This window comes from Trichocoleus sp. DQ-U1 (assembly GCF_039961925.1).
In the GTDB taxonomy this organism is placed as follows: Bacteria; Cyanobacteriota; Cyanobacteriia; order Cyanobacteriales; family FACHB-T130; genus FACHB-T130.
Map to the genome: position 1 here is coordinate 115,344 of NZ_JAMPKB010000001.1, position 115,343 is coordinate 230,686.

Consider the following 115,343-nt stretch of genomic DNA (forward strand, 5'->3'; position numbering starts at 1 on the left):
GGCGCATCTTGAGCGAATAACTCTTGGCTACTCACAGTTAAATCAGCTTGCTTGGAGCCACTACCAGCATTGGAGTGATTATTAGGACTATTAATTAGTGCAGTAGCTGGAAAACTCAGCAAAATTCCAGCACTCACAACCAACATCATGCCAATTCGCGTTTTAATTTGAGTTTTAAGATCTTTATTCATCGGTATCTACTTGGTTTCTCCTAAAATCGGGATGCACTTGATTAAAACTCATTCCTCTGTAATCGTCTTCCTACTTCCGATAGAAGTAGAAGTAAAGTATACTCAAGGCTTAAGTAGTGGGCACTCCTTAATAAGATTTGACGAGAGCTAAACCACCAAAATTAGTATTTGTTGTTTTTTTTGCTGCTAAAGTCAAGCTAAAATTATTATTTTTAAACGAGCAGTATTGGGGCAGTCCCTACCTTAAAAAAATTCTTTTTCGAGAGTTGCGATCGCGGTTCTCGCTAAGTGTGCGCTCCACATTGAACCTCAAACCCCACTCTGCTTTCGGGGAGAAGCCGGAGGGAGTTTAAACTGTACTGCATCCAAACGAAAATTGCTATATAGTTTTCTATGCAAGTAGGGAATCGGAAAGTTACGTAGAAGCGAGAAAATATTTAAAAGTAGATTAACTGGATTTCGGTAGCGTTGATAACAAATTGCCAAAACAAATTGCCAAAGTGAGCTGTCATGATGAGCAGAGCGACGAAGGCACTCTTGTGAAAGCAAGTAGAGATTAATCCATTGCCGCTAGCACCGCCTTGGGTGCTAATTTATCTTTAAACCAAACAATTCTTGCCGGTACATCGTTCAATTTAACACCGGCTTTCTCCAAATTTAGCCGCTCAGAAATCGCTAAAATTAAGTTCTCGCATTCAGCGCGACGCACCTGGGAAAACTTCTTTTGCAAGTATTCGGGACGCCAGTAGCCGACAATTTCGAGTAAGAACGTGCGACCATCAGGATGCACTAAGCGAAAGTCAGGAATCATGACACTGCCTGGAATGGGGATAAGGTCAACTTCTCTTTCTAATACCCATTCACTTTTCAGCGCGTCCCAGCGGTCGGCAAAAGACGCCTCTAACATACTGTCATAAGGCTTGCCAGGTGGATAGTGGGACACCAAACCACATTCAGAATTCAGCGTAAAGCGTCCGGTTTTCCAGTTGCCAGTGAAGGCATCGCGGTTTTGCAGCGTGGCGCTGAGACTCCATTTAGTGACGTGGAGTAAAGCTGGGAGGAGTTTAGCGATCGCTAACCCATAGCGCGTACTCGGCTTAAATAAACTGGTAGGGCCATCCACTGTTATCGTGAAGCCATGATCCGCATCGCCTTCAATATATGCCATCAATTGAAATAATTTGAGATAGCGGAATAACAGCTTATATTCGCCTGGAACGTTGCGGTGAGCATTCAGAGTAATTTGACTCGCACGATAGAAGACACCCTGCACCTGGGATAAATTGTAGCGGTGCAACAAATTTTCGGGCGTGGGAGTGTCAAACTGGGTGAGGATGCGATTCTCGGCTAAATCCGCGTAAAGTCCCATGCGAATTTGACTTGCCAGCACTTCTCGATCGAGTTCCTGGCTGAGTTTGTCAGCTAATAAGCTTAGTGTCTGCGCCGACGCTTGGGGACTGGGAACAGATTGAGCCGCCAGCGCAAAGACTCGTTCCCGCAATTCTTGCGGTTCCAAGGGACTGACGATTTCAAACGTACACAAACTGCTTTTGAGAATGTGGGCAAGTCCTCGCTTCAGGCGATAATCTGGACTATCGCCTTCTAATTCCAGCAACTGGCGATCGAGTTCTCCCTGCGTACAACCAAGCGCTTCCTGAAAACAGGTAATCAGATCGGATGCAATCCCCAAATTCTGAGCATCAATATTTAAGCGCTTCGGGACTATTGTTTCGCCATTTTGACGATGGATTAAAAGGTCGGTAGGTAACATTTGGATTTAGATAATTGCTAATTGCTAATTGCTAATCGCTAATGGGTGGTTCATCCTCCTCTCCCCATTTTGCCGGTGACTCCGCTGCTCGCTTAGCGACATTAGAATTTACCCCATAAATCGGTTTCGACGGCAAAATCTCCAATTGTTTACCTTTCTTCTCCTCTCTTTCTTCGCGTTCTCTGCGCCTTGGCGGTTCGTTTTTCTTATCTCCCCGCCGCCGCTGGGACGTACCTTCCTCACTCGTATTTTCCGCCACCACCTCATAGAGAATGGCACGTTTATTTTTATCCTGACTTTTTCGCAAAACCCGTCCCATCCGCTGAATAAACTCACGCTGGGAACCCGTGCCCGATAAGATAATTGCCACACTAGCGGCGGGGACATCCACCCCTTCATTCAGGACGTGGGAAGCGATCAGAGTTTTGTATTCTCCCTCCCGAAACCGAGTTAATATCTCGTGGCGTTCCTTCACCGGCGTTTGATGGGTAATCGCTGGGATTAAGAAATCCTGGGAAATGCGATAAACGGTCGCGTTATCAGCCGTAAAAATCAAAATTCGTTCTGGGTGGTGTTCGGCAATCAAATTGGCGAGAATTCGCAGTTTGCCGTCTGTACCCAAGGCGATATCTTTCGCTTCCCGATGGGCTAGCATCGCCCGACGTCCTGCTGGCGAACCGGCACTTCTCATCACAAACTGCTGCCAGCCTTGTATGCTGCCGAGAGAAATATTGGACTCTCGCAAAAAGTTGTTGCGGAGTTGAATTAACTCGTTGTAGCGATCGCGCTCTAATTGCGATAACTTGACTTTAATCTGCACGATCTCATGCTCAGCAAGTGCCGAACCAGAAAGTTCCTCTGCTGTTTTGCGGTAAACTTCGGAACCAATGAGAAGATTTAGATCGGCGTGTTTGCCGTCAGAACGCTCCGGAGTCGCACTCAGTCCCAGTCGGTAGGGCGCGATCGCATATTCGGCAATCACCCGATTAAAATCAGTCGGTAAGTGGTGACACTCATCAAACACGAGCATGGCATAGCGATTGCCCAAGTTTTCGGCATGAATTGCCGCACTGTCGTAAGTGGCAACCAGAATTGCTGTTCTATCCCGCGAACCCCCTCCCAGCAACCCCACCTCTGCATCCGGAAAAGCCGCCGTCAAGTGAGCATACCACTGGTGCATCAAATCCAGTGTCGGCACCACAATTAACGTACTGCGCGGCGTCGCCTGCATCGCCAGTTGAGCCAGATACGTCTTCCCAGCCGCCGTAGGCAGCACCACTACTCCCTGACGTCCCGCTTGCTTCCAAGCCATTAGCGCCTCGGTTTGATGCGGGTAGGGTTCCATTTCCATGCTGGCGACGAGTTCCAGCGCTTGAAAACCCTTCGCCTCATCGATAAAATTTGTTTCTTCCGCTTGTAGTGCTTCTACCAGTTGACGATAGTGCATCGCCGGAATGCGGAACTTTTCCACGCGATCGTCCCAAGTCGCATATTCCACCCAAGCTTTGCCCCTAGGAGGCGGATGCAATATTAAAGTGCCACGATCAAAAGATAAAGTAGGGCTACGAGCCATTATTTTTTTAAATTCTTAATCCCCCGATAATTTTAGGAGACTTAATGCACAATGCGATTGAACCCTTGCAGTAATTGGAGCTTTCCCTAATTAAGGGATGAATGCATCGGGGGTAGTAAATAGACTCTCCCAACCTCACAACCCAACCGCGCAAAATTGTTACAGTATGGTGCAATCTTGTGCAACAGCGTAATTGGAGCCGATTTTTGTGTTTAACACTGGCATCATCAGTATTTTGCAATATAGAGGCGCTAAATCTTGACATCTGGCTATGATACGGATCGAGGAGCCACTAGGGTAGATGTGCGAACCAGCGAACTGACAAGTCAGCGCAACGCGATCGCGCTGGCGCGGGAGATTCGTTTTTCATTTTTTACATTAAGAATCGGTGTTGGCATTAGTGCGAAGCGCTCCAAATGCCGAACCCGCCAGGAGAACAGAATATGTTAAAAAAAATCAACCCTCGATTACGGCGCTACGGTGTTGCTGTACTCGCCGTTGCTAGCGCTGGGGTACTGACGCTGTGGTTATTGCCGCACATTCAGCCGCACATTTCCCCACTTTTTTTTGCTGCCGTGATGTTGAGTTCCTGGTACGGCGGCTCGAAACCGGGACTGTTAGCTACTGTTTTGTCTACTTTAACGATTTCTTATTTTTTTATCCCGCCGTTCCATTCAGTTTTGTTTGGTGGAGGGGACATCCTGCGAGTGGCGGTGTTTGGGTTGGTGGCATTATTTATTAGTTGGCTCAGCGCGGAATTAAAAGCTGCCAAGCATCGATCCGAGAAGAACATATTAAAAGTACGAGCCAGCGAGGAGCGGTATCGTAGCATCGTCGAGACGGCTAACGAGGGCATCTGGTTATTGGATGCCCAAATGCGAATAGAGTACGTCAATCAACGGTTAGCCGAGATGTTCGGTTACGGTGTAGAAGAGATGCTCGGTCGTCCAATTTTTGACTTCATGGATGAAGAGGCTCGTATTCAGTTAGAGCAATCTTTGGAGCGTGGGAAGCAGGGTATCAACGAGCAGTTTGACTTCCGTTACCGCCGCAAAGACGGTTCGACGCTTTGGGCAATTGTCTCCACAAATCTTATTTTTAATGAAGGCGGTGTCAGCGACGCGAAAGGTGAAGCGATGCCGAAAGCGATCGCGATGTTAACTGATGTCACCGAGCGCAAAGCCGCTGAGGAAGAATTAAAACGATATCAACTTCTTTCTCAACACAGTCGTGACATTGTTTTATATATTCAGCTTGATGGTCAAATTATTGAAGCAAACCAAGCTGCTGTTAAAGCTTATGGTTACTCTAAATCAGAGTTGATTTCCCTGAAGATTAACGATTTACGAGCGCCACAAACTCGGAATTTAATCGCTCAGCAAATTGAACAAGCAGACAAAGAAGGGATTTTGTTTGAAACCATTCACTACCGGAAAGACGGGAGTTCTTTTCCGGTAGAAGTGAGTGCCCAAAGCTTAGGAATTGGCAATAAAAAAATAGTTTTAAGTATTATTCGAGACATTACTGAGCGCAAGCAAGCTGAAGCCTTGTTGCGGAACAGCGAAGAACGCTACCGCGCTTTTATTGAGCGGAGTTCAGAAGGAATTTGGCGATTTGAACTTGAGCAACCGATTCCCATAGAAGTGACAGAAGATGAGCAGATTCAGCGTTTTTACCAACATGGATACTTAGCTGAATGCAATCGGGTCATGGCTCAAATGTATGGGTTTAGTAGTGTAGAAGAAATTATTGGGGTAAGATTAGAAGATTTTTTAATTCCCTCCGAGCCACATAATATTGAATATTTGCGGGCGTTTATTCAGTCTGGCTACCGACTCAGCGATGCAGAATCCTATGAGGTGGATAAAGAAGGAAATCCCAAATATTTTTTAAATAACCTCGTAGGAATTGTGGAAAATGGTTTTTTAGTACGAGCGTGGGGAACTCAACAGGACATTAGCGAAAGCCTGCGGCACGCTACGCTACGCAAACAAGCGGAAGAAAACTCTCGGCATCTCGCAAACGAGCTTCAAGAACAAGCCAGTACGCTGGATGCAATTCTTTCGGCATCTGTCGATCACATTTACATCTTCGATCGTGAAGGTCGCTACCAATATGTAAGCGCTGGCGGTGCCCAAGTGGTAGGGTTCCAGCCAAGCGAGCTGGTAGGCAAAACTTGGCGAGATATCGGCTTGCCAGAAGAAATTATGAGCCGATTTGATGCTCACAGAGAAGAAGTCATCTCTACCGGAGAACCGATCAGACATGAGAACGAGTTCTTAGGTGCTAGCGGCTTGCAACACTACGAATATATCGTCGCCCCCCTGCACAATCAGGATAAAAGCATCAAGGGGATCGTGGTCATTTCCCGCGACATCACCCAGCGCAAGCAAGCTGAAGAGGCTCTGCGAGAAAGTGAAGTACGGGCGAGACGCTTGATTGAGTCAAATATTATCGGGGTTATCATTGCGGACTTTTCTGGCAATATCCTGGAAGCAAACGATGTCTTTTGTAACATCGTCGGTTATACACAGGAGGAAGTGCTATCCGGAAAAGCGAACTGGGCGGAAATGACGCCGCCAGAATATCGGCATTTAGATTTGCAGGCGATGGAGGCGATGCAGCAGACAGGCACCCATACGCCTTTCGAGAAAGAATACATCCGCAAAGACGGCACCAGGGTTCCCGTCCTAGTGGGGACAGGCTATCTGGGCGGAGCGAACAAAATCGGAGTGGGTTTTGCGATTGACTTAAGCGAAAGCCTGCGGCACGCTACGCTACGCAAACGCGCTGAGCAGGAATTGCGAGTATCAGAAGCTCGCTTCCGAGCTTTGGTGGATCAGTCCCCGTTGAGTACGCAAATTATGGCTCTCGACGGTCGGATTCTTCAGGTAAACCAGGCTTGGGAGAAACTTTGGGGAATCACGCTTGACCAACTTTCGGAATACAACCTGTTGCAGGATGAGCAATTAGTTGCTAAAGGCATCATGCCGTACATTCAAAAGGCATTTGCTGGCGAGGCGACAGCCATGCCACCCATCGTCTACTATGTTTCGGAGCTAGGAGATTTCCACGAGCAAGAACGCTGGACGCAGGCTTTCATCTATCCCGTCAAAGATGAAACCGGAAATATTCGCGAAGTGGTTTTGGTACACGAAGATATTACAGAGCGCGTCCGAGCCGAGGAAGCACTTCGAGAAAGCGAAGAACGATTCCGAAAATTTTTTGAAGAGGCACCCATTGGCATCTCCGTGGTTGACATAAACGGTCGCTTGGTCAAAATGAATAAAACCTACTGTGAGATGTTGGGATACCCAGAGCAAGAACTCAGTCAATTGACCTTTACAGAGATTACCCACCCCGAAGATATTGAAAAAGATTGGCGCTATACAGAGCAATTATTCACAGGTGAACTAACTCGCTATCAAGTAGAAAAACGTTATATCAAGAAAAATGGGGAAATTTTATGGATTAATCTTACAGCTACGGCAATTTACGATCGAGAAGGGAACCCCTGCTATGGATTGGGCATGGTTGAAGACATCAGCGAACGGAAGCGAGCTGAGGAAGCGCTGCAAGCAACGAACCAAACTCTTGACAGCCTGATTCAAGCTTGTCCCCTGGGGATTACAGTTCTCAGTATTGATGATGGAACGGTAAAACTGTGGAATCCAGCAGATGAGCGGATCTTCGGCTGGAGTGAACAAGAGGTAGTCGGCTGTTTTCTTCCTAGCATCCTAGAAGATAAACGAGACGAGTTTATAGCACAACTTGATGCTATCGAGCAAGGCGGAACATTAACGGCTATAGAAACACGTCGTCGAAAGAAAGACGGTTCACTGGTTGATATCAGCGTCTGGGCGTGTCCAGTGCGTGACGCTCAGGGAAATCTTAGCTGTATGTCCATTGTTGCCGATATTAGCGATCGCAAGCAGTTAGAGCAAGAACGCAACCAACTTTTGCTCAACGAACAACAACGGGCGACCCAACTTCGAGGCTTGGCGGATGCTGCTTTAGCCATCAACTCTACACTCTCGATTGATGAGCGGTTGCAAGCGATCGCTGACCAAGCGCGTACCATCATCGGTGCCCACCAGTCACACGCCAAACTAAGTTTTAATCAAGACTGGGCGCAGTCTCTCAACGCCATCTCTGTGTCAGACAAATATGCAGCCAGGCGCGAATCCCCTGAAGAACTTGATGTGACGACGAGCATCTACTCGCTTGTCTGGCAGAGGAACCGCCCGATGCGGATGACGCAAGCTGAGCTGGAGGCACATCCGGCTTGGAAAGAATTTGACAAAACTGTTGATAATCTACCAATGCGAGGCTGGCTAGCTGCACCCCTGACGGGACACAACGGGAAAAATATCGGTTTGATTCAACTGTCGGATAAATACGAGGGTGAGTTCACCGAACAAGATGAAGCCATCTTCGTCCAACTGGCACAGATGGCTTCCGTCGCGGTTGAGAATGCACGCCTTTACCGGGAAGCCCAAGAAGCAAACCGCACCAAAGATGAGTTTTTAGCGACCCTTTCCCACGAACTGCGAACGCCGCTCAACGCCATGCTGGGATGGACTCAACTCCTGCGTACCCGGAAGTTTGACGCCGCCACTGCCGCCCGCGCCCTGGAAACCATCGACCGCAATACCAGGTCACTGTCTCAATTGATTGAGGATGTTCTAGATGTCTCGCGGATTATTACCGGCAAGTTGCGCCTAAATGTGCGTCCCATCGAACTTGTACCCGTGATTGAGGCGGCTATCGATACGGTGCTACCCGCAGCAGAAGCGAAAAACATTCAAATTGACTCTAGATGCGATCGCTCAGTCGGACTCATTTTGGGCGATTCCGCTCGTTTGCAGCAAGTCGTCTGGAATCTGCTTTCTAACGCCGTCAAGTTCACCCCCAAGGGAGGGCGGATCGAGGTACAACTTTCTGTAGGCAGGGGGAATGGGAACGAACAATTCCCGATTCCCAACTATGCCGAAATCAGAGTAACTGACACGGGACAAGGGATTAGTGCCGACTTTCTCCCTTATGTATTTGAACGCTTCCGTCAAGCCGATGGTACAACTACGCGATCGCATGGCGGACTCGGACTTGGACTTGCGATCGTGCGCCACCTCGTAGAATTGCAAGGGGGAACCGTCCGCGCCCAAAGCCCCGGACTTGGCTTAGGCGCAACCTTTATTGTGAATTTACCGCTCCGGAGGGAGGAAGCAGAAAACCGGAAAGATGAATTAGATTCTCACCTTCCTCCTTCCTCCGCCGACTTCGCTTCCTGTGCCGTAACGCTGGATGGCTTGCGAGTGCTAATTGTGGATGATGAACCCGACGCCCGCGAAGTGCTAACTGCCATCTTGGAGCAATACCACGCCCAAGTCACCGCTGTGACGAGTGCCCGCGAAGCACTGGAAGCCCTCCACCGCTTGCAGCCGGATATCTTGGTGAGCGATATTGGGATGCCGGAAGAAGATGGCTACGACCTGATTCGTCAAGTCAGGGCGCTGGATATACAAGGTAGAACAATTCCGGCTGTAGCGCTGACTGCCTACGCCAGAGCTGAAGACCGTATCAAGGCGCTCCAAGCAGGTTTCCAGGTACACATTTCTAAGCCAGTCAACCCCGTGGAGATAGCGACAGCGATCGCTAACCTCACCGGACGCACCCATTCTTAAATGGTGGTCAGGAAAAGGGATTGGTTTAAGAAAAAAAACAATCATCGCCAGTAGTAAGTGATATGTTAGGGGGCAATCGCGATCGCTCTGTTGCGCCACAATAATGCCTATTTCTCTAAGGTCTAAGCGTTTTTCCCTGGCACTGGTGACAGTTCTTGTCTCTGTCTCCGTGTCTTGGTGCGACAAAGCACCCGCAGCATTTGTACAGCCCCTCCGAAGCAAACGGGGGATGGTTGTCTCCGCTCACCGACTGGCGAGTGACGCAGGGTTGACTATGTTACGCAAGGGAGGCAATGCAGTCGATGCAGCCGTGGCAACTGCTTTTGCCATTTCCGTTGTCGAGCCTTTTTCGGCTGGGATCGGCGGCGGGGGTTTTGCGCTGGTGCGCTTGGAGAAAACTGGCGAAATCAAAGCGCTTGACTTCCGCGAACGCGCCCCCCTGAAGGCAACGCGGGATATGTACCTGGATGCAGCGGGGAAAGTGCGTCCCAATGCCAGTGTGAATGGATATTTGTCTGTAGCGGTCCCCGGAACGGTAGCGGGACTGTATGAACTCCATCGTCAGTATGGCAAACTTCCCTGGAAAGAAACGATCGCACCGGCGATTCGTTTTGCCAACGAAGGCTCTACGATCAACCCTACCTCGCGTTTTGCCCAAGTTGCTGGAAATCGCAAGGATGCCATTCTCAATAATCCCGCAGCCCGACAAATTTTTGCGCCGAACGGCACTTTGTTTGCACCGGGAGAGAAGCTGGTACAAAAAGATTTAGCCAAAACCTTACAAGCGATCGCCCTCAATCCTCAAGACTTCTATACTGGCGACATTGCCCGCGCGATCGCGAGCGATATGGCAAAAAATGGGGGTTTGATTTCCCTTGAAGATTTAAAATCTTACAAAACGACTTGGCGTGCCCCCGTCTGCGGCAATTTCCGCGCTGCTCGGATTTGCTCGATGCCGCCGCCTTCGTCGGGAGGCGTTCACCTGCTGCAAATCTTAAATATTATTGGGGAAACTGACTTAAAATCCAAAGGATGGCACCACCCAGACTCCCTGCATTTGATGGTGGAAGCAATGCGGATCGCTTATGCGGATCGGGCTGTACATTTGGGCGATCCGGATTTTGTGAAAGTTCCGGTTAATGCCTTGATTAATCCGGCATACGCTGCCAAAAGACGCCAGGAAATTAGTCTGGAACGGGCGCGATCTTCAACTGAGGTAAAGGCAGGGAATCAGGAGACGCTACAGGGCTTTGCCAATCCCAAGGAATCGCAAGATACGTCTCATTTAACGGTAGTCGATGAGGAGCGCAATACCGTCAGCCTCACGTTTACGATTAACTACGGCTTTGGCTCGGGTGTGGTGGTGCCGGGAACGGGGATTCTGCTAAATGACGAGATGGACGATTTTGCCGCTGCACCGGGAGTTCCCAACGTTTTTGGATTAGTGGGCGGTGAAGCGAATGCGATCGCTCCCGGCAAAATTCCCCTCTCCAGTATGACCCCAACGATCGTCACCGAAAATGGCAAGCTGCGGATGGCTGTCGGTGCGCCTGGGGGTAGCACGATCATTACTACCGTGATGCAAGTTGTCCTCAACGTCCTGGAATACGGCAGGGATGCTGGTGCCGCCGTTTCCGCCCCCCGTATCCATCATCAATGGCTTCCGGACAAGCTCAACGTGGAACCTTACGGCTTAGACGCCGCCACGCTTGCAGAACTGAGCCGTCGAGGGCACAAAATCGAAGAGCGATCGCCTTGGGGAAATGCGAACGCGATCGTCGTGACCCCTGAAGGCTTATTAGAAGGTGCTGCCGATCCTCGCGGCGAAGGTGCCCCAAGCGGTTATTAGAGAGGGCTGAGGACTGAGGACTGAGGACTGAGGGCTGAGGACTGAGGACTGAGGACTGAGGGCTGAGAGAAAAAGAGTGAGGGCTGAGGAGTCAGGGAAGAGGGCTGAGGGAAGAGGATTGATTTCAACCGCCCTCAGCTAGATGTGAGAAGCTTTCCTTAAAGAGCGGGAGTGTCAATTGTTATTGCCCAAAAATTGCACTAAAGGTTGAAAAGTTGGGACGAGTTCGGGACGACTCACGACTAAAGTGGGGAAAGAAATACTGCCATAATTCACTCCTTTTTGCAAAGGAAACACGGGGTTTGAATTCAGCGGTATCCAAACCCCACCCGCCGCCTGCAAAATTGCCCAGACTGCTGCAATATCCCAAACTTTGGGGGTAGATTCAACACCACCCAAGCTGGTACCGGAAGCAACTGCCAGGAAATTGTAGGTAGTGACGCCCAGCATCCGGATTTTGCAGGGGAAAGGTTTCTGCAAGATAGAGGTACTTCTGGCACACACGCAGAAAAAGTGACTATTACTCGGAGCATCTGGACTAGTGTGAATCGGGCGATTATTTAAAAAAGCACCATTGTCACCGCCTTCACCGTGCCAAAAGCCGTGAAAAGATTGCCTGGTGGGGGGGAAATACACGTACCCGAATACCGGAGTGCCCTGATACAGCAACCCCATTGAAATTCCCCAGATTGGAATTCCCCGCGTGAAATTGGTGGTGCCATCAACCGGATCGATGACCCAGCACCATTCGGAACCGAAAAAGGTATGTTCTGCCTCTTCGCTTAAAACATCGTGGCTGGGGAATGTGCGCGCGATCGCTTCTCGAATTTCTCGATCCGCCCACTTATCTGCCTGCGTTACCAAACTCCCATCTGCTTTATGTTCTGCCTGGATCTGTCCAAAATCTTGCAGCAGTTGCTTGCCGAGTCTAACAGTCGTCTCTTGTGCAAAGCTGAGAACCTTCTCCCAAAAATCTGTCATCTGCGTTCGTGGTTCGAGGTTGATGGCTAATGGCAATACAATTCACCATTAGCGATGATCTATTCGCAATTCGTTAGTCTAATTCACCTTCCAGGACAGTTGCGATCGCATTTTTGGCATCTGTGCGAAATTCTGCCACATTTACTCGACTGAGGAACCAAACCGCTAGCACCATTCCCACGGCTTGCAGTGCAAATACCAATCCATAGGAGAGTACGGGATTAGTAAATAGCTTTCTCCCCACATCCAAAACAGCACCTCCCGTCACGGTTGCCAGTGCCCGTGCCATTGCCTGCGCCAATCCCCAAGCACCGATAAACGTACCGGCTGTTTCCGCTGCTGTCAGATCCAGCATTAAGCTAATCGCGCCGGTGGTTGTGACACCAGAGGCAAGCCCAAACAAGAATAACGCACCCTGCAATAACTTTTGATTTTGGCTAAATCCTGACAGGATAATCAACACGAAACAAGCGGCTACTAACAGACAGCCTAGCTTAGCTGTTTTTTGCTTACCTAGGCGCGGCACAATCAAGAAACCAGTGCTGCTAATTCCAATCAGCGTTCCCAATCCCCAGTAAGCATTCAGCTTGGTGGTTTCCGAAACTTGCATTCGGAAAACTTCGCCCCCATAAGGTTCTAAGACTGCTTCCTGCATAAACAAACTAATCGTCATTACCAGCAAAAACGTGAAAAAGATTCCCGTTTGCCGGTTAGCGGTTAACACTCGCAATGCCTTACCCAAGGTAATGCTATCTTCTCGCTCGACTAAAGTGGAACGAGAGGTATAGCGCGAATATTTTTTCTCAACGCCCACCGTCGCCAGCAATGCCAGACCCACCACGGTCGCCGGTACAATTACAAACAAGCGGTCGATCGAGGCTTGCAATGCTGATAGGGGTGCGTCTGTGCCGACTTGCTTGAGCAAACTGCTGCCAAGAATTGCCCCGATAACAATTCCCACCATCAGCATAGACCAGACAATCCCGACAAGTTTAGAACGATTATCTTCATCGGAAACATCCACCAACATTGCGGCAAAGGGAGTCGAACTCATACTCAGCGCCACGCCATAAAACACGAAGACAAGTGCCAGCAAACCAGTCCAGCCGTAGGTTTGGGTTGTCCACGACCAACCCCCGGCAGCTTGCACCACATTGCCCAGACGCCACATAACTTGTACGGCGAGGAAGGATGCGATCGCAAACAGTGTTGCACCTATCCACACATAACCCGTGCGGTGATACCCCAATATCGGCTTTGCATCCGACATTTGCCCAAACCACACTCGCACTGGGGCAACAAACTGGTGCATCGCCAAGGCACCCGCTGCAATTGTGGCAGGAATTGCTAACTCCCCAATCATGACTCTGTTGAGGATGCCCAGCGCCAAAACGGACATCATCCCCAATCCCATCTGAAATAAGCCGAGTCGGAACATGGTGAATAAATTCACCTTGGGAGGAAATGACTCGCGGGGTTTCGAGTCTTCTGGTTGCAAATTTGATATATCACCTGTTGCCATCTTTTTTTAAAAGCAAATGAAAGCATCTTTTGCTGTTTTCATTTCACCATACTCATCTGCGACTGTCTGCGACGTTAAACTGAAAAATATAAAGTTTTGTAAAGAGTAGAAATTTTGAGCCTACAAACGATTACTTTAGGACGCGATGGTCCCACAGTCACCCAACTCGGTATCGGCACTTGGGCTTGGGGGGACAAGCTGTTTTGGAATTATGGCAGCGATTACGGAGAAGCCCAACTACGAGAAGCCTTTGAAGCCACGCTAAATTCCGGCATTACCTTTTTTGACACTGCTGAGATTTACGGGTTCGGAGAGTCAGAGTCACTTTTGGGAAAATTCATGCAAGAAACTGGGTGTCCTGCCCAAATTGCTACCAAATACGGCCCTGCCCCTTGGCGATTCACGGCTCAATCTGTCTCAGATGCTTTAACAGAAAGTTTAAAACGTCTGCGGGTCGAGCAAGTCGCCCTTTATCAAGTGCATTGGCCTTTTACCTTCTTAATGAGTCAAGAGACGCTGATGAATGCTCTAGCCGATGAGGTGAAGCGAGGCAGAATTGCGACAGTCGGCGTCAGCAATTATTCAGCCGAACAAATGAAAGAAGCCCACCAACTGCTGGCAGCCAGGGGTGTGCCTTTAGCGGTGAACCAAGTACGCTATTCTCTGCTAACGCGACAAATCGAAACCAACGGCATTCTAGACACAGCGCGTCAACTGGGGGTGACAATCCTGGCTTACAGCCCTCTTGCACAAGGGTTACTCACTGGTAAGTACACCGTTGAGAAGTACCAGGAACCGACGGGTGCCCGCAGATTTGACTCTCGCTTCAGCCGCAGCGGCTTAGAGAAAATCTCCCCGGTGACATCCTTGCTGAGTCAGTTAGGGGAAAAGTATCAAAAAACCCCCGCTCAGGTTGCCCTCAATTGGTTAATCGCTCAGAACGATGTGATTGCGATTCCAGGCGCAAAGACAGCCGAACAGGCGCGGCAGAATGCCGGGGCGCTCGGTTGGGAATTGAGCAGCGAGGAAGTTGCCCAATTGGAACAGGTGAGTCGTCCTTGGCGAAATTAAACCGATTTTAAATTTGGTTCGCAATCGAGGCGGTGCCTCGATTGTGTCCATTATTGAAGGAACGACGCGAGCCGTATTCGACCCGTAGGCGCAGCCTGCGTCCGCCAGAGCGACAAAGGTAGCAGTACCGACCTAACTTCTACAGAACACAGCATTTTTTTAGCCAATTAGAAAAGCGACACATAAAATTTAACTTAGTTACCACTTCAGGCTAAAATTACTGGATGGTGTGAGTACACAGAAATATCTGTTTAGCTGATGTCCACTCGTTCATCTACACTGACCCGTCCGCAAGACTCTGTTGGCAATTCCGAGCCGCTGAGCAATCTTTTGACAGCCCCAACTGGTGACAAGCATCTGAAGCCTGTGACCAAAGCTGTCTATCAAGCCGACCAGCAAGTTAAGTTCCTGCATTTGCAGGCGGAAGTTGAAATTCTCTTGCAACAGCTGCAAACAATCAAACAGCAGCGGTTAGCATCGGATCGCGAGATGGCGGCGACACCCAGCACCGCTAACCCGTAAGGTTCGTAGGAAGAGGCTTTTATCCCTAGAAATGCTGTTTGTAACTCTATCGGCAACTCTTCGGTGCTAGCTTCGTTTGCCCGAAGTTATAAATCATTCGCCGATCAAAAATACTGCCTGCCACAAATCTGTATCGGGCAGTATTTTTGTGCGCGTATAAACGCACTGCACTCAACGAAAACCACGAGAACTTTAATCTCTGCATGACATCGACCATCCCAGCAACGATCCCGAACTCGGATGCAACCACTGACAGCCTGCACCTAAGAGACATTTTGAGAAGTCTACCGCGTGAGGTTTTTACCAAGAATCGCCGCAAAGCTTGGCTCACAGCGCTGATTAACGTTTTAATGGTTGGCTTGGGCTACTGGGGTTTAGCGATCGCTCCCTGGTTTCTTTTACCTCCCCTCTGGATTTTTATCGGCACAGGGTTGACTGGTTTTTTTGTGATTGGTCATGACTGCGGACACCGCTCCTTTGCCAATCGGCGCTGGGTGAACGATCTCGTGGGGCATTTATTCATGCTGCCGCTAATTTATCCTTTCCACAGTTGGCGGATTCTGCACAATTACCATCATGCCCACACCAATAAGCTTAATGAAGACAATGCTTGGGAACCCTTTCAACCAGAGTTTTATAACACTTTAGGAAGCTTGGGACAGTGGGGCTATCGCTTACTGCGGGGTCGATTTTGGTGGGTGGCTTCGATTGTCCACTGGGGCGTTATGCATTTTAACTGGTGGCAATTTAAAGGCAAAGACCGCCAGAAGGTGAAATTATCGGCGATAGTCGTGTTGGGATTTGCCAGCGTAGCTTTCCCCTTATTAATTGCCACAATCGGCATCTGGGGGTTTGTCAAATTTTGGCTTCTACCCTGGCTGGTGTACCACTTCTGGATGAGTACCTTTACCTTGGTTCACCACACAGCGCCGGAAATTCCCTTCACCCCCGCCGAGCAGTGGAATCAAGCTCAAGCGCAACTCTTTGGAACCGTCCATTGCGATTATCCACGCTGGGTGGAATTTCTCTGCCACGACATCAACGTTCACATTCCCCACCATATTTCTACCGCAATTCCTTCCTATAACTTGCGACTAGCTCATCGCAGTATCCAACAAAACTGGGGAGACTCAATTCGTGAATGCCGCTTCTCTTGGTCTTTGATGAAGCAGATTACAGATGAATGTCACCTGTACAATCCCGAAGACTCTTACTATCAGTCTTTTAAGGACTACCACATTGGGCGATAGGCTAGCAGCTCCAAAATAATCAGGTATACACTCTTTCAAGCACCCTTGACTTTTTAGGAATGGGGTGTTTTTTTTGGAAAAAGGGTATTTTTAGGTGACGGATCAACTGCACGCCGGTCGAGATGTACCCACCACTCCGGAATTTCATCTGCACGAAAAATTTCACGAGTTTGGTTAGGCGGCGTGCCTGGAAAACCCAAATTTGCAGTAACAGATAATTTGGACAACTTGAGCAATAAACTTTTCCTAGTTTGGTTCTCCACCTAGCGTTTATAGCTTGGGGCAAGGGTGCTTAGATAGAAAGTAATCCCTATTCCCACAGGAATAATCTCGATTAATAGCAAGATAAAGGCAGAACTAGCTAAACACAAAAATGGTATCTTTTGCGCTGGGGATGAAACATCTTCATCAGTTTGCCTTTGCTGCGGGTGAGTGAGGCTACCGTTACCAACCACTGCTCAACCAACTCCAAGAATTAGAAATTAATCGCTATTGCTCAGTTGCTGCCATGTCGCTTGATAGTCTTACTCCTATTACTTCGTAGACTTTTACCGTCCTTCTTACCACATCCTGGTCATCAAATTCACGTAACACCTTCTCTCTCCCGGCGTCCCCCATTGCTTTACACAGGTCTGGATCTTTCAGGAGTACCTCAATGGCATTAGCCAACAGCCGAGCATTTTTAACGGGAACCAGAAAGCCATTTTCGCCAGGAATAACCACCTCTCGACAGCCAGGGACATCTGTTGCTACCAGTGGTTTCCCCATCGCAGCGGCTTCTAGTAAAATTCGAGGCACACCTTCTCGGTAGGAAGGAAGCACAACAACGGTTGATAAGGCGATCGGGTTTTCCATCTTCTCTACATACCCTAGAAGGTCAACCGCTCCTTCCCTGCGCCACTGCTCCAAGGTCGTCTCAGAAATTGAAGATGGATTTCCGGTGTCTGGGACACCTGCTATTTGAAAGGTCGCGCAGACTCCTTTTGTTTTGAGGATGCGGGCAGCTTCAACGTATTCAATCAGACCCTTATCAACTAGCAGCCTAGCGGCGAACAACACAACCGGAGCAGGTGGAGCATCAGGGTGACTAGGACGTGGTGAAAAGCGCTTCAAGTCAACACCAGAGCTTCTGATTAGTACCGTCCGGTCCGGAACGATCAACTTTCGGTCTGCAAAAGCTTGCAGATCATCCATATTCTGGAACACAACCCTCACTCTACGAGCAGTCAATATCTGCCGATACAGAAACCGGATAATAGGTTGTAAAATACGAGCCTTCCACTCGGTGCTAATAAAGATGTAGCCCAAGCCGGTTACAGCATTCACAACTGCTCTCGTTCTACTGAGCTTTGCACCAATCGTTCCGTACAGAACGCATTTAATTGTAAAGTGATGGACAGCGGAGGGCTTCTCACGAAGGTAAATGTATGTTAAGTGAGCAATGGTTAAGAGTTCTACTAGAGGGTTGATACTCCGCCGACTCAGCCGCAGTTGAATCCAACGAAACCCTTCTGCTTCCAGCCTTTCGACGTAGGCATCCCAAGGGGAAACTAAAACGACTTCGATTCCCTGAAGACGCAAAAATCTAGCTAGAGGCAGACGGAAGTTATAAAGATACCAGCCCGTATTAGCAACTAGCAAAATTTTCAGGCGATTTTTGTTTTCCACACAACTTAATCTCACCCTAGTTTTATCAATTAGTTTATATGCAGGTATGGAAATATATAAACTTGATAGTGAAACCAATACTAATAAGGTTGTCTATAAGTCAATTCGCCCAGCTTATATCTGGTCTTGGTAGTGGCTCTCTTGAGAGCTAACAATCTTAGGGAAAAACAGGGTTCTATCGATTCATTCCCAGTTGAATGCTTCGCCACTACAAGATAATTAGCGCCTTACAGATATACTCTAAAGACTCCAATAATGGATAGTGGATGGTAATGTAGCAGGGTCAAGAACCGATTTGACATCCATTAATACTCCACCTGAGCGCAGACAAGTGAGTAGTTGAGCGCTGGGCATGTCTAGGTAGACTTGATGACTGACTGCAAGGATCAGTCCCTCCAGATCGGATAAGGCTTGCCAAGGGACAAGGTCAATGTTGTAGTAGCGCTGTGCTTCATCGGGATCGACCAAGGGGTCATGTACGAGTGGCTCTACACCAAATTGTTGCAGCTCTGCCACAATATCTGGCACTCGGCTATTGCGAAGGTCTGGCACATTTTCCTTAAACGTTAGCCCTAGAATCCCAATTCGCGACCCTTTGATGGGCAGATTAGCCTGAACTAAAAGCTTGACTAGGCGCTGTCCTAGGTATGTACCCATGCTGTCGTTGATACGGCGACCGGCTAGGATGACTTGAGGATGATACCCCAGCTCTTCTGCTTTAGTCGTCAGGTAATAAGGATCGACCCCAATGCAATGACCCCCGACGAGTCCAGGTGTGAAGGGCAAAAAATTCCATTTGGTTTTGGCTGTTGCCAAAACATCCCAGGTACGGATGCCTAGGCGATCGCAAATTAAGGCTAACTCGTTCATCAAGGCAATGTTCAAGTCTCGTTGAGTGTTCTCGATGACTTTGGCTGCCTCGGCTATTTTGATGGAAGGGGCGCGGTAAACGCCTGCGTCAATGATGCTGCCGTAGACATTGGCAACCCGTTCCAGGGTTTCGGCATCCTCCCCAGCTACGACTTTGACCAGGTTTTCTAGGGTGTGAACGCGATCGCCTGGGTTTATGCGTTCTGGCGAGTAACCCAATTTAAAATCAATTCCCTGTTGCAAGCCTGATAGTTTAGCTAATACTGGCCCACAAATATCTTCGGTTACTCCCGGATATACAGTAGATTCATATACTATTATCGATCCCGGTTTTAAAACTTTGCCAATGGTTTCCGAAGCTTTAATTAAACACGTCAAATCCGGTCGGTTGTTGCGGTCAATTGGTGTTGGTACGGCTACTATAAAAAATTTTATTCCGAGCAATTCGGCTGGATCTGCGGTGATGTAAAGATTGGAGGTTTTTAAGTTTTCATTTGAGATTTGATGAGATGGATCGACCCCCCCTTTGAGAGTATTGACTTTATGTATATTGGTGTCAAAGCCAATTGTGCCTGGAAATTTTTTAGCAAATGCCAAGGCAACGGGTAGACCAACATAACCAAGACCGATAATTGCAATGCGATCGCCTATGCCCATAAACCTGAGTCAAAGCTGCTGCGTGTTGTTCTAGGTACGCCTGAAACTTTAACATATCCCAGAGATATTATTGCCAGTTTCATGGGTTGAGCTGCGCCGCAAGCATTGCCTGCCCAGCTTTATGCTATGTCCCTTTCGGGGCAAGCATTTGAGTTATTGATCGACTGACTGGAGCGAAATGAACAAGTCGAGACAGCGCTCATTGCCTTTCTTCATTCGATATCCACCGCTACACAGTTGTCTCGCTTCCTCAACTCAATTGCCATGAACCCCAATCGCCTGAATAGATACTGATAAATTTCCTTAAACAGCTCTATGCTAAGAAGAAATTTTAACATAGAATTATTCCTTGCCCTGAAGCGGCAGTATTCTATCTCGCGGTGATAAATAATATATTCGCCAGCAAATAAGCTGTATATATCTGCATATTTCTCATAAAAGCAATATTTATCTATCCAATCTAATTTTTCTTTTGCCCACTTACTTATTGACACTCCGTTTTTAAAATATCCCAGTCCGATTCCCCTGAGTAAAACAGTGTATAAATAACGAAATTTACCTTTTGCCATCCAATGAACCATAGGTATTCCTATATGGCCTTCACGAATTACTTCTTTTGAAGGAAAGTGATGGTACATTAACCCATTGGGTTTTACAACTCTTTCAATTTGTTTAAGCACGCTTTCTTTGTCGTTTATATGTTCAAACACTTGATTGGATATAATTATATCAAAATAAGAATCTTCAAAGGGAATTTCTCCATTTTCAGTAATTTCTCGAATAATTTTGTTTTTAAATAATTCATTTTCAAACAGAGTTTTATAGGATGCACCAGAGTAGAAAACATCAGCCCCATAACAATCTATACCTTCTGACCTCATTAACTGGACTATATTTCCATTGCCGCAACCGAAGTCCAGTATCTTAAAAGATTGATATCCTGGAATTTGTTTTATGTAATGTACGAAATACAAATAATTAACATCTGTAGCATCTATTGTATTCATTTGCTTAATCCTATTTGCGTTCAGGAGTTCTGTTGTTCATTCAACCATGCCTGGAAGATAAGTACATCCCAAAGATAGTATTGCCAGTTGCGATCGCCGACAATATGCTCCTTCCATTTCTGACGAATACGTTGAGAATTGAAAATAACCTCCTGCTGTAATTCCTCCACCAATCTCGCAAAGAACCGCGCAACCAGGAATCGCTCGGAATCCCGAAGCTTCTTTTGAGATGGCCAATCAAGTTCCGAGGCTCATGATTCCCGCAAAAATTGACACCTAAATATTTACCCTAACTATCGTTAAGTTTTATGGTCAGTGTTCCGTGCCAAACAATTTCACCATCAATTCTACCAACCCTTATTATTAACTAACCAAACTTTGAGGCTATCTTTAATTTTTCCACTTCTTATCACACCCTGCCGTAAAATTTATTTCTAGCTCATTATTTAAATACACTAACACTTACTAAATTTTGTGCAAACTGAATTATGAATACTTCATGGGTCTTAGTGGTTCACCTTTTTTCCTTCATTGCCTCATTCCCTAATGAGACTGCCAACCTTTAGTCTTTGCTATGATTCCTATGGTAAAATTTAAACTCACAAAAGGCATACCTGGAAAAATGCCCTTTACATCAATTATATCAAAGTATTTTTTTACTTGTTTTAATAAAACTCTATCATCAAACCCTTTGTGTTCGCAACGTTCAACCTTATCCATTCTACCTATTATTGAGTTAAAAAACTCTCCTTTTTTAAAGCTATCGTCTTTCATCGAAAAAATATCTTTAGTTACATGCTTTAATAAGAAAGGCAATCCCCTTTCTATCGGAACAGTAATAAATATATATCCTTTTATAACTTTGCTAAGTTTAAATAAATAAGGTTCTACCATTTCAGGATTAATATGTTCTAGGGTTTCCATGCAGATACCCATATTACAAACTTCGTAAATATTGGATATATCTTCTGGCTTTTCACAATATTGAAGATGAATATTAGGATAGTGTTTCCACTTTTGTAATCCTATATCTAGACCTCCTTCCCAGTTTCTATCAAAACCCAAATATTCCTGAATTTCTAGAGGTACTTTGACTAGAAAATCAATTGTTTTTGCATCGTAACAGCCTAATTCAATAATTTTGGCTCTTTGTATATTTAATTTCTGTATTTGTTTGATGAGCCAGTAAAATCTACTGAAATGTAAAGCCGATCTCCAGTTGCCAGAAAAAAGTCTTTCGTTATAATTTTTTCCATTGTTCATATTTATTTAAGAAATTGTTAGTATTGAGCATCTAACCAGGATTGGAACATGAGGATGTCCCAGAGATAGTATTGCCAATTGCGTTGACGCAGCCCATCCGAGTCATCACCGTCAAGATGCTCTTTCCATTTCTGACGAATGGGTTGATGATTGAAAAAGCCCTCCCGCTGCAATCTTTCTGAAGAAAGCAATTCCTCCGCCCAGTCTCGCAAAGAACCGCGTAACCAGCGATCGATCGGAACGCCAAAACCCATTTTAGGACGTTCGATCAAGTTACGAGGCACATATTTACACAATATTTTTCGTAACAGCCTCTTACCCCCACTATTGTTGATTTTCATAGAAAGTGGCAGGCGCAGGGCAAACTCGACAAGGCGATGATCTAACATCGGCACGCGAGCTTCTAAAGCCACACCCATAGTAGCTCTGTCTACCTTGACAAGAATATCGTCCGGAAGATAGCTCACAGTGTCGAGGTACATCATGCGTTGAATAAATGATGGCAGATGCGCCCAGTTAAGAGAATCGGTCAATACTGTCGATGGTTCGCGGCTACCTATTACCAAAACTTCCGGGTTTTTCCAGTGGGAAACCAAACCTCTATACATAGCATCAGGGTTCGGCATTGCTAAAATTTCCGCTAGCTTGTGGAGTTTATCGCCTGGGTTTGGATGCTGTAGTTGCGCTGGTAGCAGGCTATCAATATGAGAAAAAGCTTGGTTCCACTTATCGGGGGATAAGCTAGTCAGTGCATCACCTGCAAACTGCCGCACAGTGCTGGGTATCCAACCAATTAGCTGCCAAATCTTGCTACCCCAAAAGTAGCGATTGTAGCCACCAAAGAGTTCATCCCCGCCATCCCCGGAAAGTGCAACAGTTACTTGCCCTCTGGCAAGTTGAGAGACGAGAAAGGTAGGAATCTGGGATGAGTCGGAGAATGGTTCATCGTACAAAGTTGGTAGCTTGGGGATAACTGCTAGTGCTTCTTCTGGTGTCACATATAATTCTGTGTGGTCTGTGCCTAAATGTTGGGCGACAGCTTTGGCATAGGCGGCTTCGTTGTAAGAGTTTTCATAAAAACCGATGGTAAAGGTTTTCACGGGTTGGCTTGAGACTCGCTGCATCATGGCTACGATAGTCGAGGAGTCGATGCCGCCTGAGAGGAAAGCGCCCAAGGGGACATCTGCCACCATTCGTAGCTTGACGGCTTCCTGTAACAACGCCTCTAGTTTTTCTGCTGCTTCCGCCTCTGAACCCGCGAAGGAGTTGGTGACACCTGATTCAGCGATTTGCTTGGCAGACCAATATGGGATTGGAGAAGAGCGAGTTTCACTACCATTCCAGGTTAGGACTGTGGCGGGGGGTAATTTGTAGATTCCTTGGTAGATGGAATAGGGTGTGGGGATATAGTTGTGCCGCAGAAACAGCGCTAAGGCATCGCGGTTGATTTCAGAGTGGAAATGGGGATAAGCTTTGAGTGCTTTTAATTCGGAACCGAATAACAAAGTTTTGCCCATCCAGCCGTAATATAGGGGTTTTTCCCCTAGTCTGTCTCGGCACAAGTGCAAAACTCTTTCTTGACAGTCCCACAGGGCAAAGGCAAACATACCGTTAAACTGTTGGACGGCTTGCTGCAAACCCCACTCTGTAAAAGCAGCCAGCATCACTTCTGTGTCGGAACCACCGCGAAACCGATGTCCTAGCCGTTCGAGTTCTCGCCGCAAGTCTAAAAAGTTATAAATCTCGCCGTTGAACACAATAATGTAGCGCCCATTGGCAGACACCATCGGCTGATGTCCTTGTGGGGAGAGGTCTACAATTCCCAGCCGCCGATGACCTAGCGCAATTCCGGCTGCGGCATCTGCCCACGCGCCGCCGTCATCTGGGCCGCGATGGAGTAGGGTCTCGGACATTTTTTGCGCGATCACCTGCATGTCCAATGCGCTTTTTTGTCTGGATGTATCCCAAAAACCTGTAATACCGCACATTCACCCTAATTCCTTCTGTTGAGTTGCCCAGTAAGTACAATCTCATACAACTCCTCATACTGTGCCACAACAGAGTCTAAAGAAGAGTATTCGATGATTCTTGTCCGTGCCAGATGCCCCAGCGTTTCTCTACCCATTGACCCCAGAGCGATTAACTCTTTCCAGGCATTGGCGAGTGCTTGCGGATCTCGTGCAGGTACAACCCGCCCTGTATCGCCCACCATCCAGGCTGAGTCTCCCACATCTGTAACCACACAAGGTACACCGCAGGACATAGCTTCACCAATTACATTGGGAAAAGCTTCGCTGTAAGAAGAAGAGGAAGCAATATCCAAAGCCGCTGTCAAGCGTGCCATATCATCGCGTTCTCCCAGCAAGTGAATTCGCTCTGTAAGCCCCAATGTTTTGATAACATCCTGTAGGGCTATGTTTTCGCGAGTTATTCCGGTACCTGCAAGAACAAAGTGTATATCTGGGCTAGTTTGAAATAGAATTGCAGCGGCTTGCAAAAAATTAGCATGGTCTTTCTGGGGGTGATACCGTCCTATCAAACCAATAAGAAATACCTTTTCTGCAATACCTAATTCACTTCGCAAGCTATTTCTAGCTGTTGTTGAGGGGGCAAATAAGTCTGTATCAAAACCATTAGGAATTATTTTGGTTTTGTCAGCTTTGTAGCCCAGCTCTTCATGGTGGATTGCGCTATTTTTAGAGTTATAAATAATTTGTGCAGGGTAACTAGAAAGTTTAGCTAATAGTTTAATTACGGCTGCTGTACCTGCTTTCTCACTGTCTAATGAGTACAGGGATTGGCGAATATTCCAGATTACAGGTACGGGCTGAGGAGCAGTAATACCAGCTAGCTGTGCTGCTAGGTTTCCATGATACATCCAACCTTGGATCAAGTCAGGCTTTAGTTGTCGCGCCGTGCGAATTAACCGCCAAATAGAGGCTAAGGTTGGTATTCCTGGTTTCATATCAATAGTGTAAACTGGGGAGCCTAGCGATTCGATGCGATCGCCCAACGTGCCGCGCTCTCTCAAAGACACTACAACAGGATCGAACCGCTCCCGCTCCAGGCGAGATAGCAACTTGTATAGCATCATTTCAGCCCCACCAGTTGAAAGCCCGGTGATGATAAACAACAACTTCATCTATTTTTGTAATATTAGCTATATCAGATATCCTCTTAACGTAATACGAGGGTGCTGAATTTTAAAAATCACCCACAAGAAGTGAAACTGTGCCCAAGCAATGATAGGAGTTAGCTGAAGCCGCTGACGAGGTCCTTGTATATCCTGAAAAGCTCCATAAAGCAACAGGGCTAGAGCAAGGTATATGAACAGCAATTTGGCTTCTCTTGAACGCCGCCAAAGCATCCATACACCCCACACAGCAGGGACAAATAATATCCAATGAAGAATAGATGGAAAAAATAGAAAAGTATATGCAGGCTCAATTGACCAAGGTTGAGGCGTTAGCGCCATCCTGATTACTCCTAGTAAAATGGTTATCCAATTCTGATCGAGGCGATTGAAATTATATATAGTATTTTCTAATCCTAAGAAAAATGCTACAAAAATGCTACCAATAGCTGATAAAACAAGTAAAATATATCTCCGCCAGCCCTTCAGAAAAAGAGAAATCCAAATTACGGTAGCTATCATTATGACGATAGGGATATAAAATCTAATCCAGAAAAAGATAAAAAATATTCCTCCCAAACCCAAGAGAACATAAAAATTTAGCTGTTTTGATAGCCTTAAAATTAAGTAAATCGCTACTATGGTAATAGTCATAATAAGGATATCTTTTAAATTAACCAAGGATGACCATACTACTATTTCCCAGTGAAATAAAGAAAACAGAAGCAGACCCTTAGCATACTTAGGGCTAAAACCACTTAGATGAGCTATACAAAACAGAAAATACCCGCTAATAAAAGTAAGAAAAACATTAAGAAATACTGGAGGATAGTAATACTTACCAAATAAATACTGACCGAGTATATTCCACCAGCCATAGAGGATATGTCGCCCCCCCGATAGAAGCATCAGATTCGACAGACCCTCTGGATTGACTAATACTGTAATCGGGTTATATCCCAATTCCAACATTTTTTTACCCTGGAATTGATAAGCTATGTCATCCACAAAAGTCCAATTGCCATCATAAAAGAAGGCAAAATAGAGGAGCGGAATCAAAACTTTGACAGCAGCTACAAAAAATGATGTTATCTTTGAAAGCTGGCGACTAGCGATCCAGAAACTTAACAATCCCATGCAGAACGCAGCCCAAAGTAAATCATTAGTTAAACCTTCCGCCACAGCACTACCTCGGTTTGCTTAACTAGCTGCTTAACGCTGAAATTTTCGACAATGCGCGCTCGCGCTTTTAACCCCAGGACACTCCTATCACTTTCCAAACAAGCTACCCACCCTAGAGCAAGAGCTTCTGGGTTTTGCTTCCCCACTACCACCCCAGTATCACCTACAATCCAGGCAGAATCTCCTACATCTGTCACAACACACGGGACACCGCACGCCATCGCTTCTCCAATCACATTCGGAAATCCCTCGGTGTAAGAAGAAGAAGCAGCAATATCTAGGCTATTATGAACCGCAGGCATATCGGCACGCGCTCCTGCCCAGATAACTTTGTTAGAGATACCTAACTCTTCACATAAACGATACAACTCATTAGCATAACTCTCCAGTCCGCTACCCACACAGACAAAGTGTAAATTTTTCCGCTCTTGACATAGAAGTGCAGCTGCGTTGAGAAAGGTAGGGTGGTCTTTCAGAGGGTCTAGCCGTCCCACTAACCCAATTAATATTGTGTCCTCGGCTATATTCCATTCTGCCCGCACCCTTGCCCTTGCTTCCTTGTGTGGTTTAAAGAGTTCTGTATCGATACCATTGGGAATTACTACTATCTTATTAGCGGGAAAACCATGCGCTAGATGATAAGCTTGACCAGCATGAGAATTGACAACAATCAGGTCAGCAAAACGAGAAAATAAGCACTCTAGTTTGAATATAAGAAGTGATAGCCAATCATAGCGGCTTAAATCAACATTAGATGCTCGAACTCCCCACATCATCTTAGTTGACGGGAAAAAAAGCTTGAGGAAGATAGTCAGTAAATTTGATGTACCCATAAATCCATGCAATACGTTAGGAGTTATGCACTTTAGATGACTGACAAGACGCCACAGAAAGCCGACAACATCCCAGCGATCGCGCTTTTTTAAACAAATTAGATTTATTCCAATATCTTGCAGGTCTTTTTCTAATGCCCCACCAGAGTAAAAATATAAAACGGTTATATTAAATTTTTTCTTGTCAAGGCCTTTTACAAGAGTGATTAATTGTCTTTCAGCCCCGCCGTAATTTAGGGAGCGAATTAGAAAGGCAATCTCAATCATTGCTTTTTAAAGACAAATTGATTGTTGCCTAAACCACCTCCACAAGTGATGAGGTTTTCTAGCACAAAATTCTTATCTCGATAAAACTTAAAAATATCTTCTGGTTTCGCGACTTCAAAAGGGTAGCCGCCTAACCAATCAAACCAATCATAAACTTTAGACATACCCCTAGATTTTTTGGAATCGGTATAGCGAGCTATGGGATTTCGAGCCTTGAGTATATCTACAGCTAATCCACCTAAAATAAAATAGGGAATGAAAAAAGTAGAAACTAGGGTTTTGCCTGCTATTCCTGAGCAGTAAAGTTGCTTTATTCTGCGCCACTGATTAGATTTATTTCCTTGTTCGTTATAGATAGCAATAAACAACCCACCCCGCTCTGCAACAGGTAAAGTAACATTTTCTAGGGCTTGCCACATAGCTCCAGTATGGTGAAGCACGCCCCAAGAATAAACAATATCAAACTGTCCTAGAGACTTTAGGTAATCTGCGTCTAGAACTGACCCTCGTTCAATAATCCAATTATTATCATCGGGAAAATAGCGGCGTTTAAGTTCTTGCGTACAACCTACTGAATCAGGATCGTAATCAAAAGAATGCACTTTAGCTCCCAAATGACGAGCCGCAAGAGAAAATAGACCGCTACCAGAGCCAATATCAAGAAAGGTTTTACCTTGTAAATCTTCTACTTGTAGCATCTGTTTGAGCGATTTTTGTGCTTCTGCAATGCGCTCGTCATTGAGAACTAATAAAAAACGCTGCCAGTTTTTGCCAAATTGAAAGCGCTCGCCCTGCTTTACTTCCTGTTCAAAAGTCTTAATCATAAATGTTCCTGCAAATCATATTTCTTTAAAAACTGTTACTATACTATTAGCAACTACATTACCTTATTAACCACTACTCATACTTTTATATTTGTTAAGGATAAAATTTAAATTGCAGATAACTTTTCCACATACTCCAGTATAGGCAATAAATAGAGCCGCCCACCCTTTTATGGTGACAGGTTGCCCATACAATTGCACGCCTTGTTTCACAAATTCCCTAAATTGATTATAATTTCCCTGTTCAAAGAATTGTATAGCTGCATTAAAATAAGCACGTTGCCGCTTCCTATTCACCAATTTTTTTGGTAAGTTAGGCTCAAGTTTATGAATCTTATCAATAAATTTAATACTGTATTTAAGATTGATTTCTGGACGTAAATTTGACAAGGAACCTAAGCGTTCACGTTTCCTATAGACTACTTCCTGATGGGTTCGCACTTTATATTGATGAGCTAATCTAATGATTAAATCAAAATCCTCATTGTTTCGGAGGTTTTCATCGTAGCTTCCTATTTTTTCTAAAGCACTCCGGCGAAAAATGAATCCTCCTGGGTTTCCTTGTATGCAAACTTTGTCTTCTATTAACTCCCTATAAATATTACCATCTACTATAATAGGAACCATGCATTCTATTTTAAAAGGTTTGGTATCATAGAAAAGTTTAGCTCCTCCACACACGAAAGCGTACTCATCAGATAAGCTTTTAAGTATTTTTAGTTGACAACTAAGTTTGTATGGTTCGTAGATATCATCGCTGTCTAAAAAGGCTATATATTCTGAATTTGATTCTCTTATTCCTTTATTTCTTGCTGCTGAAGGGCCTTTGTTCTCCTGATAAAAATAGCGAATGTCTTGATTGTATTTTCTACACAAACGTTCTACAATTTTTCTACTTGCGTCCGTATTTGAACCATCATCTACCACAACAATATTAAAATCTTTAAACTCCTGGGACAGAACACTGAGTATTGCCTCTTCAAGATAAGCTTCAGAGTTATAGGCAGTTATTATCACAGATACTTGAGAAATAATTTTGATGCTTAATTTGCTAGCCATCTCCCCAATAAACATTAATATTAACTGCCTTTCCTAGCAATAAAAAAAACATTTTTCGCGCTACCATGTATTCCTAAAATGGATAATGTTTTCTTGATTGCGGCGCTCAAAGTTCCCTTTCAGTTTAATTCAGACCAAGGAACAAAATAAATTAATTCAATTGTTTCTACTTTTAACCTTTTAGAAAAAAATGTTGGTAAATTTTGAATATTCAAGGATTGTTGATGCCCCCATTTATGAAATATTTTCCCACAATCAGGACAAACTACTATACTTTCTGAAAGATTTTCATGACAAGGGATAGTACCTATTAATATACCAAATTTATTTAATACTCTCACTATCTCCTTAATAGCTTCATTTATGTGTTCGCTTGAGAAATACTTAATCACTTCCGAACAAAATACCATATCAAATAAATCATCATCATAGCGGATATTTTCAATATAGCCAATTTTCCCACTAATACCACTTTTTTCAAGCTTCCTAATAGGAACTTCACTTGGATTCAAAGCATAAGTCTCCCAATCCTGATTCCTACATTTATATTCAAGCCATCCATTACCAACTCCTATATTAAGAATTTTTAGCTGTCTATTCCCAGAAAACTCTAGAGTTTTCTGGGAATAGAAACTTTAACCTAGGAATCTATGCTCAGAGAATAGGTAAGGATTACGCTAAAGCTTGTTCTTGAAAATAATCTCAAATCTTTTCCTGCTTCATCACCCTATCATCCAATGACTTAGATCTTTGTCTACAAGCCGCGATAATTTCTCAATATCTTCCCGGAATTCATTAATCAACTCTGCTTTAAAATCTACATTTAGCATCTTGCGAGGACGTACTCTTGTATTGCTCTGTCGTATTTTGTCTATTACTCCAAGTCTTTCTAAACCAAGCGTTTCTTTAAATTGAAGTGCTATTTTAACTAAAGGAAGAGGAGGGCGTTCTGTGAATTTGCCTATCAGAGAAAATTGATGACTTTTATTCTCATTAATTCTTGGAAAGTTTAACCTTCCGTCTAACGGCACTTCTAAAAAGTGTAAGACATCTTTATAAACAGCTTTAGTTGATGCGGTAAAATCATCGTATAGAATTATTTTTACTTGACTAGACGGAAAAATAGTTAACAATTTTTCAACTTGATTTCCTAATTTGCAAACTGAGGCATATTGTAAGAACCCTGGTACCCGACATAGTTTAGGAAGGTGCAAACCATTTTTCCGGGAATTTTGTAAATTCCAAGCACACTCAAAGTCCCTTTCGTCTTCATAAAAACAATAAAGATGTTCAGCATGTAAAGAATAGGCTAGATCGACGGGGTTACGAAGCATCAAAATTATTTTGGCATTTTCATTGAAATTATAGACATTCCTTATAGCATCCGCCGAGTACAAATAAAAAACTGAAGCTTCACCAATAGCTTTATGCTCTTCGGTAGCCTCTTGAAATAATTCCAAATATTGGTTTAAGGTTTTTATCTTACGAAAATCAAAAAGGTCTTCAGCAAAGTAGTGCGGCTCCTTTACATCTGGCATGAAGACATTTGGATGGGTACTTAAATACGCATATAGTGCTGTTGTTGCACATTTAGGAGCCCCGGCAATAAAGAAATTTGGTTTTCTCATCTCGCTAAAAAAAGATAGTAGAATGAATTTTAAGTTGCTTGTGTACGTAAACAAGCATGATTGTATTCCACAAAATAGTTGTTAGTGCTGTGGAAAGCGCCGCGCCATTAATGCCTAAGCAGGGAATTAATGCAGCATTCAAAACAACGTTCAAAATAGCACTACTACCAATTACCAGTGCTGCCTCCCGCTGATGTCCGGTCATAGTCATCAAGAAACCCACCGATCCGCTTAAGGCGTTAACCAGCTGCCCCACGGTGAGAATGACTAAAGCTGGGAAGCCTTCCACAAAGGGGGAACCGAATAGTGTCAGCAATTTGTTACCCGCAAGAATTAGCAAAAGCGCAATAGGAACAGAAACGAGGAATATTCCTCTCGCTGCTAGTGTAACCATGCGTTGCAACTCTGAGTGTTGTCCACTGGCGTAAAGCTCAGAAATCATCGGTGCTGCGATCGCATTCACAGCCGTAATACCAAACAGCGTTAGATTGACCATGCGACACACGGCGGCGTAAATACCCGCCTGTGTGGTTCCCAGCATTGCACCAATCATAATTGTATCCGTCTGATTGAGAATCAGATACATACCTGAAATGAGAAACATCGGTAGAGCGACTTTCAGCCATTCACGGTTTCGGCAGTCAGGAGATGAAAGTTTTACAGGTTGTGGCAATAGGCGATTGAGAGAGTAAGCGCCAATCCCAAAAACAATAGTAGCTGCGATCGCATTTAATATCATTGCTGTCGAACTGTCTATTGGTTGTGCAAACCTACCAGCTACAATGCAAACCAAAACAGTTAAAAGTATTGGACGCAGTATCTCATCCGGCAATTGCGCCAACGCTACGTGCCTGAGCGATCGCATAGCAGCTTGACGTAAACTCGTAAGCGTCAGTATAGGCAGGATTGCCGAACCAATCCAAAAAGTATAAGTTAATTCTGGCCCGAGTTGGTTCTGAAGTGCCCATATCGCAAGCCCAGTCAAACTACTAACAATCAGGCTGACCAAAAGTACAAACTGATTGCTAGTTTGCCAAATGCCTCGAAATGCACCCCATTCCGATTTAGCGTTATAGGCAGCAACATACCGCAACAACGCTGTATCCCAACCCATTGTCGCCAGTGACACTAAAATGTTTAACCAAGTCAGAACGTAGATATAAACGCCATAGTGTTCTGCTCCCATAACCCGAGCCAACAGGACTTGAACGCTAAAGGCCACACCCGTGCCGACAATCTTCACAATTAAAGATGTACCTGCACCACGCGCTAAGATTGCCCCAACACCTTCTCCGCGAAGTTTTATGATGAATTTGCTTAGGCTCGTGTTTGCTTTGGTGCTGATTCGTTTAACCACAGGGTTCTGATTCGATCGACCCACAGCGCGACTCAGTGGGACGTTGGAAGATGCATTGACACTTACTTACTTGGTAGCGCTTCGGGGAACACATAGGCGTCGGTGCTGTTCCCCTCTGACCTAACCTGCCGCAAAAGCAGCATTGAGCAATGCTGCTAGAACCGATTGAATCGCCAGCAGCTCATCGGGAGGTTCGCTCAAAAATACGCCACTACTAGAGTTAATGAGAGCATTGTACGCTTCAACCGCCGCCGCCAGTCTAACCGGATCGACCCTACCATTTGCGGTTAGCCCTTGCAAATTGGCAACTACGTTACGAGCCAGGGTCGGATTAATTCCTTCAGTAGCATTCACCAGGCCGCTTTCCAGCTGGCTAGCGCTAGCAGCAACATCTCCACTCCCCGTCAAAACGTTCCCCAAGCTGTTGTTTGCGGTCTGGGAGTTGACTGAGGCTGCTGCCTGATTCACAGCAGACGCGATCGCCTCCGTTCTGAAGGCGAGTCTTCCCCGTCCACCTCTGTCGGGGATGAAGGCTCCATTGACAACGTCGCTAGTCGTCATAATTGGCCCAGTGACATCTGAATTGAAGGCTGGAGTCTGGGCAAGCGCTGTTTCCGAAAGCAGTAGAGAAGAACCTAAAGCTAAACCTAGACCGAGATTTAAAGAAAGACGTTTGATGTTCATGGCTTTTATTTTACGAGCAAAGAACTTAGAAAGTGATGCCGTAACCGATGCCTAGGATGAAACGCGCACCATCACCAGCATTTCCGGTTACATCAGCAAGCGCTGGAGTGATGATCAGCGGTATATTCTCGAATGGAGCGATCGAAGCACCCACATTCAAATCTTGACCGCTCCATTCGGCAATGAGAGATATCGGTTGAGCTACCCGCACGCCTATACTGCCAAACGGATTGACAGAATCTCTACCAGCCTCAATATCAGGTACCGAGCGAAAGCGACCGCCACCCAGACCTACCGAGGCAGTAACGGAGGGAGAGAAGCCTGCCGTTGTCCGAGATCCTAGCGGAAAAACTTTACTAACGACACCGTAAACGGTGCTGTACCCTGGATCGGGATTTCCGAATGTCTCGATATTTTCCACCCCAACCGCAACGGCTAGGTCATTAGCAAACTGACGGTGAATCTTGAAGCTGATGCCACCATCTTCAAAGCTATCATCGCCGAAGAGGTCATAAATTGAGATAACTCCTTCTACACCCACTGCTTTGCGAGCATCGCCCAGACCAATACCTGCTGCAATTACCCCATCTGCCTGATTGGTGTTGCGGGTTCTTTCTTGGAAGCCCCCTCCGATAAAAGCCTGACCCCGGTCAGCCCCGAAAGCCGTGGGTGTTGCAATACTGGAATTTCCCCCAATTAACCGCCGTAGCTGTTCTACTATCGGGGGTGCAGGAAGTCGATACTGTTGGCGCAAGGCTGCAACTTGTTCTGCTGTCAGGGGAGGCGGTGTTGTCGCAATTGGTTCATAGCCAACCACGTAACGAGCGGCAACATCCGTTGCAGGAATCTGCGGCGCTTGCCCCGCATTCACTAAAGCCTGGTAAATAAACGCTGCCACGTCAGCACGGGTGGCTAACTGATTGGGATTTAACAGCGCCACATCTGGATAGTTGACAACCAGTTGATTTTGTGCGGCGGCGGCAACACTGGTGCGGGCATAGGCAGGAATGCTGCCAGCATCCTGAAATAAACCATTTAAAATTGAGGCGGTATCTGCGTTTGGATTTAGGTTAAGTCCACTGACCAAAGATACTAAGACTTGGACGCGGGGGATATTTTGATTCGGCTGGAAAACCTGGTTGGGGTATCCTTCTAGAAACCCCGTCCGATAAGCTTCCTGAATCGCCGTGTAGCCCCAATAATTGGCAGGCACATCCACAAAATCGATCGCTTGGCGAGTGGCAGGTCTTTGAAAAGCCTTTCGGATCATGGCGGCAAACTGAGCGCGTGTCACCGGCTCGTCAGGGCGGAAAGAGCCATCTGGAAAACCTACGATCACTTCTCGCTGTGCGAGTGCTTCAATAAAAGTCTGCGCCCAGCTACCTTGTACATCCGGGAAGGTGCTGGCTTGAGCCAATTGAGACGGCGTCCTGACGGCTCCGGGTTGCTGTACACTGCTTCCAGGAGCGGCTGGATTGCGAATCGCTGGCAGCGAAGAGCTAGTACGGGTGGTTGAAGGAGCAGGCGGGTTGTTGGAACGCAGCGCCTCAGCCCCCAGCATCGTTTTTAAGAGTGCGTCACCCATTGAACCGCTACCCTTGGCTGGTGCTGAAGCGTTCCTGTTAGCAGAACTTGCCTCGGTGGTAGCCAGACTGGCAGCTGCATAGAGGATCGTACTGCCCAAAAACATGGAACTTAGGAGGATGCGTAGTCGGTACCACAATTTCTTTTTGCTTGCACTGACACGGCTCCCACCTGTTGCTGGCGTCATAACCTTTCCTCCTCATACCCAAATATTCCTTGCCACCTCAAAGGTACACGAGTTTGGGAAAATTACGTTGGTGATTAAACTTTATACTGCAACTTTTTACGGATTGTATCCGTCAATGGCGTGACTTGTGTAACGAGGTTTAACAGATTTGGAATGGAGAGTGCTAAGTTGAGCGCCAAAAGGCATCGTGAAACAAGCTGTAATTTTTGTAAGAGCGGTGCTAGTTTTCCGAAACTGGCTACCCGAACCGTTGCGGGCTTCGCGCTTCTAGCCGTGGCGGCAATGACGGTTTCATCACCAGCGATCGCGCAACTCCCCGGATTGCGCCCTTCTGCTGCCCCAGCGGGAACATCTACCAGACGTGGACCGGATGCCCCATATACTCTAGGCGCAGGCGATCGCGTCCGGCTGGATATTTTTGAGGTTCCTGAATACAGCGGAGAGTATCAGGTGCTAATCGATGGTACGCTCAACCTGCCAATCATTGGCAGCGTACCCGTTCAGGGATTGAGCCTCGAAAGAGCAACCGATGAAATTTCTAGCAGATACGGTCGCTACATCCGACGCCCCTTGCTGACCATTACTCTGCTGGCACCCCGTCCGGTCAAAATCGCCGTGGCTGGGGAAGTCAATCGTCCGGGTTCCTACACGGTTAACTTAACCGAAGGCACTCAATTTCCCACCGTCACGCAAGCACTACAATTGGCTGGGGGCATTACTCAAGCCGCCAATATCCGCCAAGTAGAACTGCGCCGCCTTTCGCCCGGTTCATCGGGAGTCATCGCTGTCAATCTCTGGGAATTACTCAACAACGGTGATTTGAGTCAAGACCTTACCTTGCGAGATGGAGACTCGCTGTTTATCCCCACCAGCCCCCAAATCAACGCCGATGAATCCCGTACCTTAGCGGATGCCAGCTTTGCGCCCCAGAACACCGGGCCGATCAAGATTGTCGTAGTCGGAGAAGTATCCCGTCCAGGGCCTTATATCGTGTCACCAACGACCATTGCCACTGCGAATACTCCCCCTGAGGCGAATGCGACTGCGGCTTCTAGCAGCACTCCTGCCACCGTAACCCAAGCCATTCAAGTCGCAGGGGGAATTACCTCCTTAGCAGATATTCGCCAGGTTCAAGTCCGCCGTTCCGCCCGTTCAGGACCCGAAAAAGTCCTCAATATCAACCTCTGGCAACTTTTACAGTCCGGGGATGTCACCCAAGATGTCATCTTGCAAGAGGGAGATACCGTGGTGGTGCCTACTGCTAGCAATATCGATCCCTCTGAGGTACCCCAAGTCGCATCGGCTAGCTTCTCTCCCAATACCATTCGGGTCAATGTGGTCGGGGAAGTTGCCAAAGCAGGGACGATTGAACTGCCACCCAATACGACCTTGAATCAAGCGGTGCTGGCAGCCGGAGGATTTAACAATCGTGCCCGGAGGAGTTCGGTAGAGCTAATTCGTCTCAACGCCAATGGCACCATATCAAAGCGGAACGTCCCGGTCAATTTTGCTCAGGGCATCAACGATCAAAACAATCCGATTCTACGCAATAACGACGTGGTGGTGGTGAACCGCTCTAACCTCGCTAATTTCTCAGACACGCTGGGGACGGTGTTGAGTCCGCTGGGAGGGGTTTTCAGCTTATTCAACTTCTTTAGAATCTTCGAGTAAAAACGTGGCTGGCTAGGTCTGGAGAGCCACAATCAAGAGCTGAGTAAAAAATTTGATCGTTTGGATGTAGCATCCTGCACATTCATGGTACAAAATGAGGCTAGAACCAGGAATCTCCCTGGCGATCGCGTCAACCAAGCCAACAAGGTGCAGGGGTTTAGATGGAAGCGGGCCAATTTTCTCAACCGTCATCGCCGAAAGGGAATGGCAAGCAACTTCAGCCATTGCCGCTAACCGACGAAACTCAGTTTCTAGAAAACAGCCAGGACGACTTGAATGTTCGTCAGCTCTTGAATGTGGTGCGTCGCCGTGCTTTGGTGATTGCGGGGGTGGCGATCGTTGTCACGACTGGAATCGGCTTATGGACATTCAGCCAAACACCCAAGTATGAAGGAAAGTTCCAACTCCTGGTGGAACCCGTTACGGCTGAAAATAAGCTGACGAAACTTACTCAATTACAGGCAATCGAGCCAGCTCTAAACGACTCTAGTCTGGATTACGAAACCCAAATTAAAGTTTTACTTAGTTCCGAACGGATGGCGGCATTCATCGCTCAGATCCAAAAGCGCTATCCCGATATCGACTATGAATCACTAATTCTTAAAAACAATCTGACAATTACCCAACTAGATAAAACAAAAATTTTAGAAGTACGTTACCGCGATACCGATCCCGATAAAATTAAGTATGTATTATTTGAGTTAGCTAAAGTTTATCTGAGGTACTCTCTTCAGGAGCGACAAACGAACCTCAACCAGGGGATTAAGTTTGTAGACGGTCAATTACCGGGACTTCAGCAACGAGTGGACAAACTCCAGGGACAACTGCAAACGTTCCGGCAGCGGTACAACATCCTCGATCCGGAAGAACAAGCCAAACAACTTGCCGTGCTGGTGTCTAATGTTGAGGAACAAAAACTCGATAATCAACTAAAACATAATGAAGTCCGTTCGCTGTATGCAACGTTACAAAAGCAGTTAGGATTACCCCCTAATCAAGCGATCGCTGCCGCATCTCTTTCGGAAGCACCGCGTTACCAACAGTTACTCAACAAACTTAAGGAAGTCGAAACAAAGCTTGCCACCGAGTCAGCCCGATTTCTGGCAGAAAGTCCAACCATTCAGTCACTCAAAGAGCAGCAGCAAAATTTGCTGCCCCTCTTGCAACAAGAAGCGGCGGCAGTACTGGGAAATAATCTATCTGGTCTCAGCGAACGGCAATATTTGTCTTCCCCCAGCACGGTCCGCCTAGAGCTGATTCAGCAATTTGTGGATGCGGCAAACCAAGTCCAGGTTCTGGAAGTTCGCGGCAACGCGATCGCGCAAGCCGAAAAGCGCTTAACTCAACAAGTTAGACTACTGCCCCTGATTGCCCGTCAGTACACAGATTTACAGCGGGAACTCAACGTCGCAACCGAGAGTTTAAACCGCTTTCTAGCCGTTCGGGAAACCCTGCAAATTGAAGCAGCACAGAAGGCTCTCCCCTGGCAGCTGATTGCCAAACCCCAAAAGCCAGAAGATCCTATCTTTCCCAAGCCAAAGCAAAATTTGATATTAGGAGCGATCGCTGGGGTAATGTTAGGGCTGGCATCTGCCTTATTAGCAGAGCGACTCGACAATGTCTTCCACTCCCCCGAAGAACTCAAAGACAGCACCCGACTGCCCATTCTTGGCTTGATTCCCCACCACAAAGAACTCAAACTATTCAAACCCATCGCAGAACTCGCCAATTTTGCCCAGCCAAATGGCAACGGAGCCTCAGCCAAAAACCAAATCGGAGATAGCCCATCCAAAGAGCGTGCCACCACTCGCAAAGCTAGCTGGTACAATGCTTCTCCCTTCTTAGAATCCTTCCGTTCTCTCCATACCAATATTCGTTTTCTCGGTTCTGATACCCCCATCCACTCGCTAGTGGTTAGCTCAGCGTCCCCAGGTGATGGTAAATCCACTGTATCCGTACACCTAGCACAGGCGGCTGCGGCAATGGGACAGCGAGTTTTGCTCGTAGATGCAGATTTGCGGCGTCCTCAGGTTCATAATGTCCTCGGTTTAGAAAACCACCAGGGACTGAGCAACGTCATTGCCACAGGTCTAACTCCCAGAGAAGCCATCCAGCGCTTGCCCTCCTGGGACAATCTCTACGTGCTAACCGCTGGACAAATCCCACCAGACCCAACCAGACTGCTTTCCTCCAAGCGAATGCAGTATTTGATGGAGCAGTTGAACGCTGTTTTTGATCTAGTGATTTATGACACGCCACCGATACTAGGTCTGGCAGATGGCAGACTCCTGGCTGTCCATACCAATGGCGTGATCATGGTAGCGAGACTGGGCAAAACCGATCGCTCCATCCTGCTACAAGCGATAGATGCATTAAAAATCTCTAGTGCCCCCGTCTTGGGTATGGTTGCCAACGGTGTGAGAAGAAACGCCGGTGGATCGTACTATTACTACGATCGCTACTACACTTCTAATCAAGAATCAGAAGTAGAGAATGCCAAGAAACTCTTGCAAAAGAAACTTGGATTGCGCTAGCTCTTTGCGATTAATTGTTAGGAATTAGTCATTAGTTTCTAGTCATTTTTTTAAATCATGGATAGAACTAATGACTGATGACTAACCGCTAAGCCCCATAAAAAGAGCGATACCACTCAACAAAACGCGGAATTCCAACCTCAATGGGTGTACTAGGCTTGAACCCAACATCTCTTTGTAAATCGCTAATATCGGCATAAGTTTCAGGAACATCTCCCGGTTGCATTGGCAGCATATTTTTCACTGCCTTCGTACCGAGACAATCTTCCAAAACCTCGATAAAACGCCCTAATTCAACCGGCGTATTATTGCCAATATTGTAAATTTTATAAGGTGCGGCACTCACTCCCGGATCGGAGTCAGCTCCTGCTAAATCAGGATTTGGTTGTGGAATTTTATCAGCTACTCGTAAAACTCCTTCTGCAATGTCATCAATGTATGTAAAATCGCGCCGCATTTTACCATAATTAAAAACATCAATCGGACGCCCTCCTAAAATGGCTTTGGTAAACAAAAACATTGCCATATCTGGACGACCCCACGGCCCATATACTGTAAAAAAGCGCAAGCCAGTCGTTGGTAAACCATACAAATGACTGTAGGTATGCGCCATCAGTTCATTTGCCTTTTTACTAGCTGCATACAAGCTGACCGGATGATCTACATTGTCATGCACCGAAAAAGGCATTTTCTTATTTGCCCCATAAACTGAACTAGAAGAAGCAAACACCAAGTGTTTAACTTGCGAATGCCGACACCCCTCTAAGATATTCGTAAATCCCACCAAATTGCTATCAACATAAGCATGGGGATTTTGCAGCGAGTAACGTACACCGGCCTGGGCAGCCATATGTAGTACTTGTTCAATCTGGGAATTCGCGAATAACTCAGCAATTCCTTGACGGTCAGCCAAGTCAAGTTTGTAAAATTGGAAATTATTTTTGTCCTTCAGTTGCTCCAGACGAGCTTGTTTTAAATTGACATCATAATAATCATTGAGATTATCGATGCCAATGACCTCTTTTCCTCTATCTAGCAGCAGTTTACACAAGTAAAAACCAACAAAACCAGCGGCACCAGTAACTAGAATTTTCCCCATATTTTTGTTTCTACTAGCTGTTAGCAGGTTGGTAATTGATGTAGCGTCATTGACAAATAAGGGCGATGAGCGCGACAAATCCAAAGGCGTTCAAGTCCAAAGTCTAGCCCAATTACTCAGCCGAATGCCATAGTTCCGCACATGAACCCCTGGTGACACTAAGGGTTCATGTGCCCTTACAACCCCATCAGTCTGATGCAAGCTACCTGGAGCGTGTCCTGTGTACGCTCCAGGTAGCTAACTGGGAGCATTTTGTTGATGAGAGCGAAAAGCGCTACGCGAGGAGCGCAGGTACGTGTATACGCTCCTCGCGTAGCGTATGCTGCTTTATGCGGCTACTCCCTTACCTGCATCTGCCGCCTAGGAGACGCTCCTGCTTCCTTGAAACAAGGAACTATCCCAGCCGTGTCTAGTCTGATGAAGAGCTTTAAGTTTAATTCTGCTTAGCGTCGGATTACGAGGTTTGTCTATTCCGTTTCATTTTGCCCATTCAACTTAAGTCTGTCACCTTACGTATGGTAATCACTCACCTGCACAAATTTTTAACAACCTCGACTGCTAAAACTTCTAAATCTCAGATGATATTTTGGTTCACTTTAAGCTTAACTTTCGCCCTCATTTATAGTTTTTTAGGACTCAAGCAGGCTTTCAGTAGCTCATATGTGGTGCAAGATGATGCACGGGTGTATGTGTTTTGGATGCAGCGATTTGTAGACTCAGGCTTGTTTCCGAATGATTTTATTGCTGACTATTTTCAAGCTATAACCCCCTCTGGATATGCTGCTTTCTATCGATTGATAGCATTTTTGGGGATTGAGCCACTTGGCTTGAGTAAATTACTACCAGTCTTTTTGACACTGCTGACAACCGCCTACTGTTTTGCAGTCTGCATGGAAATATTTCCGGTACCAACAGCAGGATTTATTAGTACGCTGCTGCTCAATCAAAATCTTTCCATGAGGGATGATTTAGTTTCTAGCACTCCCCGATCTTTTATTTATTTATTTTTTCTAGCATTTTTGTACTATCTGCTGCGGCGCTCTTTATTTTTATGTCTAGGCGCGATCGCTTTGGCTGGATTGTTTTATCCCCCGTTGTTGTTCATTTTAGCCGGAATCTTAATCTTGAGACTGTGGCGCTGGGACGGACAGCGACTCCATCTATCTAAGAATCGGCTTGATTATCTGTTCGGCGCTACTGGGCTGGGATTTTGCCTGCTAGCGATCTTGCCCTATGCTTTGAAATCCTCTGAAGTTGGCCCAGCGATCGCCGGGATGGAGTTAAGATCGTTACCAGCATTTTCTCAAACGGGAAGAATTCCTTTTTTTGATAACACTAATCCCCTGTGGTTTTGGCTATTTGGGCAACATAGTGGTCTTTTGCCTAATGTGTTTGAACATCCCCTATCTCTGCTGGGATTATTCTTGCCAATCTTGATGCGCTATCCCGACAGGTTTCCCCTAATTAAGCAAATTGCCAGCAACATCATCATTTTGCCTCAGATTGCGCTAGCATCTTTCGGGATATTTGTGGCTGCCCATGCCATGCTCTACAAGCTTTTTGCTCCGGCTCGTTACACGCGATATAGCTTCAAGTTGGTGATGATTTTGAGTGCAGCAATCGTATTAGTCGCACTGATAGATGCAGTTTTTAAATGGGCAAAGCAGCAAGATAAACTATTAATTCGGCGTCAGTTTATAGCTTTGGGATTCACCGCTATACTAGGAACTACAATCCTCTTTTATCCGTACTTATTGGAGAAATTCCCAAACAGTAACTATGTCGTTGGTAAGGCACCTGCACTATATGAATTTTTTCAGAAACAACCTAAAAATATTCTGATTGCTTCTTTATCGGAAGAAGTGGATAACCTGCCTACTTTTTCCCAGAGAGCTATTTTAGTCGGGTGGGAGTATGCAAATCCTTATCATGTAATATACGAGCGTCAAATTCGCCAACGAGCTACCGATTTAATTCACACTCAGTACACTCAGAATTTGGCAGAAATTCAAAATTTTATTCAAACCTATGATGTGGATTTTTTCTTGCTGGATCGCGCAGCATTTACTTCTGAATATATTACCAACAATCCTTGGTTTAGGCAGTGGCAGCCGCTAGCGAAAGAGATGTTAGGAATGCTAGATCGGGGAATGATTCCAGCCATGTCTAGTCTGATGCAGCGTTGTTCGGTTTTTGAGACAGGGGAGCTGGTTGTACTGCAAGCCAAATGTATGATTAAAGCCACCCTAGATTAAATACTAGTGAAATCATTTCAGCTTAAGGTCGCCACAAATAAAGGGTTGTCAGTGGCTACTGCGATAGACTCGAACTGACTTTTTCAGCGCTAGGCTAACGCCTCGCTTCGCTAACGCGATCGCCGCCAATCTTCTACGAACCAAAATCAGAAATCAAAATTCTAAAAGAGAATGATTTTTAGAAAATGGACGGATTGGTGAAACATATCAGCGCTACTCAAGTCTTTTGGATTATGCATTGATTGTAGGTTAAGAGTGTCACCTACGCGATCGCAGGCAGACCCTTTCAAAGCAAGTCTCATTCTGAGTACGCGAGTGTGGGAAAATTCCCAAATATAAGGAACAGGCGTAAGGAGCAGAGTTGACACTTAACATAGGACAAGCCGATAGTATTCATCGGTAGAAGCCTGTAATCATGTCTAAAGACACCCTCGTTACCGCCGTTGCTAGTTTTCTATGAAGAACTCCCCAAATTCGGGTAATGAAACAGCAGCTACCCGTTCCAATCGGCGTCTATGGGTACTCTTAAGCCGCACCGGCCTTGGCCTGGGAATTATCCTGTTGCTTGGCACAATTGGCGGGGTCTGGTGGGCGTGGATTTTTGTCCATCAGCGGTTAGCACCAATTGTTGAAGAAAATCTCAGTCAAACGCTGAAACGACCCGTGCAACTGGGGAAAGTCGAAGGCTTTTCCATCAACAATCTGCGCTTTAGTGCCTCCTCGATACCAGTTACGCCCACTGACCCCGACCGCGCTTCGGTAGAGGGTGTAGACGTGGTTTTTGATCCACTAGCGCTTCTCTTTAGGCGGACTTTGGAGCTACATATTACCCTGGTCAACCCTGATATTTACGTTGAACAAGACAAAGAGGGGCGCTGGGTTTCTACGGAACTGAAGTCAGAAGAACCGAGTGGGCCGATTAAGACGGATATCCAAAGCGTTCGGGTTCAAAATGCAGACGTTGTGCTGGTACCAACGCCCAAAATTGTAGAGAGGAAAAAAGGCAGCCAGGAAGCAAGAGGAAATGTAGATGCAACGCTGCCCTCTCAAAATCTCCCGCGCAGTAACACTCAAGACACCCTCTCCAGACGACTGGAATCTCTGCTTCCCAGAGCAGAGAGGAGGGGGGTACCAGTCGCTTTTCGTCAGGTAGGCGGTACGGCTCGCTTTTTCGATAACAACCAGCGGATTCGCTTTGATGTCAGCGCTCAATCTCAGGTCGAATTAGGGGCACCGACAAAAAGTGTCCCTCAAAAACAGCAGGCCAATCCAACACCTGCGCCCATCCAAAGCAGCCTCAAACTTTCTGGTGAATACCGCGCCCCAACCGGACAAACCAACCTGCAAGTTCAAGGGCAGAACCTGAGTGCAGTCGATGTCGATCGTTTAGCGAAGCTGCCAATAGACTTGTATGCAGGGCTGTTGGATGGCAACTTGGAAGTCCGATTCCAAAATGAAGAGCGAGCCACATTTCTGGGAACAGCTATCCTCAAAAATGTGAAAGCGCAGGTTGCAGAGGTGCCGCAACCGTTTAACAATGCCAACGGACTCGTGCGATTCAACGGATATGCGATCGCGCTGGAGAATGTCAACGCTCTTTACGGTCAGGTTCCCGCAGTTGCCAATGGGGTTATTGATACCCAAGAAGAAAAGGGTGGGTACAACATTGCCGCCCAAGTGAAATCGGTCGCGATCGCGACTGCCCTCAATACTCTCAAAGTAGAGTCACCCTTCCCCGTAACTGGACAAGTCCGCGTTGACGTGCAGCTCAAAGGAGCGCTGGAAAAACCGATCCTCTCAGGAACCGTCGCCACCCTCCAGCCCACCGAAAAAGTGCCCCTAATCGTAGATAAGGTAAACTTTCGCGGCATCAGCGGTCAATTTCAGATGATCGATACCCTCCTCACCATTACCAACATCCGTGCCTTGCCTAGCGTTGGCGGCAGACTGGCTGGTAATGGTCGCATTCAGATGGGCGACAAAGGAGGATTGGTATTCGATGTCATCGGTCAAGACATTCCAGGGGATGCCGTTGCCCAGATTTACAACGCCAAGCCGAGCAATATCCAAATCGGCACCGTAGCCGCCAAAGCACAGCTTTTTGGCACCACCGGCAACCTCCAGACCGTCGTGCAAGTTCAGGCACCCCAAGCCACCTACCCAGGCAGTGGAGAAGTCATCGTTACTCAGGACAAAACCTACTTTCGCAACACGACTCTGAGGGTCGGGGCAGGCACCGTCAACCTCAAAGGTCAGGTGGCAGAGGGTCGCTGGGAAGTGGCAGGCGTTGCCGATGATGTTCAACTAGCACGTTTGGCAGAACTCCCGCCACAGTTGCAGTCAGCCCAGGCAGATGGGGCGTTTAATCTAGCGGGAAGTGTCAATTCTTTCCAAGCGGAAACGATTCGCGGCACCGCACAAGCGAATGTCCGGGTTGCTGGTGGCACCGTCAAGGCATCAAAAATTGCGCTGAATGCAGGGCGCTGGCAAGCTTCTGGGCAGGCTTCTGCTGTCCAGTTGAGGCAGCTAGCCCCGCAACTGCCGCCGCAATTCCAAAATCAAACCGCAAATGGTTCTTTTAACTTATCTGGAAGTCTAGCTGCCTTTAAACCCGAAACCATTAGTGGCACCGCCTCGGTTCAACTGAATATTGGCGGGGGCAGCGTCAATGCCTCAAATGTTCGGCTTAACAACGGTCGCTGGCAAGCGTTTGGGCAAGCGTCTGGCGTTCAATTGGCAACGGTGTTGCCCCAATCACCCGTCCAAGGTCGGCTGAATAATGGTTCCTTCAACCTGTCAGGAAGTTTGGCGGCTTTCACCCCGGAAACGATTAGCGGGACTGCCCAAGGAAATCTTCAGGTGGGCGGTGGTCGCGTCAGTGCCACCAACGTGGAATTTGGCAACGGTCGCTGGCAAGCTTCTGGGCAAGCTTCTGGCGTCCAGTTGGCAAAGGTGTTGCCCCAAATTCCGCCGCAATTCCGAGGTCAGCTGAATAATGCTTCCTTTAACGTCTCCGGTAGCCTGGAAAATGTCAGCGCCGAAACGATTACCGGAGTAGCTTCTGGGCGTCTCAATCTTGGCGGGGGCACCGTTACTGCCTCGAATATCCAATTTAATAACGGTCGCTGGCAAGCTCGCGGACAAGCCTCTGGGGTACAACTAGCACGGGTGTTTCCCGAACTACCGCCGCAATTCCAAGGTCAGCTGAATAATGGTTCTTTTAATATATCGGGGAGTCTGGCGGCGTTCAGCCCGCAAACCGTTACCGGAACAGCTTCTGGAAGCCTGAATGTGGGTGGGGGAACCGTCAGTGCCGCCAATGTAGAGTTTGGCAACGGTCGCTGGCAAGCTCGCGGGCAAGCGTCTGAGGTTCAGTTAGCAACGCTATTTCCCGAACTGCCACCGCAATTCCAAGGTCAGCTGAATAATGGTTCTTTTAATGTATCGGGAAGTCTGGCGGCTTTTACGCCAGAAACTCTTAGCGGCACAGCTTCTGGAAGCCTGAATTTGGCCGGAGGCAGCGTCAGTGCCGCTAACGTACAGTTTGGCAACGGTCGCTGGCAAGCTTCTGGTGAGGCGTCCAATATCGAACTTGCTAGGGTGTTTCCGCAATCGCCCCAATTCCAAGGTCAGCTAAATAATGGTTCTTTTAATCTCTCCGGAAGCTTAGCCGCTTTCAGCCCCGAAACGATTACTGGCACGGCTTCTGGAAATCTGAACTTGGGTGAGGGAAGCGTCAGTGCCACCAACCTACAGTTCGGCAACGGTCGCTGGCAAGCATCTGGCGAGGCGAATGGCGTCCAGTTGGCAAAAGTATTTCCCCAACTGCCCCCGCAATTCCAAGGTCGGCTGAATAATAGTTCCTTCAACTTGTCCGGCAGTTTGGCTGCCTTCACCCCGGCAACCCTGAACGGGAGGATTTCTGGAAGTTTGAATGTGGGGGATGGCACCCTCACCGCCTCAAATGTTCAACTCCAAGACGGGCGCTTTGCGGGTTTAATTTCTGCTAACAATGTTGATCTAGAACAGCTTGCCGCAGCATTACCAGATTCCGTGCCGGTTCCGGCGCTGCGAGGACGGGTGAGTGGCAACGTTGATGCTTCTGGGTCGCTGAGTGCTGTCAATCCAGCGGCTATCCGAGCAACCGGACAGTTGCGCGTCGAGGATTTTGCCGCCAATGACTTAGTGTTCGACCCCATTCTCACCGGGCAAATCAATTTAGTCCCCGGACAGCCGAGTAGCGTTGAGCTAGCAGGCAATCAACAAGACCGGATTTCGCTGGTGTTGTCGCCTAGCTATCAACCCGTCTCTTTTTTAGTAAAGCGTGACGAGGTGCTGGCACAAGGCAACCGCGAGGGCGATTTGTTGGTGGTGGATGTGCAAAACGTTCCGCTCAAATTGTTGAAAGATTTAGCTCCCCAGAATGCCTTAGCAAGTCTACCGCCAGCGATCGCATCCCAACCCATCGAAGGTAAACTTTCTGGTGATTTTATCCTGAATCTCGCCAATTTTAATGTTGCCGGGAATGATGTAGCGATCGCTCAACCCGTGCTTGGTACCATTAAAGGCGATTTGCTGACCATCGGCAGTTTCCGCTATGCCGATGGTACCGCCACCTTGGATGGGGGAGAGTTCCGCCAAGGCGAAAGTCTATACGCCCTCGCCGGTAGCGTCACTCAAACCTCCAGCGGCCCAGAACTGCAAGGTTCGCTGAAAGTGGCTCAAGGAAAAATCCAAAACGTCCTCCCCCTCCTGCAAATCTTTGATTTACAAGACCTCGCCAGAGGCGGACAACCTCCTACCTATGCCAGCGCCGCTGAGGTTAAACCCCAACCCGTTGGTCTACCCAATGCGACCCTGGAAGCTCAACTGCGCCGCTTGTCGGAAATAGAAGCCATCCTTGCCGCCCAGAAAGAGGAACGGGAAGCTTCGCCCATTCCCGAACTCAAAGACCTCACCGGCAATTTCTCCGGCGGAATCAAAGTAGCAGCTTCCCCTAGACAAGGCATTAACCTCGACTTTGACTTTGGCGGCAATAACTGGAAGTGGGGCAGAGACGACCAGCCCAATCGTCTCTACACCGCTGATAATGTGATTGTCAAAGGCAGCTTCCAAAACGGCGTCCTCACCCTTCTGCCCTTACGAATTGAATCTGAAGAAACGCTGCTTGCCTTCACTGGCACCCTTGGCGGAACCGAACAAAGCGGTCAGCTGCGCCTGAGAAATGTCCCTGTCGCCCCATTCCAACAGTTCGCCAATTTACCAGTCGATATCACCGGGAATCTCAATGGAACCGCAACCCTAGCAGGCAGCATCAACAATCCCCAAGCCATCGGCGAACTGACTCTCATCGATGGCACTCTGAACCAAACCGCCGTCCAAGCGGCGCGGGGCAGTTTCCGATACACCAATGCTCGTCTGACCTTCAGCAGCACCATCGCCACTGCCGAATCTGGAGAGCAGGCAAGCCCGGAAGCTGGGGAGACTCGGCTCGATACTCAACCTGCAACAACTCCTCGTACCCCATCTCCAATCGCCAGTATCCCCTCGACGACTCAAATCACTGGCAGCATTCCCTTTTACCAGTTGCCCTTTGCCTCCGTTGCACCCGATAACAACCAACTCAGCCTGGATTTAAACGTTCAAAATGAGGGACTTTCCCTGTTAAACCTGCTTTCGCGTTCTGCTGTCACTTGGGTGGATGGTACCGGACAAGTGCAACTCAACGTTCAGGGTACGGTGAATCCAAATACGGGCAAATTAAACCAGCTTGTCGCTAACGGGATTGCGACTGTTGACGATGCCACTATCAAGGCGCAAGCTTTGCCCGAACCGCTCACCGATGTCAACGGTAGGGTCTTATTTAACTTTGACCGCATCCAAGTAGAAAACTTCCGGGGTGACTTTAGTGGTGGTGAAGTGGTCGCCTCCGGAGCCATCCCCATCTCAGGCACGGGGCAAGAGTCGGGGGATAAACTCACGGTTAGCCTTGAAAAACTCGCTGTAAATTTGAAAGGGTTATACTCAGGCGGCGTCAACGGCAACGTGGAGATTACTGGCTCGGCTCTCAATCCGCAAATTGGGGGTGAAGTGCGACTTGCCGATGGTCGGGTGCTGATAGGAGAGACGGCAGGGGATGGCACAAACGGAACGGCTTCACCCGGTGGTGGTACCGCTACCCCATCATCGCCAACCTCTAACGAGCAACCCTTCACTCCCGCATTTAATAACCTGCAACTGGCTTTAGACAAAGGCGTCGAAATCTCCCGCCCACCGCTGCTGAGTTTCCAGGCGACTGGTGGCTTTACTCTCAATGGCACTTTGGATGAACCTCAGCCAAAGGGGACGATTCGGCTAACCAGGGGTCAGGTGAATCTATTTACGACTCAGTTCCGCTTGGCACGCGGCTACGAACACACGGCTGAGTTTACCCCCAGTGAGGGACTTGACCCGGTTCTGGATATTCGGCTGGTCGCGTCTGTTTCCGAAGTAACCCGCAGCCGGATTGCTGACACAACCGCCACGGGTATTGTGAGTAGTGAAATTAGCGATGTTCCCGCTACCAATTTGGGGGCATTGCGAACGGTTCGCATTCAAGCCAGAGCCACAGGTTCGGCAAGTCAATTGGCAGATAATCTTGAGCTGACCAGTAATCCGCCTCGCAGCGAGAGCGAAATTGTCGCCCTTTTGGGTGGTGGCTTTGTGGAAACGCTGGGTCGAGGAGATACCACGCTAGGACTCGCAAATTTGGCAGGTTCGGCACTGTTGACACCTTTCCAAAATGTGGTGGGAGATGCGTTGGGATTAAGTGAGTTTCGCTTATTCCCCACGGTGGTTAGGGATGAAAAGTCCCGCACTTCAACGTTGGGCTTGGCGGCAGAAGTTGGGGTTTCCGTCACTCCTAAGCTTTCTGCCTCTGTATCGAAGATTTTGACTGCTGATGAGCCTCCTGAGTTTGGTGTTACTTATCGAGTCAATAATGAGATTCTGCTGCGAGGTGGCACCGATTTGTCTGGGGAAACGAGGGGAGTGGTGGAGTATGAAAAGCGCTTCTGAAAAAAAGGACTGAGGGGTGAGGACTGAGGACTGAGGACTGAGGGCTGAGGGGTAGAGATGTCAGGGGTGAGCAGTCAGGGGTGAGCAGTGACTATCGAGAGAATTGCCAACGACCTCGCTGTACTGCGTTGAGTGTGGCAATATATTCCTCCAAGTTAAAAGAAGACTCCGTTTCTTTTTGAGGGAGGGTTTCTTCAATGACAAGCGGCAAACCCAACATCGCCGCAGACGTATTCACTAGACAGTTGCCCAAATTCGTGGCATCGTAGCCACCTTCTAACAACAGCAGGTAATGCCCACCCACAGAGGCGATCGCTTCTGCGACTAAACGGGTTAGGTTGTAGTAAAGTTGGGCACTCAGGCACAAGCCTGCGCCAGGATCGTACAGGTAAAGATGATTGATATCATCGAAGTGTCCATCAAACCCTGCCGACACAATCACGATGTCGGGTTTAGCCTGGGCAATTAGAGTCGGTACAACGGTCTGGAACAAGGCCCAATACTCATCATCGGCTAGCTTCGCGGGTAGCGGCAGGTTAATAATGTTACCTTGTGCGCCAATATCCTCCAGATTGCCGGTTTGCGGGTAAAGCTCTTTACCAAACTGGTGGAGGGAGCAAAAAATGATACGCGGGTCGTCCTGTACGATATCTTGGGTGCCATCTCCGTGATGCAAGTCCCAATCCAAGATTAAAACACGCTCTACACCCTCTTTTTTTAAGCAATACTTGGCTGCGATCGCTGCATTATTAAATAAGCAGAAACCACCCGCTTGTTTGCGTCCGGCGTGGTGTCCAGGCGGACGGTTTAAGCACACAGCGCTTTGAATCTGCCCGGACAAAATGCCCTTGAGGGCGCTAATTCCTGCCCCAGCGGAAATCAAGGCGGTTTTGTAAGAGCCGGGGCTTACATAGGTAGACTCAGCCAAATACCCGCCAGCCGCACTGATTGCCCGGACTTGAGCAATGTATTCCGATGTGTGTACCGCCTGTAAATCCTCTTCCGTTGCTGGTTCAGGCTCAAGAAGAGTCATCTGCTGGCTTAACCCAAAATCTCTTAGCGCTGCCATTGCTGCTGTCAGGCGACTACTGGATTCCGGGTGGGGAACCGGACTAACGACTGGGTAAGGAAACTGAATTTGGTCTAACGTGTAAACTGGATCGAGCAAATCTTGCCCCGCTACCCGGTGATATAAATTATTTCCTTCGACCCTAATTTGACCAGGATCGTGTATAGCAAAATCAGGCGTATAAATTAGGGCAATTGGCAACATCTTGGTCATTAGTTATTCCTTCTTAGTTATGAGTCCTCAGGTAACAACTAATGACTTTTTATCCATTACCCATTGTCCGAAAATGGCATTTATGGATTTTTTGCAGGACTTGTATCGCTGCTCATTGGCTTGCGCTTCATCAACCTGGGACTCATACCAATCGCTGTGCCAGCAGGAACTGGGTTTATCTTAGTTGGTTTAGGAGGAATTTTTGCTGTACCAACTCTCTATTTCAAAGAAAACCGGCTCTTACGAACTGTTGGAGCCATTGTGTTAATTGTGGCAGCCCTCATTTTTGCGTTTATTGGATTGAGTTCCTACTGGGCACATCTTGCTAACTTCTCGATGTGGCAACCCATGCCAAAGTAATTGCCGTAAAACGACTCCAGTAAACTTACAAGGAGTAATCCGATGATTACATATCGCACCGTTTCGATCGATGGTTTAGATATCTTTTATCGAGAAGCTGGTTCTCGCGATAATCCAACGATTCTGCTGTTGCACGGCTTCCCAATCTCATCTCATATGTTCCGCAATCTGATGCCCGCGCTTAGCGATCGCTTCCATCTCGTTGCTCCCGATTATCCGGGTTTTAGTAACAGTTCGATGCCAACTGTGGATGAGTTTGATTACACGTTCGATCATCTGGCACAGATCGTCGAGAAATTTATCGCTGCGATCGCTCTCAAGAAATATAGCCTTTACTTAATGGATTATGGTGTTCCGATTGGTTACTCGGATTGCGGCTAAAGCTCCAGAGCGCGACACCGGGCACTTTGCGCTGGAAGAAGATGGGGATGCGATCGCAAACTACATCCGTCAATTTCTCGCGTCACGGCTTCAACCCATCCCTGCCTAATGAAAACAAAGAAACACTACTTTGATTTTTGTTGATTCTCTTAGGCTATGAAGTAAGCAATGAAAACGATTGAACGAGAAAGATACTCAACGTCAACAAAGTTTTAGAGGGTTTACAGATGAAGATTTTTGTTGCCGGAGCAACAGGAGCAATCGGTCGTCCGCTACTCAACCAATTACTTGCCAGAGGTCACGATGTTATAGCTCTAACCCGCTCCCCGGAAAGGGCACAGTCATTAGTGGCAGAGGGAATAGAGCCTGCGGTCGCGGATGTATTCGACGCTGATTCAGTTAAAGCGGCGATCGCCCGCGCTCAACCGGAAGTGGTGATTGAACAACTCACCGCCCTACCCAGGACTTACAGTCGTGAATCCATGAGTGCAGCAGCGCCTCTGAATACGCGCATTCGGTTAGAAGGGGGTGCCAACGTGCTGGCGGCTGCACAGGCAGCAGGGGTGCGCCGCTACCTGAGACAGTCGGTCGCCTTCTGGGGAATTCCCGGTACTGGATTGGCAGATGAGGAAACACCGTTATCGCTTGATGCCTCCCCCGCCGTTGCCGCCGAGGCTCGCCTCGTAACTGAGATTGAACACCGTTTATTGGAAACATCCAATCTCGAAGGAATTACTTTACGCTATGGTTTCTTCTACGGACCCGGCACCTGGTTCAACCCCGATGGCGATGTAGCACAACAGGTACGACAGCAACAGTTCCCCATTGTGGGAAATGGCGAAGGTGTTTGGTCGTGGTTACACATTGAGGATGCAGCGATTGCCACAGTTGCAGCCGCAGAGCAGGGCAATCCTGGTGTTTATCTGATTGCGAACGATCGCCCTTTAGCGGTGCGCGAATGGCTCCCTGAGTTTGCTCGATCGCTGAATGCTCCACCACCGCCACAGGTATCAGTTGAGGATGCTCTGAAAAGGGATGGTGGTGCGGATATTGTTTACTACCAGACTCAGATGCGAGGCGTATCGAATGCCAAGGCAAAACGCGAACTGGATTTTCAGCCGCGATCGTTGGAGTGGATCGTTGACAGCGCCGTGGCTGATGCCAGTTAACGTTCTAGCATCCAGATGGCTATCGTAATCAGGAAGAATGAAGGCATCATGACAACTCAAAATGTAACCATTCCAGCCTTTTCAGGCGGCAGTTTTAACGCCTATCTATCAGCACCCGGTACTCAGCCTCGTGCAGGGATTGTGCTGATTCAAGAAATTCTTGGGGTCAATCCGAATATGCGACAGACTGCCGATGATTATGCTAAGGCAGGCTATTTGGTACTGGTGCCGGATCTGTATTGGCGACTGGAACCCGATGTACAACTCGATCCTGGCAAGGAGGAGCATTGGGCTAAAGCCTTTGAGCTACTTCGAGCATTTGATGTGGATAGCGGCGTAGAAGACCTCAAGGCCAGTCTATCTTTTCTGCGGCAGTATCCCAGCAGCACAGGCAAGGTCGGCAGTGTGGGCTTTTGTTTGGGCGGCAAACTGGCATATTTCATGGCAACACGTACCGATGCGGATGCCAACGTCAGTTACTACGGTGTTGAGATTGACAAGAATTTAGCGGAGGCGACAAAGATTCAGAAACCGCTGATATTGCATATGAGTGGAAATGACGAGTATGTGTCCCCAAGCGCTCAAACAACCATTCAGCAAGGACTGAAAGACAACCCTCTGGTCACAATCTATCGCTATGAAGGAGTGAGTCACGGGTTTAGCCGCATGAATAGTTCCGCTTATCGCCAAGAAGCCGCAGAATTAGCACGCGATCGCACGTTGGCGTTTTTAAAACAGCATTTAGGGTAGCGGGACTTAAACGCAAAGCGATTGAGATTTGGCGCACAAACAGCTATCAACTTCAACAAGTGTGAGGTAAAAGATGACAAAAGTTTTAATCGTTTACGCAACTGATTACGGCAATACCCAGAAGATGGCAGAAGCGGTAGCATCTGGTGTGACATCAGTTCCAGGTACTGAAGTGGCGGTAAAGTTTGTTGAGGATGTTACTGAAGATGATGTAATCGCCAGTGATGGTTTACTGAAGAGAGGCTGGAAGCTGCCAAGTATCATGGTGCGAATGTAACACGAGTGGCTGCTGCCTTAGCAGGCAAAGAATTGTTTGCCAAGTAAAAAACTCAGGACTAGCCCTCAGCAGGAAATAATGTCGCCTCGGAAACAATGTTGATGGGACAAGGATTGTTATCTACAATCCTTGTCCCATCAACAAACCCTGCTAAGTTAACTAGCTTGACAGTGCTACTTCAACAGATTGTTTACTGCCAATCAGTAGCTTAGCTAATTTTTCCTTAAGAGCCTCTGCTGATTCTACTGCTGGCATCATCCTAAGCATGAACTGCCAGGGTGGTTATAACATCAATATTTGGCAGAAACATACTTCTGGTGAACTACTCTATCGTGCAACTAATCCCAACGGGAATTTAAGTTTGGGCAGAGGAACTAGCCAAAGGACAGAAGGCGTTTGAGTGTATAAGTTTCGGAATAGAAACTATGAATATTGGGTGTGGGATGGTACGTTAGATAATCCGCAGGCTGGAACTTTAGAGGTGTATAAAAACAACCGGATCTTGATGCAGCGAGCTTGTAGGAAAAGTTGAATCCTAAGAGAGGGTGTTATTCTCTAATGCTCGAATTGCGAACACGATGAGCGAATGATTCAGCCGTTTTTCATCTGAAAATCAGAAGTTGGCAGTCGGATTCCGGTATTTTTGCTTACCTTGGGATGCACTTGCTTCGCCCATACTTTACACCCCATTTACATCTACCGAAAGAGTTCAATCAGGGGATTTTCTCAAGATGATTCACTCGTTCCTGGCTGAGTGGAAAAGCCTGAAGGATATCAAGCCGGAGCGATAGTGAAATACTAGGGCAATGTCTTTATCGCTCACTGGGCTTCAAAACTAAAGGAGGGAGATCCCAATGAGAACGGCTGTCGATTACATGATAGCTTTACGATCTCATGTCTAGTCCTGCCGTTGCACACGCCAGAATCATTAGACCTCATGATTCATGCAGGAGATATAAATATACCGCCAGGTAGAAATATAAGGTTTTCCGACATTTTTAGTGGATGAAACTCTGATTGGTATCTTAAGCTACGAATACAGGGAGCGATGTATGGGGACTTAATAATAAGGATTATTAAGTTTATAAGAATTGATGAAGCTGCTTCTGGTTGAATGTTGGCGACGGTAGGGAAGAATTTTAAAATTATCCCTCCATTTATATACCTAAATTTCTAACTACCGAGGTATATTTTTTTCCGCCATATATGCATTGCGCTTCTATTCCCATGCATAGGCGGCAACTACACCTGATTTCATACGGTTGTGCCCACTGCGATCGCAATCGGGGTAGAGATACATTGTTAATTAAGCAAGTACATAAAAGTTTATGCATGGGGAAATGCCACTTCACCCATCGCCTAAACAGCTCGGTAGAGGAAAGTTGCTATGTTTCAACATTTCACAGACAAAGCCGTTAGGGTAATTATGCTATCCCAGGAAGAAGCACGTCGCCTGGGACACAACCTCGTGGGCACCGAGCAACTCCTTTTAGGATTAATTGCAGAAGGCACGGGTGTGGCGGCTAAAGTTCTGATCGATCAAGGCATCACCCTCCAAGCATGCCGGATTGAGGTAGAAAAAATTATTGGTCGGGGGTCTCGCTTTGTACCCTCTGAAATTCCCTTCACCCCTAAGGTGAAGCGTGTTTTCGAGCAAGCCTTTCTGGAAGCAAAGGCTTTCGGACATAACTATGTAGGCCCGGAACACCTGCTGCTGGGGTTAATTCAAGAAGGGGAAGGGGTTGCCGCCAAAGTGCTGCAAAACCTGAACGCTAACCCCGATAACCTCCGTACCGCCGTGATTCGGATGCTAGGAGATGTCACAGCCGTCTCTGCGGGTAGTGGAGAAGATCGTTCGACATCCGGACGTGGCGATCGCAAAACTGCAACGTTAGATGAGTTTGGCACGAATCTGACCGCACTCGCCGCACAAGGCAAGCTCGATCCGGTTGTGGGTCGCGCCAAAGAAATCGAACGCGCTATCCAGATTTTAGCTCGCCGCACCAAGAGCAACCCGGTGTTGATTGGAGAGCCGGGGGTTGGTAAAACTGCGATCGCTGAAGGTTTAGCTCAGCGGATTGTGAATAAAGACGTTCCTGGCTTCTTGGAAGATAAGCAGGTGATCGGTCTGGATATGGGTTCGCTGATCGCGGGTACCAAATTCCGGGGCGAATTTGAAGAACGCCTCAAGAAAATTGTGGATGAAGTTCGGACATCGGGGAACGTCATTCTGGTCATTGACGAAGTGCATACCCTGATTGGTACGGGTTCAACCGAAGGTGGCATGGATGCTGCGAATATCCTCAAGCCAGCATTAGCGCGAGGCGAGTTGCAGTGCATGGGAATGACCACCCTGGACGAATACCGCAAGCATATTGAGCGAGATGCTGCCTTAGAACGTCGCTTCCAGCCGATTATGGTAGGCGCACCCAGCGTCAGTGAAACCATCGAGATTTTATTTGGTCTGCGCGATCGCTACGAGCAGCACCATAAAGTTAAAATCTCTGATGTTGCTCTGGTTGCAGCCGCCAGCTTGAGCGATCGCTACATCTCAGACCGTTACTTGCCGGATAAGGCAATTGACCTGATTGATGAAGCGGGTTCTCGCGTCCATTTGAGAAACAGCAAGTCTTCTGGGACTGGACAACTGAAGCGCGAACTGCGTGAAGTGACCAAAGAGAAAGAAGCGGTTGTGAAGGCTCAAGACTTTGATAAAGCGGGACAACTGCGCGATCGCGAGTTGGAACTTGAGGCGCAATTGAAGGCGATCGCTGACAACAAAAAGACAGAAGTCATTAACCCTGAAGATTCCCCAGTGGTTAACGAAGAAGACATTGCTCAAATCGTTGCTTCTTGGACTGGAGTTCCTGTCAGCAAACTCACCGAATCCGAATCGGAATTGCTGCTGCACTTAGAAGATACCTTGCACCAGCGTCTCATCGGTCAAGAGGAAGCCGTCACCGCCGCCTCTAAGGCGATTCGCCGCGCCCGCGTTGGTCTAAAAGACCCCAACCGCCCCATCGCCAGCTTTATCTTCTCTGGCCCCACCGGAGTTGGTAAGACGGAACTTGCGAAGTCCTTGGCTGCTTACTTCTTCGGTTCCGAAGAAGCGATGATCCGCCTGGATATGTCGGAATTCATGGAAAGCCACACGGTTTCCAAGCTGATTGGTTCGCCTCCTGGATACGTAGGATACGACGAAGGCGGTCAGTTAACCGAAGCGGTGCGTCGCAAGCCTTACACGGTGGTACTATTCGACGAAATCGAAAAAGCTCACCCCGATGTGTTCAATATGATGCTGCAACTCTTGGATGACGGTCGCCTGACCGATGCTCAAGGTCGCACAGTAGACTTCAAGAACACCTTGATTATCATGACTTCCAACGTCGGTTCTAAAGTCATTGAGAAAGGCGGCGGCGGTCTAGGCTTCGAGGTAACTGATAATCAAGCTGAAGCGCAATACAACCACGTTCGCGCTTTGGTGAATGAAGAACTCAAGCAATACTTCCGTCCTGAGTTTCTCAATCGTCTCGACGAGATCATTGTCTTCCGTCAGTTGACGAAGGACGAAGTGAAGCAAATTTCTGTAATCATGCTGCGCGAAATTGCCGAACGCTTGACCGAACAGGGAATTACTTTGGAAGTAAGCGATCGCTTCAAAGACCGTGTCGTTACCGAAGGCTACAGTCCTGCTTACGGTGCAAGACCGCTGCGTCGGGCGATTATGCGACTCCTGGAAGACAACTTGGCTGAAGCCATGCTATCTGGCACTATTCAAGATGGAGACACAGCCATCATTGATGTTGACGATGACGGTCAGATTCAGGTAGTCAAATCCGAACAGCGAGAGTTACTTCCGGTCGCCTAAGGGCATAAGTTACGCAATTCATTAGCTAAGATTTAGCACTTTCATCCCCTGGCATTTCTGCCAGGGGATTTTTTTTTCAACCGTCAATTTCTGCTCAAAAAAGGCTGCTGGCGAGATATAGCAATTAGAGCTAAAACTTTAAAATCCACAGAGGTTGGGGAGTCACAAGCGGGAGTTCCCCTGCTCTTGCGATGTGGCGTTTAAGGAAACCAATCCAACTCTTATAAATATTTGTTGGGTTGACCGATGGTATGGGTTGCTGACAAGCGATACTTTCAGTGGGCTTCGCCAACGCATTCCCATGATGCACAGATGTGAATCCATGCCAAAATTCTATCTAGAATTGCAGGCGATCGCGTTCTGGAAAATCTAAGCAAAAAGGAATTTTCATGATTTCTGATTCAATTTTCTATACCTACATGGATAGCCCTCTGGGACGTATCTTAATCGCGCAAAACTCAGTTGGGCTAGTGGCAATAGACTTTCAAGAAGGACTGGCTGCAAAGTCTCCAGAAGCCACTTGGCATTTCCAAAAGAAGCTAGACGGTGACGCCGTTGATCAACTTCAGGCATATTTCAATGGCGAATTGTATCAATTCACGCTACCACTTGCCCCCATAGGTACGGTGTTTCAACAGCAGGTTTGGACAGCCCTACAGTCGATTCCTTACGGTCAAACGATATCTTATGGAGAACTGGCGAGAAAAATAGGATTGTCAACAGCAGCGCGTGCTGTGGGAGCAGCCAACGGTAAAAATCCTCTGTGTATTATTGTGCCTTGCCATCGTGTTATTGGCAGCAACGGCACACTTACAGGTTTTAGAGGTGGAGTCCGTCTTAAAGAAGGTTTACTAGAACTTGAGCGCAGACATAGCGCAAAATCTAATCGGCAATTGACAATGGCTTTAAGCAACAGTTAAAGACGTGATCGCATTTTTTTGTTTCTGGAAGACGTTTTTTGATGCTGTCTTTGATGATGCAATCGCTCAAGTGCGAATCAGCATATTATTGACGGCTGCTTCATCGGGTAATGGGAAAATGAAGCGATCTCGCATATTGTAAATGCTGCCTTAATGGTTCTACTAACTGTTTGAGTAGCATGGTGATGCAATTTTCCGCCTCAATGCGATCGCGAATCATCATCCCCTTGCTTCCAAAGTCGATGTCTTTGACGCGCAGCCGCAATCTCTCGCCACGGCGCATTCCTGTACCGTAGAGCAAACTGCTACCTACTCCTAAGCTTGGGCACTTCTTCAAAACTTTGTACTACAAAGTGTAATATTAACTAGAATAGTACATTTAGACTGCAATAAGTGTCTGAACAATGAAACCCCCTGAGCCTGCACAGTTCTATTGCTGTGAACGAACAGCAACAACAAAAGATCACATTCCTCCCAAATGCTTCTTCCCTGAGAAGAAATACTTGCCTAGCAATAGCCCTAACTATAGAAGCCATCTAATAACTGTACCTTCATGTTCAGAACATAATAATTCCAGATCCAGTGATGATGAATATGCAGCAGCAGTGATCGTTATGAACTCCAAGAGTGATCTTGCATTTACCATTTTTAAGTCAAAATGGGTTCAAACCCTGCTTAGGCGCGAAGGTGTCTTAGGAAAGAGAATCTTTTCCACTGCTAGAAGCGCAAGAGTTATTTCTGAAAATAACGGCTTACTTATCCCTTACGAGACTTTAGCTATTTCATATGAGATGCGGCGTATTGAGCGTGTAATTGAATCGATTGCTCGTGCTCTTTACTATCGTGAGTCAGGCTATCAAGAGAAGTGGCTTAATAGCTGCATTATCAAAAGTCCCAACCTCTTAAATAGGAACTTGAGCAACTCACAAGATGCCTACGTTTTGAATCATATCAATCAAGGCTTTATTCATGGAGAAAAACACCAAGAATTAGGATGAACTAAAAAAGGGTCTTGTCCAGACGTGTTCTACTACCAATTCTTAAAATCTGAAGATAAAAATTTCATCATCAGGATGGTCTTTTATGACGACTTTACATTTCTAGTTTTCTTGAAAGAGAAAGAAACTACGCCCAGTCCTATAATTCTCGCGATCTAACATATCGTTAGAGCCAAGCGCCGGGAGGCTATCTGTTGCAAGCAAGAGGTTATCTGCTATCGCTAAAATTCACCGTTATGAATCGCCATAATTGAGATAATTTGCTCATTCTACGGGTGTATGTCTTGCCTCGCTAAGGGCATCGGCACCAGGATTGACGACAAATAAGAAGCTGAATTATGCTCAAAACCGAATTGAAAATTTTAGAAAGTTGCCTGTAAGACAATACTGCAATGATTTTTGGCTGGAAGTGCTGCAAGTGGCTTTGGGGCAGAATGCTTGTCGAGCATTTGCTTCGTCGCTATACTGTAGATACTCTGTAGATACGTACTTGAATAAGGGCAGAGTATAGAGAGCGGTTTCGCTAGATGGAGATTCAGACTATGGCTGCGACTGTTGCAAAGTGGGGAAACAGTCTTGCTGTTCGGATTCCACAGAATTTAGCCAAGGAGATCCAGTTAGCTGAAGGGGCTGAGATAGATATTAGTGTGGTAGATGGAACTCTAGTTATCAAGCCCAGAAATCGAAAGCGTTACTCGCTTGATGAGCTTATTGAGGGAATTACACCGGAGAATCTTCACACTGAAATTGATAGTGGAATCGCTGTAGGGAATGAAGTTTGGTAGCACAAGCAAATCTGTATATTCCAAGCCGAGGAGATATCGTTTACTTGGACTTCGATCCGACAAAGGGGCACGAACAGAGGGGTCATAGACCAGCTTTTGTAATCTCGCCTCTTGTTTATAACGAGAAAAGCTCCCTGGCTTTGTTCATGCCTATCACAAAACAACAAAAAGGATATCCTTTTGAAGTTCTCTTGCCATCTGGATTGAAGATTCAGGGGGTTATTCTTGCAGATCAGATTAAGTGTTTAGACTGGAAAGCTCGTGGTGTTCAATTTGTCGAGTCTGTGCCAGAAAGTCTGATTGAGGAAGTACAAGCAAAAATTGAGCCACTTTTGCTATAACTAATCAATAAATAGCTTGACAAATTGAAATCTCTGGCCCCAGTCAGAGTTTAGATTCAACTACTTAATCAAACAAGCCATCTACCTTTTGACGAAAGGCAATCAAGGCATGATTGCTCGAAAACTCCTTCAGGTCTTCTAGTAATTGGTCTGATATCTCTTTTGACACAATGGTTTTGACTTCAATGTTGGTGTTATAGCCAGCGATATCTCCCATACGTTTACCGTGACTACCAGCGCCCTTGGCTGGAATAATGGTGTAGCCAGAAGCACCCAATCCGCTGAGCAGCTTAACTAGGCGATCTTGCAATACCGTTTCGCAAATGATCGTGACGAGATAGCCCTGGCTGTGAGAAATGGTCATAAAAATTTTAGGAACAATTGTGTCCCCATTATTTCACAGAGCAGTTGCAGGCTAGGGGAAGGCATCTGAAAATCTACTTAAGGGCTGAGATCCCAGAGCTAGGATTGAAATAGTTAGAGGATTTTTGAGAAGCTAATTTTCTAGGAAAAAGCTCTCAGAGATCGCACATCCATACAATCGTGCGAGACAAGTTTTGATGAGTTACGCTGATTTCAAGGCCCTCTAGATAGTATCTTGCTCAAGATAAATTCAGAGGGATAGAACGCATTCCAGGCTGACGGATGAGTGGCGCTGCATTCAAGAGGAAGCTGTATGGACGCAGAAATTAAACCAGAAGACGCAACCAAAGCAACCAGCAATGCTCCAGAAATGGGTGGCGGTTTGCCCGTCGTGCAATATTGGGCAGAGCATACCCTATCACCCGAAGGGCCAAAACTGTGGCAAACGTTGTTGCATAAAAGTGCTTGCTTGTCCTGTGCTTGGGGAACGGGGGGACAAAAGGGCGGCTTCGCAAACGAGTTGGGGGAAACGATGCAACGCTGCGCCAAAAGCGTAGAGGCAATTTCCGCCGAGTTGCAACCAGCCGTCTCGACCCATTTTTTCGACAGCCACAGTATCGCCGAACTTCAACAGTTAACTTCCTTAGAAGCGGATCGCCTCGGTCGTCTCAGTTTTCCGGTCATTCTGCGCGAGGGGAAATCTCATTACGAGCGGATTTCCTGGGATGAGATTTACGAGATTAGCGAAGCTGGTTTTCGCAAGTCCCCGGAACGAGTCGCCTCCTATAGTTCCGGGAGATCGTCGAATGAAGCGGCTTATCTGCTGCAACTGATGATGCGATCGCTGGGGTCGAATCATTTGGCAGATTGCTCCGATTTGTGCCACGTCCCCTCGACGGTGGGACTGAAGCAGATGTTTGGTTCTGGCACCTCAATGGTGAGTCTGGATAGCCTGAAAAAGGCAGACTGCGTGGTGCTGATTGGGTCGAATGCACCTGCTAACCATCCGCGCTTGATGAACGAACTGATCGAGTTGCGCGATCGCGGTGGCAAAGTTATTGTCGTTAATCCAGTAATTGAAGTGGGGTTGGTTAAGTTTGCATCCCCAGCATTTCCCCTCAAGTCGCTATTTACCGGATCGGAGATTTCCTCACTTTATCTGCAACCGATTCCCGGTAGCGATGTGGCGCTATTTATCGGCATCCAAAAAGCGCTAATTGAACGCAACTTAATTCAAACAGATTATCTTTGCGCCCATGCTGAGGGTTGGGAAGCAGTTGTCGATTATGCTGGCTCTATTTCCTGGGATGCGATCGCGCAAACTTGCGGTGTTTCCCAACAGGAGATCGAAGTCGCCGCCGAACTAATCGCCTCTTCTAAGGGTGTGGTGTTTGCTTGGGCGATGGGTGCAACGCAGCAAGAAAACGGCGTGGATAACATCTATGCGATCGCCAACACGGCTCTGCTGACAGGGAATGCGGGCAAAGAGGGCGGCGGTACGATGCCGATCCGGGGACACTCCAACGTCCAGGGTTTTGGCTCGATGGGTGTGACAGTCCAACTCAAAAAAGAGATTCAAGAAGCGTTAGAGAAATTGCTAGGGCGATCGCTCAACCGCAACCCTGGATATCGCGCCCGCGACTTAATTGATGCGGCTGATGCAGGCAAAGTAGACACCTTGATTTGCCTTGGTGGCAATCTGTATGCGGCGAACCCGGATTTAAATCAAGCAAAGCGAGCTTTAAGCAATATTGAAACCATTATCTACCTCGCCACCAAACCGAATTTAGGACAGTTTCACGGATTAGCGAAGAAAAATACCATCATCATTCCCGTATTTAACCGCTTTGAAAATCCGCACCAAACTACGACTGAATCGGGCAACAACTTTGTGCGGCTGAATGATGTTGGTAAAACCCATCTCAAGGATGCATATTTGATTTCCGAGGTGGAATTTCTCACACAATTGGCGCATTGCATTCTTGGCAGCGATCCGGTTGATTGGCGCAAACTTCAAGATACCAAATATGTCCGTCAACTGATTGCCAAAACGATTCCTGGCTTTGAGCAGATGGCAACGATTGATGAAACCAAGGAAGAATTCACCATCGCCGGACGCATTTTCAATGAACCTAAATTTGCTACACCGTCCGGTAAAGCGAATATGTTTGTCACGCCATTACCAGAATTGCATTTACCGGAAGCAAAAGAGTTTGGAGTAACGGAATCTACCCAGAGCATTGTATTAGCATTGATGACGGGACGCAGCTACTCGCAACATAACACGGTAGTTTATAAACAAGGCGACAAATATCGCGGAATGCCGCACCGAAATTGCATTTTAATGAACCCATCTGATGCAAAACAAGCAGGATGGCAAGAGCATCAACGAGTGACGGTGCAAGGCGATGCAGGCAAGTTAGAGAATGTTGAAATTATCTTTGGTGCTGTGCGTCAGGGAGCAGCAATGATGTTCTATCCCGAAGTTAACATCATCTTCAAAGCGCGTATAGATAAGCAGTCTGGGATACCTGCGTTTAAGCGCGTTCCGGTTGTAGTTTACTAATTGTGTCTTATATGGAAAGAGGAGACTCGATTCGTCTCATTAGCGCAAGAGTTGTTACACGCTCCGAGCGAGAAGTCTATGAAGAGGGTTGAGCCAGAGATGGAAGATGAGATGCGATCAGAATATGACTTACAGAGCCTACGAGTCAGAAATTTAGGTTCTAAAAGAAAGAGTTTTAGAGGGATAATTGTTCGCTAAAAACCTGAGACAAAAGAGATGCTTACCAAGTCCAATTCAGTGAATGAAGCTCTACAGTTTTTAATGAAAATTATGAAGTGAAACCACGACAAAAAATGACAGTTATGTAGCGATTGAGATTGCCAGGGAGCCAATTAACAGTTTAAACTTGATTTAGACTGGATTAATAATTAAAAGTTGTCCTTGCGTATGAGCTTTGAAGAAGATATAGCCAAACTCAACCAATACTATTTCTTTCGAGAATTCACTTTCTCTAAGAACACTTTTCGTCCAACACCAACGGAAGAAGTTGAACTCGCTGATAATGTTATCTGGCTAGACGATATTCTGAACATCTACCAATTAAAAGAGCGCCAAGCCCCCAGCAACACAAGTCCTGACAAGGAACAACGGTGGTTTGAGCAGAAAGTTTTAGGCAAAGCAACGCGACAAATACGCGATACTCTCAATTATCTCAAGAACCATAAAGATATTTACCTTCAGAATCACCGAGGACATGCTTTCAATGTTACAGTCTCGTCGTTAGAGTCTGTACATAAGCTCGTTTTGTATAAAGCTCACGAAGCTCTTCCAGAAAGCTGTAGAAAGCAGAAACACTATAGAAGCCAGACGGCAGGTTTAATACATCTAATTCCAGCGGATGATTATTTGGGGACACTTCGGACGTTGCTTACACCTGCTGAAGTTTCAGATTATCTTGCGTTTCGAGAAAAACTGATAACCAATTGGGAGGAGGATGTTTTAAATCTGCCCGAACAGGCATTAGTTGGTCAGTATTTATCTGGTATCTCGAATGAAAAGCCTAAATTTGTATTTGTTGAGTATCTTCGGAAACTTCAACACAGAGCTGATGAGTGGGATATGACAGGAGTGATAAATGTTTTTCCTGAACGTGTGACAACTGATAATGTTTCAACTGACTACTATTACATTGTGAAAGAAATTGCCAAATTGATGAGAAATGAATTACGAGAGTTAAAAACACGATTCCAGCTATCAATGGAGAAAGCAAGCGCTAATGAATTTGTGTTGCCGTACAGGATGGCAATACCACGTACAGGCTGCGGGTTTGTGTTTATTCCTTTAACAGATGACTTCATTGAGCATCGTCTACAATTTCTCCAAAATTTTACCTATGCACACAAATATGATCAAAGACTACCAAAGTGTATCGGTGTTTCTTTCGCGCCAGAAGAAGATGGATGGTATTCAGTAGAGTGGTGCTATATAGAGTGTCCGTGGCAAGAAGATCCTGAGATGGAAAATAGGCTGCGACAGAACAATCCATTTGGCGAAGTACGAGCTGTAGAACTTAGTCAGTATACATTTGGCAGTGTAGAAGAGTAATCTACTGTGTAAATCGCGGCATAACAATTCGGTTGCAGCCGAAAGTCCTTGGTGTGGAGTTCAAGGCTATCAGCTACCGCTGAACTGGGTCGTTAAACAACCAAAAGGAAATCGCTTCTTTCACCTCTCTTAATACAGTTTATGCTGAGTTAGAATCCAGACAATCTGCTTACTCGACAAATTTATGTCAAACTTGCTGAGGACATCGGCGCAAGGAGTAGTGATACTTTAGGTATTTTTATCGGTTGGCGAGTTGGCGAATTTTGTAACATAAGAGAAGTCCAATTACCAGTTCCGGTAGGCTATGGAACCCTTAGTTGACAGAATTGTTAAGAAATTACATCATCTGTCTCAATCCAAATTACATTATGTGCTTAATTTTATTAAATTTTTGTCCTGGCAAGAAGAACGCTCAAATCAGTTAGATGTTGGTGAGTTTATAGCAGGAATTTACGGCTCTACCTTTGAAAATATTGCAGATCAGCTAGCTGACGAACTAGCCAGAAGTGTTGGAACGAATGTACCTTTATTATTCGATTATGCGGTCAGCCGTGTAGGAATCTACGAGGAGCATCCATAACGTTGATCTATCTCGTAGAGACGAATGCCCTGTTGCGCCTTAGCGATCGCAACTTTGACTCTCTGGCCGCTTGAGTGCGCTCGCGCGATGTCTGTAGGATGATTATTCAGTCAATTCAAGCCAGTAAAGTACATCTTTTACGGTATGGTGATACTCGCTATCATGTGAATAACAGCGTATGCCTACCGCAGAACAGGCTCTTGCCTGTGTCAGAGTATGCCAGATGCTCTCAAATGGATATCAGCCTATTCATGTATTTCGGTATAACCAGAACACCAAGATAGTGTTTATCCTTGCTGGTGTAACTGAGAGTTTGAAAATTCTAATTTTTTCCGATGGTCAAGGTCGCTTTAATGATGAAGCCTGACTTTAGCAAAATGACCCGTCAAGAACTGAGAGCCTATGTTTTGGCTCACCGAGAGGATGATGAAGCAATTGAGGCTCTGATTAAACGCAGGAATCCTAATAGCCAAAAATATCGATTTCCTAAGACGGAAGAAGATTTGAGGGAAATGGAAGAGATCCTAAAGGGAAAACTGGGTAGCAGTTGAGAAGCTTTTTAACACTTGCTTTAAAATTGAATATTTTGATTTTATTGAGTCCTTGACCAGGCGAAAAGAACGCACAAACCAGTTAGAGGACAGTTAGTTTGAAGCAGAAATAAGCGATCGCATCTTCAGATTTTTTGAATTTGCAACTTGGGCAAACGCGATCCAGACTGAGATAAGGATTCATTTCGGAGCGAAATCGGATGCCAAATTTGATTGACAGAATTACAGTTAATCCGAAGCAGTGTGGAGGTCGTCCCTGCATTCGGGGTATGAGAATTCGGGTATCAGATGTGCTGGACTTGTTTGCGGCTGGTTTAAGTGCCGAAGAAATATTGGAGGAAATGCCCGATCTGGAAATGGAGGATCTGAAAGCAGCACTCACCTACGCGGCGCGTAAAGTCGATCATCCAGTTCTGGTGGCATGACGATTTGGGTAGATGCACAACTGTCGCCTGGAATTGCACCCTGGATCGCGAATACATTTGGGGTGACAGCAGTAGCCTTGCGCGATATTGGTCTGAGAGATGCTGAAGATTATGAGATTTTTGAGGCAGCAAAAGCGCAAGGAGCGATCGTTATAACCAAGGACAGAGATTTTGTTGATTTGGTCGCTCGCTACGGGGTACCTCCACAAATTATCTGGCTGACGTGTGGCAATACATCAAATACGCGATTGCGAGAGATTTTGAGTGCAACATTGCCAGACGCTTTGGAGCTTTTGCGCTCAGGCGAGATGTTAGTAGAGATTAGCGGGGATTAGTCCATCAATGAATAACTGGCGATCGCTCTCAGGTGCTTGTGGAAAAATAGAAGCACTGAATTATTTTTGTTGTGGTTGCCATGAATATAGTAGAACTAATGCCCACCTTACGAAGCTTGTCTCGTGCAGACAAGCTTAAAGTCATGCAGTTTCTAGTTTTAGAATTAGCGAAGGAAGAAGATGCGCTGCTATTAGAAGCTGGGGGGATATATCCAGTTTGGTCGCCCTACAATTCCCACGAAGCTGCCCAAAAACTAGCTCAATTGCTGGAAGAGGATAGCCAGACGGACAATGCCTAACTCTCAAAGATTCCCGTTTGTAGAGAGGAATGATGCCTTTGGAGTTCCTGATGCTGTACCAGAGTTACCTCTAACCTTAATTTACCGAGATACTACTGTGCAGATTTCAGGGTTGTTGGACACTGGAGCTAGCATCAACGTTCTACCTTACAGTGTCGGCATTCAATTAGGAGCAGTTTGGGAAGAGCAAACTACCTCAGTCATGCTTGCAGGAAATCTAGCTCCTGTTGAGGCAAAAGGATTGTTAGTATCTGCTAAAATTAGGGATTTTGTGCCTGTTCGTTTGGTATTTGCGTGGAGTCTGTCAGACGATGTGCCATTACTGTTGGGACGTATGAATTTCTTCTTGGAATTTAATGTATGCTTCTATCGATCGCAGATGTGGTTTGATTTGTCACCAAAGCAGTGAACAGTGAGTGTTAAGCACAAATGCGCGATCGCAACTTTGACCCTCTCGCTGCTTGAGTGCGATCGCCGATGTCTGTAGGATAATTATTCAATTCAAGCCAGTCAAATACATCTTTTACGGTATGGTGATACTCGGTATCATGTCAATAACAGCCTATGCCTACCGCCGAAAAGGCTCTTGCCTGCGTCGGAGTATGACAGAGGCTCTTCTTAAATGGATAATTATGGCTAAACTGGCTTGAGCCTGCCGTCCCTTGCTAACTCGTACTTGCTGCACCAGGGCTGGATTGAGAAAGCTCCCAGATGTCCAATTTTATATAAACGATAGTAGCCATAGGCTGTTTGGCACTCTGGAAAATCGCGGGGCAAATTGCGCCATTTAATTCCATTATCTGCTCGGTAGACAATAGCATTCAAAATCTCTCGTAAGTTAACCTCTCAGTGTTTACAAATCAGTGTTTACAAAAAGGCTTGGCACGGAGTAAAAAAGGTTCAATCTGTTGCTGTTCCTCATCGTTAAAGTCACTGTCGTAAAAGGGTTGACTCATTTGTTACATCTTGTATCGATTATTTGATCTCCTGCTATATACTCGCTTCATATCTATTTACCAACTGTCTCTTACATCTCAAGTTTTCAGCCCATCAATTAACTACAGAAATACTTTGCTGATTCGCGTGTTTGCTTAGTAATTGTTAATTTTTTTACTAACTTTACTGTAAAGCAAAAAAAAATGCTATGACTTGTTCGCTCAAATTTAAACAAACTAATCTCGACTCGCTCAAACCTGAATCTGTTTATAAAAAAATATTGCTCATTAAAAATTATTAAGGACTAATTTAGATTAACAAGGGAATACCGTAGTTTTGCGGTTGTTGTCAATAACTTGCTGATTGTTAATATATCAATAAGCAATTAATTGAGATAGCTAGATATGGAAAATAAAATTAAGCTCGGTCAAGTTACCCAAGTCGGCTTTGGGACAATTATGGCACTGATGGTTGGTATAGGTATTACTTCCAAAATCAGTACAAATACTTTGGTAGAAGCAGTAGATTGGGTAACACACACTTATGAAGTTAAAGATAAACTGGGGGGGTTGGAAAAAAATCTAGTTGATGCAGAAACAGGGCAAAGAGGTTTCATTATTACGGGGAAAGACACTTTTTTGGAACCTTATAATAAAGCTCTTGAAATAATAAATAAAGATTTCAAGGAAATACAAAAACTTATACAAGACAACCCCAAACAATTGGAAAATTTGGCTAATGTTGAAGATTTGTCTCAAGAAAAAATTTCAGAATTAGCGGAAACTATTTCTTTAAAGAAAGCAGGTAAAGAAACAGAATTAAGAGCTTTAGTGCTTTCTGGTAAAGGGAAGCAAGTTATGGATCATCTTCGCGAAGAGATTGGCGAAATGATTGCCATAGAAAATGAACTACTGGATAAAAGGAAAGAAGAAGCTAAACGAGCCGAAGAAATATCAAATTTTATTTCTTTAGGCGGCACTGCTGCTGCAATAGGTTTAGCTTGTTTTACTTTATGGTTTATTTCTAAAAAGGTTGTCCGACCGATTAATGACGTGACTAGTGCGCTGGCTAGTTCTTCTACAGAAATTTCTACTGCTGTAGAAGAACAAGAACGTATAGCAACCAACCAAGCTGTTGCCGTTAATCAAGCCTGTGCAACGATGAATGAATTAAATGCATCAGCTCGGCAAGCATCAGAACAAGCAGAGGCATCGCTAGAAAGTGCGAGACAACTATTAGTCTTAGCAGAATCATCAACCAAAGGTGCAAATCAAGTCTTAGCTTTAGCAGAATCATCAACCAAAGGTGCAAATCAAGTCTTAGCTTTAGCAGAATCATCAGCCACAGGTTCGCGGCAGGTACTATCCTTAGCTGCATCGGGCAATCAATCTGTCATAAAAACTGTAAATGGAATGTCAGAATTGAAAGAAAAAGTTGTCGCGATCGCAGACCATATTGTGAGTTTAAGCGAACAAGCTAATCAGATTGGCAACATTAGCGCCTTAGTTACAGGCATATCTAATCAGACAAATATGCTGGCATTAAATGCCGCAGTAGAAGCTGTACGTGCAGGAGAAAACAGTAAAGGTTTTACAGTTATTGCTAGCGAAATTCGCAAATTAGCCGATCAAAGCAAAAAGTCAGCGGAAAAAATCAATACGTTGATTTCCGATATTCAAAAAGCAATAAATTTAACAGTGGTAGTGACAGAACGAGGCAAGAAAAATGCCGATGAAACTATTGAAATGTCCAGAGAAACAGCCGATGCTTTTGCTAAAGTGGCTCAAGCAATTAATGATGTGGTCTTAGAATCCTCCACAAATGTTACCCAGGCAATTAATGATATTGTGTTGGAAGCGTATGGCAGCGTAATTCAAGCAATTGAGGAAGTTGTTTTAAACAATCAACAGGACTCAATAGCAGCAATTAATGATGTTGTGTTACGCAGTCAGCAAATTTCTCTCACTGCTAAGCAGCAAGCTCTGGCGATTGAGCAAGTGGTAGAAGTGATGAATAATTTGAAACAAGGATCGGTAGAAACAGCAAGTGGTTTAGAGCAAACTAAAATTGGGATGCAAATGGTGAATCAATCAGCGCTTAATCTCAATGCGGTGGTTTAGTTGGACAGATTATAAACTGCTATACGTTTAAGTCATCCTCAGTAAGAGGGTCGCGACTGCGATGACAAAATAAAGCCGAGAGAGTGCTGTGATGAGTAACAATATCGATATAGAACTGCTGCATCTGTTCTAGAAGCTGCACATCCTGCATCAACAGAAAACCACGCGGGTCAGCCGTTAGGGAATTCTAGTTATCAGCAATTGGGCAACCTGTGGCTGTGGTCAACTTTTCGCGATCGCTCATAGATATCCTTACTTAACCTTGTTTAAGTCAAACTCTTAATGACTTCGTTAAATTAACCACGCTCATAACGACTCCGAATTGACAAGAGCAAGTTTTGGGAATTTCGGAACCATTAGGGACTCGTCGGAACATCACTTGAAGGCGTTTGAGATTAACGACTGGGAGCCGCTCAAATTCCACAGGCTTTAAGTCGTGCCATCCATTCCCCAAATCCCACACGGCGAAAGCGAGTAGGCTCGGTCTTAGTAGGTTCCAGAACTTGCCAAGAGTGCCGGGGAAAATGACCGATTGGGAGAACACTGCCATTGGAAGCGGACTCTTTAGCCTTTAAATCATTAAATTTGAGCCAAGTTCCGTTCTGCTTCCATCCCACAGCTTCTCCGAACTTGGTGTAATCTCGATTTACTTGAGAACTTTCCCAAATTTGCCGCTGAATGCCGAACCCAAAGCGATCGCCGCTTGCTTGTCGCCAAAGTTGGTCTAGAGTTTTGAGATGTTTACAGGGCATCGCCCGGATTTGTTCGGGTGTAATCTCGTCTACAGTCTGCTCAAGTGCCTTGGCATCCCCAGGAATCACCGCCTCTCGAAATAGATAACTGGTTGCCGAATCCATCCAGCGCCAATCCTGAGCTTGTGCTGCTTGCTTCAAATCGTAGGAAGGCCAAAAGCAACCCTGTTTAGAAATTGCACCATTTGTCATAGTGGCGTTGCAAAGCCGTGTATCGCGAAATCCTGTAATACCCGTATCGGTCAAATCCGCTCGATCGAGATAAGCCGGATCGTGCTTCACTTCGCTGAAGTCAGCTCCTACCAGTTTTGCCCCAATCAGAATTGCTCCCTGCAAATCAGCATCTCTAAAACGCGCACCATTCAGGCTAGCGTTGCTTAAGTCGGCCTCCCGGAGGATTGTGCCAGAGAAATTGGCTCTGGTAGCCTGAGTACCGGAGAGTAAAGCTTTAGTTAAATTTGCTTCCCGTAAGTCGGTGTCAATCAGGCGAGTAGCCGCACCAGAGAAATCTGTCCCTTGGAGGTTTGCCCGTTGTAGGTTCGCCTCCGATAAATTTGCCTCTCGGAAAATTTGGCGGGAAAAATTGGCACCAGCTAAGTTTTTACCACTCCATTGCACAGCCCTCAAGTCAGGAATCTTCTCGTACCTACGAAGACGATGCCAGTGGGAGAAATTGAGTAGGGCAAAGATAGCGATCGCACTTCCTCCCAATCCTCCCAAGATCGACCACAAACTTTTTTTGTGCCACATCCTTATTTACTCAAAGTAGGAATTTTGCAAGCCTATCCTAAGACACAAGTAAGAAAGTCGGCTTAATTCAAGCAATGTTTGGATTGAGGGGGCGTTTACAAACGTATTTTTAAAACTTCTGGGTCGCTTTCACCCGCGAAACCAACGGCGATCGCTAAAGTAAGAATTACAGCACTCGCTATCTCTGGCGGAATTCCGGGATGATGTAGTGCTGAACAAAATTGGCAGGAAGTCACGATGAAAACACGCGCGGCGATCGCTTGGGAAACTGGAAAGCCCTTGGAAATTGAAGAAATTGACCTAGAAGGGCCAAAAGCCGGAGAGGTTCTGGTTCGGATTGTTGCCACAGGCGTTTGCCACACGGATGCATTTACGCTGTCTGGTAAAGATCCGGAAGGCATTTTCCCAACAATTTTGGGGCATGAAGGCGGCGGGATTGTGGAAGAAGTGGGTGCTGGCGTCACCAGCGTGCAACCAGGCGATCATGTAATTCCGCTGTATACGCCAGAGTGCGGGCAATGCAAGTTTTGTCTGTCTGGAAAAACCAATCTGTGTCAGGCAATTCGCGCCACGCAAGGCAAAGGATTGATGCCCGATGGAACCAGCCGATTCAGCAAGAACGGTGAAACTATCTATCACTACATGGGCACCAGTACGTTCAGCGAATACACCGTATTGCCCGAAATTGCGATCGCCAAGATTAACAAAGCCGCGCCGTTAGAAAAAGTTTGCCTCTTAGGATGTGGCGTTACTACAGGCATTGGTGCTGTATTGAACACGGCGAAAGTAGAACCAGGCTCAACGGTTGCGGTGTTTGGTTTGGGGGGAATTGGGTTAAGCGTCGTTCAGGGAGCCGTAATGGCTCAAGCAGGGCGGATTATTGGCATAGATATCAACCCTAGTAAGTTTGAACTGGCAATGCAGTTAGGCGCGACGGAATGCATCAATCCCAAAGATTACGAGCAGCCAATTCAGCAAGTGATTGTCGAACTCACGGATGGCGGTGCTGACTATACCTTTGAGTGCATCGGCAATGTCAATTTGATGCGAGCTGCCCTTGAAGCTTGCCATAAAGGTTGGGGAGAATCAACCATTATTGGGGTTGCGGGTGCGGGAGAAGAAATTAGCACTCGTCCGTTCCAACTGGTTACGGGGCGCGTGTGGCGGGGTTCTGCCTTTGGCGGAGTCAAAGGGCGATCGCAACTTCCCGGTTATGTAGAACGATATCTTGCAGGCGAAATTAAACTTGATGAATTCATTACTCAGACGATGCCACTAGAGGAAATTAACACAGCGTTCGATTTGATGCATGCGGGTAAGAGCATTCGTTCTGTGATTCTGTATTCGTAATATCATGTCCGCCTTGCCCATAATTAAGAGAACCCCACCCCGCCATAGCCTTAGCCTATAGCTCCGCTCCTCGCTTGCGGGGAGGGGCTGGGGGTGGGGTTCTTCTCGATCGCGCAGAACTTGGTATGCAGCATTATCAGTCATGAACCAACCCATCCCGACAAACCTCACCTTAGTCAGCCGCAACCGGAGTTTCGGTGGCTGGCAATCTGTCTACCGCCATCACTCTGCGGTACTCGACTGCGAGATGAATTTTGGCGTGTATCTTCCTCCCCAAGCTGAAACGCAGTCGTGTCCCGTACTCTATTGGTTGAGTGGACTAACTTGCACAGAACAAAATTTCATCAGTAAAGCAGGCGCACAGCAATTTGCAGCGCAATACGGTGTAATTGTGGTTGCTCCCGATACCAGTCCGCGCGGCTGTAATGTCCCTGGAGAAGAAGATAGCTGGGACTTGGGAACAGGTGCAGGATTCTATCTCAATGCAACGCAAATGCCTTGGGCAAAGCATTATCGGATGTATGACTATGTAGTTTCAGAACTGCCGGAAGCGATCGCTGCAAATTTCCCCGTCATGGCAATTCGGGGCATTTTCGGACATTCGATGGGCGGATATGGTGCTTTAGCGATCGCTCTGAAAAATCCCGGAATGTTTAAAAGTGTCTCCGCCTTTTCTCCGATTGTTACCCCAAGCCTTGTCCCCTGGGGACAAAAAGCGTTTCAGAATTATTTGGGCAACAATAAATCTGACTGGCTAGCTTACGATCCGATGCATTTAATTAAATCTGTTCCAGAAAGATTGCCCATTTTGATCGATCAGGGAGATGCAGATCAGTTTCTAGGCGAACAATTACAACCCGACATTTTTGCACAAGCTTGTGCAGAAGTCAATCATCCCCTGACTCTCCGCAAACAACCCGGTTACGATCACAGTTACTATTTCATTGCCTCATTTATCGGCGAGCATTTCGCTCACCACGCGGCAGCTTTGGCTCAACCAGGCTTTTGATTAATCTAACCTAATAAGAACCAATAATATTTTATTCCCATTTCTATACGAAATGGATAAAAACTATCTATTTAGGTAAATGTAAATTAAATTTTGCGAAAAGCCAATCGAGACATAAAATGAGAATACAAGGTGTTAAATTATCTACCTTTGCTTTTCTTGTCTCTTTCACGCTAGTTAGTTGTTCTGAATCTACACAAGATTTAAAAAACTCCTCTCCACTTCCATCAAAAGCTCAACCCGATCGAGAAGTTAAAGTTGCAAAAAAACTTAACTTTCCAGGGGTTAACGTTGCTGCGAAAAAACAGGTGATTGCCAGAGGCGGAGGAATTACTTACCCAGGTTGGGCCAATGCCAATGATAATGTGGATTACAAAACAACAACAAATTATCCACAGCTAGGTCGATGGGGAAATGAAACGAATAATGGTAAGGGCACGTTTCAAGTTGTGGATTTGGGTTCCGTTTATCAACTTAATGGAGTCGGCTATAACATCGATTGGGATGGCGCGTTTAAGAATTCCTTGACATTTCGAGTCGAAGTATCAACAGATAACAAGTCTTGGCAGTTAGTTTCTAACATTGTTCATCCTTACGCTCCAACAACTGTTTTTAATAAACTTGATATTGATGTTGCAATCAAACCGACTGCTGCGAGATATGTCAAATATTGGGAACCACCGGACGGACAATGGAATGGTTGGGGTACTTTTCATCAACTCAGGGCTTATTCTTCAAAGTCTGTTAAACGGTAATCGCTAGGCTGAACGCTCTAAGTAAAACAGAGCTATTAGATAAAGCTAAATTTGGCGAAGTTCGCGTTGCTTGCCGCTGCTGAATGGTATTAGCAAGTCAAGTACGCGATCGCCAGGTAGTTCCAAAATTGTTGGTACGATCGCTACTGAATTGGTGTTGTTGATGGACGATTGCAAAACCAGTATGGATAGAAAACTTTCCCCAAGATACTCATAACAGCGCACCTCGAAAAATAAGAGCTGATGACCCAGTGGTGTAAAATCCTAGATCCTAGAGACAGTTAACGGCGGTCAACGGAGTCTAAACACAATGGAATCACATCGGAAGCCAACGGTTGTAATCACGGGTGCCTCCTCAGGGGTTGGTTTGTACGGTGCAAAAGCGCTAGCCAAAAAGGGATGGCACGTAGTGATGGCTTGTCGGGATTTGGAGAAGGGGAAAAAAGCTGCCGAAACAGTGGAAATCCCCCAAGACAGCTACACCCTCATGCAAATTGACCTAGCCTCTTTGGAGAGCGTTCGCCAGTTCGTGAATAACTTCAGAGCCAGCGGCAAGTCCTTGGACGCATTGGTGTGCAATGCCGCAGTTTATCTACCTTTATTAAAAGAACCATTACGCAGTGCCGAAGGTTATGAACTGAGCGTGGCGACGAATCACCTGGGTCATTTCCTGCTGTGCAACCTGATGCTGGAGGATCTGAAAAAGTCCTCTTATCCAGATCGCAGACTTGTGATTTTGGGAACTGTGACGGCAAATCCGAAGGAGTTAGGAGGTAAGATTCCGATTCCAGCGCCTCCAGATTTAGGCAATCTCCAAGGCTTTGAAGCTGGTTTCAAAGAACCGATTGCGATGATTAACGGCAAGAAGTTTAAACCAGGCAAAGCTTACAAAGATAGCAAGCTTTGCAATGTTTTAACCATGCGGGAACTGCATCGGCGCTATCACTCTTCCACAGGCATTACCTTTAACTCCTTCTATCCGGGATGCGTTGCAGATACACCTCTGTTCCGCAACCACTATCCTCTGTTTCGGAAAATCTTTCCGCTGTTCCAAAAGAACATCACCGGGGGATACGTGTCTCAGGAATTGGCAGGGGAAAGGGTTGCAGCGATTGTTGCCGATCCTGAATACAAGGAATCCGGGATGTATTGGAGTTGGGGAAATCGCCAGAAACCCGGTCGTCAGTCTTTTGTGCAAGAGGTTTCTGACGAAGCCAGCGATGATAACAAAGCTCAAAAGCTGTGGGATCTGAGCGCTAAGTTAGTTGGAGTAGCGTAACGAAGACTGTGCGTTAGCGAATTATTGGTCATTGTTCAATATAGCTATCTGGTTTTGATGTTGTCTGCCGAAACATCAAAACCAAGGCTAAACCTTTAATCGCAGCACTAATCGGAGGTAGAATCATTGCCCCGCCTAAAGCAGAAACTGGAATCCACCAACCCGCTCTCGAAATCTGCCGCTTCAGCAACAACCATTGTGCAGTTCCAACAATTGCTTCATTTATTGCACCTATCTTAGATAGGCTAAAAAGCTCATACGAATTACTTAGATCCAATGATATAAAGTCACTAAAAAAATCAGATAGTGCGTTTGTAGATATAGAGTAACTCGCTAGCACACATACTGGTAAAGCTACCGCTCCGCCTATAGCAGACGCTGCAATCCACAAACTCGATCTCTTAATTCGCCGCTTCAGCAACAACCATTGGAAGCAACCCAAAATAGCCCATACAACAGTCCAGCCAAAGGGAAATCCGTTGCTGCCAAAACCTCCAGTCAAAAGTGTTACAAAAAAGCCAGCAACAATCCCAAGCAAACTACCTATAGTAGATAAAGCAATCCAGCCTAACCAAAACTTCCATTCCGCACTCTTTAGCATTGCGAAGTTAGAGGAGTTATTCATAGACCTCTGTGAAAAAATTTAGATTAAAATTTTAGCCGGTTTTCCCGGCTTGGGTGTGTTAAATACATATTTATTTGCCCAGTTGTCAAATTGTTGATGGTCGCAACGAATTGTCACGCAACCAGGCAGAAGTCTTGGTTTCAAGCTTTCTATAAAAGTGCTTGTACTCAACAGCAGCTTACTTCACGTCGCAACTAGACCAGCTCGGCAGAAATAACCCACCATGAAAACTCTCACCCTGCTTCATCAACTATGTGAGGGGTGGGTAGTAAAGCTGATTGTCATTCTTTAGGTGGGTATTTTACCAAACATAAAATATAGCCTCAAAGCCATTCACTTTGAGGCTATTCTCCTTCAAACTATTAACGCCTGAAGTAAGACGATCGCGGCTTTTTTATGGCTGTTACTGACCAGGAGCTTCCGGACTATCGGCAGCAGGGTTTTGTTGACTGCTGGATGTTGAATCTGTTGCACTCGATTCGTCTTGAGCTGGAGTGCGATCGCTCTCACTTTCGGACTGTGTGGGAGCAGTTTGTGTCGAAGGTGCTTGTTGAGCCTCAGGCTGCTTTGGCTCAGCATTGGGCACAGTAATGTTGATGTTAGGTGCCGGAGCTTGCTGTTGAGGTGCCGGAGCCTGCTGTTGAGGTGCCGGAGCTTGCTGTTGAGGAACTGGAACCAAAACATCCCTAGTTCTTTCAATGATCGTGGTTTCTTTTCTAGGAGCTTGCTTTGCTTCAGGAGCTGGCTTCGCTTCAGGAGCTGGCTTGGCATCTGGTTGTCTAGGAACCACAATATTTGGGATAACCGGAGCGGGTGCGTCATTCCGTTGGTTTAAAAAGAACCAAGTACCAGCGGCCAAGCCTACCAGCGAAGTCAGGAGCAAGCCAATTACCAAGCCACTCGCGGCATTGTTGTTATCCCGAACCGCTAAATTCTCTTCTTGGTAGCTGCGCTCGGAGACTCGCCCGCTAACGTAACCATCCCGGTAGGAGTCAGCGTTAGGTTTAACAACGCCATTATTAACTGTTTCTGTTCGCGTTACGTTGGTGTGAGTATGACCGTTAGCGTCATTGTAAGAATCCTGACGAACTTCACGGTTATAAGTTTGGTAATCCTTTGGATTAGTCATAGCTGTTGATAAACTCCAAAAAAATGTAGATAAAATAGAACCTTGAAAGTCTGTCGGCGTGACGCACTTTCTTTCAAAAAAGAATTCTTAGCTTTGTTGTAGTTTGATTCGCTACTTCTGCTTGAATTGTTTTCAGAATAACTTTTGCAAACGCACGAATGGCTCTATCTCAAGAGCGTATTCTTACTTCTATCAAAGGACTGACTGTTTCAATAACTGCTATAAGCTATTAGCGAAAGCTGATAGATATAGAGCAAGCTTAGTCAAGGGAAACTACTTTCAATTAAAAAAGTATCTTTACTAAATCTTTATTTTTTTATGGGCAATCTTTACTAAATATTTATAGATAAAAACAACCAGTTATGCTGAGTATTAAGCCATTTGTAGCGGTGAGCGTTTATAGAGAAATGGCACTGACATAAGGAGAAATGCGAGAATTCGTAAGTTTGTTCCGTGCGACTAAGCGTTACCCAACATTTCAAAGGGTTTGGCTGGGTTCGTCGAAGGAAATCCAGCCTACGAGCTTCAGGCTTAAGTCAGTGACTCATGGCAAAGGTAAAAATTAAGCCGTAACCAGTAACGATAGCGATCGCGTCTGGGAATCCACTATCATCAACGAGAATCTAGACGGAGTATTCCCCGAACCGCTATTGATGCCAAGTAATCCGGGAGAGCGATCGCACTCCTCTCTCTGTTCTAGGTACCTTCACACCGAGGATAAGTAATTAGATAGAATTTGGTATCATTCACCAAATGGTTAGCACCATTCGTGCTACAATTGTACTACAAAACGGGGTTAGCTGCTTTTTCCTAAAAGATAGAATACTACAAAAACTTTTGTAGGAAGGTTATTCAGCTAAATTATTTGTAAAAAAATTCTTATAAAATATGACAGAATTAGCAGGCGTTGCACTCGTTGATAAAAATTTAAAACTTGATTCAGGAGCGGCGTTTATTCTTACTCAACGTCATACATATAATCGAGTAATCCAAGTTAATCCAGATTGGGAAATAGAAGTGTGTTCAAGTAGCCCTTATGTAGTTGCTAGAGGCAAAAATGCAACAGAGTCAACAGTTTTTGAGCTAGCATATGAATATGTACAAATAGGGCTTGACTTACTTTCTATCAATCATGGGATAGATTTATCTGTTTGTAATAATAGTATTGAAGAGCATCTGATATGGTGGCGCGAAGGCTCAACTCAAATTTTGAGAATAATATTTGTATGCAATCATAACCTAAAATGTTCTGCTTTTGGATTTCAAAGAGATTCATCCGGAAATATAATTCCTCCGCCGCCAATTCAGAAAACAGAATACCACGAAAGCCTAAGATATCTGAGATTAGCACAAGCAACTAACGATCTATTTGATTCATATCGAAATATGTATTTATCACTAGAGTTGCTTGTTAGCTATATAGACCCTAAAAGAAAAGACGAGAAAGAATGCGTCTGGTTAAAGCGAATTTTAACGCAGCCAAGTCCAATTTTTAAAACAAATAAACCTTTTGAAAAAGCTACAATTACAGATATCTATAAGGTTCGTTGTAGCTTGTTTCATGCCAAAGAGGGAAAGCCTGTTCTGGTTCCCTATAAATTACAGGATCGAAAAACAGTCACAAAAGTCTTAAAACAACTAAGACAAATAGTTCTTTTCCTTACAGAAACCATACTAAATACTAAGCCGATAAGACGAGATGGAGGTCTAAGTATATCTCAAGATGTTTTTGATGCAATTGGGGCAGAAGTTTACTCAAATTTTAAGATTCTAGTTTCTGATAATGATGCGATGTTATCAGGCGCAGATGAAACTATTAATAACATTGACTATAAGTTAACGGTGCCCCTGGATACTAGTTACGACGATAACTTCAGAAAGCTTGGTCAAAAAGCTTTATTTGGTGTAATTGCAGGCTCTAAGTTAAAAACGCTAAAGAGAATTACAGGGCTTGTTTTGAAAAAAGGAGAGGAATTGGGCGCTACAGCGGGATTAGAAACAGCATTAACCTATAAATCTATTGATCGACTGGAAGCATTAATTATTTTCAAGGCTAAGATAATCGATGTATAAATATCTATTTTAAATAGGATTCAGCTACATAAGGCTGAATGACTAATAATTTCTGAAACTGCGATCCCTTCTCGCATCCTCCCCAACTACCTACAAACTCAGCTGAAAAAGTGACAATCAAGCTATAACTAGCAAACGATAAAGTCATGGCTGAAGTAGAAATCTACAGCGCAAGCGTGTGTCCCTATGCCCATCGAACGCGGTTGGCGCTGCTTGAGAAAGGTGTAGAGTTTAAACTGATCGAGATTGACTTGCAAAATAAGCCGGAGTGGTTCGCAGATATCTCGCTTTATGGCAAAGTCCCAGTCATTAAATACGGTAGCGCTGCGTTTGAGAATCCACTATCATCTCTTTTCGAGCAACAGTCGCAATTTCCCTAACTGGAAGATTTCTTTAATAAATAATGTTCTACCGTCCCTTTGTCATCTTGATAAGTCTTTGAGTAATTTTCGTCGATGTAAGTGTTGAATTGACTATTACTCTTAAATGTTTCAATCCATCTTGCTAGGACAATTTGTTCGGGACGATACTTTGTCAAAACAGCAATAATATCATCGAAAGTCAAATTTCCCGATTTAAATCGTTTATCTGACATAACGGCAAGTTCTGGAGGAACCGGCAAACCCGCATAAAAAGCGTATATGGGACGATCCGTGAATATCCATTGAGTGGAATCCTTGTGTTTTAACACTAGATTCATAACTTCAAGACTTTTGGGTGGTCTTCCTTTAGGCTTAGCAGGAATCGCAATCATAGAGACAATCAAAAGTGCTGTGGCTAAAATGGGAAAAATTAGCTTTTTGAAGTTTAGGGATTTTGGATTACAATTCCACCCTTCTGGAAAAAAATTAATGACTAAAGCAACTCCATAGCCAGCTAACCAGCAGATGGGAATCGCCAGTAAAGGATAGTAGTGATACCAAACAGGTTTATGCTTGAGGAGAATTAGGCTAGCAGTCACTAGCCATGTTATAGGAAAAATCCCCTCTCTTTGTTTTTTAAATAAAATTGCTAGACTACCAATGAATGCCAAAAATACATAGTCATAGTCTTGATAAAGAAAGTAAGGTAAATTTTCAATATTATTAAAGGTTGTGGATTGACCTTGAACTTTCTCTCCCAAGTGTGCTTGAACTAGCTGTTCATAATTAAAAGCTTGAAAAATTAAGCTAACTCCTAGATAGATAACTGCAATAAAAATTAACCATAAAAGCAGAGGAGATAAAACAGAGGAAGGAAAGAAGTTTTTTGATTTACTTCCCTCCGGTTCTCGGAGTTTAAAATCCAGCAGATAAAAAATCATTAAAGGAACCAGAAATATAGTAAATAGTTTCGTTTGCAAAGATACTGCTAAAACGGCTCCTGATAAAATAATGAAACGTTTACGACGCTGCCGTTTGTAGAGAGTTAGGAAATAAACAGAGAGCATTGCCAGAGATAAAGAGGGAATCCCAATCATCACGGAAATGCTGAGTCTAAGAAATAGCCATGAGGTGAAGAGTAATAGTGTAGCAACAAGCGCAGGTATTTTTCCTAAAGAGAAGCGTATAATTTGATAAAAAGACCAAATTAGAAGTGCTGAAAAGAGTATAACCAACACCCGTGCCGCAAAAACTGAATATCCAAATACATTAAACCAGTAAGATAAAAAGACGGTGAATAGAGGAGGTTGATCGTTCCATATCTGCGTGTATAGAGAAAAGCCTTGCGAGTATAAAAGCGCTTTGATTAAATTTAATCCCTCGTCATAATCGAATTCAAAGGCTTCTTGAACTGGTCTGATGGCAAGTACAAAGCCAATATAGAGAAATAGGATGATTATCGAAAAAAAGATATTCTTTAAATGGGTCATTTTTAATAAAATATTTAATTTTATAGGCGGCGAACGCCTAAAGTTCATAATTGATGAGAGGCTAATGGTAAATGAAGAGGATATTTTTAATACATTTTAAAAAACTAATTGCACTCCGGAACCCCACCCCAACCCTCCCCGTTAACGGGGAGGGAGAAAGGAGAAAGGGAGAAATCCTAGCTGAGGATGGGTTATATAAATTTTCACAAGAGAGATACTCCCAATTAAATAGCTAGCAGACAAACCTTATGTAGGTTTTTATGTAATAGGTGAAATTAGTCAAGCGTTTATATTATGTATCTGACCTTATTACCTCGACCTCACCAATGATTGCTTGGGTTCCTGGGGAATTTCCGACCGCATCACGGACTTCCAATGCTTGTCCGTTGCTGGGCGAATACCACCCTACCTCAAGACGGTAGCGATTGGGTGGCGTACCGGGTGTAACTGTAAGTTTATGGACATCGCGTAAGACTGTACCTGAAGTTACTTTATCTGTGAAAAAATAACCATCCAGCGGACGTGCATCGGAACGGTTTTGTAGCTTTCCTTGCGTGTCGCGCAGGCTTACGTTAATCGTCATATCAGGGGAGAGCGGTGCCAAAAATTTCCAGTAAAATGTTACTACCAGCGCTTCACTAGGCGATATTTTAGAAGTATTCAGGTCATAACCGAGCAATCGCACCTGCTTGCCGAAAGACAGAGAAAGCGGAACCTGAATGCGTTCTAAATCCTCTGGTAAAGGCACGGGGCCAGGATACACTCGTGCATAGTCAATATCGTGCAATCGTGCTGCATATAACGGTTGCTGCGCGGCAAAGTAAGCGATCGCTTTCGGTTCTGGTAATTGACGCTGGAATTGGTTGTAGTACAATACCACGCGATTCCCCGTTGTCCAAGGTTGAGGATCGGGCAGGATATCTTTTTCTATCGGTAAAGTTTGACCGTGAAAATAGGCGGCAAACGAGGAACTATACCAACTAGCGACTTTGATTTCTTTGGCATTGGGTGACTGATTCAACCATTTAGCCGCTAAGTCCAGACCCTCGCCTTGACCGATCATAAATATCTGTTTGGCAGTACCCGAACCACCCAGCAAAGGGTTGTAATAGCTTATGTAATAAGGATAGTAGGGGATAAGAACGATAAGTTGTAATCCGAAAAGCGCGATCGCTGTCGTTACGCCTCGGTTAATTCCCCACTGACCAATGTGATGCTTCCCAAACCGACACCGCAGTGCCTCCGCGCCGCGTCCGACCCAAACCACTATTTCTAGCCAGCCAACCGCAGATAGCAGTGCTAGCACTGGCAAGAAAAGATTAATGTAACGGTCAATCTTACTGTCGCTGACTGAGAGGATCAGCAGCACGCACAAGGGAACTAAAGCGAGTGCTGTTACTTCCGGCATCTTCTTTTGGTGACGCCGTAGCTTGGGGATTAGCAATATCGCTAAAAATGCCACCAACCCCACTTGCAGAACGGGTGAGAGACGATACGCCAGCACTAGCGGATAAAAAAGTAGTCCCGGCGAATCAGTGATTTGCCCTAAAAAGAAAAGTACGCCTCTGGCTGACTCTTTCAACAGACCTTTATAAATCTGCGCCACAACATAGGAAGGGGACACCCACATCGCAGGCCAAATTAGAACGATTGTCCCTAAAATGCTCAATCCCCACCACCTGAAATCTGCCAACTGCCGCTTCCAACCCCTTGGAGGAAAGCTAGTTCGCCAGATTCCCGACTCAATTAGCGCTATCGAGAGGGCAACAGCAGGCAAGATAAATAGAGCCGTCACTTTTGTCGCTGTCGCCAGTCCCATAAATACTCCAGAGGCGACAAGCAACTGGCGACGATAGCGGTAGCGATCGCTCCGCAGATACAGTAAAAATAGCAGCAACGCCAAAATACTAAAATCAGCCATCAGCGCGTCAGTAGTGAGGTAGCGCTGATAAGCTAAAAAGAAGGGTTCTAGTAGCAGTAGGCTAAGAGAGCATAGCGCGACGGATTGCCCCAACAGCCGCTTCGTGAGGATATAAAAACACACCATACACGCTGAAGCGATCGCAGCCTGTAGCAAGCGCGGCAGCACGTAGAAGAGGATGGGGAACTGAACTTGGTTTAAACAGGCATTCAGGTCTAGTGGCTGATTCAGACCTAGCAAGCCTGGAAACTGCTGGTGCAACAGACAATTCGCTAACATACTGCTGCCAATCACCCACATATTGGTGACGCCTGGATGGTGACGGCGATAGGTGCCAGTTAAATCTCCTTCCAGCAAGTTCTGTATAAAGGTGCTACCGCGAGTCATCCACAGCACTTCATCAGAATTGATGGGAACGGTAATTGCCAGGATGCGTAGCGTCAGCGACACTAGAAAGATGCCGAGCAAAAGAGGAGAGCCTTTTATTTTGATCAATAGAAGTATGTGACTTTAAATTAATAGCCCATTTTCCGACTTTTAGAGGCTGTTTGTAAACATCGGTGAGCAGATAGCCTTGATCTAGCAGTTCTATATAATCCCGAAATGCGAAATCCCCGAATTTTTCAAGAATTCGGGGATTTAAAACTGCTAGGCTCTCATACCTTAAATAGGATTGCCCTATTAAGCTTGATTCGTGATAAAAAAAGTTTACTTCCTAGACAACAGTAACTCTATCACTTCAAACGCCCAGAACGTAGGATGCTTACAATTAGCCACAAACCCAGGAAGCTAGCAGCAGCAAATAAACCATTGCTTAATAAAGATAGCCCCCCTCCTGTTTGAGCATTGCTGGAGATAATCGCCGCCCCGATAATTAGGGAACCCACGACAACACTAAAGGAAAGGCGGTTAGCAGAGTTCTCCAAACTTCGGCGAAATGGAATGATATCTGGCATCTTGATATTCCACTTCAAAGTTTCAGAAGTGATTCTTTCGAGTAGCAACTCCACTTGGCGGGGAGATTCTAAAGATAAACTTTTAATATCTAAAGCTGTTCTCAGCAAAGCTTGCAACGGGTCATCCCCGAATAATTGACGCCGGAATAAATCGGTCATCAAAGGCTTAATTTCCTCGATGAGATTCAAGTCTGGGTCAAATAAATGCCCTGTGCCCTCCAAATTTGCTAGCGTTTTTGAATATAATCCCATATTGCTAGGCAAGCGGATTTTATTGTCGCGGGCGACTTGCAACACTTCATAAAAAACTTGACTCAAATTGATTTGCGACAGACTCAGGTTGTAATACTTTCGCAACAGCTTTTCAAAGTCACTTTCTAACTTTGCTAAATTTGCTGGTTGAGCCGATTCAGCTAATTGCAAAGTCAACTGACTACAGCGACGGGCATCAATATTTGCGATCGCTAACAGCATCTCCGTTAAAATCTGCTGAGTCCGGGGGTCTAGTCGCCCGATCATCCCAAAGTCAAGCAGCGCTACGCGACCATCTCTCAGATAAAAAATATTGCCTGGATGCGGGTCAGCGTGAAAGAAGCCGTCAAGATACAACTGTTGAAAGAAAACGCGACACAGTAGCCGAGTGATGTCTCGCCGCTGGTCGCTGGGGCTTTTACCGTCGTTGATTTGCTCGAAATTTGCCTCTAGCAACGGTACCCCATCTAGCCATTCCAGTACCAATAGCTTTTGGGTGGTTAACTGCCAAATAATTTCCGGAATCACCACCTGCTTCGGGTCAAACCAGCGGCTGGTCGATAAATTGCGGCGTAGCTGGTTGGTGAAATTGGCTTCTTGGGTAAAATCAAGCTCAGCCAGCAAAGCATTAGAAAATTCGTTCGCTAAAGCGACAATATCGATATCTGGCCCAATATCGGTGCGAGCAACTAAATCGGCTAAACCTTTAATGATGGAAATATCTTGAGAGATAATCGCATCAATTCCCGGTCGCTGCACCTTCAGAGCCACTTCCCGCCCATCTGCTAAGGTGGCGCGATGCGTCTGAGCAATTGAACCAGCAGCAACCGCCACCGGGTTGATGGTGCTGAAAACCTCCTCCATCGGACGATCCAATTGCTTCCGAATCACCACTTCAACCTCTGACCAAGGCACGGGCGGTACCTCAGATTGAAGCGTTGACAGTTTTTCAATGTAGTCCGCCGAGAGTAAGTCAGGGCGAGTCGAGAGCAGTTGCCCCAGCTTGACATAGACTGGCCCCAAATCCACTAAGATGTTGCGAAGGACGGCGGGAGTCGGCAGCCTCGGTTCATCAGCTTTGCCGCCGGTCAAGAGCCGTCTCATGTAGTCCCAACCGTTGCGGAAGACGACCTCAAGGATTTCTCTTTGGCGAGAAGTGGTTTGGGTTAAGGAAAACACGGGTTTTAAGGGATAGCTAATGGAATCATGGAAGTCTGGCTAATGGGTCTTGAACAATTCGCAATTCGCCATTAGCCATCATCCCTCTTATTAATACTTCATACTTCCAACTTCTGCCTTCCGTTGGAGGGTAGATTACAGCAACTTTTCAAGCTTCGGATCGGTTCGTAGCAACTCAAGAACCTTTTTGATTTCTTGGGTGCGGTCTTTTTGGACAATCAGCGTGACATTGCGATCGCGCACAATCACTACATCCTCCATCCCAATCGTCACGATTACCTCATCCTCACCCTCGGCGTAGAGAATCGCCCCTTGCGTATCCATTCCCACGTGAGTCGCCAGTTCTACATTGGGCTTATCGCCTTTCAGCAACCGTTCGATGGCGTTCCAATCTCCCAAATCGTCCCACCCGAAGGACACTGGCAGCACATAAGCTAGCTGCGTCTTCTCCATCAGCGCATAGTCGATACTCTTCTTCGGCACCTGAGAGTACGCTTCGACACCTTTTTCTTCGAGAAGATCCATCATTTCCGGCGCGTAAGTGCGAAGTTCATCTAGCACGACCCCAGCTTGGAAGATGAACATTCCGCTATTCCAGCTGAATCGACCCGTTGCCAAAAACTCCTCTGCCGTCGGGCGGTCGGGTTTTTCCGTGAATCGGCTGACGCGGTAGGTGGGAAATTCCCCAACCTTGCCAGTTTCTTCCCCTTGCTCAATGTAACCGTAGCCCGTAGATGGATAATTCGGCTGAATCCCCAGCGTCACAATCGACGGCTGAGTTGCTGCCAAGCTTGCACCGGCTTCCAGCGTTTGTTGAAAAGCCTTCTCGTCTGCAATCCAATGGTCGGCGGGGAAAAAGCCGACAACCGCGTTTTCTCCATACCGCTTGGCAATTTCCAGTGTTGTCCAAGCGACCGCTGGGGCAGTATCGCGCCCCTCTGGTTCTACCAGCAAATTTTCTGCTGGTAGGTGGGGCAGTTGTTCTTTCACCCCATCTGCCAGCAAAGCCGAAGTAACGACCCATAGCTTCTCCCAGCCTCCAGCCAGAGATAACAGCCGGTCGGCAGTTGCTTGCAGCAAACTCTTACCGCTGCCATCCAAACTTAAAAACTGCTTGGGTCGGTGCTTGCGGCTGAGAGGCCAGAAGCGTTCCCCTTTACCACCGGCGAGAATGACAGGTATTAGCGATTGGTTCATTTTTGGCTTTAGCGATTCTTTTCGGCTCTATGTTAACCTTGACGCGATCGCGATCGCTGTTTAACCTTTGTGCTTACTCCCGGTCAAACGCCTCGTGCAACTTCTCCCAAATTTCTGTAGAAACCAACCTGTAGAAACAAGCTTAAGGCACCGCTGCAATGTCATTTCCTTTGGGAGATGGAGAACCTAAAGTTATAATCCACCTTGGAAATAAGTCTCCAGAAAGATACATATAGTCTGCGGTTGTGGTGATGAGGTAAACGTGGAAGAAGGTATCAAACAGTCTCAAACCAGTCCAGACCACGAAATGTCTAAAGGTTCTGGCAATCAGCAGGAACCCCGTACAGATGCCGTTGATGACGATTCCGATACCTCACCCCAATCGCAGACAAGCGATGTGGCAAATGAGGTTTCGCCCCAAAGAAATAGCTTGGGGCGGCGCTTGTTATGGATCGCTGTCTTTATCATCACAGCAACAGTTTCTGCCACAGTAGGAGCAACTTTAGCACTGATTACCCCTTTGTCGCCGATCGTTGCCTCCCAGACTCCAGGAGAAAAAACTGCGACTGAGGGATGGGGTCGAGGTTTTCAGTACCGTCTGGCGCGACCCGTCAATATCCTGGTTATGGGAATTGACCGCCTCCACAACTCACCAGATAATTCGCCGGATAATTTCACTGGCAACAGCGATACGATGCTGCTGTTACGGTTAGACCCGACTGACCATTCTGTGAAAATGCTTTCCATTCCACGAGATACGCGAGTGGAAATTCCGGGCGTTGGTTTTAACAAGATCAACCAGGCGAATGTCAACGGGGGCGCAGCCTTATCCGCACGAGTTGTCAGCCGTACCCTAAACAACGTCCAGATCGATCGATACGTGCGAGTCACCACCGATGCCTTTCGGGAGTTGGTGGATTTGGTGGGCGGCATTGAGGTATTTGTTCCTCGCCAGATGTCCTATGTAGACGAAACCCAAAAACTCAAAATCGATCTTTCCCCAGGCTGGCAAACTCTCAATGGCGACCAAGCAGAACAATTTGCGCGGTTCCGAAATGACAAGAACGGCGATATTGGTCGGGTGCAGCGACAGCAAGCCCTTCTCAAGTCGTTGCGGCAGCGTCTGACGAACCCAGCCGTATTGCCTCGCTTGCCTCAACTGATCCGGGTGATGTGGAAGTACGTTGACACGAATCTCAGCTTAGAAGAAACCCTAGCGCTGGCAAATTTTGGCATCAACTTGGAGCAAGATGATTTCAAAATGGTGTTGTTGCCCGGTCGATTCAGCGACCCCCAGGAGTACATTGCCAGCTATTGGATTCTGGATTCCGAGGGGAGAGATCGCATCATGCGCCAATATTTTGGGCAAGAAACGACTCTTGCCTCTGTAGAGGAAAGCCGTTCTCTTAGCACCCTGAGAATCGCAATCCAAAATGCCACCGAGCAGCCTGGTATCGCTTATCGCGTTTCTGAATATCTGGCGGCGAAGGGATTTGTAAATGTTTATGTTGTCAATGATTGGCCCGACCGCGAACGCCAAACCCAAATTATTGTCCAGCAAGGCGATTTAACAAAAGCAGCGGCTTTGAAAAGAGTGCTGGGCGTCGGTCATATTGAAGCGGCTTCTATCGGTGATTTGGAATCTGAGATTACCCTACGAGTGGGTGAAGACTGGCTCGATACAATGAAAAATGTACAATAAAAAATTGAAAAGCTGCCTTATTTTTATCTTTGATTGCAGACGAAGCTGGAGAGCCTTAAAAAGAACAACTTGCTTTTTAAATTTTTGATTAATCCTATGCAACCTTTAACTTCAAAAGCAATTAAAAATTTTGTGGTGCGCGTGCTTAGCGGTATCTTGCTATTAGCTTTGGCATGGCTGTGGGTGATGTTGAGCGCTACTCCTGCTTTTGCTCAGGCAGGGACAATTAATTACACCAATATTAATTTGGAAAATCGGGATTTCTCGAATGCTGATTTAGTTGGTGGTGTATTTGTCGCAGCTGAAATGCGAGGAACAAACTTCCAGGGAGCTGACCTTACCAATGCGATTTTGACCAAGGGAGTGTTATTAAAAGCAAATCTGGAAGGAGCAAACCTGACTGGGGCTTTGGTAGACCGAGTAACGTTGGACGAGGCTAATTTAACCAACGCGATTTTAACGGAAGCGACGTTGACGCGGACTCGCTTCTACGACACCATCATTACGGGCGCAGATTTTACGGATGCACTAATTGACCGCTACGAAGTGGCTCAGCTCTGTCAACGAGCAGAAGGTGTGAACCCAATAACGGGTGTTTCTACGCGGGACAGCTTAGGCTGTCGCTAAACGGTCGTTCGCCAATTGTTGCATAGGCTCCCAGTTGAGGACATCTTGGAGTAATGCCTGATAGCCTGCAACATTGGGGTGGAGTCCGTCTTCGGTCAGATGCGATCGCCACCAATCTTCACCCCGATTCATCCACAGCTCGAAAATATCTAGATAAGGAATCTGTCGCGCCTGACACGCTAACCGCGTTGCTTCTTTATAGCGATATTGATCGCCGTGATTATAGTAAAAACAGTCCAAAAATGGCATTTTCGCCTCATCTACCGGCACCATCCCCACAAAGAGTACCGGACAGAATCTTTGGGTTAGCGTTGCGGTAGCGCTCTGAGTACATCGCTCCAGCAACAAATCCATTTCTGCTTTGAAAACTTCAAAATCGGTAAAATTCCGCCCAGTCGGTCGAGCCAACCGAGCCGAATCATTGACCCCGACTGATAGAATAATTGCATCGGGTACGCGATTTCTCAGCTCACCGCGATGGCGAAACTCCTGCTCTAACCGCTGTTGCACTTGGCTGATGCCGTCACCCCGGACACCCAAATTGTAGAGAACGTGTCCCGGACTATCCGGCAGCATCCAGCGACGCCGCAGCCGCTCTACCCACCCGCCACCTTCCGGATCGCCGAATCCATAAACAAGACTGTCTCCCAGTGCTACAAGCTTCAGAGGATGGCGATCGCTTTCAGGAAACGGCTTAATCGTAGGAGGGACAAGGGTTTGCATGGACTGTAATCTCGAACTTATTTTCAGAATGATATAGATAGATTGATAAGAATCTACATAATATTAAACGATTCTTTGTCTTGAAAGAAATTCTTCAGTGAATCTCCGGGCGGTGCTAACAGCCACAAAAATTGGGGACTCCTGCTAGACTGAAGGGTGCAAGGTGACAGGAGGGTCGCGCGACTGTGCGCCGCTACTCACGAACAACAATTAACAACTAATCCAACGTGATGCAAAAGCGTTTCAAGTTTGATACAACCGAAGTTTTACTCCGGGCTGAAGAGCTGGTGAGTGCTGCTTCCAATCGCTACCGGATTACCGTTCAAGTAGCGAATCGCGCTAAGCGCCGTCGCTATGAAGACTTTGATAATGTTGACGATCCGATGATGAAGCCAGTGCTGCGGGCGATTCTGGAAATGTCCGATGAGCTAACGCAACCGGAAATTATTGGCGATTAGATAAAAAACAACAAGCAAGATGAAGCGACAAACCAGAAAATTTCCCAAGCGAATGCTACGTTTTGCCGTTGCCTCTCTAACGGCGCTGTTTTTATTTCCTTGGGGAAGCATCTTTGATCCTTCATCCTCGCTTTTTCATCTTTCCGAACAGCCTGCGATTGCCCAGATGTACGGAACTCAGGATGTCTGGCGGCAAGTTTATCAACGCCTACCGGATTTGCCGCTAGAAAATCAATACATCAGCAAGGAAACTGGCAAGCAGGCATCGGAAAATACGCTCGTGGGGCGCATCATCCGCTATCACGTTTATGTAAAGTCACGTCCGCCCAATTATCGGCTGGACTGGAAACTGACCTTAGCGGACTATCTGGGCGCAAACGAACTAATCCAGGAGTCGCTATATCCGGGTTATGATACGTTGCAGAAAAATCCCATGCAGAGCGATCGCGCGGTCATTGAACGTCTGAATCGAGCGCAACGAGACGCCTTAGTTCAAGTCCTCGTGAGTCTATTCACTCCCAATTCTCAGCAGCAGGCACCCGTACCTTCTCCCAGCGCTTCACCTCAGCCACAGGCAGCACCCAAACCCAGTGGAGGGCTAGCACTGCCTCAGCCAGGAGATGCTCAGTTACTCAAGTAATGAAAAATTAAAAACTAAAAATGTAAGAAAAGCGCTTTAGTTTTTGATTTTTAATGACTTTTATGGAACGTCTCATCAAAAGTGGAGTTGGCTGGCGCATTGGCTGGAACCCTAACACGACTGAGTTTAAAGGGTTAGTTGGTGGGGATGATTGGGCGATAGAGCTGACAGAGGCAGAGTTAAATGAGTTTTGTCGCTTGCTGGCGCAATTGGCAGAAAGTATGAGCCAGATAGCGGCTGAGTTGATGGATGAGGAGAAAATCGCCTGCGAAACTGAAAGCGACTTACTTTGGATGGAAGTGGAGGGCTACCCCCATGCTTACAGCCTTCGCTTCATTCTCCACACGGGACGGCGGGGTGAGGGTAGCTGGAATGAGGCAGCAGTACCGGGTTTGATGCAAGCGGCTCAAATGTTAAAGGTTTTCTGATTGCATCTTGACAGCTTTAAGAAAGCTGATATAGAATATAAGACTGTGCCGGGGTGTAGCGCAGGTTGGTAGCGCGCAGCTTTGGGGTAGCTGAGGTCGTGGGTTCGAATCCCGCCACTCCGATTAGTCCGGCAGAATCCGTTAAGTTGAAAGGGGCGAGTTCTCCTGAGGGAGATAAAAAATCGCTCATTATTGTCATAGAAGTCATAGAAGCTCATGGCTTAGCGTGTAGGGAGCCTGTATCGCGGTTATTGTTGTGGAGCGATCGCTTATGCTCAGACGTTTAACCAGCCGCTCTCTGCTGACGGCAGCTATTTTTCTGGTTGTGACATCGCTTACCCTAATAATTGTCCTATTAACTAAGCAGCCAGTTATGACATCTCAACCCCAGCTGCTAACCGATCCCTTTCTACAACTGCCGACCGAAACAAGCGTGCGAGTCGTGTGGTTTACTGAGTTTGCTGGTGAGCATCGTGTCGCCTACGGTGAGAATCTGGCTCGCAGTGTCGTCGCCAGTACCACCAAACTCAGCCGCACTCGTGAGGATAGTCAATCGCGGGTAGGAAATCAGACTCAAGACGGTCAGATTTACCAGCAGCCGACCAGCCGAGACATCTGGCGGCACGAAGCAGAGGTGACTGGGTTAACTCCTGGCACGCGAGTTTCTTATCGCGTCACTAGCCTGCGGGAAGATGGTACGAGCGTTAGCAGTAAGGTATTCACGCTCGCCCCCAAACCCACACCGGGCACATCACTGAAAATTTTGCTGACTTCCGACCACCAGCTCAAGCCGATGACATCTGCCAATCTTCAGAAGGTCGTTGAGACCGTCGGGCAAGTAGACGCTGTCTTCTTTGTCGGTGACTTAGTCAACATTCCCGACCGTGCCTCCGAGTGGTTTGATGATAATCGGGGGGGTGCCTTCTTTCCTTGCCTCCAAGGTCGCAGCAGCTACGAACTTGAACACAATGAACTTGAACACAATGGTGTCAAGACGGTTTATCGGGGTGGACAGATAATTCAAAACGCCCCCATGTTTGCAGCGATTGGCAATCATGAGGTGATGGGACGCTTCTCGATGGAAAGTAGCTTAAACGACCAGTTCGATGACTCCTATCCTCGTTGGGCTGCTCAGGAAGTTTATGCACAAAAGGCAGAAGAAAAAAAGGCTGAGCAACTAAACCCCGGTGAGGACACGAAGCGCAATTTCGCGTCTCTTCAACAGTTAAAAGATAATTCTTTTAATACCAATACTTACGAAGAAATTTTTACTTTACCTGAAAGCAAGGAGGGTGGAAAAAAATATTATGCCGTCACATTTGGTGATGTGCGGTTGGTGGTACTTTACGCGACCAATGCGTGGCGTTACTGGGGATTGGAGGAGAAGACAAAGGGAAGATACCGCGAACCAGAAAAACACTTAAATAACCCGGAGAAGTGGGGATATGGGCAGCACATCTTTGAGCCAATTGCCAAGGGTAGCGAACAATACACCTGGCTCGAAAAAGAACTGAATAGCCCGGAGTTTAAGCAAGCAAAGTATAAAGTTGTGATGTTTCATCACCCACCACATTCACTGGGGGATAACATTGTCCCTCCTTATACCGATCCGGTGCAGACAATCGACCGAGATGCGAATGGCAATATTAAATCGGTGCGTTACAAGTACCCTAGAGAAGCAGATTACATTATCCGAGATGTGGAGCCGTTGCTAGAGGCTGCTAATGTGCAGTTAGTATTTTATGGGCACTCGCACCTGTGGAATCGCTTTGTCAGTTCTACCGGGATGCACTTTTTAGAAACCTCGAATGTCGGCAACTCCTACGGTGCGGCGCTGGGCGAAAAGAAGCGACCTGTACCAGAAGAGTATCAAGAGAATGATATCCTAACGGGCGATCCGAATGGGTTGGAAGCAGTGGTACCGACCATTGCGCCGCTGATAGGTGAAGATGGGAAGCCATTGTCGTATGTGGCAAGTAATGAGATGACGGCATTTAGTATCTTCAACACGGGTACGGGTATGGTGAGCAGTTACCGTTTTGATACGCGAAAACCGGACTCAGAGGTGGTAAAGTTTGATGAATTTAAGCTGAAATAGAGGAAATTTACCCGGCAAGTTATCGAGTAGGCAATGAGCGCGATCGCTCAATCATTCTAAAAAGTTGTTACCCCACCATTTTGCAAGCATAAATTGGCTAAAATTAGGTAAAAAAATCCCCTTTACACTTACTTTTATAAGAATCCGATATGAGTTTTGAGATGCCAGTGGTTTATATCCCCGATTTCTCGCTCGAAATCGGGGATTTCGCCTTCACGAATCATTGAAGAAATAGCACAACTTAGCTATCTCGGATTGAAGGAGCCGTTGCCAAAGTTTCTGCTGCTTTTTGCATTGCTTCAAGATCCGAAGATGTCCAGGTACGAGCATCCTGACAATTATGAGCAACTAGCAATCCCCACAACCGAACAGAATTGAGAATTGGCACCACTAAATTAGCGCGTACCTTCATCGTGCGGAGAAAATCGCGGTGGCAAGGGTTAATCGGTTCTAATTCAATATCTGCGATCGCTCGTATCCTTCCTGCTTGGTACAAGGCAGCATATTCATCATTAAAACAATCATCGGGGCCTGTTGAGCCGAAGATCGAGTATTCTCTAGACCTCAAGGACTCAAACGTAACCTGCCCTTTCCATTGGCGATAAAAGTAATATAAAACGACGCGATCGACTTGAAGCAAATCTCTTAGGTCGTCGGTCGTCTTTTGAACTAAAACATCTCGCTCGATACTATTGGCAAGACGGTTAGCAAATGCTCGCAAACCCGGATCGCTATCTTGTATAGCAGGACTAGAGTCAGAATCTCTGTTGAAGTTACTTTGCACGGGAAGACAAATCCGACTGAGTTATGACAATTGAATGTTTTTTATGATAACGCTATAGTCCAAATAGCATCCACTCTAAAAGCTAAGAGATTGATGCAAACAGCGATCGCTCTTATTTTTTGGGGGTGTGCAATGTCTTATACAGCAGAAATTCATATTTTATACTTCTTGATTCACCAGTAATTGACTTTTTTGTTGCTCAATTGGAATCTCAATTAAGAACTCTGCACCCTGTCCCGGTGCTGAAATACACTTCAGTTGACCGTTATGCTTATCTACAATTTGGTAGCTAATTGACATCCCCAAACCTGTCCCAGAACCGACCGGCTTAGTTGTAAAAAACGGATCGAATAACCGACTGCTGACTTCCTCCGTCATTCCTGGGCCATTGTCAGCAATCTGAATCCTGACTTGATTGGGTTGCACCGTAGAAGTCCGAATCCAAATTGTTGGAGATTCTTCGGGGTTCATCGTTGATGGTTTATTGCCGCGAACGGCGAACGGCGAGCAATGAACTGCTTCGAGGGCATCAATCGCATTCGTCAAAATATTCATAAATACTTGATTAATCTGTCCCGCATAGCATTCAACTTTGGGTAGGTTGCCATATTCTTTGACGATCTGAATACCCGAACGATCCGGTTTAGCTTTCAGACGATTTTGCAGGATTAGCAGCGTGCTATCGATGCCTTCATGAATATCGACAGTCTTCATCTCTGCCTCATCAAGACGAGAGAAGTTTCGTAAACTCAGGACTATTTCGCGGATGCGGTCAGCTCCTACCTTCATAGAAGATAGGATTTTAGGCAGGTCTTCGAGTAGGAAAACCAGGTCGATTTCTTCCGCCTGAGCTTGAATGGCGGCGGGTGGCTGGGGATAGTGTTCCTGGTAGAGCTGAAGCAGGCGTAGTAAATCGAGAGCGTATGCATTAGCGTAAGAGAGATTGCCGGAGATGAAGTTAACGGGATTGTTAATTTCGTGAGCAACCCCCGCAACCAACTGTCCTAAAGAGGACATTTTTTCACTTTGAATCAGTTGAGCTTGAGTTTGCTTCAGTTCGCGCAAGGCGTGTTCAAGCTGAGCGGCTTTAGTTTGGGCAGTGCTGGCGGCATCAAGCTGCTGGTTGTAAAGTTCGGCTTGGTTAATCGCGATCGCTAGCTGGTTGACAACCGCCGAAAGTAATTCCACCTCGCTGTCCGTCCAAGGTTGCACTTGGTTCCGGCGATGACAAGCCAAGGCACCCAGTTCGCCACTCGGTGTCTGTATTGGCAGCGCCAGCGCTGACCGAGTGCCTGCAACGAGTAATGTTTGCGGAATGACTGGATCGTCCGGAGTTTGCACTTCATCCAGGCGGAACATTTCTAAATTCAGCATTTTTTCCTCAAACTTTGGAAAAAATCCCACCGGATAGAAGCCAAGCCAGTTCGCTTCGGTGGAAGTTCTCGCTTCCTTAACAACCTCCCAGCCGGGGGGTGAGGAATGGGGGCGATACCAAGCGAAGGTGCATAACTCAATCCCCATCCGCCTTTGGATCGCCCCGACAGCAGTTTCCAGAATCGTATCTAGGTCGAGGGTATTCCGGATTTGGTTGGCTAGACGGTTAAGTAGTTCTTCTTGCTGGGCAAGTTGTCTAAATCGAGTTTCCGATTGTTGCAGAGCGACTTCAACCTGCTTGCGTTCGGTGATATCGGTGGCAATGCCGCAGATTGCATAAGCAACACCCACCTCGTCGTAAAGCGGAAACTTCATCGAAATGTAGGTGTGTAAGCCGTCGTCTTGAGGAATCACTTCCTCACTTTCTACAGCAATCCCTGCCGCGAGTACCTTTTGATCGTTAGCTTGCATTGCCTCAGCGACCTCATAAGGCAAGAAATCGTAGTCTGTTTTCCCTTTGACTGCCTCTGCATCCACTTTGAGCAAGTCGGCACACTTGCGGTTCATCAACATATTTCGACCTTGAATATCCTTGACGAAGATAGCGGCAGGGGAGTAAGCCAGAATTGCTTGAAGCTGCTGTTCGCTCTCCCTCAGAGCGGCTTCAGCCTGTTTGGCACTCGTGATGTTTCTGGCGGTGCCTGTAGTGCCGAGAACGTTTCCGGCGTCGTCCTTAGATGCGATCGCGTTAAAGCTCATCTGAATCGGCGTTCCGTCTTTACGCAGATGCACTGTCTCGTATTGGAAATACGGCTCACCCTCCAGCAGGCGCAGATGTATCTGCCAGTTCTGCTCCACTTGTTCCGGTGGCTGGAAATCGGTGAACAAACGCCCGATCATTTCTTGGGGATCGTATCCATGCATTTGTTTGACCGCAGAGTTCACAAATGTAAATCGCCCCTGTCTATCCACCGACCAAATCAAATCCTGGGAAGTCTCGACTAAATGGCGGTATCTTTGCTCACTTGCCTTCAGCGCCGCCTCTGCCTCTTCCCGGTTGGCAATTTCGCTTTGTAATTGCCTAATAGCAGCCCTTAATTCGCGGGTACGCTCCTCAACGCGGATTTCTAGCTCTTCTTTGGCTTTCTTGAGTGCTTCCTCTGCTTGTTTGCGCTGGGTGATTTCCCGTGCCACGCCAACTAAACCGATAACCTTTCCTTTGGGGTCGCGGTAGACGCTTTTTGTGGAAAGAAATGTCCGGGTAATCCCTGCGGTGAGTATCGTTTCCTCGACAACTTGAGTCACGCCCGTCGTCATGATTTGGCGGTCAGTCTGCATGACTGGATGTGCCAACTCTAGAGGCAGTAACTCGGTATCATCCTTGCCGATAATTTTCCCTTCCGGTCTGCCAAAAACAGCGGCACCCGCCGAGTTGATCATCAAATAGCGACCCTGAAGATCCTTCACATAAATGGCATCCGGGGTACCTTCAATCACCGCACACACAAGGCTGTAGCTGAATTCTAGTTCTTCTTTGGCTTTTTTCGCAGTTTCCTCGGCTCGCTGGCGCTGGGTGATGTCCGTGTGCGATCCCGCCATCCGAATCGCTTTGCCATTGTCATCTCGCAGCGCTGCTCCCCGCGCTAAAATCCACCGATAGGAGCCATCTTTGTGCTGCAAGCGATGCTGTAATTCGTAATTAGAAGCTTGGCTATTCATGAGATAACCTTGGACGATCGCGATCGCGCGATCGCGGTCATCGGGATGCAATCGTTTTTCCCACTCTTCAATCTGATTGGGCAACTCATGCTCTTCATAGCCCAGCATCTTCTTCCATTGAGGTGAAAAATAGGTTTCGTTGGTTGCTATATCCCAATCCCATAATCCATCTTTAGAACCTTGAACTGCTAAATCAAACCGTTCTCGGCTCTTACGTAACTCTTCTTCAGCGGCTTTCCGTTCGGTAATATCTTCAAAAGTGCAAAGGATGCCGACCACGTTTTCTTCACCATCATGGAGTGGAACTTTGTTACTGTCTATCCAAGACGCTTTACCATCTGCCTTAAGAGCCGATTCAATGCTGTGATATTCTGGCGTATTTGTTTCCATAATTCGTCGTTCGCCATCCCGAAAGAAGTTCGCCTTTTCTTGTCTGCACGGCAAATCGTCGTCGGTTTTCCCAACAATATTTTCTGGCTTGCCAATCCCTACTAATTGGGCAAAGTTCTGATTACACCCTAAATAAACTAAATTCTTGTCTTTCCAAAAGATGAATTGGGGAATATTATCCATCACCAATTGCAGCATTTGTTGCGACTTCCGCAGTTGTTCTTCAACGCAATAGCGCTCAATAATTTCGTTTTCTAGATTGCGATTTGCTGCCTCCAATTGAGCTGGGCTGGGTAACGCGAGGGCTTTGGGAATTAGTGGGACTAAGCTGGCTGCTGTATAAACTGATATTCCAGCCGTTAGCGCTTTGATGAAACCAGCTATCCAATAAATCGGATGCCAAAGCGTCCACACTTCGATTAGATGAGTGGTACCACAAGAAATAATAAAGGTTCCAAATAATAGAAATATCCCTGCGTAGGGTAAATCTTTTCGCTGGTGAACGAAGTAAAAGAGCGTGATAGGAATAGAGTAATAGGCAAGAGCGATTAGCACATCTGATATGATATGCAGCCCTACTAACTCTGGTTTCCACAAGTAACAATGTCCATGTGGAATAAAAGAGTTTGAACCCAAAAAAATCTGCAAAAATTGCAGCATATAGCTCCTACTACGTGTTCCTAATTTTTGCTCAACTTTGTAAACTTGTAGAGTATAAAAACATACAATTGACCTTTACATTTTTTCTCAACGAGAGAAGCTGAGAAGCCAAAATTCTAGAAAATTATGTTTAGTAATTAAAATTTTTAATCCCAGCCCATAGCCACGACAACTGTAATTTTTCTAGAAAACATACTCAATTCGCATAGCGATCGCCGTAATATTACGTATGCCAACTGGAAATGAATATCAATGTTTAACGATTGATAGGTTTTTCTACGCAATTGTTGTGTTAAAAAAGGTCTCTGGCGTTAATGTAGAAAATTAATAAATTAAACGAGAGTTCATTTGTCAAGAGAGCGATCGCTGAAAATTAGCTAGAAAATTACCGACAAAATGCTCAATCGGAGTCGCTGCGGCACTAAAACACTCAAAACTGGGCTTTCTTGCTATAAAAAGAAGAATCACCTTCCGATAATCATTCTTAGAATGCGGCTAGGAAGGATAATGATTTTAAATTCGAGAGCGATCGCTATGGCTGGAACGCAGTGAGTAGCAACCGTTCGGCACACTGGGGTAGATTGTAAAGCTATATTGCAACTCTTGTAAAAAGATTTAGAAATCTGCCAAGCCCGTGTCAGAACCTTAACCTAGAACTTTAAAGGAATGTTGCAAGGGAAACGTCATGGATAAAATGCAAAAGTATCGCTTCGTCTGTACTCTCTCCTTTGGCGATATCTATGGGCAAATCATCGTTTGGCTGATTGTCATCTTCATTAGTCTCGCCTCTGCACTAGCGCTGTGGAGTACCACTCGGCAAATTTACGCCCTAATGACTGTCGGACTCATCCTCGTGCTGTCTTTGCCCTTCTTGCTCTTTGCCTTCGTGACCACGTTGTTTAACCACATTGAGGTTTCTGCAATGGATATCCAGGACACCACTGAGACCGTTGGTGGCAGTTTACCCAACCAAAACCCTGCCCAAGTGACTAGTTGAAGAGCCATCAGTCTTTGGTCAACACTGAGAACTGAGGGCTAAGGACTGAGGACTGAGGACTGAGACGCCAGAACTGGTATTAGGACTAAAAAGAAATTTATGAAGAACTTCCCCGCTTTGTGGTGGGGAAGTTTTTATTTGCGTCAGCATGGATGTAAGAATTCCAAAGAGCGGATCTTAAAGATGCTTGAACACGATGTCGTGATTGTGGGAGGTGGATTAGCGGGGTGTCGCGCCGCCTTAGAGATTGCCCGCACAGAACCCAGCTTAGATGTGGCGCTGATTGCCAAAACTCACCCGATTCGTTCCCATTCGGTCGCCGCGCAGGGGGGTATGGCGGCAACGCTGAAGAATGTAGACCCTGAAGACACTTGGAAAGACCACGCTTTTGACACCGTAAAGGGATCTGACTACCTGGCGGATCAGGATGCGGTGGAAATCCTCACCCGCGAGGCTCCAGACACGATCATCGACCTGGAACACATGGGAGTATTGTTTTCCCGATTGCCGGATGGTCGGATTGCCCAGCGGGCTTTTGGGGGGCATTCTCACCGGCGCACTTGCTATGCAGCGGATAAGACGGGTCACGCGATTCTGCACGAACTGGTGAATAATCTCCGGCGTCACGGCGTCCGCATCTACGATGAGTGGTACGTGATGCAGCTGATTCTGGAAGACGCCCAGGCGAAGGGTGTGGTGATGTACCAGATTCTGGACGGGCGAATTGAGGTTGTACGGGCGAAGGCGGTGATGTTCGCCACGGGCGGCTATGGCAGGGTATTTAACACCACCTCGAATGACTACGCCTCGACGGGGGATGGGTTGGCGATGTCTGCCCTCGCCGGGGTGCCGTTGGAAGATATGGAGTTTGTGCAGTTTCACCCGACGGGCTTGTATCCGGTGGGAGTGCTGATTTCGGAAGCTGTGCGGGGTGAAGGCGCGTATTTGATCAACGCTGAGGGCGATCGCTTCATGGCGACTTATGCCCCCAGTCGCATGGAACTCGCTCCCCGCGATATTACTTCACGAGCGATCGCGCGAGAAATTCGCGCCGGAAGGGGCGTTCATCCCAATGGCAGCGCCGGTGGCCCCTTTGTCTATCTCGACTTGCGCCACATGGGGCGAGAAAAAATTATGAGTCGGGTTCCCTTTGCTTGGGAAGAAGCTCACCGATTACTCAGCATCGATGCCGTAGATCAACCGATGCCCGTGCGCCCTACGGCTCACTATTCAATGGGCGGCATCCCCGTCAATACCAGCGGTCAGGTGAAAAGTGGCCCAGATGGTTTAATTGACGCTTTCTTTGCCGCTGGAGAAGCTGCTTGTGTCTCGGTTCACGGGGCAAATCGATTGGGCAGTAATTCCCTGTTGGAGTGTGTGGTTTATGGCAGAAAAACGGGGGCAACGATCGCGCAATTTGTCCAAAACCGCAAGCTGCCCGAACTGGATGAGCAACCCTATCTGCTAGAAGCTCACTGCAAAATCCAAGCGCAACTAGAACAATCGGGTCAATACCGGATTAACCAAGTGCGTCAAGCCTTCCAAGACTGCATGACTGAGTATTGCGGTGTCTTCCGCAGCGAGGAATTGATGCGCGAAGGTTTGAACAAGCTGCAACAGATTCAGCAGCAATCCCAGGATATTTACCTGGATGATAAAGGTAAACTCTGGAACACTGAAGTCATCGAGGCGCTGGAACTCCGCAGTTTGATTATTGTCGGACAAATGATTCTGACATCGGCGCTCAACCGTCAAGAAAGTCGAGGCGCTCATTACCGCGAAGATTATCCTGAGCGTGACGATGAGAATTTCCTCAAGCACACGATGGCTTTCTATTCTCCAGCCGGGATCGATTTGCGCGATCGCCCGGTAAACATTACTATGTTTGAGCCAAAGGAACGGAAGTATTAAGTGATTAGGTGGAAAGTTTGCAAGTTCATAACCTGCCGACTTTCCACCTGCCCACAGGCGTGCTGGCTGCGAATGGGGGATATATTGCGATCGCCTGTCATGACACTCCCCAAATAAATTTATGTAGATTTATTAATTTCTTCTACCCACAGTTAGATGTATAATTACTTAACAATGAAGGGGAGTAGCTGCTAGCGAAGAATGATGCTAGCCCATCTGAATCAACATACTGGCGATGAGCCTGGTTCAGGTGACAAGCGAAAGAAACTAAAAATAAGCGCCTAGTCGCTGAACTAATTGTTTCAAACCTTGGGAGCGAGACCTTCACCGAGTTCACATCCGATGTGAGCTGCTGGTGAAGTCCCATGTACCCTCCAGAAAGCTCACTCAGATGCGATAGGTAGAACATTCTGAGGAGCTTGAGAGGATGCTGACAGCTTTTACTGCCGGTTTATTATTCATCACTTTTTCCGAATTAGGCGATAAAACCTTTTTCATTGCGGTAATTCTGGCAATGCGCCACTCCCGACGCCTGGTATTTGCAGGAGTCGTGGCGGCATTAGCAGCAATGACGGTTCTGTCGGTTCTCTTAGGACAAGTGGCGTCTCTACTCCCCAAGCATTATCTTCATTTGGCGGAAATTATTTTTTTTGTTGGCTTCGGGGTGAAGTTATTGTACGAAGCAAGCCAGATGCCAGCGGGACCAGACTGTGAAGAAGCCGAAGAAGCGATCGCCACGGTTAAAGAAGCTGAGTCGAAAATGCCAAAAAAGAAAACTCCTTGGGCGATTGTCCTCGAAGCCTTTATGCTGACATTTGTAGCAGAGTGGGGCGATCGCACTCAGATTGCCACAATTGCTCTAGCTGCGTCCCAGTCGGCTGTAGGGGTTACGGCTGGGGCTATTGCGGGGCATAGTATTTGTGCAGCGATCGCTGTTTTGGGGGGTCGGATGATCGCCGGACGAATTTCCGAGCGATTAATTACAGCAATTGGGGGCGGCTTGTTTTTGCTGTTTGGAGCGCTCGCCTTATTGGAAGGAAATTAAAAATTAAAAATGCCTGCATTAAAAATTCTGTTTTTTGATGAAAGCATTTTTAATTCTTAAGACTCAGGTTAAGGCGTAGGGCTGGGAGATACAGAAGGCGAAGTCGTAGGTGAAGTCGTGGGCGCAGTCGTGGGCGCAGCCGTGGGTGCGGGTGCGTCAGCCGCCAGTTGTTTAATTTGGTCTTTGACTCTAGCTGGAGCTAGAGCGATCGCCGTATTGAATAGGGGTTTAGCTTCGGCGATTTTGCCTTGTTCTCGCAGCACCAGTGCCTTCGCTAGCACCGGACGAAAATCCTGTCGATTGCCTTTGATGGCGTCATCGTAGATAGCGATCGCTTCCGGATAGCGCTTTTGCTCAACGTAAACCTTGCCCAACTCCAACTGCACCGAAGTGACATCGACGCTACCAGGTTGAACTTGATTCACTTGGGGAGCAGTTTTCAACGTGTCTTGCAGCAAGCCAATCGCTGCTTCCGGACGGTTTTGTTGTACCAAGAGACTCACAAGACCTTGCAGGGCGTTCATATCTCCCGGTTTAGAAGTCAAAATCGAGCGATAAGTTTGGGCAGCCCCTTCGCGATCTCCTGTTTGCTGTTTAGCTTGTGCAAGTAAAACTGCGTACTCGCTTTGATCGGGATTCAGCTTTGCCAGTTTGTCCAAAGGTGCGATCGCGCCTTTGATATCGCGCATTTTTAGCCGTGCTTCTAACAACCCCCGCAGCGCCGTTTGATTCTGTGGTTCTCGCTGCAAAACCAGTTCGTAACCTTTCGCTTGCGCTTCCAGTTCCGCTTGATTAGCTACCCCTGCCGTCTGAGTCGGTGTTGGGGTTGCCCCAGTAGTAGGCTCTTTGCCGTCAAAAACAATACCCACCAACGGAATGATGGATAATCCGACAAAGATTAACACGCCTAGCCCTAGGACTAGATTAATAAACCAGCGATTGCGCTTTTGGGACACACGACTGCTCTGAACTCTATTGCCATTATCAAACACAATCTTATTTTCCACTGTCACACTTGGCAAACCGCATCACTGTCTCCACATTTTAAAATAGTGGCAGCATCGAACCGAACTTGATAAGGTGTAAGTGTTTTTGCTGAGTGCAAAAACATTACGGATCTACCAGTCGTATCACCGCATTCAGTACAATGAGCTGACTGACTCCCCCCAAGGGGATGTGTCTCCGCCGCGAGGAGTATTATGAGTCCTTCTGTGAATCGGTTCTCCGAATTATCCCAGTCTTCTGGCAATCCTAAGCCAGAACCACCACCCCTATCCAGTCCGCCAACGCCAGCGGATACAGCGTCAAACAGCGATTTGGAACAAACAACTGAAGAGAATCCTGCTGTCACACGACAGCAACCCATTCCTCCCCCTAGCGAACCCATGCAATACCGGGCCATTGGCCTAGTAAAGGGTAAGTACACGTCCTCCGACGAGCAATTTACGCGAGGAATGCTGCTGGCAAGCGATGGAACAGCCATCGATGCCGTGCTATTAGGTCGGGTGATGAGTTTAGTCAAAAATCACCTGAACTTAGAGCAGGAACATTTATGGGTTGTCTATCCCCGGATGCGACAAGAAGACGGCAACTTGCACGTCCAGATTGTGGGCGTTTGGGAGCCGGAAAGGCTGAACCAGCCGTCGTCTGACCCAGAAGCGGATACAGCCCAATCGTCCGAACCCACGCATATTCAAAGTGAAGAGTCGGCGGCGAACGATGGCTATTTTTCGATTCGCGGGGAAGTGATTTTTCAGTCGCGGGAAGAAGAAGAAGGCATCATCGTCAAGATTAAGCAGTCTCCCCGCAAGCAGGAAGACACGCCTAAGTTTTTCAAGTTGAAACTCAATGGTGTGGTTCAAGAAAAGGCAGTCGGTCATTTCATGGATTTGCAGGTGCAGCGACAGGGGAACTCCCTGGTAATTCAGGAGAGCCAGGATATTGGTCGCCTGCCTCCTAGAAAGATTCCGGGCAAGAAGCCGTTTCGAGGAGGTGGAGGTGGGCGTCCTCCCAACAGAAAGCCAGGAGGAGGAAGCCGAGAGCGTCCCGTGCGTCCAAGCGGAGAAAGACCCGCAGCGATCGCGCCCCCATCCCCCAAACGCAAGGAACCCTTGCCAAAGCCAGTTAAGCGCTCTTCCCCGCCGCCAGAATAAACTGGCGGTTAGTCATGAGTCACTGTGATGAGTTACACCTAATAACGAATAACGAATGACAAATGACTAATCTAGGGAAATTTGAGAACCCCATCGGTCTTGGGGTAAAAATGAGCGATCCAGTGGAATGGGGGCAACAGGTTCGGTGAGGGTAAATGTCCCCGCCTCAATCCATTGCTTCAACTCCAGCGCTACTTGATTAGAAAAAAATAGGCTGACTAAGGGGGCAACCCGCACGGGTTTGCCCTCTATTGTGATGCGTCCCGTCTTCAGCTGGGCGTAACTCACAAGCCCAAAAGTGGGACGGACGCGCCGAGGAATCGAGAAATCGACAACCGGCGCAACGATCTCCTTGTCTTGCACGGCACAATTGGCGACGACTTGCTCTTGTAAAACGGGCAGTGGGATACCAACGCCGAGCATCATAGAAGGGCCATAATTTTTGAAGTAACAGCCGCGCACCCAGCGAGAATTCATTTGTTTGGCGTCTCCCATTAAGGCAAGGGTAGCCGCCGGACCAACAGGCGTTCGATTTGGCAACCGCTTTTGTAAGGGGAAGTGTTGGGTGCCTTCCCACGCTACATAGCCAACGCCGCCGCCTAAGAAAATCCGAGTGCCAATGCCGATGGTTTGCAGGTCTGGATCGTTCAGGAGGGGAGAAATTGCCCCAGCGTTTGAGTAGACGGCATTCGCGAGACGGGGTTGCAGCGGGCCGAGGTAAGTATAAAGCGGGCGATCGCCTCCATTCACCCCGACGATAAAATTTTGGTATAGATTGCGGGGATTATATAGATAAAACTGGTTAATCGTGTCGCGGGTGATGGTTGTCTCAAAGGAAGCACGAGGGTAGCAGTCCGTCCCTTGTCCAATGGCGCGTAGTTGCACCGTTTTCCCGGCAATTAAGTCTTCAATCACATGACCGCCGCCGCGTTCTCTGGATTCCTCGCCGTCTAGGGGTTCGCCGGTACTCCGATATTCCACCATCTGGGTTGCTCCCAGATACAGATCTACTGCCCCAAAGCCAGAGTAAGCTAAAACACCATCTAACCAACAGGAGCGGATTTTAATTGGGGGGTCGGTGTGTCCTAGATTAATGATTGCCCCCGAAGACTCCATCGGCTCAAAAGTGCCGGTAGTAATGACATCTACTTGCTTCGCAGCTTGGGTGACTCCCACTTCTGCCACCCGTGCTTTTAATTCTTCTATTGTCCACACCACTGCACGCTGGTGGCTGATTTTGTCGTTAATTTCGGCAAGGGTTCGCATAGGGCAGGTTGAAGGGTCGGACTTTTGCTCATCCCTAGTTTCCACTATTGCGATGCCTCGTGGGGCGACGCTTTTGGGAGGTTAACGGTATGTGTTGCTGTTCAGATTGCCGATGAGTCTATCGCCGCCAAGTAACTAACTAAATCAGTTTGGCTGGAGAAATCCAGCAGCGCTTCCGCCAATCCCTCTAATTGAGGAATCGATAAACCGCGAATCTGTTCTTGCACTTCGGGATTGATGTCACCAAATCGTAGCCTGAGCAGCCGCAAAATTAGCGCCACCTCTCCTTGTTGCAGACCTCGTTGCTCGCCCTTTTGGAGGATGTCTTGATAGATAACAGATTCCTGCATAATTGCCTCTCGGAATAGTTGTTGGATCAAATCTTTTTTAAACCGCAAACCAGCAAGAACCCCTGCACAAGCGAGGATATTCTGTCGCTCGGTGGTTTTCTCGATCCTCTAGCGACCCCAGCGGCGACTTGCTCTAATAAAGCTCTGGGTGAATCACTACGAGCTAAGGTTGCCAGTGGTAGGAGAGCTGGATTTGCGAGCAGCGGAGTGGGATCTTCTTCCCACAGACGGATGACTCGATACTGATGTCTGGTGTTTGTGTCTGTGTACTGCTGTCGAAAGACGAGTTCTGAGGTAGTGGCTTGCAAAAAGATTGCTATCTGCACAATTTCACACCCATATTGCCGCTTCAGTCGCGTGTAGTAGTCGAGCATCCGGAAGTCGAGGGGAGGAGTTGATTGCGCCGAGGTTTGAAATTCCAGGTGCAAGATTTGGTTAGCGACTTGCAGGAAGATGACAGAATCGGCGCGAATCGGTTCCAGACTGAGTTCGGTGTTGATTACCTGGATGTCTGAAGCTTCAGATGACAGTAGCCACTTGGCAAATTCATCTGGGTAGTTCTCAGCGAGATACTTGCAAGTGTTGTCGTATTCCAAGAGGGCAATTGGAGAAAGTCTTATTATTCTCTCATCGGAGGTTACTAATAATCGCGATCGCTACTTATCGCTACTTCTTCCCTTTATCAGTCACATCATTAACATTCGCCTGATTCTCGTTATCAAGATTAGGCTTGTCATTAATGGATGACTTCCCTTCCGGCAACACCACAGTTTCTCGCTCAAATTCAGCAGCTTCATGAGACGTTGCTATACCCTCTGGATCAAAATCTGCTTCGCGCTGACTGCGCCATTGATCGAGAACATCTTTGAATAAGACTTCTTTGAACCAAATCTGACCAACAACGGTTAGCGGTAACGCCAAGACCAACCCTAAAAATCCAAAGAATGTGGCGAAAAATACTTGAGCAAGTAACGTTACGGCTGGCAACAGCGACACCTGTTGAGCCATAACGTAGGGTGTTAAGAAATTGCTTTCAACCTGCTGAATAAAAAAGTAAAGACCGAACACAGCCAAGCATTTCCAAGGAGCCTCCAACAGCGCGATCGCCATTGGTGGAATGACACTAATCGTCGGGCCAAGATTGGGAATCAAATTTAGCACCCCTGCCAAAATCCCTTGAGCCAGCGGTGACGGGATTCGCAAAACCGACAAGCCAATCATACTCATCAGCGCGACTACACTCATGCTGATGAGAGCGCCTCCAAGCCATCGCCCTAATGACACCTCGCATTGGTCCAAAATCCCATCCACGCGCCGCCGATAAAAAGAAGGAAATAGCCGCACAAATCCCTTGCGGTAAGCTTGGGGATTTGCTAAGAACATTCCGGTTAAAACCAGCACCAGCAAAACGTTGAGGATAATCCCTAAAGAGCTGGAGAAAAAGGCGACCGAACTGCCCAATAGCCGATTGATTAAGGGCTGTACTTGTTGGCTTATGCTCTCCACATCGGGTAGGTACGGTGTCAGCTGGCTAGGAAGACCCGTTCTGAGGCGATCTACCCAAAGATTCAAGCGCTCAAACCCTCTAGGAACCCGTTCTGTGAGTTCTTGAAACTGGACGGTAAAGGGCGGCACAATCAGCCAAAAAAACCCGACAATCAGAGCTAATAATAAGACAATCGACGCCAGGATCGCGATGCCATGTTTCATTCCCGATCGTTGCAGCCGCCGCGCCAATCGGTTTAAGGCAGTCGCCAACACAACGGCGGCAAACACCAACAGCAACACCTGCCGAATTTGCCACAAAACATAAAGAGAAACGACTAAGACGAATAAGCCAATCCACTGACCTAGATTCACAGGTGTTGACTCCGAGCTGACATAGGCTGTAATTGCCGTTTAATGCAGCTAGATTAGCCGATTTTGGCAACTTTCGCATGGGTTGAAAGTAAGGTTTGAATAGCTGCCAAGCGTCAACTGTTTCAGTGTTTTTATGTAAACCGCTCTAGTCAGATAAGTATTCATTGATACTTAAAATACAACTTAGTCCAGTTGGCGATATTGTCGCGATCGCTGCCAGAAGGTCACAGCCATAATCAGCGTTGGCAGAAACACAACCATCAGCACTAGGGCTGGGGATGCTGGAATTGATAAATAGGGACCACCGTACTTAATTAAGATTGACAGTGCCGCTGAGGCGACTAGCACTTTAAGAATGAATCCAACCTGAGTTGTCATACAACTTAATAAACAAAGACTAAAGTACGGCTATACGGATGCTTGTAGGGGTAGACACCGAACCCAGGCGATCGCATCCCCTTTTTTACAATAGCTTTTAGAGCCTCACCCTAGTTACCAATTTCGATGCTCTAAAAGCTTACTGAAGCCAAGAGTGCATTTAGCTTTCACTCGGTAGACATCTGAAAGCAACCTTTCAAACTTTATAACTTTTAAGAGGTTCGTATCTACAATGCCTGTTGAAAATAATAATAAGCGATCGCCCAAAGCCTCTAGAACAAAGCAGTTTGGCGGCAGCTTCCTGATTTTGTTCACTATCCTTCTACTGCTAAACTTTATCATTCCGAGTTTTGGCTCTCAATTGCCGCAGGTACCCTACAGCGACTTTATCAATCAGGTAGAAAGCGGTAAAGTTGAGCAGGCAGTTGTGAGCAATGACCGGATCGAGTATGCGCTTAAATCCGATGCCACGGGAGAGCAAGCCGCACCAGATCAGGTATTCGTCACCACGCCAGTGGCAATCGATCTGGATCTACCCAAGATCCTGCGCGAACATAACGTAAAGTTTGCTGCACCTGCACCCAACAACAATGGCTGGATTGGAACCCTCCTCAGTTGGGTTGTTCCTCCCCTGATTTTCTTTGGAATTTGGGGATGGTTGATGAACCGGGGTGGAGGGGCAGGTGGCGCAGCGCTGACGGTTGGGAAAAGCAAGGCACGGATTTACTCAGAAGGCAGCACCGGCATCAAGTTTAGTGATGTGGCGGGTGTCGATGAAGCCAAGTTAGAACTGCTAGAGATTGTGGATTTCTTGAAAAATGCCGGGAAGTACACCCGATTGGGAGCCAAAATTCCCAAAGGCGTGCTGCTGGTGGGACCTCCGGGAACTGGAAAGACACTCTTAGCAAAAGCGATCGCGGGTGAAGCGGGCGTTCCTTTCTTCAGTATCTCTGGCTCCGAATTCATCGAGCTATTCGTCGGTGTCGGCGCTGCACGAGTCCGCGACTTATTTGAACAAGCCAAAAAACAAGCACCTTGCATCGTCTTCATCGACGAACTAGACGCGCTAGGTAAATCTCGCGGCGGTGCTGGAGGCTTTGTCGGTGGAAACGATGAGCGCGAACAAACCCTTAACCAGTTGCTCACCGAAATGGATGGTTTTGATGGGAATACCGGGGTGATTATCGTCGCCGCCACCAACCGCCCAGAAGTGCTAGATCCAGCTCTGCGGCGTCCGGGTCGTTTTGACCGGCAAGTGGTGGTAGACCGCCCGGATAAAGTGGGTAGAGAAGCCATTCTTGGCGTCCATTCCCGAAATGTCAAGTTAGCAGATGATGTAGACTTGGTAGCGATCGCGGGTCGCACACCTGGGTTTGCCGGTGCCGATTTAGCTAACCTGGTGAATGAAGCGGCGCTACTGGCAGCACGTCAGAACCGCGACGCTGTGATGATGGCAGACTTCAACGAAGCAATTGAGCGTGTTGTCACCGGATTAGAGCGCAGATCCCGCGTTCTGAATGATGTTGAGAAAAAGACTGTCGCTTATCACGAAGTCGGTCATGCGATTATCGCGGCTTTGATGCCGGGAGCTGGTAAAGTCGAGAAAATCTCTATCGTCCCCCGTGGCGTCGGTGCCTTAGGCTACACGCTCCAGATGCCAGAGGAAGACCGATTTTTGATGGTAGAAGATGAAATTCGCGGTCGAATCGCCACTCTCTTAGGTGGACGCTCATCGGAAGAGTTAATCTTTGGAAAGGTGTCTACGGGTGCGAGTGACGACATCCAAAAAGCAACAGATTTAGCGGAACGGGCGATTACTCTCTACGGCATGAGTGATGAATTGGGACCCGTGGCGTTTGAGAAGCCGCAGCAACAGTTCATGGAGGGTTACAGCAATCCGCGTCGTTCAGTGAGTCCCGTGGTGGCTGAGCAGATTGACCGCCAAGTGAAGGAAACGATTGATGCAGCGCACCACATGGCTTTAGAAATCTTAGACAAGAATCGGGATTTACTGGAAGAGCTGGCACAGATGCTTTTGCAAAAAGAAGTTTTGGAAGGCGCTGAACTGCGGGAACAACTCAAATCCGCTAATATTCCTTCAGAAATGGATGAATGGTTGCGTAGCGGGAAGCTACCTGACGGGATACAGTTGAAGCAAGCCGCTTTGGTTTAATGACTCCTTGAGGTGAGAAAAAAGCGATCGCTTTAAACAAAAAGCGATCGCTTTTCCTTTGGGAGCATCCCGATACGTGCCAATCTACAACAGCGGATTTCTTTCGCCTGTTTTACGATTTTATTGCAGAAATCTGAAAGGTAACTGGACTAAGTATTATTACCTGGTTCCAGAGAAGAATGATGGAATCAAGTTGCGATCGCTAACGAGAGTGGGTAGTGAAACGCATCTTTTTTGTAAAAATTTATATATAACCATCCTCTGTAATGGCATTTCCCTGGAGCGTCACCCTTCAAAGTTGATAATCTACAGCAATTGGTTGGACTTGCTCTTCGCTAGTCACTACTGGGGCACCTGAAAATGGATGAAAATTTATCAATTCTGCCAGAAGTGCAGCCGCTGTTATAAAGTATAAAACTACACTAAATTTTATGAGCCATGCACCATTCATTGAAGATTTCCTTTTGGGCAGAGTTTAATTTCTTAAACATGATACCAACCTTCTCAAAATCGTCATGTATCTTAAGCAACATTGAAGCGATCGCGCGACCTAATTTCCCTTGAGGATGCTCCACAATGAATCTCCCGATCGCTTTTGGAGGCGAGTAGGAATATTTGTTTGTGTTGTAGACATCCAGTAAAATCGGATTCGTCTTCTGCGATCGCGAGCCGGATTTTTTTCTATACTGCTTTATCGATTCGTGTGGTCTTCCAATCCCTAACACTAGGGGCTAGAGAAATTAAATCTTCGATATTGCGCCGCATTGTGGCACAAATTGCATCCAAAGGAAGGTCATTGGCATCGTGACCAAATGGATTTTCAATTTCAATCCCAATTTCTTCAATTCCAAACAATGTGAAACTAATCAAAGCAACCGTTAGTCCAGTCCACCAATGCAACTGTCCAACCATTTGAAACGGCAAAGATAGACAATAGATTAACAATAACTGCTTGAGATGAATTACATAAGCCATTGGAATTGGAGTTTTGAGAATGCGTTCACAAGCCCCTAAATTGTCTACTAGTAGATTAATCAAATTTTGCAAAGAATTCATTTGATAAACATTCAGGCGATTTCGACCATGTTGTTCTTGTAAATAATCTCCAATCCAAAACGCAACTTCTAGTGGTGGATTGTTCATTGTCTTTAGCTTAAAGTAGCGAGACTCAGACATCAAATCTTCTAGTTCACTGTTGACTGGCTCTGACCTAAGATGCAATTTAGTCGCTACTGAAAAAGCTACTAGAAGCCGTAAAGCAGCTATTTTAGACTCTCTATCTTTCGGTTCGTTTTCGTCAACCGATACCCAAATTTGACGAGCCAGGTTGCGGACAGTGTTCACGATACTACCCCAACATTTCCGACCTTCCCAGAACCGCTCGTAAGCTGTATTCGTCCGAAAAACCAGTAATAAACCTAAAACAATATTAGGAATTAAGCTAGCTAAAATTGGCAAAGATACAGCTAATTTAAAATGGTGAAGAACAGAAATAATTAAGCCAAATAGCCCGCAGATTAGGGTTCTGGGCAAGACTGCCGGAATGACCGATCCTTTTAACTGGAAGGTAACTTGAAACCACTGCCATTTCTTTTTATCCATTAAACTTTAACCTCTAACTTTGACTCAGACGCTGAATTACATCCAAAAGATAATACTCGATTTATCCTTGAGATTTTTTTAAGGTTATAGCATAGTCAGTAAATGTTTCTGAAACAGTCTTGTCCTTTTAGGAGTAGATTGTGTCAACGATGTTCCATTGCAGTTAGTAGCAGGTAAGCGATCGCATTGTTAGATGGTTTCAATCGCGATCGCGCTTCGGAATTGCTAAAAGTATTAATAATTGCAGTATTGTTTACCCGGATTGTGGTAAATTATTGGGTTTTGCTTGAGATTGCCCTAAAATTTAAATAATTATAAAATATAGCGCTCTTTGACAGGCACGCAAAGCTATCTTAGCTGCCCCAAGCCATATTTAAGAAGTGTCTTCTGGAGGTACTTTGACCACTGTTCCCCTGCCGCCTAACGAAATAGAACGCCTAGAGGCACTGCGTCGCTACAACATTCTCGATACACCTCCCGAAGAAAGCTTCGACCGCATTACGGCTCTGGCGGCTCGGCTTTTTGACGTACCCATTGCCCTCGTTTCTTTAGTTGACCAATTTCGAGCCTGGTTTAAATCCTGCTACGGCTTTGACACCCGCGAAATTAATCGTGAAGCAACAATGTGTAGCTTCGCGATTTTGTCTAAGGATGTTTTCGTGGTTGCAGATACCAGAAATGACCCTCGCTTCGCTTGTAAGCCCTATGCAATTAGCGAACCGGGGATTCGCTTCTATGCAGGTGCGCCCCTGATCGCTAAGGATGGTTTTAATCTTGGCACCCTTTGTCTTGTAGACAGCAAGCCGCGCCATGAGTTATCTGCCGAGCAGCGAGCAACCCTTGCCGATCTAGCGGCGATGGTGGTTGATGAGCTAGAGTTGCGGCTGGCTGCACACAAAATTGCCCAGATGGATGCTGCCCTCATTGAGGTGACGAAGGGAGTTTCGGCAGCGACAGGGGAGGCGTTTTTCTACTCCCTGGCGCAACACCTCACCAAGGCATTGGATGTTGATTTCGCTTTTATTGGGGAACTGGCGGGGAAAGACGAAGATAAAGTCAGCACGATTGCTCTCTATGCCCAGCATGAAATTGCAGACAATATTGAGTATTCACTGCTGAATACACCTTGCAAACAGGTGATTCAGCAAGGAAAGCTATGCTGCTATCCCCGCAATCTCCAAGCGCAATTTCCTGGTAATTTTTTGCTTGCCGAGATGGACGTTGACAGCTATATCGCAACTCCGCTTTTAGGCTCCACAGGAAGAGTGTTGGGATTAGTGGGGGTGATGGCTCGAAAACCGTTGGAGAATCTCCATCTGGCAGAATCGCTGCTGACAATCTTTGCCACCCGTGCGACGGCAGAACTGGAGCGCAAGCGAGCGGAGGAAGAACGTGCCCGACTGTTGGCTAGCGAACAAGCGGCACGCGCCGAGGCAGAGGCGGCGAATCGCATGAAAGACGAGTTTTTGGCGGTACTTTCTCACGAGTTGCGATCGCCCCTCAACCCAATTATCGGATGGTCGGGGATGCTTCGCACTCAGAAGTTGAACGCAGCAACGACTGCTCGCGCCCTGGAAACCATTGAGCGCAACGCTAAGTTACAGGCAGAGTTGATTGAGGATCTTCTGGATGTGTCGCGGATGATTCGCGGCAAACTTTCCTTGAATGTGTGCCCGGTTAATCTGATCTCAATTGTTCAAGCGGCGATGGAGACGGTACATCTAGCCGCAGCAGCTAAAAGCATTCGGCTGGAATCGGTACTCGATCCCGCCGTTGGCTTGGTTGTCGGCGATCCAAACCGCTTGCAGCAGATTATCTGGAACTTGCTCTCGAATGGGATCAAGTTCACACCCTCCGGGGGACGAGTAGAAATCAAGCTCGATTGCACTGATTCTTATGCCCAGATTGAGGTGAGCGATACAGGCAAAGGAATCGAGGCTGACTTTCTGCCCTATGTCTTCGAGCGCTTCCGTCAAGCTGATAGTACCAGCACGCGATCGCAAACAGGGCTTGGTTTGGGTTTGGCAATTGTTCGTCACCTCACCGAACTACACGGAGGAACTGTCTGTGTTGACAGCCCTGGGGAGGGGCAAGGGGCAATCTTTACGGTGAAACTGCCGCTGATGATGAAGACTGAGTTGAAAGGACTCAAACCTGAGCTAGAAGCCCCAGTTAGTACACAGCCTTCATCAAGCTTCAGCACTGTACTAGAAGGGTTACAGGTGTTGGTTGTAGATGACGAGGCTGATAGCCGAGATTTTCTGGCGATCGCGCTTGAACAGTATGGAGCGAGGGTAACGGCAGTAGCATCGGTACAGGAGGCACTCTTAGCTCTCGAACAGGTAAAGCCAGATGTCTTAGTGAGCGATATTGGGATGCCCGATGAGGATGGCTACACGTTGATCGGCAAAATTAGAGCAATGACGCCAGAGCAAGGAGGACAGATTTCAGCGGTAGCACTGACGGCGTATGCCAGAAGCGAGGATTGCGAGCGTGCGATTTTGGCAGGCTTCCAGCAGCACGTCACTAAGCCTGTCGAGGCAGCCGCGTTCGCTGCAACAATCGCTAGCTTGGCTAGAAATTCTTTCAATATAGTCTCCTAGTTGGGGATGCGATCGCGTTGTAACTGAGGTCAAGGGCGATCGCGCATTCATGCAGTAAATTTTTGGGTTTTATGATGCCCCGGTGATCATTACTGACATCTTCATTTTATCAACATAATTCTCTGCAAGAAAGGACCGTGTTTATTCGGATGGCATAGTTCTGTGTTTATTCTTATGGTTTTGATGTTGCTGAATTAAATTCCTGTCGCCAATCTAAATTCTTATCAGGAAATATCTTAG

88 protein-coding genes, 1 tRNA gene and 5 pseudogenes (1 of these 94 only partly in view) are annotated in these 115,343 nt (G+C 46.7%); 51 read left to right on the plus strand and 43 right to left on the minus strand.

Features of this window, described 5'->3' with window-relative positions; genetic code table 11:
* From NDI34_RS00570 to NDI34_RS00580, 3 genes are all read right to left on the minus strand, one after another.
* Positions 1–191, minus strand: partial view of a hypothetical protein gene (locus NDI34_RS00570; RefSeq protein WP_348231534.1) — the 5' portion only. The gene continues 235 nt to the left of window position 1, outside the view; the window shows 191 of its 426 coding nt (coding positions 1–191); the start codon lies at positions 189–191; the stop codon falls past the left edge of the window.
* A gap of 556 nt (positions 192–747) precedes the next feature.
* Positions 748–1,962 carry a DUF790 family protein gene (locus tag NDI34_RS00575; protein WP_190416075.1) on the minus strand — a complete coding sequence of 405 codons (1,215 nt, stop codon included), beginning with the start codon at positions 1,960–1,962 and terminating at the stop codon, positions 748–750.
* Positions 1,963–1,993: 31 nt separating this feature from the next.
* Positions 1,994–3,535 carry a DEAD/DEAH box helicase family protein gene (locus NDI34_RS00580; RefSeq protein WP_190434814.1) on the minus strand — a complete coding sequence of 514 codons (1,542 nt, stop codon included), beginning with the start codon at positions 3,533–3,535 and terminating at the stop codon, positions 1,994–1,996.
* Between the two features lie 258 nt (positions 3,536–3,793).
* Here NDI34_RS00580 and NDI34_RS00585 point away from each other — a divergent pair, with 258 nt between their 5' ends.
* The 3 genes from NDI34_RS00585 (at position 3,794) to ggt (ending at position 11,068) form a co-directional block, all read left to right on the plus strand.
* Positions 3,794–3,985, plus strand: a complete 192-nt coding sequence (locus tag NDI34_RS00585) for a hypothetical protein (RefSeq protein ID WP_190430582.1) — start codon at positions 3,794–3,796, stop codon at positions 3,983–3,985.
* On the plus strand, positions 3,979–9,219 hold the full coding sequence (locus NDI34_RS00590) for a PAS domain S-box protein (protein WP_348231535.1): 5,241 nt from the start codon (positions 3,979–3,981) through the stop codon (positions 9,217–9,219). The genes NDI34_RS00585 and NDI34_RS00590 overlap by 7 nt, the downstream gene beginning before the upstream one ends.
* Positions 9,220–9,322: 103 nt before the next feature.
* Entirely contained in the window at positions 9,323–11,068 is a 1,746-nt protein-coding gene (ggt, locus tag NDI34_RS00595) for a gamma-glutamyltransferase (RefSeq protein WP_348231536.1), read from the plus strand.
* A gap of 174 nt (positions 11,069–11,242) precedes the next feature.
* On the opposite strand, the gene NDI34_RS00600 is transcribed toward ggt, so the two are convergent.
* Both NDI34_RS00600 and NDI34_RS00605 read right to left on the minus strand, forming a co-directional pair.
* Positions 11,243–12,049 carry an inositol monophosphatase family protein gene (locus NDI34_RS00600; RefSeq protein WP_348231537.1) on the minus strand — a complete coding sequence of 269 codons (807 nt, stop codon included), beginning with the start codon at positions 12,047–12,049 and terminating at the stop codon, positions 11,243–11,245.
* A 73-nt stretch (positions 12,050–12,122) separates the two neighbouring features.
* Positions 12,123–13,571 carry a BCD family MFS transporter gene (locus tag NDI34_RS00605; RefSeq protein WP_348231538.1) on the minus strand — a complete coding sequence of 483 codons (1,449 nt, stop codon included), beginning with the start codon at positions 13,569–13,571 and terminating at the stop codon, positions 12,123–12,125.
* A gap of 114 nt (positions 13,572–13,685) precedes the next feature.
* On the opposite strand from NDI34_RS00605, the gene NDI34_RS00610 reads away from it, so the two are divergent.
* From NDI34_RS00610 to NDI34_RS00620, 3 genes are all read left to right on the plus strand, one after another.
* Positions 13,686–14,642 (plus strand): aldo/keto reductase, encoded by a 957-nt coding sequence (locus tag NDI34_RS00610; RefSeq protein WP_190416082.1) that lies wholly within the window; start codon positions 13,686–13,688, stop codon positions 14,640–14,642.
* Positions 14,643–14,900: 258 nt separating this feature from the next.
* Complete coding sequence (locus NDI34_RS00615; RefSeq protein WP_190434831.1) at positions 14,901–15,164, plus strand: hypothetical protein; 264 nt, start codon at positions 14,901–14,903, stop codon at positions 15,162–15,164.
* Positions 15,165–15,367: 203 nt separating this feature from the next.
* A complete protein-coding gene (locus NDI34_RS00620; protein WP_348231539.1) occupies positions 15,368–16,414 on the plus strand; it encodes a fatty acid desaturase in 1,047 nt (348 codons plus the stop codon).
* A 489-nt stretch (positions 16,415–16,903) separates the two neighbouring features.
* Here NDI34_RS00620 and NDI34_RS00625 read toward each other — a convergent pair whose 3' ends face one another.
* The 15 genes from NDI34_RS00625 to NDI34_RS00695 all read right to left on the minus strand — a co-directional run bounded on the left by NDI34_RS00625 (position 16,904) and on the right by NDI34_RS00695 (position 34,617).
* Complete coding sequence (locus NDI34_RS00625) at positions 16,904–18,082, minus strand: glycosyltransferase family 4 protein (protein ID WP_190416086.1); 1,179 nt, start codon at positions 18,080–18,082, stop codon at positions 16,904–16,906.
* Positions 18,083–18,322: 240 nt separating this feature from the next.
* Positions 18,323–19,603 (minus strand): nucleotide sugar dehydrogenase, encoded by a 1,281-nt coding sequence (locus NDI34_RS00630; RefSeq protein WP_348231588.1) that lies wholly within the window; start codon positions 19,601–19,603, stop codon positions 18,323–18,325.
* Positions 19,604–19,821: 218 nt separating this feature from the next.
* The gene (locus tag NDI34_RS00635; RefSeq protein ID WP_348231540.1) at positions 19,822–20,616 is read right to left on the minus strand and encodes a class I SAM-dependent methyltransferase; all 795 of its coding nucleotides are present in this window, start codon (positions 20,614–20,616) and stop codon (positions 19,822–19,824) included.
* A 543-nt stretch (positions 20,617–21,159) separates the two neighbouring features.
* On the minus strand, positions 21,160–21,879 hold the full coding sequence (locus tag NDI34_RS00640; protein WP_348231541.1) for a hypothetical protein: 720 nt from the start codon (positions 21,877–21,879) through the stop codon (positions 21,160–21,162).
* Between the two features lie 17 nt (positions 21,880–21,896).
* Entirely contained in the window at positions 21,897–23,867 is a 1,971-nt protein-coding gene (gene asnB, locus NDI34_RS00645) for an asparagine synthase (glutamine-hydrolyzing) (RefSeq protein ID WP_348231542.1), read from the minus strand.
* 5 nt (positions 23,868–23,872) lie between these two features.
* Positions 23,873–25,021 carry a glycosyltransferase gene (locus NDI34_RS00650; RefSeq protein WP_348231543.1) on the minus strand — a complete coding sequence of 383 codons (1,149 nt, stop codon included), beginning with the start codon at positions 25,019–25,021 and terminating at the stop codon, positions 23,873–23,875.
* 18 nt (positions 25,022–25,039) lie between these two features.
* Positions 25,040–26,194 carry a hypothetical protein gene (locus tag NDI34_RS00655; RefSeq protein ID WP_348231544.1) on the minus strand — a complete coding sequence of 385 codons (1,155 nt, stop codon included), beginning with the start codon at positions 26,192–26,194 and terminating at the stop codon, positions 25,040–25,042.
* Complete coding sequence (locus NDI34_RS00660) at positions 26,179–27,294, minus strand: glycosyltransferase (RefSeq protein WP_348231545.1); 1,116 nt, start codon at positions 27,292–27,294, stop codon at positions 26,179–26,181. Before NDI34_RS00660 ends, NDI34_RS00655 begins: the two co-directional genes overlap by 16 nt.
* A complete protein-coding gene (locus NDI34_RS00665; RefSeq protein WP_348231546.1) occupies positions 27,291–28,118 on the minus strand; it encodes a class I SAM-dependent methyltransferase in 828 nt (275 codons plus the stop codon). The genes NDI34_RS00660 and NDI34_RS00665 overlap by 4 nt, the downstream gene beginning before the upstream one ends.
* A 66-nt stretch (positions 28,119–28,184) precedes the next feature.
* The gene (locus NDI34_RS00670; RefSeq protein WP_348231547.1) at positions 28,185–29,177 is read right to left on the minus strand and encodes a glycosyltransferase family A protein; all 993 of its coding nucleotides are present in this window, start codon (positions 29,175–29,177) and stop codon (positions 28,185–28,187) included.
* A 119-nt stretch (positions 29,178–29,296) separates the two neighbouring features.
* Positions 29,297–29,761, minus strand: coding sequence for a methyltransferase domain-containing protein (locus NDI34_RS00675; RefSeq protein WP_348231589.1), 465 nt, complete (start codon positions 29,759–29,761; stop codon positions 29,297–29,299).
* 138 nt (positions 29,762–29,899) lie between these two features.
* Positions 29,900–30,805 (minus strand): sulfotransferase, encoded by a 906-nt coding sequence (locus NDI34_RS00680; RefSeq protein WP_348231548.1) that lies wholly within the window; start codon positions 30,803–30,805, stop codon positions 29,900–29,902.
* Positions 30,806–30,809: 4 nt separating this feature from the next.
* Positions 30,810–32,162, minus strand: a complete 1,353-nt coding sequence (locus NDI34_RS00685; RefSeq protein WP_348231549.1) for a flippase — start codon at positions 32,160–32,162, stop codon at positions 30,810–30,812.
* A 120-nt stretch (positions 32,163–32,282) separates the two neighbouring features.
* On the minus strand, positions 32,283–32,846 hold the full coding sequence (locus tag NDI34_RS00690) for a hypothetical protein (RefSeq protein WP_348231550.1): 564 nt from the start codon (positions 32,844–32,846) through the stop codon (positions 32,283–32,285).
* Positions 32,847–32,871: 25 nt separating this feature from the next.
* The gene (locus NDI34_RS00695) at positions 32,872–34,617 is read right to left on the minus strand and encodes an S-layer homology domain-containing protein (RefSeq protein WP_348231551.1); all 1,746 of its coding nucleotides are present in this window, start codon (positions 34,615–34,617) and stop codon (positions 32,872–32,874) included.
* A 153-nt stretch (positions 34,618–34,770) separates the two neighbouring features.
* Here NDI34_RS00695 and NDI34_RS00700 point away from each other — a divergent pair, with 153 nt between their 5' ends.
* Together NDI34_RS00700 and NDI34_RS00705 are read left to right on the plus strand one after the other, a co-directional pair.
* Positions 34,771–36,288, plus strand: coding sequence for an SLBB domain-containing protein (locus NDI34_RS00700; protein ID WP_348231552.1), 1,518 nt, complete (start codon positions 34,771–34,773; stop codon positions 36,286–36,288).
* A gap of 161 nt (positions 36,289–36,449) precedes the next feature.
* Entirely contained in the window at positions 36,450–38,822 is a 2,373-nt protein-coding gene (locus NDI34_RS00705; protein ID WP_190536687.1) for a polysaccharide biosynthesis tyrosine autokinase, read from the plus strand.
* An 88-nt stretch (positions 38,823–38,910) separates the two neighbouring features.
* Here the strand turns inward: NDI34_RS00705 and NDI34_RS00710 are convergent, their stop codons facing one another.
* Entirely contained in the window at positions 38,911–39,921 is a 1,011-nt protein-coding gene (locus tag NDI34_RS00710) for an NAD-dependent epimerase (RefSeq protein WP_348231553.1), read from the minus strand.
* A gap of 662 nt (positions 39,922–40,583) precedes the next feature.
* On the opposite strand from NDI34_RS00710, the gene NDI34_RS00715 reads away from it, so the two are divergent.
* Together NDI34_RS00715 and NDI34_RS00720 are read left to right on the plus strand one after the other, a co-directional pair.
* Complete coding sequence (locus tag NDI34_RS00715; protein WP_348231554.1) at positions 40,584–42,176, plus strand: hypothetical protein; 1,593 nt, start codon at positions 40,584–40,586, stop codon at positions 42,174–42,176.
* Positions 42,177–42,632: 456 nt separating this feature from the next.
* Positions 42,633–49,232, plus strand: coding sequence for a translocation/assembly module TamB domain-containing protein (locus NDI34_RS00720; protein WP_348231555.1), 6,600 nt, complete (start codon positions 42,633–42,635; stop codon positions 49,230–49,232).
* Between the two features lie 91 nt (positions 49,233–49,323).
* Here the strand turns inward: NDI34_RS00720 and NDI34_RS00725 are convergent, their stop codons facing one another.
* Positions 49,324–50,514: a histone deacetylase gene (locus tag NDI34_RS00725; protein ID WP_190536683.1), complete on the minus strand. Its 1,191-nt coding sequence runs from the start codon at positions 50,512–50,514 to the stop codon at positions 49,324–49,326.
* A 63-nt stretch (positions 50,515–50,577) separates the two neighbouring features.
* Here NDI34_RS00725 and NDI34_RS00730 point away from each other — a divergent pair, with 63 nt between their 5' ends.
* The 7 genes and pseudogenes from NDI34_RS00730 to NDI34_RS00760 all read left to right on the plus strand — a co-directional run bounded on the left by NDI34_RS00730 (position 50,578) and on the right by NDI34_RS00760 (position 58,239).
* Positions 50,578–50,874: a DUF981 family protein gene (locus NDI34_RS00730; RefSeq protein WP_199300670.1), complete on the plus strand. Its 297-nt coding sequence runs from the start codon at positions 50,578–50,580 to the stop codon at positions 50,872–50,874.
* Positions 50,875–50,916: 42 nt separating this feature from the next.
* Positions 50,917–51,268, plus strand: a pseudogene (locus NDI34_RS00735) (alpha/beta fold hydrolase); the annotation flags it as partial.
* A 214-nt stretch (positions 51,269–51,482) separates the two neighbouring features.
* A complete protein-coding gene (locus NDI34_RS00740; protein WP_348231556.1) occupies positions 51,483–52,424 on the plus strand; it encodes an NAD(P)-dependent oxidoreductase in 942 nt (313 codons plus the stop codon).
* Between the two features lie 48 nt (positions 52,425–52,472).
* Complete coding sequence (locus NDI34_RS00745; RefSeq protein ID WP_348231557.1) at positions 52,473–53,174, plus strand: dienelactone hydrolase family protein; 702 nt, start codon at positions 52,473–52,475, stop codon at positions 53,172–53,174.
* 73 nt (positions 53,175–53,247) lie between these two features.
* A complete protein-coding gene (locus NDI34_RS00750; protein ID WP_190416112.1) occupies positions 53,248–53,451 on the plus strand; it encodes a flavodoxin domain-containing protein in 204 nt (67 codons plus the stop codon).
* A 1,387-nt stretch (positions 53,452–54,838) separates the two neighbouring features.
* Positions 54,839–57,319: an ATP-dependent Clp protease ATP-binding subunit gene (locus NDI34_RS00755; RefSeq protein WP_348231558.1), complete on the plus strand. Its 2,481-nt coding sequence runs from the start codon at positions 54,839–54,841 to the stop codon at positions 57,317–57,319.
* Positions 57,320–57,708: 389 nt separating this feature from the next.
* On the plus strand, positions 57,709–58,239 hold the full coding sequence (locus NDI34_RS00760; protein WP_348231560.1) for a methylated-DNA--[protein]-cysteine S-methyltransferase: 531 nt from the start codon (positions 57,709–57,711) through the stop codon (positions 58,237–58,239).
* Between the two features lie 100 nt (positions 58,240–58,339).
* On the opposite strand, the gene NDI34_RS00765 is transcribed toward NDI34_RS00760, so the two are convergent.
* Positions 58,340–58,576, minus strand: coding sequence for a tyrosine-type recombinase/integrase (locus tag NDI34_RS00765; RefSeq protein WP_190434905.1), 237 nt, complete (start codon positions 58,574–58,576; stop codon positions 58,340–58,342).
* A 67-nt stretch (positions 58,577–58,643) separates the two neighbouring features.
* Here NDI34_RS00765 and NDI34_RS00770 point away from each other — a divergent pair, with 67 nt between their 5' ends.
* The 3 genes from NDI34_RS00770 (at position 58,644) to mazF (ending at position 60,363) form a co-directional block, all read left to right on the plus strand.
* On the plus strand, positions 58,644–59,237 hold the full coding sequence (locus tag NDI34_RS00770; RefSeq protein ID WP_348231561.1) for a hypothetical protein: 594 nt from the start codon (positions 58,644–58,646) through the stop codon (positions 59,235–59,237).
* A gap of 542 nt (positions 59,238–59,779) precedes the next feature.
* Positions 59,780–60,022, plus strand: a complete 243-nt coding sequence (locus NDI34_RS00775) for an AbrB/MazE/SpoVT family DNA-binding domain-containing protein (protein WP_190439501.1) — start codon at positions 59,780–59,782, stop codon at positions 60,020–60,022.
* Entirely contained in the window at positions 60,016–60,363 is a 348-nt protein-coding gene (mazF, locus tag NDI34_RS00780) for an endoribonuclease MazF (RefSeq protein WP_190439508.1), read from the plus strand. The genes NDI34_RS00775 and mazF overlap by 7 nt, the downstream gene beginning before the upstream one ends.
* A 64-nt stretch (positions 60,364–60,427) precedes the next feature.
* Here mazF and NDI34_RS00785 read toward each other — a convergent pair whose 3' ends face one another.
* The gene (locus tag NDI34_RS00785) at positions 60,428–60,727 is read right to left on the minus strand and encodes a hypothetical protein (RefSeq protein ID WP_190416119.1); all 300 of its coding nucleotides are present in this window, start codon (positions 60,725–60,727) and stop codon (positions 60,428–60,430) included.
* Positions 60,728–61,039: 312 nt separating this feature from the next.
* Here NDI34_RS00785 and NDI34_RS00790 point away from each other — a divergent pair, with 312 nt between their 5' ends.
* The 10 genes and pseudogenes from NDI34_RS00790 to NDI34_RS00835 all read left to right on the plus strand — a co-directional run bounded on the left by NDI34_RS00790 (position 61,040) and on the right by NDI34_RS00835 (position 67,436).
* On the plus strand, positions 61,040–63,292 hold the full coding sequence (locus tag NDI34_RS00790) for an FdhF/YdeP family oxidoreductase (protein ID WP_348231562.1): 2,253 nt from the start codon (positions 61,040–61,042) through the stop codon (positions 63,290–63,292).
* Positions 63,286–63,384, plus strand: a pseudogene (locus NDI34_RS00795) (BrnT family toxin); the annotation flags it as partial. The gene NDI34_RS00790 and the pseudogene NDI34_RS00795, both read left to right, overlap by 7 nt.
* A 295-nt stretch (positions 63,385–63,679) precedes the next feature.
* Positions 63,680–64,837 (plus strand): hypothetical protein, encoded by a 1,158-nt coding sequence (locus NDI34_RS00800; protein ID WP_190985122.1) that lies wholly within the window; start codon positions 63,680–63,682, stop codon positions 64,835–64,837.
* A gap of 304 nt (positions 64,838–65,141) precedes the next feature.
* Positions 65,142–65,417: a hypothetical protein gene (locus NDI34_RS00805; RefSeq protein WP_190985121.1), complete on the plus strand. Its 276-nt coding sequence runs from the start codon at positions 65,142–65,144 to the stop codon at positions 65,415–65,417.
* Positions 65,418–65,595: 178 nt separating this feature from the next.
* Positions 65,596–65,784, plus strand: a complete 189-nt coding sequence (locus tag NDI34_RS00810) for a hypothetical protein (protein ID WP_190985120.1) — start codon at positions 65,596–65,598, stop codon at positions 65,782–65,784.
* Positions 65,771–65,968 (plus strand): hypothetical protein, encoded by a 198-nt coding sequence (locus tag NDI34_RS00815; RefSeq protein WP_190820343.1) that lies wholly within the window; start codon positions 65,771–65,773, stop codon positions 65,966–65,968. Before NDI34_RS00810 ends, NDI34_RS00815 begins: the two co-directional genes overlap by 14 nt.
* Positions 65,969–66,168: 200 nt before the next feature.
* Positions 66,169–66,393 (plus strand): DUF433 domain-containing protein, encoded by a 225-nt coding sequence (locus tag NDI34_RS00820; protein WP_190985119.1) that lies wholly within the window; start codon positions 66,169–66,171, stop codon positions 66,391–66,393.
* Positions 66,390–66,728: a DUF5615 family PIN-like protein gene (locus NDI34_RS00825; RefSeq protein WP_190416125.1), complete on the plus strand. Its 339-nt coding sequence runs from the start codon at positions 66,390–66,392 to the stop codon at positions 66,726–66,728. Before NDI34_RS00820 ends, NDI34_RS00825 begins: the two co-directional genes overlap by 4 nt.
* 80 nt (positions 66,729–66,808) lie before the next feature.
* Positions 66,809–67,027 carry a hypothetical protein gene (locus tag NDI34_RS00830; RefSeq protein ID WP_190439524.1) on the plus strand — a complete coding sequence of 73 codons (219 nt, stop codon included), beginning with the start codon at positions 66,809–66,811 and terminating at the stop codon, positions 67,025–67,027.
* Positions 67,020–67,436 carry a retroviral-like aspartic protease gene (locus tag NDI34_RS00835; RefSeq protein WP_190439528.1) on the plus strand — a complete coding sequence of 139 codons (417 nt, stop codon included), beginning with the start codon at positions 67,020–67,022 and terminating at the stop codon, positions 67,434–67,436. The genes NDI34_RS00830 and NDI34_RS00835 overlap by 8 nt, the downstream gene beginning before the upstream one ends.
* Before the next feature lie 227 nt (positions 67,437–67,663).
* Here the strand turns inward: NDI34_RS00835 and NDI34_RS00840 are convergent.
* Positions 67,664–67,858 (minus strand): annotated as a pseudogene (locus tag NDI34_RS00840) (transposase); the annotation flags it as partial.
* A 509-nt stretch (positions 67,859–68,367) separates the two neighbouring features.
* On the opposite strand from NDI34_RS00840, the gene NDI34_RS00845 reads away from it, so the two are divergent.
* The gene (locus NDI34_RS00845; RefSeq protein ID WP_190536678.1) at positions 68,368–70,083 is read left to right on the plus strand and encodes a CHASE3 domain-containing protein; all 1,716 of its coding nucleotides are present in this window, start codon (positions 68,368–68,370) and stop codon (positions 70,081–70,083) included.
* A 413-nt stretch (positions 70,084–70,496) separates the two neighbouring features.
* On the opposite strand, the gene NDI34_RS00850 is transcribed toward NDI34_RS00845, so the two are convergent.
* Together NDI34_RS00850 and NDI34_RS00855 are read right to left on the minus strand one after the other, a co-directional pair.
* The gene (locus NDI34_RS00850; protein WP_348231563.1) at positions 70,497–71,585 is read right to left on the minus strand and encodes a pentapeptide repeat-containing protein; all 1,089 of its coding nucleotides are present in this window, start codon (positions 71,583–71,585) and stop codon (positions 70,497–70,499) included.
* A gap of 95 nt (positions 71,586–71,680) precedes the next feature.
* Positions 71,681–71,821, minus strand: coding sequence for a hypothetical protein (locus NDI34_RS00855; RefSeq protein ID WP_348231564.1), 141 nt, complete (start codon positions 71,819–71,821; stop codon positions 71,681–71,683).
* A 1-nt stretch (position 71,822) separates the two neighbouring features.
* On the opposite strand from NDI34_RS00855, the gene NDI34_RS00860 reads away from it, so the two are divergent.
* The 3 genes from NDI34_RS00860 to NDI34_RS00870 all read left to right on the plus strand — a co-directional run bounded on the left by NDI34_RS00860 (position 71,823) and on the right by NDI34_RS00870 (position 74,699).
* Positions 71,823–72,935 carry an S-(hydroxymethyl)glutathione dehydrogenase/class III alcohol dehydrogenase gene (locus tag NDI34_RS00860; protein WP_190536676.1) on the plus strand — a complete coding sequence of 371 codons (1,113 nt, stop codon included), beginning with the start codon at positions 71,823–71,825 and terminating at the stop codon, positions 72,933–72,935.
* A 142-nt stretch (positions 72,936–73,077) separates the two neighbouring features.
* Entirely contained in the window at positions 73,078–73,944 is an 867-nt protein-coding gene (fghA, locus tag NDI34_RS00865; RefSeq protein WP_348231565.1) for an S-formylglutathione hydrolase, read from the plus strand.
* Positions 73,945–74,063: 119 nt separating this feature from the next.
* Positions 74,064–74,699 (plus strand): discoidin domain-containing protein, encoded by a 636-nt coding sequence (locus NDI34_RS00870; protein WP_348231566.1) that lies wholly within the window; start codon positions 74,064–74,066, stop codon positions 74,697–74,699.
* A 45-nt stretch (positions 74,700–74,744) separates the two neighbouring features.
* On the opposite strand, the gene NDI34_RS00875 is transcribed toward NDI34_RS00870, so the two are convergent.
* Complete coding sequence (locus NDI34_RS00875; RefSeq protein WP_277877712.1) at positions 74,745–74,876, minus strand: hypothetical protein; 132 nt, start codon at positions 74,874–74,876, stop codon at positions 74,745–74,747.
* Between the two features lie 133 nt (positions 74,877–75,009).
* Here NDI34_RS00875 and NDI34_RS00880 point away from each other — a divergent pair, with 133 nt between their 5' ends.
* A complete protein-coding gene (locus NDI34_RS00880; protein ID WP_190416132.1) occupies positions 75,010–75,978 on the plus strand; it encodes a protochlorophyllide reductase in 969 nt (322 codons plus the stop codon).
* Between the two features lie 28 nt (positions 75,979–76,006).
* Here the strand turns inward: NDI34_RS00880 and NDI34_RS00885 are convergent, their stop codons facing one another.
* Positions 76,007–76,603, minus strand: coding sequence for a hypothetical protein (locus tag NDI34_RS00885; RefSeq protein ID WP_190416133.1), 597 nt, complete (start codon positions 76,601–76,603; stop codon positions 76,007–76,009).
* Positions 76,604–77,006: 403 nt separating this feature from the next.
* Positions 77,007–77,732, minus strand: coding sequence for a hypothetical protein (locus NDI34_RS00890; RefSeq protein WP_348231567.1), 726 nt, complete (start codon positions 77,730–77,732; stop codon positions 77,007–77,009).
* Positions 77,733–78,620: 888 nt separating this feature from the next.
* Between NDI34_RS00890 and NDI34_RS00895 the strand changes: the two genes are divergently transcribed.
* Both NDI34_RS00895 and NDI34_RS00900 read left to right on the plus strand, forming a co-directional pair.
* The gene (locus tag NDI34_RS00895) at positions 78,621–79,805 is read left to right on the plus strand and encodes a hypothetical protein (protein WP_190536671.1); all 1,185 of its coding nucleotides are present in this window, start codon (positions 78,621–78,623) and stop codon (positions 79,803–79,805) included.
* 146 nt (positions 79,806–79,951) lie between these two features.
* Positions 79,952–80,125: pseudogene (locus NDI34_RS00900) on the plus strand (glutathione S-transferase N-terminal domain-containing protein); the annotation flags it as partial.
* Positions 80,126–80,181: 56 nt separating this feature from the next.
* Here the strand turns inward: NDI34_RS00900 and NDI34_RS00905 are convergent.
* From NDI34_RS00905 to NDI34_RS00920, 4 genes are all read right to left on the minus strand, one after another.
* A complete protein-coding gene (locus NDI34_RS00905; protein ID WP_348231568.1) occupies positions 80,182–81,705 on the minus strand; it encodes a glycosyltransferase family 39 protein in 1,524 nt (507 codons plus the stop codon).
* 244 nt (positions 81,706–81,949) lie between these two features.
* On the minus strand, positions 81,950–84,028 hold the full coding sequence (locus NDI34_RS00910) for a glycosyltransferase family 39 protein (RefSeq protein ID WP_348231569.1): 2,079 nt from the start codon (positions 84,026–84,028) through the stop codon (positions 81,950–81,952).
* Positions 84,029–84,312: 284 nt separating this feature from the next.
* Positions 84,313–85,965, minus strand: a complete 1,653-nt coding sequence (locus NDI34_RS00915) for an AarF/ABC1/UbiB kinase family protein (protein ID WP_347277012.1) — start codon at positions 85,963–85,965, stop codon at positions 84,313–84,315.
* A gap of 135 nt (positions 85,966–86,100) precedes the next feature.
* Positions 86,101–87,162 (minus strand): mannose-1-phosphate guanylyltransferase, encoded by a 1,062-nt coding sequence (locus NDI34_RS00920; RefSeq protein WP_348231570.1) that lies wholly within the window; start codon positions 87,160–87,162, stop codon positions 86,101–86,103.
* 262 nt (positions 87,163–87,424) lie between these two features.
* On the opposite strand from NDI34_RS00920, the gene NDI34_RS00925 reads away from it, so the two are divergent.
* Both NDI34_RS00925 and NDI34_RS00930 read left to right on the plus strand, forming a co-directional pair.
* Complete coding sequence (locus NDI34_RS00925; RefSeq protein ID WP_348231571.1) at positions 87,425–88,864, plus strand: LCP family protein; 1,440 nt, start codon at positions 87,425–87,427, stop codon at positions 88,862–88,864.
* Between the two features lie 96 nt (positions 88,865–88,960).
* Positions 88,961–89,491, plus strand: coding sequence for a pentapeptide repeat-containing protein (locus NDI34_RS00930; RefSeq protein ID WP_348231572.1), 531 nt, complete (start codon positions 88,961–88,963; stop codon positions 89,489–89,491).
* Here NDI34_RS00930 and NDI34_RS00935 read toward each other — a convergent pair.
* Positions 89,477–90,214, minus strand: a complete 738-nt coding sequence (locus NDI34_RS00935) for a GDSL-type esterase/lipase family protein (RefSeq protein ID WP_190439564.1) — start codon at positions 90,212–90,214, stop codon at positions 89,477–89,479. The two genes, NDI34_RS00930 and NDI34_RS00935, sit on opposite strands and share 15 nt — an antisense overlap.
* 230 nt (positions 90,215–90,444) lie before the next feature.
* Here NDI34_RS00935 and NDI34_RS00940 point away from each other — a divergent pair, with 230 nt between their 5' ends.
* The 6 genes from NDI34_RS00940 (at position 90,445) to NDI34_RS00965 (ending at position 93,838) form a co-directional block, all read left to right on the plus strand.
* Positions 90,445–90,672 carry a DNA-directed RNA polymerase subunit omega gene (locus NDI34_RS00940; RefSeq protein WP_190416141.1) on the plus strand — a complete coding sequence of 76 codons (228 nt, stop codon included), beginning with the start codon at positions 90,445–90,447 and terminating at the stop codon, positions 90,670–90,672.
* Between the two features lie 19 nt (positions 90,673–90,691).
* The gene (locus NDI34_RS00945; protein ID WP_242030534.1) at positions 90,692–91,312 is read left to right on the plus strand and encodes a hypothetical protein; all 621 of its coding nucleotides are present in this window, start codon (positions 90,692–90,694) and stop codon (positions 91,310–91,312) included.
* 62 nt (positions 91,313–91,374) lie between these two features.
* The gene (locus tag NDI34_RS00950; RefSeq protein ID WP_348231574.1) at positions 91,375–91,740 is read left to right on the plus strand and encodes a DUF1818 family protein; all 366 of its coding nucleotides are present in this window, start codon (positions 91,375–91,377) and stop codon (positions 91,738–91,740) included.
* Positions 91,741–91,789: 49 nt separating this feature from the next.
* Positions 91,790–91,863: transfer RNA gene (locus NDI34_RS00955), tRNA-Pro, on the plus strand.
* Positions 91,839–92,027 carry a hypothetical protein gene (locus NDI34_RS00960; protein ID WP_348231575.1) on the plus strand — a complete coding sequence of 63 codons (189 nt, stop codon included), beginning with the start codon at positions 91,839–91,841 and terminating at the stop codon, positions 92,025–92,027. Before NDI34_RS00955 ends, NDI34_RS00960 begins: the two co-directional genes overlap by 25 nt.
* An 86-nt stretch (positions 92,028–92,113) precedes the next feature.
* Positions 92,114–93,838: a metallophosphoesterase family protein gene (locus tag NDI34_RS00965; RefSeq protein ID WP_348231590.1), complete on the plus strand. Its 1,725-nt coding sequence runs from the start codon at positions 92,114–92,116 to the stop codon at positions 93,836–93,838.
* Positions 93,839–94,079: 241 nt separating this feature from the next.
* Here NDI34_RS00965 and NDI34_RS00970 read toward each other — a convergent pair whose 3' ends face one another.
* Together NDI34_RS00970 and NDI34_RS00975 are read right to left on the minus strand one after the other, a co-directional pair.
* Entirely contained in the window at positions 94,080–94,622 is a 543-nt protein-coding gene (locus NDI34_RS00970) for a GAF domain-containing protein (protein WP_348231576.1), read from the minus strand.
* 159 nt (positions 94,623–94,781) lie between these two features.
* On the minus strand, positions 94,782–98,741 hold the full coding sequence (locus tag NDI34_RS00975) for a PAS domain S-box protein (protein WP_348231578.1): 3,960 nt from the start codon (positions 98,739–98,741) through the stop codon (positions 94,782–94,784).
* Between the two features lie 709 nt (positions 98,742–99,450).
* On the opposite strand from NDI34_RS00975, the gene NDI34_RS00980 reads away from it, so the two are divergent.
* The 3 genes from NDI34_RS00980 to NDI34_RS00990 all read left to right on the plus strand — a co-directional run bounded on the left by NDI34_RS00980 (position 99,451) and on the right by NDI34_RS00990 (position 102,718).
* Positions 99,451–99,762, plus strand: coding sequence for a hypothetical protein (locus NDI34_RS00980; protein WP_190412006.1), 312 nt, complete (start codon positions 99,451–99,453; stop codon positions 99,760–99,762).
* A gap of 183 nt (positions 99,763–99,945) precedes the next feature.
* Positions 99,946–101,673 (plus strand): succinate dehydrogenase/fumarate reductase flavoprotein subunit, encoded by a 1,728-nt coding sequence (locus NDI34_RS00985; protein WP_190682728.1) that lies wholly within the window; start codon positions 99,946–99,948, stop codon positions 101,671–101,673.
* Positions 101,674–102,100: 427 nt separating this feature from the next.
* Positions 102,101–102,718 carry a TMEM165/GDT1 family protein gene (locus tag NDI34_RS00990; protein ID WP_190528034.1) on the plus strand — a complete coding sequence of 206 codons (618 nt, stop codon included), beginning with the start codon at positions 102,101–102,103 and terminating at the stop codon, positions 102,716–102,718.
* A gap of 68 nt (positions 102,719–102,786) precedes the next feature.
* Here NDI34_RS00990 and NDI34_RS00995 read toward each other — a convergent pair whose 3' ends face one another.
* Positions 102,787–103,674, minus strand: a complete 888-nt coding sequence (locus NDI34_RS00995) for a tetratricopeptide repeat protein (protein WP_190528073.1) — start codon at positions 103,672–103,674, stop codon at positions 102,787–102,789.
* 243 nt (positions 103,675–103,917) lie between these two features.
* Between NDI34_RS00995 and NDI34_RS01000 the strand changes: the two genes are divergently transcribed.
* A complete protein-coding gene (locus tag NDI34_RS01000) occupies positions 103,918–104,871 on the plus strand; it encodes a hypothetical protein (protein WP_348231580.1) in 954 nt (317 codons plus the stop codon).
* 66 nt (positions 104,872–104,937) lie between these two features.
* Here NDI34_RS01000 and NDI34_RS01005 read toward each other — a convergent pair whose 3' ends face one another.
* The 4 genes and pseudogenes from NDI34_RS01005 to NDI34_RS01020 form a co-directional block, all read right to left on the minus strand.
* Complete coding sequence (locus tag NDI34_RS01005; protein ID WP_190412013.1) at positions 104,938–106,137, minus strand: homocysteine biosynthesis protein; 1,200 nt, start codon at positions 106,135–106,137, stop codon at positions 104,938–104,940.
* Positions 106,138–106,238: 101 nt separating this feature from the next.
* Positions 106,239–107,083: pseudogene (locus tag NDI34_RS01010) on the minus strand (DUF4351 domain-containing protein).
* Between the two features lie 70 nt (positions 107,084–107,153).
* Entirely contained in the window at positions 107,154–108,347 is a 1,194-nt protein-coding gene (locus NDI34_RS01015) for an AI-2E family transporter (protein ID WP_190439604.1), read from the minus strand.
* A gap of 183 nt (positions 108,348–108,530) precedes the next feature.
* A complete protein-coding gene (locus NDI34_RS01020) occupies positions 108,531–108,725 on the minus strand; it encodes a hypothetical protein (protein WP_190412016.1) in 195 nt (64 codons plus the stop codon).
* Between the two features lie 232 nt (positions 108,726–108,957).
* On the opposite strand from NDI34_RS01020, the gene ftsH reads away from it, so the two are divergent.
* Positions 108,958–110,898 (plus strand): ATP-dependent zinc metalloprotease FtsH, encoded by a 1,941-nt coding sequence (ftsH, locus tag NDI34_RS01025; RefSeq protein ID WP_190531875.1) that lies wholly within the window; start codon positions 108,958–108,960, stop codon positions 110,896–110,898.
* 681 nt (positions 110,899–111,579) lie between these two features.
* Here ftsH and NDI34_RS01030 read toward each other — a convergent pair.
* Positions 111,580–112,500: a bestrophin family ion channel gene (locus NDI34_RS01030; RefSeq protein ID WP_348231581.1), complete on the minus strand. Its 921-nt coding sequence runs from the start codon at positions 112,498–112,500 to the stop codon at positions 111,580–111,582.
* A gap of 398 nt (positions 112,501–112,898) precedes the next feature.
* Between NDI34_RS01030 and NDI34_RS01035 the strand changes: the two genes are divergently transcribed.
* Positions 112,899–115,103: an ATP-binding protein gene (locus tag NDI34_RS01035; protein ID WP_348231583.1), complete on the plus strand. Its 2,205-nt coding sequence runs from the start codon at positions 112,899–112,901 to the stop codon at positions 115,101–115,103.
* The last annotated feature ends 240 nt before the right edge of the window (positions 115,104–115,343 follow it).

What these genes read in the sequence shown, in the direction of transcription:
- NDI34_RS00575 (WP_190416075.1), bottom strand. Translation starts at nt 1,962, where the DNA reads ATGTTACCTACCGACCTTTTAATCCATCGTCAAAATGGCGAAACAATA.
- NDI34_RS00580 (WP_190434814.1), bottom strand. Translation starts at nt 3,535, where the DNA reads ATGGCTCGTAGCCCTACTTTATCTTTTGATCGTGGCACTTTAATATTG.
- NDI34_RS00590 (WP_348231535.1), top strand. Translation starts at nt 3,979, where the DNA reads ATGTTAAAAAAAATCAACCCTCGATTACGGCGCTACGGTGTTGCTGTA.
- ggt (WP_348231536.1), top strand. Translation starts at nt 9,323, where the DNA reads ATGCCTATTTCTCTAAGGTCTAAGCGTTTTTCCCTGGCACTGGTGACA.
- NDI34_RS00600 (WP_348231537.1), bottom strand. Translation starts at nt 12,049, where the DNA reads ATGACAGATTTTTGGGAGAAGGTTCTCAGCTTTGCACAAGAGACGACT.
- NDI34_RS00605 (WP_348231538.1), bottom strand. Translation starts at nt 13,571, where the DNA reads ATGGCAACAGGTGATATATCAAATTTGCAACCAGAAGACTCGAAACCC.
- NDI34_RS00615 (WP_190434831.1), top strand. Translation starts at nt 14,901, where the DNA reads ATGTCCACTCGTTCATCTACACTGACCCGTCCGCAAGACTCTGTTGGC.
- NDI34_RS00620 (WP_348231539.1), top strand. Translation starts at nt 15,368, where the DNA reads ATGACATCGACCATCCCAGCAACGATCCCGAACTCGGATGCAACCACT.
- NDI34_RS00635 (WP_348231540.1), bottom strand. Translation starts at nt 20,616, where the DNA reads ATGAATACAATAGATGCTACAGATGTTAATTATTTGTATTTCGTACAT.
- NDI34_RS00640 (WP_348231541.1), bottom strand. Translation starts at nt 21,879, where the DNA reads ATGAACAATGGAAAAAATTATAACGAAAGACTTTTTTCTGGCAACTGG.
- asnB (WP_348231542.1), bottom strand. Translation starts at nt 23,867, where the DNA reads ATGTGCGGTATTACAGGTTTTTGGGATACATCCAGACAAAAAAGCGCA.
- NDI34_RS00650 (WP_348231543.1), bottom strand. Translation starts at nt 25,021, where the DNA reads ATGAAGTTGTTGTTTATCATCACCGGGCTTTCAACTGGTGGGGCTGAA.
- NDI34_RS00660 (WP_348231545.1), bottom strand. Translation starts at nt 27,294, where the DNA reads ATGATTGAGATTGCCTTTCTAATTCGCTCCCTAAATTACGGCGGGGCT.
- NDI34_RS00665 (WP_348231546.1), bottom strand. Translation starts at nt 28,118, where the DNA reads ATGATTAAGACTTTTGAACAGGAAGTAAAGCAGGGCGAGCGCTTTCAA.
- NDI34_RS00670 (WP_348231547.1), bottom strand. Translation starts at nt 29,177, where the DNA reads ATGGCTAGCAAATTAAGCATCAAAATTATTTCTCAAGTATCTGTGATA.
- NDI34_RS00680 (WP_348231548.1), bottom strand. Translation starts at nt 30,805, where the DNA reads ATGAGAAAACCAAATTTCTTTATTGCCGGGGCTCCTAAATGTGCAACA.
- NDI34_RS00690 (WP_348231550.1), bottom strand. Translation starts at nt 32,846, where the DNA reads ATGAACATCAAACGTCTTTCTTTAAATCTCGGTCTAGGTTTAGCTTTA.
- NDI34_RS00695 (WP_348231551.1), bottom strand. Translation starts at nt 34,617, where the DNA reads ATGACGCCAGCAACAGGTGGGAGCCGTGTCAGTGCAAGCAAAAAGAAA.
- NDI34_RS00700 (WP_348231552.1), top strand. Translation starts at nt 34,771, where the DNA reads ATGGAGAGTGCTAAGTTGAGCGCCAAAAGGCATCGTGAAACAAGCTGT.
- NDI34_RS00705 (WP_190536687.1), top strand. Translation starts at nt 36,450, where the DNA reads ATGGAAGCGGGCCAATTTTCTCAACCGTCATCGCCGAAAGGGAATGGC.
- NDI34_RS00710 (WP_348231553.1), bottom strand. Translation starts at nt 39,921, where the DNA reads ATGGGGAAAATTCTAGTTACTGGTGCCGCTGGTTTTGTTGGTTTTTAC.
- NDI34_RS00720 (WP_348231555.1), top strand. Translation starts at nt 42,633, where the DNA reads ATGAAGAACTCCCCAAATTCGGGTAATGAAACAGCAGCTACCCGTTCC.
- NDI34_RS00725 (WP_190536683.1), bottom strand. Translation starts at nt 50,514, where the DNA reads ATGACCAAGATGTTGCCAATTGCCCTAATTTATACGCCTGATTTTGCT.
- NDI34_RS00740 (WP_348231556.1), top strand. Translation starts at nt 51,483, where the DNA reads ATGAAGATTTTTGTTGCCGGAGCAACAGGAGCAATCGGTCGTCCGCTA.
- NDI34_RS00745 (WP_348231557.1), top strand. Translation starts at nt 52,473, where the DNA reads ATGACAACTCAAAATGTAACCATTCCAGCCTTTTCAGGCGGCAGTTTT.
- NDI34_RS00750 (WP_190416112.1), top strand. Translation starts at nt 53,248, where the DNA reads ATGACAAAAGTTTTAATCGTTTACGCAACTGATTACGGCAATACCCAG.
- NDI34_RS00755 (WP_348231558.1), top strand. Translation starts at nt 54,839, where the DNA reads ATGTTTCAACATTTCACAGACAAAGCCGTTAGGGTAATTATGCTATCC.
- NDI34_RS00760 (WP_348231560.1), top strand. Translation starts at nt 57,709, where the DNA reads ATGATTTCTGATTCAATTTTCTATACCTACATGGATAGCCCTCTGGGA.
- NDI34_RS00770 (WP_348231561.1), top strand. Translation starts at nt 58,644, where the DNA reads ATGAAACCCCCTGAGCCTGCACAGTTCTATTGCTGTGAACGAACAGCA.
- NDI34_RS00775 (WP_190439501.1), top strand. Translation starts at nt 59,780, where the DNA reads ATGGCTGCGACTGTTGCAAAGTGGGGAAACAGTCTTGCTGTTCGGATT.
- NDI34_RS00785 (WP_190416119.1), bottom strand. Translation starts at nt 60,727, where the DNA reads ATGACCATTTCTCACAGCCAGGGCTATCTCGTCACGATCATTTGCGAA.
- NDI34_RS00790 (WP_348231562.1), top strand. Translation starts at nt 61,040, where the DNA reads ATGGACGCAGAAATTAAACCAGAAGACGCAACCAAAGCAACCAGCAAT.
- NDI34_RS00800 (WP_190985122.1), top strand. Translation starts at nt 63,680, where the DNA reads ATGAGCTTTGAAGAAGATATAGCCAAACTCAACCAATACTATTTCTTT.
- NDI34_RS00805 (WP_190985121.1), top strand. Translation starts at nt 65,142, where the DNA reads ATGGAACCCTTAGTTGACAGAATTGTTAAGAAATTACATCATCTGTCT.
- NDI34_RS00810 (WP_190985120.1), top strand. Translation starts at nt 65,596, where the DNA reads ATGCCTACCGCAGAACAGGCTCTTGCCTGTGTCAGAGTATGCCAGATG.
- NDI34_RS00815 (WP_190820343.1), top strand. Translation starts at nt 65,771, where the DNA reads ATGATGAAGCCTGACTTTAGCAAAATGACCCGTCAAGAACTGAGAGCC.
- NDI34_RS00820 (WP_190985119.1), top strand. Translation starts at nt 66,169, where the DNA reads ATGCCAAATTTGATTGACAGAATTACAGTTAATCCGAAGCAGTGTGGA.
- NDI34_RS00825 (WP_190416125.1), top strand. Translation starts at nt 66,390, where the DNA reads ATGACGATTTGGGTAGATGCACAACTGTCGCCTGGAATTGCACCCTGG.
- NDI34_RS00830 (WP_190439524.1), top strand. Translation starts at nt 66,809, where the DNA reads ATGAATATAGTAGAACTAATGCCCACCTTACGAAGCTTGTCTCGTGCA.
- NDI34_RS00835 (WP_190439528.1), top strand. Translation starts at nt 67,020, where the DNA reads ATGCCTAACTCTCAAAGATTCCCGTTTGTAGAGAGGAATGATGCCTTT.
- NDI34_RS00845 (WP_190536678.1), top strand. Translation starts at nt 68,368, where the DNA reads ATGGAAAATAAAATTAAGCTCGGTCAAGTTACCCAAGTCGGCTTTGGG.
- NDI34_RS00850 (WP_348231563.1), bottom strand. Translation starts at nt 71,585, where the DNA reads ATGTGGCACAAAAAAAGTTTGTGGTCGATCTTGGGAGGATTGGGAGGA.
- NDI34_RS00860 (WP_190536676.1), top strand. Translation starts at nt 71,823, where the DNA reads ATGAAAACACGCGCGGCGATCGCTTGGGAAACTGGAAAGCCCTTGGAA.
- fghA (WP_348231565.1), top strand. Translation starts at nt 73,078, where the DNA reads ATGAACCAACCCATCCCGACAAACCTCACCTTAGTCAGCCGCAACCGG.
- NDI34_RS00870 (WP_348231566.1), top strand. Translation starts at nt 74,064, where the DNA reads ATGAGAATACAAGGTGTTAAATTATCTACCTTTGCTTTTCTTGTCTCT.
- NDI34_RS00880 (WP_190416132.1), top strand. Translation starts at nt 75,010, where the DNA reads ATGGAATCACATCGGAAGCCAACGGTTGTAATCACGGGTGCCTCCTCA.
- NDI34_RS00885 (WP_190416133.1), bottom strand. Translation starts at nt 76,603, where the DNA reads ATGAATAACTCCTCTAACTTCGCAATGCTAAAGAGTGCGGAATGGAAG.
- NDI34_RS00890 (WP_348231567.1), bottom strand. Translation starts at nt 77,732, where the DNA reads ATGACTAATCCAAAGGATTACCAAACTTATAACCGTGAAGTTCGTCAG.
- NDI34_RS00895 (WP_190536671.1), top strand. Translation starts at nt 78,621, where the DNA reads ATGACAGAATTAGCAGGCGTTGCACTCGTTGATAAAAATTTAAAACTT.
- NDI34_RS00905 (WP_348231568.1), bottom strand. Translation starts at nt 81,705, where the DNA reads ATGAACTTTAGGCGTTCGCCGCCTATAAAATTAAATATTTTATTAAAA.
- NDI34_RS00920 (WP_348231570.1), bottom strand. Translation starts at nt 87,162, where the DNA reads ATGAACCAATCGCTAATACCTGTCATTCTCGCCGGTGGTAAAGGGGAA.
- NDI34_RS00930 (WP_348231572.1), top strand. Translation starts at nt 88,961, where the DNA reads ATGCAACCTTTAACTTCAAAAGCAATTAAAAATTTTGTGGTGCGCGTG.
- NDI34_RS00935 (WP_190439564.1), bottom strand. Translation starts at nt 90,214, where the DNA reads ATGCAAACCCTTGTCCCTCCTACGATTAAGCCGTTTCCTGAAAGCGAT.
- NDI34_RS00940 (WP_190416141.1), top strand. Translation starts at nt 90,445, where the DNA reads ATGCAAAAGCGTTTCAAGTTTGATACAACCGAAGTTTTACTCCGGGCT.
- NDI34_RS00945 (WP_242030534.1), top strand. Translation starts at nt 90,692, where the DNA reads ATGAAGCGACAAACCAGAAAATTTCCCAAGCGAATGCTACGTTTTGCC.
- NDI34_RS00950 (WP_348231574.1), top strand. Translation starts at nt 91,375, where the DNA reads ATGGAACGTCTCATCAAAAGTGGAGTTGGCTGGCGCATTGGCTGGAAC.
- NDI34_RS00965 (WP_348231590.1), top strand. Translation starts at nt 92,114, where the DNA reads ATGACATCTCAACCCCAGCTGCTAACCGATCCCTTTCTACAACTGCCG.
- NDI34_RS00980 (WP_190412006.1), top strand. Translation starts at nt 99,451, where the DNA reads ATGGATAAAATGCAAAAGTATCGCTTCGTCTGTACTCTCTCCTTTGGC.
- NDI34_RS00985 (WP_190682728.1), top strand. Translation starts at nt 99,946, where the DNA reads ATGCTTGAACACGATGTCGTGATTGTGGGAGGTGGATTAGCGGGGTGT.
- NDI34_RS00990 (WP_190528034.1), top strand. Translation starts at nt 102,101, where the DNA reads ATGCTGACAGCTTTTACTGCCGGTTTATTATTCATCACTTTTTCCGAA.
- NDI34_RS01000 (WP_348231580.1), top strand. Translation starts at nt 103,918, where the DNA reads ATGAGTCCTTCTGTGAATCGGTTCTCCGAATTATCCCAGTCTTCTGGC.
- NDI34_RS01005 (WP_190412013.1), bottom strand. Translation starts at nt 106,137, where the DNA reads ATGCGAACCCTTGCCGAAATTAACGACAAAATCAGCCACCAGCGTGCA.
- NDI34_RS01020 (WP_190412016.1), bottom strand. Translation starts at nt 108,725, where the DNA reads ATGACAACTCAGGTTGGATTCATTCTTAAAGTGCTAGTCGCCTCAGCG.
- ftsH (WP_190531875.1), top strand. Translation starts at nt 108,958, where the DNA reads ATGCCTGTTGAAAATAATAATAAGCGATCGCCCAAAGCCTCTAGAACA.
- NDI34_RS01030 (WP_348231581.1), bottom strand. Translation starts at nt 112,500, where the DNA reads ATGGATAAAAAGAAATGGCAGTGGTTTCAAGTTACCTTCCAGTTAAAA.